Source organism: Shimia aestuarii, assembly GCF_900114635.1.
Lineage (GTDB): Bacteria > Pseudomonadota > Alphaproteobacteria > Rhodobacterales > Rhodobacteraceae > Shimia > Shimia aestuarii.
This window is the reverse complement of the sequence record NZ_FOTQ01000001.1, coordinates 166,507-278,823: the sequence shown is the minus strand read 5'-3', so window position 1 is coordinate 278,823 and position 112,317 is coordinate 166,507. Positions and strand designations below refer to the sequence as shown.

The window sequence follows — 112,317 nt, the reverse complement described above, 5'->3', positions numbered from 1 at the left end:
CTCGACATTGGCAAGTTCTCCGGGTTGGCAGAAACCATGGACGAGGCGATCCGTTACCAGTTTCTTACTGAGCGCGACCACGAGGACACTGGGCCTTGCGTGCTGGCCGGCCCGTCCTGTGACAGCGTCGATGTTCTGTACGAAAAACAACCCGTACAACTGCCGCTGGGGTTGAAATCCGGGGACCGGATCGTGATCCGCAACTGCGGTGCCTACACGTCGACCTATGCCACGATCGGATTCAACGGCTTCCCGCCGCTGGATGTGATCGTCATCTGAGGCTTGCCAATCCTGGGGAGGGAGGGTTCATTCGGGGGAGTTCGCAACAAGGGAGCCCCCCGAATGGCCCACATTCCCGAGGATGCCGCCGCGCGCCGCGCGATCAAGCCCGTCATCTGTTACCCGAACGAGACCCTGCCTGTGCCACCCATGGCACTTTACCAAACAGCGCGTGCAACGGCGCGAAAAGTGGGCGAGGTGCTTGTCCCTGCGAGGGAGGCGCGGTGCTTTACGGTCCCCGCAGGGCAGTTTTTTCGCATTTCCTCGGTCGATGGGCCGCAGGTGGGCGACCTGAACCTGTGGAACGCTCAGGATCTCAACGAAAGGTTCTATTCCGGCAAGACCCGCGCCTTGCATGGCACGCACCTGACAACAGGCATGCGGATGTGGTCCTCTTTCCCGGCGCTCAGGCCGATGGCGACAATCGTGGAGGATACACTGGAATGGTATGGAAAGGATGAATGGGGCGGATCGGTGCATGACGTGATCGGCACGCGCTGTGATCCTTATACCGGCAATCTCCTGTCCGGGAGCCAGTATCACCATTGCTGCCATTCCAACCTGACGCGGGCACTGGCCGATGAAACCGGGCTTGATCCGAAGGTGGCCGAGCGGCAGGTGCATGACGTGCTCAATGTCTTCATGTGCACCGGCTTTACTCGCGATACCGGGCAATATTTCATGAAGGCCAGTCCTGTGCGGCCCGGCGACTACCTTGAATTCTTTGCGGAAATCGACCTGCTGGGGGCGTTGAGTGCCTGTCCCGGAGGGGATTGCTCGACCGAGCACAGCTCAGACAGCGCGACCTGCCACCCATTGCTGGTCGAGGTGTTTGAACCGGCAATAAAAGCTCTGCAGGATTGGACCCCACCTCCGGTCAACGGGTATGACCGCAGCCATGGGCTTGGTTAACAAAGCCTTGCGCATCCGTTCCCGGCAGGGTGGCGCAAGCGGCGCGAATCCGGTGCGATTGCCCTGGTTAACAGGCGAAACCGCGATCGGTCATGCATCGGTTTCACGTCGGTATTGCGTCGGTATGAGGCGGCGTTTCCCCACAGGTTAAGCCACCGCGCCCTGTCTTCATTTTGCCAAAAATACTCAAACAAGGCGCGCACGCGCGCCGCCGCCCTGGGCCCGCTCTTGCGGGTCCAGGGCCCGGCCCAACCGATGCCGGGTCAGCTTGCTGGCCCGATCATCGGGCGGGAGCGTCCCCGCCGTGAATGAAATGCAGCTGATCGAACGTGGCGCGCCATGCAGCGGTTTCGGAGGCAAGGCTTTCGGGCGCGTTGGCGCGCAGGGCGGCGGCAATGCGTGCGGCCAACTCGGGGGCGTGTTCTGCGCCCATGCCCCAGCGCACGAGCTCGGGCGTGCCGATACGTAGGCCGTTCATGTCACCCGTGACCGCATCTACCGGCAGGCCGATCCCGCAGGCAAGGAAACCGGCCTTGCGCAGGGTTTTTGACGCGGTCTGCCCACCGCCAAAGGGGGCCGCCAGCACCGCGAATTGATGCGACCGGGTGGGGCCGTCATGGGTTTCAAAACACGCGATGCCTTCGGCCTGAAGCGCGGCGGCCAGCGCGGTGCTCATGTCGATCATTGCCTGTGCATAGGCGGGCCCGAAATCGCGCCAGTCAAGCATGGTCATGGCAAGGGCTGCGGATTTGGCCGCGTCGAAGTTGGCAGTCATGCCGGGAAAGGCAATGGCATCGAGCCGCCGGGCGACCTCGGGCTCGTTGGTGACGATCAGGCCCGAGGGTGGGCCGCCGAGCGACTTGTAGGTGCTCATCGTCATCATATGCGCGCCCTCGGCGAGCGGGTTTTTCCATGCCTTGCCCGCGATCATGCCGCATTGATGGGCCGCGTCGAACAGCACATGCGCACCAACCTCATCGGCAATGGCCCGGATCTCGGCGACGGGATGTTCCAGAAGGTTCAGAGAGCCGCCGATGGTGATGAGCGCAGGCTTGACCTTGCGGGCCAGCGCGGCCAGCCCGTCGAGATCGACAGTATAACCATCTGCATTTACCGGGGCGGCGTGGCTTTCCAGCCCGTAAAGGCCTGCGCAGCCGGCGGCATGGTGGGTGACGTGGCCGCCGACCTCGGCCGGCGGCGTGATGATGGCATCCCCCGGTTTGCAGAACGACATGAAGCCGTAGAGATTGGCAATCGCGCCCGAGGGGACGCGAATTTCGGCGTATTGCGCCTCGAAAACCTCGGCGCAGAGCTCGGCGGCGATGACTTCGATTTCCTCCATCGCCTCAAGCCCCATTTCGTACTTGTCGCCTGGATAGCCCAGCGACGGGCGCGAGCCGAGGCCGGAGGCGAGCAGGGCCTCGGCGGCCGGGTTCATGACATTGGTCGCCGGGTTGAGGTTGAAGCAGTCCTGTTCGTGGATCTGACGGTTCTGATCTGCCAGTGCTGTCAGACGATTGGCGATCTCCGTGCTGCTCGCCTGCGCGGTGTCTTGGGCAATGCGCTGTATCAGGGTTTCGCAGGTGGCAGGCACCCAGGGGCGGGGAGTAAGATGGGACATGATGGGCTCCGGTTTGACTTGTTTTGGATTGGACCGTGAAAGCGGGCTGGGCGCAAACCAGATTTCATGATAATTAGGCATAGTAAAACTATGGGTAATCAGATGGCGGTGCTGCCTCCCCGGCCCAAGGGGCCTCCGATGACGGCCTTGCGCGCCTTTGAGGCGGCGGCGCGGCTGGGCGGGTTTGCCCGCGCGGCGGATGAGTTGTGCGTGACGCCGGGCGCCGTGGCGCAGCAGATCAAGACGCTTGAGGATTGGTGTGGGGCGGCGTTGTTCGAGCGGCGCGCGCAGGGCGTCGTGCTGAGCCGGGTCGGGGCGCGGGTGTTGCCCGAGTTGAGTGCGGCCTTTGATGCCATGGGCGGGGCTGTGGGCGCCTTGCGGGAAGCGGCGGCACCGGGGCGGTTGCACGTGGCGGCCTTGCCCGCGATTGCCCAGCTCTGGCTGTCCCCGCGCCTGCCTGCTATCCGGGCGGCGTTGCCCGACGTGGAGATATCGGTCACGGCGATGGAGCAACCGCCGAACATGGCGCGCGAGCCGTTCGATTTGACGGTGTTTTACGGCGCCGGAGACGGCACGCGGATCGAAAAGGACGAGATCTTTCCGGTTTGCGCACCGCAGGTGGCCGCGCAGTTACGCGATGTGGGTGATCTGGCTGGCGTGGCGTGCCTGTCGGATGCGGTTTGGGACCGGGACTGGGAGACGTGGCTGGCTGCGGCGGGCACATGTGCTGGCGTGAAGGGGCCGGTCTATTCACTTTATGCGCTGGCCGTGGAAGAGGCGGTGCATGGCGCCGGGGTGCTGATGGGGCACGGCGCGTTGGTGGCGCGGCATCTCGAGAGCGGCGCCTTGGTGGCACCGTTCGAAACGCGGGCCGTATTGCCGCGATGGTTGGAATTGGGAAAGAAGGGCGGCAAAGCTTCGCCGCCCTTGCAGGCATTGTTGCGGTTACTGGCTGGCGAAAGCGGCCTCTAGCGCGATTTCGACCATATCTCCAAAGGTCTTTTCGCGGTCTTCGGAGGGAAGCGCCTCGTGTGTGATCAGGTGGTCTGAGACGGTGAGCACGGCCAAGGCACGCCGGCCATGGCGGGCGGCGAGGTTGTAAAGTTCGGCTGCTTCCATTTCGACTCCAAGGATGCCGTGGCGGATCATCTGTTCATTGAGGTCGGGGCGTTCGTCATAGAACACGTCCGAAGAATAGATGCCGCCCACATGGGTCGGTGTGCCGCGCGCCACGGCGGCGTCGGCGGCGGCGCGCAGGAGGCCGTAATCGGCGCATGGCGCAAAATTGATTTCCTTGAAGATGCCGCGCGAGGGGGTTGAAATCGACGTGGCGGTCATAGCGATGATCACGTCACGTACGTTCACCGATTTTTGCATGCCCCCACAGGATCCGATGCGGATCAGGGTCTGGGCATTGTAGGACGTGATCAGCTCATTGGCATAGATCGACAGCGACGGCATACCCATGCCCGACCCGTGAATGGTGACGCGATGGCCATTCCACGTTCCCGTAAAGCCGAGCATCCCGCGCACCTGGTTGACGCATTCCACGTCTTTTAAAAACGTTTCAGCCGCCCATTTCGCCCGGTATGGATCCCCCGGCAAAAGGACAGTTTCAGCAATCTGGCCCGGTTCGGCGCCGATATGGATGGTCATGGGGATGCCTCGCGCAAAAGTTTTCAGAGCCACAAGATGAAGGCAAGCCGGGCCTTTGCGCAAGGGGGAAGGGGCGTCAGCGCAGGATGGAGAACCCAGTCAGGCTGTCGTCGGGCGTGGCCTTGGAGGATTGCACATCGCGCACCGAGGCGGCGGCAGGTCCGGACCAGAGATCGTTGAGCAGGGTTTCGACGTTGGTCTTGGGGCCTTGCACGAAAGCGCTGACCGAGCCGGTCGGGTCATTCTGCACCCAGCCTGCCAAACCCAGCGACCGGGCGCGGGATTGGGTCCAGTTGCGAAATGCGACGCCCTGAACCCGTCCGGTTATCTTTACGGAAAACGCTATGAAGGACATGGGGCACCTCTTGGTCTGATTGTGCCCCATGCCCCGAGTCGGAGCAAGCTGGGGATCAGAGTTCCATCTGGTCCGGTGTGATCCCGGCAGCCAGCGCCTCGTCAAACCACTTTGGTTTGCGGCCCTTTCCGGTCCAGGTGGTCGTGGGGTCTTGGGGATGAACGTATTTCGGGACACCTTTGGCCAGTGCGCCCTTGCGCTTGCCTGCGATGGAGGCAATTTCATCAAGTGTGTAGCCGTGTTTTTCGGCAGCTTCCCTGATGGCCTTGAGCGCGTTTTCCTTGCGTTCAGCTTCGAGTTTGAGCAATTGCGCGTCAATCCGCTCTTTGAGCGCGATCAATTCGTCGGCGGACATTCCATCCAGTTTCATGGCTTCCCTCTCGCTTGTTCCTTTCATGCTTTTTTCCAATATCGCCGAGTCGATATACAGGGGCCAATTTGTGTCAGTCCGAAAAAAGGCCCTATTCGGTATCCGAATAGAGCCAATTAGAATTAGTTTGATGCGCTTTGGCGTCTTTATTCGGCGGCTACTGCCTTGGGATCTGCCAAAGTTACGATATCCATCATGATCGTATTCAATTCGAAATCTTTCGGCGTATAAACCCGTGCCACACCCATGGCGCGCAGACGGTCGGCGTCTTCGTCGGGAATAATGCCGCCGACGATGACCGGCGTATCGCCCAGCCCTTCGTCGCGCATACGTTGCATCAGGTCTTCAACCAGCGGGATATGGCTGCCGGACAGGATCGAAAGCCCGACGACATGTGCCTTGTCCTCGAGAGCCTTGGCGACGATTTCCTCGGGCGTGAGGCGGATGCCGTCATAGGTGATGTCCATGCCGCAATCGCGGGCCCGGAAGGCGATCTGTTCGGCGCCGTTGGAGTGACCGTCAAGACCGGGTTTGCCGATCACGAACTTGAGGCGGCGGCCCAGTTTGTCCGAGACCGCGTCGACGGCGGTGCGGATATCGTCCAGCCCTTCGGTCTTGTTCGAGGGCGATCCGGACACGCCGGTGGGGCCACGGTATTCGCCATGGATGACGCGCATCTGCGCGGCCCATTCCCCGGTGGTGACACCGGCCTTGGCGGCGGCGATCGACGCGGGCATAACGTTTTGCCCGGCTTGCGCGGCGGCGCGCAGGTCGGCCAACGCCTTTTCGACGGCGGTGCTGTCGCGCTCGGCGCGCCATGCGTTCAGGCGGTCGATCTGTTCCTGTTCCACGGCGGGGTCCACCACCATGATGCCGCCATCGCCGGTCATCAGCGGCGAAACTTCGCCCTTCTGAAACTTGTTCACGCCGACGACCACGGTTTCCCCGGCTTCGATCCGGTTCAGGCGGTCCGCGTTGGAATCGACAAGGCGGGACTTCATGTAGTCGATTGCGTCGATGGCGCCGCCCATGCTTTCGAGATTGGCGAGCTCGTGGCGGGCGCCTTCCTTCAATTCCTCGACCTTACGGTCAACGGCGGGATTGCCGTCGAACAGGTCGTCATATTCCAGAAGGTCGGTTTCAAAGGCCATGATCTGTTGCATGCGCATCGACCATTGCTGGTCCCAGGGGCGGGGCAGGCCAAGGGCCTCGTTCCATGCGGGAAGCTGAACCGCGCGGGCGCGGGCCTTTTTCGACAGGGTCACGGCCAGCATCTCGATCAGGATGCGGTAGACGTTGTTTTCGGGCTGCTGTTCGGTCAAGCCGAGCGAGTTGACCTGAACACCATAGCGGAAGCGGCGGAATTTCGGGTTGTCGACGCCATAGCGGGTTTCGAGGATCTCGTCCCAGAGATCGACGAAGGCGCGCATCTTGCACATTTCGGTGACGAAACGGATACCGGCGTTGACGAAGAACGAGATACGGCCCGCAAGCGCCGGGAAGTCTTCTGCGGGAACGCGCGGTTTCAGCGCATCCAGCACGGCGATGGCTGTGGCGAGGGCAAAGGCCAGTTCCTGTTCGGGCGTCGCGCCGGCCTCTTGCAGGTGATAGGAACACACGTTCATCGGGTTCCATTTCGGCACGTTGGTATAGCAATACTCGGCCACGTCCGCGATCATCTTGAGCGATGGGGCGGGCGGGCAGATATAAGTGCCGCGCGACAGGTATTCCTTGATCAGGTCGTTCTGGACGGTGCCCTGAAGCTTGGAAACGTCGGCGCCCTGCTCTTCGGCCACGGCGATGTAGAGCGCCAGAAGCCACGGGGCGGTGGCGTTGATCGTCATCGAAGTGTTCATCTGTTCGAGCGGAATCTCGTCAAACAGGGTGCGCATGTCGCCGAGGTGGCAGACGGGCACGCCCACCTTGCCCACTTCCCCGCGCGACAGGACGTGATCGCTGTCATAGCCGGTCTGGGTGGGCAGATCGAAAGCCACCGAAAGACCGGTCTGACCCTTTTCAAGGTTGGAGCGATAAAGCGCGTTGGACGCCTTGGCGGTGGAATGGCCGGCATAGGTTCGGATGAGCCAGGGGCGGTCTTTCTGCGTCTGCGACATGGAGCGTCCTCATGAATCGGTTGGGCAATATTGTTGCGTCAGAGCGTAGATATGCGAAATATCATGTGCAAGTCAATTCGCTGCATTGCGGCAATTATGCTGCGACCACACATACCATCTTCGTCGCGCTTCTGAAGCCAAAGATATGTCGCAAAGGGCCGATATGCTCGGTTTCGCCTGCGACAAAACCTTCGCGTTCGTAAAGGGCACGGGCGCGCGGGTTGGAATCGATGACGTCCAGCCGGACGAAGGAGAGACCTCGGTCGCGGGCTTCGGCCTTGATGGCGGTGAGCAGCGCGGTCCCCGCCCCGCGCCCGCGCGCCTCGGGGGCGACAAATATCCCGTCCAAAAGAAGGGTATCGGTAACGGTGTCGCGTTCCAGCAGGGAGAGCACGCTCGCGCGCCAAAGCGCACCGACCCAGCCATAGACCTGGGCCATGTCACGCAAGGACCCGCCGACCAGCGCGCCGGAGGCCGTCTTGAAACCGACAACCCCCAGCAGAGTGCCGGTGTCGTCGCGGGCGGTCAGGGCGAATTCCGGGTCGAGGACAGAAGTGAAGAACGCGAGCGCGCGCGCGCGCGGGCGCATCACGGGGCCAAGCTTGCCCGAAAAGGCATCCCAATAGAGACGGGCCACGGTGTCCCGTTCTGTTTCGCAAAAGCCACGGGTGATCGTTAGCGCGTGCATGGGGGCTGCCTGTTTTTCATGCGTTTTGATATTTACCTTGCCGCGTTGCATTGCAAGAGTTGCCCATGGGCTCGACCGTAGAACTTCCCCTTTGGCTTTTTGTCCTGATCCTGCTGTTTGCAGCGGTCACGGCGGCAAGTCACCTGCTTTTCCCCTCGGTGCGCTGGTTTTTCCGGCGCCGGATGGAGAAAGCCGTTGCGCAGCTTAATACGCGGCTTGAGCGTCCGATCGAGCCGTTCAAGCTGGCGCGGCGTTATGACATGATCCAGCGGCTGATCTATCAGCCCGACGTGGCACAGGCGGTGGCCGATCATGCCGCCGAGCAGGGCATTCCCGAAAACGTCGCCTTTGAAGAGGCCAAGCGCTATGCGCGGGAGATCGTACCGTCCTTTTCGGCCTCGGCCTATTTCGGGGTGGCGATCAGGCTTGCCAGGTTCCTGAGCACGGCGCTTTACCGGGTGCGGCTGGGACATTTTGATGAGTCGGGGCTTAAACATATCCCGACGGACGCGACGGTGGTTTTCGTGATGAACCATCGCAGCAACATGGATTATGTGCTCGTGACATATCTTGCTGCCGAACGCTCGGCGCTGGCCTATGCGGTGGGGGAATGGGCACGGGTCTGGCCGCTCAGCCGACTGATCAAGGCAATGGGCGCCTATTTCATCCGGCGCAAATCACGCAATACGCTCTATCGCAAGGTGCTGGCGGCCTATGTGCGGCTGGCCACGCAGGGCGGGGTGACGCAGGCGATGTTCCCCGAGGGGCGGCTGAGTCTGGACGGGGCGCCGCAAGAGCCAAAGATGGGATTGTTGAAATACATCACCGACGGGTTTGATCCGGAGGCGCGCGACGTGGTGTTCGTGCCGGTGGCACTGAACTATGATCGGGTACTGGAAGATCGCATCCTGCTTGAGGCGCTGGCGCGCAACGGGCGTGGGTTCCATGCGCGTATCAGCGTGATCTCGGGTTTCTTCCTCAAGCAGATCTGGTTGAGAATCCGGGGCAAGTATCACAAGTTCGGCTATGCGGCGGTGAGCTTTGGGCATCCCTTGTCGCTCAAAACCTTTGCCGCGCATCATGTCGGCGACATCGCCGAACCATTGGCCGAGGAACTGATGCACCGGATCAATTCGGTCGTGCCGGTGCTCCCGGTGCCATTGGTCGCGGCGATCATCGAGGATGGTGAGAACCCGCTGTCGCGCGCGGCGATCGAGGCCGCTTTCGCGACGTGGGTGATCAAGCTCAACAAGGCGCATGTGCACCTGCCGCGCGATGACATGAGCTATGCGGTCGAGGTCGGGCTGCGCACGCTTGAAGAACGTCGCATGATTCTCAGATGCGAAGGCTGTTACCGGGTGAACCCGGAGCAAACGCAGGCGTTGGCCTTTTATGCGAACTCGATCCGGCATCTTTTGATGTGATTTTGCAGGTGCAGCAGAATTTTCTGCAACCGCTGGGTCATAAAATTACAAAATCACCCCAAATGTGGTTGCAATATTACAAGGCCGTGGATATTCCATGTTTCAGACGCCGCGATTCTGCGTTGCGGCGAAACAGGACATTAACAGGAGGCAATCATGGCTCTGGATACCGATAGCGCCATTGCAGCGTACGACGCGCCGAAGAAAGATCTTTACGAAATCGGGGAAATGCCCCCGCTGGGTCATGTGCCGAAGCAGATGTACGCCTGGGCGATCCGCCGTGAGCGCCACGGCGAGCCGGAACAGTCGTTCCAGATGGAAGTTGTGGACACCTGGGAAGTGGACAGCCACGAGGTTCTGGTGCTCGTGATGGCCGCAGGCGTGAACTATAACGGTGTCTGGGCAGGTCTCGGCAAGCCGATCTCGCCGTTTGACGTGCATGGCCAAGATTACCACATCGCCGGTTCCGATGCCTCGGGCATCGTTTGGAAAGTTGGCGACAAGGTGAAGAACTGGAAAGTGGGCGACGAGGTTGTCATTCACTGTAACCAGGATGACGGTGACGACGAGGAATGCAACGGCGGCGACCCGATGTTCTCTCCGACGCAGCGGATCTGGGGCTATGAGACCGGCGACGGCTCGTTTGCCCAGTTCACCAAGGTGCAGGCCCAGCAGCTGATGCCGCGCCCCAAGCACCTGACCTGGGAAGAGAGCGCGTGCTACACGCTAACGCTGGCCACCGCCTACCGGATGCTGTTCGGCCACCACCCGCACGAATTGCGGCCCGGTCAGAACGTTCTGGTCTGGGGTGCTTCGGGCGGTCTGGGGTCTTATGCGATCCAGCTGGCCAACACGGCGGGCGCCAACGCGATTGGTGTGATCTCGGACGAGAGCAAGCGCCAGTTCGTGATGGATCAGGGCGCCAAGGGCGTGATCAACCGCAAGGACTTCAACTGCTGGGGCCAACTGCCCACGGTGAACAGCCCCGAGTATAACGAGTGGCTGAAAGAAGCCCGCAAGTTCGGCAAGGCGATCTGGGACATCACCGGCAAAGGCGTGAGCGTCGACATGGTATTCGAACATCCGGGCGAGGCGACCTTCCCGGTGTCGACCTTGGTGGTGAAAAAGGGCGGGATCGTCGTGATCTGTGCCGGTACCAGCGGCTTTAACACAACCTTTGACGTGCGTTACATGTGGATGCACCAGAAGCGCCTGCAGGGCTCGCACTTCGCGAACCTGAAACAGGCTGCTTCGGCCAACCGCCTGATGATCGAGCGCCGTCTTGATCCCTGCATGTCGGAAGTCTTTGCCTGGGACGAGATCCCGGCAGCCCACACCAAGATGCTCCGCAACGAGCACAAGCCGGGCAACATGGCTGTTCTGGTTCAGGCGCCGAAAACCGGCCTGCGCACTGTTGAGGACGTGCTGGAAGCCGGCAAGAAGTAACGAACGCCGAAAGGCGCGGGTTCACACCCTTTCGAATCACCCCCGAATCGCGTTGCGGTCCGGGGGTGTTTTTTGTTCTGAGACCGGCTGTGTTTGAGTTCAAAGCCTTGCCCATCCCATCCCTCACCATTTCGGGGGAGAGAAAATCAGTGAATATCTTAACGTGGGGCACTCGTGCTATGCTTGTATTAACCTTTCATTAACCACTGATAACGAGAGTCAAATATGAAATACGACTGGATACTCGACGTTCTCGCGGACTTACGGACCTTTGCTCAGGCGAACGGTTTGGACGGATTGGCAGACCAGCTGGATGATACAAGGCTGGTGGCCGCGACCGAGATCGTGTCGATGGCTGAAAGGGCAGGGACAGCGCGGCATGGGGATGATGCAACGACGGGAACACATACTGGAGGAGTTGGAACACGCGCAAGAGCTTGACGCGCTGCAAATCGCGATCGAGGAGCTGAGAGACCATTTCGGTGTCGACCACATGGTCTATCACTGGGTCAGCGCCAATGGGGATCAATACGGCTGCGGGACTTATTCCGACGCCTGGCGCGACCGCTATATCGAGCAGGATTACATCCGAACGGATCCAGTGATTGTTGGGTGTTTTCAACGATTTCATCCGGTCGACTGGAAGCGGTTGGACTGGTCTGGCAAGGCGGCGCGCGCGTTTCAGCGCGAAGCCATCACTCACGGGGTCGGCAATCAGGGGTTTTCAATTCCGATCCGCGGACCGAACGGTCAATTCGCCTTGTTCACGGTCAGCCACCATTGCGACGACGATACTTGGGCCACATTCACGGATGCCAACCGGCGCGATCTGATCCTGATCGCGCATGAGTTCAACCAGAAAGCTTTGGAATTCGAGCCGGGGCGCGCGCCGGAGCAGGCCCGCGCCCTGTCGCCGCGCGAAGTGGACGCGATGACGCTTATTGCGATTGGCTATTCCCGGGCACAGGTGGCTGAAACACTGTCGATCTCAGAGCATACGCTGCGGGTCTATATCGAAAGCGCGCGCTTCAAGCTGGGGGCGCTCAATACAACCCACGCGGTCGCCAAGGCGCTCAGTCGAGGCCTGATCGTCATATGAAAAGGTTAACGCACCGAGCCAAGCGTTAGGATGGCTTTAAGGGATGTTCTCTATTTGTTTCTCTGCTCGAAAGGGAAGGGATGCCAGAATGCTCCGTTATATCTATGCCAATGATCTTCATAAGTTTCCGAAGCTGAAACGGGACATGTTCCGTGACCGTGCGGATCAGTTCAAGACGCGTCTCGAATGGGACGTTCACGTCGATGACAAGGGGGAAGAGCGCGACGAATATGATGCGCTGAACCCGCTTTACGTGATCTGGGAAAAGGCCGATGGTGGCCATGGCGGGTCGATGCGGCTTTTGCCGACGACTGGGTCGTGCATGGTGAACGACCATTTCCTGCACCTAACCGATGGCGTGCGGATCGAAAGCCCGTTGATCTGGGAATGCACCCGGTTCTGCCTGGCTCGGGATGCGGAACCGCGCACCGCAGCGGCCTTGATGCTGGGCGGTGGCGAGGTGATGACCGGTTTTGGGGTCGAGCATTACGTGGGTGTGTTCGATGCGCGCATGGTGCGGATTTACCGGCTGATCGGCTCGTCGCCCGAGGTGCTTGGGTCCGAAGGGCAGGGGCGTGAACAAATCAGCGTTGGCCTCTGGAGCTTCACGGAAGAGGCGCGCGCCAAGGTGGCGCGGCGGGCAGGCATTGACCCGGCGCAATCGCGCGCTTGGTTCGAGGAAGCGTTCGGTAGCGATCAGGTTGAGCAATTCGCACAAAGCGCTTGATCTGCGCTGGCAGAGGGCGTGGCGCGGCTGTAGGGTCGCGCCATGACACCAAACGCGCTCACCCTCAGCCATGATCAGGCAGACGCCTATGACTCTATCTCCGAGATGCTGCGCAATGTTGGCGTGGACATCGAGGAGGGGATACTGACGCCACCGCAGGAAGGTCGGGAAGCGGTCGCGGCGGTGATGGGCAAGGCTGGATCTGGCAAAACGCTGTTACTTGCCGAGTTGGTCAAGGCACTGGACGAGGCCGGGGTCGACATCGTGTCGGGGGATTACGAGGGGCGCAGGCGCAAGGACCGGCGCACGCTGGCGATTCTGGCCCCCACCAACAAGGCGGCCAGCGTCTTGCGGATGCGGGGCGTGCCGGCGACGACGATTCACCGGATCATCTATACCCCCGTCTATGACCCGGAATACGAAAAGATCGCGGATTGGCTGGCCGGGAATGGCGAGCAGCCCGAGATCGAGGGGCTGACCGAAGAGGCGCTCGAGCGCGCGGCGGCGTTTTACAAACAGCATAAATCCATCCCCGGTGCTTTGGCGGCGGCGGGTTTGCGCGGGTCGGATTTCATCACTGGCTGGAAGCGGCGGGATGAGCCGCTCGATATCGGGTTTGTCGATGAAGGCTCGATGCTGGATGACAAGCAATTCGAGGATCTGAAAGAGATTTTCTCGACGCTGGTTCTGTTTGGCGACCCGGCGCAGCTTGCGCCGGTGAACCAGTCCGGTGCCATGGTGTTCGACAAGCTGCCCGAGAAATCCAAGCACATGCTGCACCGGATTCACAGGCAGGACGCGGATAACCCGATCCTTGATCTGGCCCATGCGCTGAGCGATCCGCAGCTTGAGTTCCACGATTTCGAGCGCATGGTGGAAGAAACAGCGCGCAAGGATGACCGGGTGGTTTGGGCACAGCGGGTCGAGGTGGACCTGATGGCGCGCTCGCCGGTTCTGGTTTGGCGAAACGCAACGCGGATTCGTCTGATCAATGCGTTTCGGCAGGTGCATGGCGCGCCGGAAGACGCGTTGCTCGAAGGAGAGCCGCTGATTTGCGACGGGATCGAGCTGCCGCTCAAGCATCGCAAGAAGCGGTTGGACCTTGAGGCGCGTGGGCTGATCAAGGGGGCACAGGTCATTTATTTGGGGCCGGGGCGCAAGCCGGGGTTTTCGCGTCTGCATGTGATGGGCGCCGAAGATCCGCGCGTATCCGCGGCGTCGATCGTCAAGATCGAACTTCCGGATGAGGAAGAGCCGTTCATCCCCTATGCCGCGCGCATGGGGGCGACGTTTTTGCATGGGGCGGCGGTGACGATCCACAAGGCGCAAGGGTCGCAATGGGACAACGTGCAGGTCTTTGCACCTGACCTGTTCGTGGCGGCGCGCATGGGGCGGGTGGAGGCGGGGCAACCCCTGTGGAAACGGCTGGCCTATGTAGCGATCACGCGGGCGTCCGAGCGGCTTTACTGGGTGGTGCGCAACCGGTTGGCCAAGCCGACCGGACCGCTCCGGGTGGATGATCTGACCGTGGCGCCTGTGCCCCTGGTTTTGCAGGAGGAAGAGCAATGAAATCCATTCTGATTACAGGTGCGAGCCAGGGGATTGGCCGGGCAACGGCCGAGGTGTTTCTCGACGCGGGATGGCGCGTGGGTCTGGTGGCGCGCAGTGTGGAGCCGCTGGAAGCGATGGCGGCGAAACATGCGGGCGCTGTGGCGCTGCCGGCAGATGTGACTGATCCGCAGGCGATGGAGGCGGCGTTTGAGGTCTTCGTGAAGGAGGCCGGGCGGCTGGACGTGTTGTTCAACAATGCCGGGATGTTTGGCAAGCCGGGGGCGATTGATGCGCTGGAGGTCGAGGATTTCGACGCGGTTGTGAACGTCAACCTGCGGGGCATGTTCATCGCGGCGCGGCTTGCGTTCAGACAGATGCGAACGCAGGACCCGGCGGGTGGGCGGATTATCAACAACGGGTCGATTTCCGCGCATGTTCCGCGCGAGGGGTCGGTCAGCTATACGACGACGAAACACGCGATTACCGGGCTGACCCGGAGTCTGTCGCTGGACGGACGCCCGCTTGGGATCGCTTGCGGGCAGATCGACATCGGCAATGCCGAAACGGACATGGTGGCGGAGCTGAACGCGCGCCTGAAGGCGGAAGGCAAGGACCCAAATCCCACCATGAATGTGGGGGACGCGGCGCGGTCGGTGCTGCACATGGCCGAGCTGCCGCTCAATGCGAATGTGCAGTTCATGACGGTGATGGCCACGCAGATGGCCTATATAGGGCGCGGCTAGGCCTGGCGAAAAAGGGCTTGTTACCCCTGACGGAGCAGGCGGAAGGCAGCCGAAGCGCCCCATCCCGCGGCGATGGCAATGGCAAGTGACATCAGCCCGTAGATCAGCGGTTTCTGGCGGGACAGGTCATAAAGCCAGCGCTCGAGCCCGACCTTGTCCACGTCGATCGTGGTTTCCAGCTGGGACACCACCTCGCCGCCACGGGTCAGGAAGATGCGAGTGGGATATTCGCCTTCGGTGAGGTTGGCGGGCATCTTGATCGAAGTTCGGAACAGGGTCTGTTCGTCGACCTGCACCGCTTGTTCCAGTCGCTGGTATAACCCCTGGTCCTTGCGAATACGGATCAGAGCCCGCGTAAAGTTCTGTGAATCTTCGATGGAAGACGGTGCTCCGACCGAGCGAATAGCGCGCTCGATCGAGACACTGTGGCGTTGGTCCTCGACATTGGAGAGGGTGTCATGGAAGGAGGCCGAGGTGGCCACGGCGTAGAAGGTTGGGGCTGCATCAACCTCGACCGTGTCCGTATTTACCCAGATGCCGAAGCGGCGTTCCTTGCGGCGCACGGTGATCGGTTCAGACGGGCCAGAGACCGTGATGACGACTTCTAGGGGGGGCGCGGGCTTGATCGGCTCTTCTCGTTTGACCGCGCCGAAGATCAGGATTTCCGAGCCGTCAAATGTGGCGGTGATGGCAACCTTGTCCTGGCTGAGTCCAAGCACCACCTCTTCCGCGGAAAGCGGCAGGGCGGTGAGCAGCAGAAGAACGAGGGCGCGCAGCATGGATCAGTGCCCCCCCGGCGCGCCGAGCGAGTAGAGCTCGGATGGTTGAAGGAGCAGATCGAGCGCAAGCTTGGCGCAGACCAGGATCACCATGAGGGCCAGCAGGATGCGCAGTTGTTCGGCCTTGAGGTAGGTGCCGATCCGGGTGCCGATCTGGGCACCAATCACGCCGCCGACCAGAAGGAGCACGGCCAGCGCGATATCCACGGTGAAGTTGGTGGTGGCGTGCAAAAGCGTGGTGAAGCCGGTCACGAAGATGATCTGGAAGAGCGAGGTGCCGACCACCACCTTGGTGGGCATGCCCAGAAGATAGATCATCGCAGGCACCATGATAAATCCACCGCCCACGCCCATGATCGCGGCAAGGATGCCCACGGCGACACCTACAAGGACTGGCGGGATCACGGAGATATAAAGGCCCGAAACGCGGAAGCGCATCTTGAAGGGCAGGCCGTGAATCCAATTGTGTTTCTTGCGTTTGACCGGGCCGGAATTCTTGCGCGACTTGCGGATCGCGTTGAGGCTTTCGACGAACATCAGGCTGCCGATCACGCCGAGGAAAACGACGTAGCAGAGCCGCACAAGGAGATCGACCTGTCCAAGGGATTTCAGGTAGTTGAAGACCACGACGCCAAGCGCGGCACCTATGAGGCCGCCGACAAGCAGCACGCAACCCATCTTGAGATCGACGGTTTTTCGTTTGAAATGGGCCAGGACGCCGGAAAAGGACGAAGCGACGATCTGGTTGGCTTCGGTGGCCACGGCGACCGCTGGGGGGATGCCAATAAAGAATAGAAGCGGCGTCATCAGGAAGCCGCCACCCACGCCGAACATGCCCGACAGGATCCCAACCATGCCCCCGAGCCCCAGCAAGAGGAAGGCGTTGACGGAGACTTCGGCAATCGGGAGGTATATCTGCATGTTTTTTGATACTGTTAGCACACGCAGAAAATCAACCTGCCAGCGCTCAAATTTGCTGGCAGGTCTGAAATCTTTTCGTGATCTGGACTTATCGGTCTAGCGTTCCTTGACATAAGGTTCGCCACCGGCGCGCGGCGGGATGGCACGTCCAACGAAACCGGCGAGAATCACCACGGTCAGAATATAGGGCAGGATGTCCATGAACTGGACCGGGATGACGAAGTTTCCAAGCTCGATATTCTGGTAGCGCAGGGCGATGGCCTGCAGGAAGCCAAAGAGCAGGGTGGCCGAGAGCGCATACCATGGGCGCCACTTGGCAAAGATCAGTGCGGCGAGCGCGATAAAACCGCGCCCTGCGGTCATGTCTTTGACGAAACCGGCCTGAAGCGCGGTGGCGAGATAGGCTCCGGCAATGCCGCAGAGTACGCCGCAGATCATTACGGCCGCATAGCGCAGGCCAACAACCGAGACACCGGCGGTGTCCACAGCGGCGGGGTTTTCCCCGACGGCGCGCAGACGCAGGCCAAAGCGGGTGCGGAACAGGACCCACCATGTCAGCGGAACGCAGGCAAAGGCGACGTAGACCAGAAGCGAATGTCCAGACAGCAGTTCCGAATAGATGGGACCGAGGATCGGAACATTTTCAAGAGCGTCCGCAAAGGGGAAGGTGATCGGGCCGAAACGTGCCTCGTCCGGGAGCGAGGGCGTGCGCCCGCCCTGTTTGAACCAATCCTGCGCAACAAGCACGGTCATGCCTGCAGCAAGGAAGTTGATCGCCACGCCGGAAATGAGCTGATTGCCCCGGAAGGTAATCGAAGCCAGCCCGTGCACCACTGAAAGCACCAGTGAACTGGCGATGCCCGCGAGCAGGCCAAGCCAGACGGAGCCCGTGGAATAGGCGATGGCCGCAGAGAAGAACGCGGCAAAGAGCATCTTGCCTTCAAGCCCGATGTCGAAGATGCCCGCGCGCTCGGAATAGAGTCCGGCAAGACAGGCCAGCAGGAGCGGGGTGGCAAGGCGAATGGTGCTGTCCAGAATCTGGATGATAGTCAGGAAATCCATCACGCGTCCCTCCGGCGCAGGGCAAGGAAGAGTTTTTCAAGCGGCATGCGCACCATGTTGTCGAGCGCTCCGGTAAAGAGGATCACCAGCGCCTGTATGACGACGATCAATTCGCGCGGGATATTGGTCCAGAGGGCAAGCTCGGCGCCGCCCTGATAGAGGAAACCAAAAAGGATGGCGGCGAGGAAGACGCCGAACGGGTGCGAGCGGCCCATGAGCGCCACGGCGATGCCGATAAAGCCCGCGCCTTCGGTCGAGTTCAGGATCAGGCGTTCGCTTTCGCCCATGGTGGTGTTGATCGACATGAGGCCCGCCAGCGCGCCCGAGATCAGCATGGCGATCACGGTGATGCGCACAGGGCTGATCCCGGCATATTTGGCGGCAGATTCCGAATGTCCGAAAGCACGGATTTCATAACCCAGCCTTGTGCGCCAGATCAGATACCAGACCAACACGCAGGCGGCGATGGCGATGAAGAAGGTCACATTGGCCGGGGCGCCGCGGAACATGATGTTGTCAGCGGTCGAGAACATGTCGCGGAACGTGGGCAGATGGGTGGCCTCGGGGAATTTGGCGGTGGCCGGGTCCATCGCGCCGACGGGACGGAGCATGTTGACCAGAAGATAGTTCAGCACCCCGGCGGCGATGAAGTTGAACATGATCGTGGTGATCACGATATGGCTGCCGCGCCTGGCTTGTAGGATGGCCGGGATATAGGCCCACGCCGCGCCGAAAAGAGCTGCGCCGACGGTTGCGCCAATGATGGCGAGCGACCAGTGCGGCCACGGGATGTAGAGGCAGGCAAGGGCCACGCCAAGCCCCCCCAGCATGGCTTGTCCTTCGCCGCCGATGTTGAACATGCGGGCGTGAAAGGCCACGGCCACGGCGAGGCCAGTGAACATGAAGTTTGTCGCGTAATAGAGCGTATAGCCCCAGCCGGCAGAGCGCATCAGCGCGCCCTGAACCATGAGGTTGAAAGCATCGATCGGGTTCTCGCCGATCGCAAGGATCACGAGGGCGGACAGGATCGCGGCAAGGATGAGGGAGATCAGCGGGATCAGGACCACGTCGGCCCATTGGGGCATCTTATCCATTGGCTTCGCCCTCCCGTTCCTGTTCTTGCAGCGCGAATTGCTGGTCCACCACCTTGGCGAGGTCGCCTTCGGGTTCCTGGGTAATCCCGGCCATCATCAGGCCAAGTTCTTTTTCGTCGGTCTGGTCCGGGCTGCGTTCACCCATGATATGCCCGTCAAACATCACTGCGATGCGGTCGGACAAGGACAGGATTTCATCAAGTTCCACCGAGACCAGAAGGATCGCCTTGCCCTGATCACGCAGGTTGACGATCTGTTGGTGAATGAACTCGATGGCGCCGATGTCCACGCCGCGTGTCGGTTGGCCGACAAGCAGGAGGTCGGGGTTGCGTTCGATTTCGCGGGCCAGAACGATCTTTTGCTGGTTGCCGCCGGAAAAGTTCTTGGCGGCCAGTTTGGGATCGGGGGGGCGGACGTCGAAACGCTCCATCTTGGCTTCGGCTTCGGTCTGAATAGCGGCGTTGTCCATCAGGATGCCGGATTGGTATTCAGGGTTGCGGTGATAGCCAAACACTGTGTTTTCCCAAGCGGTATAGTCCATGATCAGGCCTTCGCGCTGTCGGTCCTCGGGGACGTGGCAGATGCCCGCTTCGCGCCGGGCCTGCCCATCGGCCCCCAGCCCCGAAAGCGGGATCTCGGTGCCGTTCATGCGGATCGTGCCGGTGCCCTCGGCAAAGCCGCCAAGCACTTCGAGCAGTTCGGATTGGCCATTGCCCGCGACCCCGGCAATGCCGACGATTTCACCCGCACGCACGGTGAGGTCGATGCCCTTGACCCGTTCGACGCCCTTGTCGTCGATGACGCGCAGGTTTTCCACCTCAAGCACCACCTCGCCCGGCGTGGCCGGTTTCTTGTCGACGCGCAGCAGTACCTTGCGTCCCACCATGAGTTCGGCGAGTTCCTGCGGGCTTGTGTCGGAGGTTTTGACCGTGGCGGTCATCTGGCCACGCCGCATCACGGAAACGGTGTCGGTGATTTCCATGATCTCGCGCAGTTTATGCGTGATCAGGATGATGGTTTTGCCTTCTTCGCGCAGCCGGTCGAGGATGCGGAAGAGCTGATCCGCCTCGGCCGGGGTCAGCACGCCAGTCGGTTCGTCGAGAATGAGGATATCGGCCTGACGATACAGCGCCTTGAGAATCTCGACCCGCTGTTGGTGGCCCACGGAGAGGTTCTCGATCAGCGCGTCGGGATCGACGTTAAGCTCGTATTCTTCGGCGAGATGCTTGAGCTCCTTGCGGGCCTTGGCAAGCGAGGGGCGCAAAAGGCGGCCATCCTCGGCCCCGAGGATGATGTTTTCCAGAACGGTGAAGTTCTCGACCAGTTTGAAATGCTGAAATACCATGCCGATCCCGGCAGAGATCGCGGCCTGGCTGTCGGGGATCAGGGTCTTCTGACCCTTGATGAAAATCTCACCCGCATCGGCCTTGTAAAAGCCGTAGAGGATCGACATCAGCGTCGATTTACCGGCGCCGTTTTCGCCGATAATGCCGTGGATCGTGCCCGGCTGAACAGAGATCGAAATGTCCTTGTTAGCCTGGACGGGGCCAAAGGCCTTGGAGATGCCTTTGAGTTCGATGGCGGGGGCTGTCATTCCGGCTCTCCCAATCCGACAAAACCGATGAGGCGCTTGAGGCGCGACTGGTTGTCGAGGTCTATGAAATACTGGCCGTGCTGCGTCATGCCGTTGGGCATGGCGAATTCCACGGTGGCGCGGTGATGTGCGCCGGTTGTGCTGTGATGCGCGACGCGGGCGGTCGCGCCGGGGGCCTGCGCCGAATACATCGCGACATAGTCGATCAGCGCTGCAACCGAGGTCAGAGCTTCGGGCGTGCGCGGGTCCAGATAGGTGATGTCTTCGCAGAGGGTCTCGCGCAGGGTCGCGGCGCGGGTGTCCGGGTCGCTGTCGCCCCAGGCTTGAAAGAAGCGGTGGATTGCGTCTGACATCGCAATGTCCTTGCAAGAAGGGCCGCGCCGCCATGGCACGGCCCTGTTTTCAGGTGCTAAGGCTCTGATCGCCCGTGGATTATTCCACCGGGCAGGTGTTGTCCGACATGTAGTCATGCACGGACAGCGCGCCGCTGGAGATCGCTTCCTTGGCCTTGTCCACTTCACGCTTCATCGGGCCGGTCACGAGGGCTTCGTTGTGCTGGTCGAGCGCATAGTCGATGCCGCCATTGGCCACGCCCATCACATAGATGCCCATGTCGAGGTTGTCGCCCTCTTTCATGGCTTCGTAAACGGCGTTGTCCACGCGTTTCATCATCGAGGTCAGAACCTTGCCCGAGTGCAGGTAGTTCTGGTTGCTGTCCACGCCGATCGACAGGATGCCTTCGTCGGCTGCGGTCTGCAGAACGCCGACGCCGGTGCCGCCCGCCGCAGCATAAACCACGTCAGCCCCTTGGCTGATCTGGGCCTTGGTCAGTTCCGAGCCCTTCACCGGGTCGTTCCAGGCCGCCGGGGTGGTGCCGGTCATGTTCTGGATCACGGTGGCATCCGGGTTCACCGCCTTGACGCCCTGCACGTAGCCGCAGGCGAATTTGCGGATCAGCGGGATGTCCATGCCGCCGATAAAGCCGACCGTGCCGGTTTTCGAGGCCATCGCCGCCATCATGCCGACGAGATAGGAACCTTCATGTTCGTTGAAGACAACCGAGCGCACGTTGGGAGCATCCACCACCATGTCGATGATGGCAAACTTGGTATCCGGGTAATCGGGGGCAACTTCGGAAAGCACGTTGCCAAAGGCAAAGCCGGTCATCACGATCGGGTTGTTGCCCGCTTCGGCGAAGCGGCGCAGGGCCTGTTCACGCTGGGCTTCGGACTGAAGCTCGATTTCGCGGAAGCTGGTGCCGTGCTCGCCCGCCCAACGCGCCGCGCCGTTATAGGCGGCTTCGTTGAACGACTTGTCAAACTTGCCGCCGAGGTCGAAAATCAGGGCCGGTTCCGCAACAACAGCGCCCGCCGACAGGGCAACAGCAGCAGCGGCCCCCAGGAATTTTTTCATCAGGGTCATGGATATCTCCCATATGTTGAACGGCTGGTCGTTTGCAGGTGCCAGCCCTTTAATCGTGTTGATCCTGACAGATCACCCCGTAAGTAAGGCCGCAGTGCGGCGGGGGGGTCAACCTGTTTTTGACCATATGGCCGAGAATCTTGGCCCTGCGGGAGGGGTGACTTTAGGTCAGGTCCTTGTCCATGAGGCAGGCCGAAACACGGGTGCCGTCGGACTTGGCGTAATAGTATGGGCGGCGGCCCGATACGACGTAACCGGCCTTGGAATAAAGGCCCATTGCGGCGGTGTTGTCCTCGGCGACTTCGAGAAAGGCGCGGGTGGCGCCGCGCGTGCGTGCGCTGTCTTCAAAGGCGCTCAGCAGGCGGTGGCCGAGACCGTCGCGGCGCGCGTCTGGGTGCACGGCAATGGTCAGGAGTTCGGCCTCGTCCGCGACCACGCGGCCGATGGCGAATCCGTCTTGTTCCACGCAGGAAAAGACATGCGGTGAGTTGAGAAGGGTGGAAAACTCTTCGGCTGTCCACGCGCGGGTGTCGGCAAAGGCCGCTGCATACAGACGGGCCAGCGCTTGGGGTGTCATTCGAGGATCACCGGGGCCGGATCGCGTGGCGGGGCGGCATCGGCGGGCTTGATATAGAGCGGGGCCGGGCGTGGGATGTCAGAGCCATGGCGCGTGGCGGCGCAGCGGGCGATGTTTTCGACCAGCCGGTCGGCAGGCGGGGGCATGTGCACGGGCAGCTTTGTGTCGAGTGGCGCCTTGAGCAGCGCCGGAGCCTCCATGTCGGGGGACACGACATAGAATTGGTCGCGCGGGGCCGGGACGGCTGCGATATGCGGGCTGGGGTGGTCGCGCGAAAGTGCTTCGAAGGTTGATACACCCACGGCGGGGATGCCGAGGCCAAGGGCGAGGCCACGCGCGCAGGAGACGGAGATGCGGATGCCGGTGAAGTTGCCGGGGCCAATGCCGACGCCGATGGCGTCCAGCGCTTGCCATGTGACACCTGCCTCTGCCAGCAGCTCTTCGAGCAGGGGCATGAGCCGTTCCGCCTGACCGCGCTTCATGTCTTCGCACACTACGGCAAGAACGTCGGGGCCACGCAGCAGGGCGGCGGCAACGGCGGGGCCGGACGTGTCAAAGGCGAGGATCAGGGGTGTGTCGGTCATAGGGTGGGTCAAAATCAAAGGGACGGCGCCGGATGGGCGTCGTCCCGATTGTGTGGATCAGCGCATGGGTGGCCTCAGACGGCGACCGGGCGCACCTCGGTCACTTCGGGGATGTAGTGGCGCAGCAGGTTCTCGATGCCCATCTTGAGGGTCAGGGTCGAGGACGGGCAGCCCGCGCAGGCGCCCTGCATGTGCAGGTACACGACGCCGCGATCAAAGCCGTGGAAGGTGATGTCGCCACCGTCCTGCGCCACGGCTGGGCGGACGCGCGTATCCAGCAACTCTTTGATCTGGCCGACGATTTCACCGTCTTCACCGTGATGTTCGGCATGGCCCGAGGATTGGGCCGCGTCGCCTGCCATCACCGGTTGGCCGGATTGAAAATGCTCCATGATCGCGCCGAGAATGGCGGGTTTAATATGATCCCATTCCACCGCGTCTTCTTTGGTCACGGTGACAAAATCCGTACCGAAGAACACGCCCGCAACGCCCTTGACGTCAAAAATGCGCGTTGCCAGCGGCGAAGCCGAAGCGCCGTCTGCGGTGGGGAAATCGGCGGTGCCCATTTCCAGAACGGTCTGGCCGGGAAGGAATTTCAGGGTGGCCGGGTTCGGGGTGGACTCGGTTTGAATGAACATCTGGTATTCACCTTTTATCGCTTGACAAAAGATATGCGCCTCCGGCCCCGAAGTGTCAAGGTTTAGAATGGTTCTAAGGGTGCGCACGGGGAAATGGGTGGTTTGGGGCGAATCATGGTTAACGCCCTTGTTTTACGGGGAATGGCCTATCGGTGGCGCGTCGGTATCACGTCGGTATTGTGTCGGTGCGGGTTTGACGGATTGCGGAGATTAACGGGGCGTGCGGGAGGGCTTCTTTCAACCATGCAGGAAAGCGTGGCGTTTGGTTTCGTTGCCCGGATTGGCAGAACTGTACCCCCCTGTGACGGCGACCGGTCGTTGCGTATCCAATAAACGGGCTGACGCTGAAGCACGGCTAACCGATCAAAAAGTCGCCATGCAGTCGCGCGCCCGGTCGATGGCGTTCTTGGGAGTTTTGACTTTTACCGTCATGGAACGGGGGGAGCCCCGGAACGCAACGAATTCGCGGGCCTCTTCAAGGTCGTTCACAAAATTCGGATTGTCGAAGACGATGTATCCGCCCTTGAGCCCACCCGAAATGGCGCGGGATTCGGTGATCGCGTTTCCGACATAGAGCTTGTCGTTCAAAGCAATCGTGATTTCGTGCGCGCCTTCTGGGGGCTCGTAGCCCTTTACGAAGGCGCCGAGATAGCCGGAGTTCTGGTCGGGCGTCAAACCGGCTTGCACAACGCTGTTTTCGCTGCGCCATTCGATAAAGCAGGATTGCCGCGTATTATTTTTAAAGATCGTCCAGAACTTGGCGCTCCAATAGGTTTCAATGGCGTCGCCCTTGGTGGGCAGCACGGTTTCGTCCGCGGCGTAGGCCAGCGAGGCCGCCATCATCATGGAGGCTGCGGCAACTCCGGAAAAAAGTGTTTGAATCGGTTTAAGGTTTTTCAAAAGTGTTTCCTCCATTAGTGCGCAAATTGATGAATGGCGCCGGCCCTTATGACCAACCCCGACAGCGTGATATGAGTCGAGGCTAGGGGAAGACCTGCGTTCGGTCCATCACTTAAGACGCGCGCATTTTGTGGAGGTGCCTCGGGTATCAAGCACTTCAGGATTTGTTTCGAGCATTTCCCGAACAGTGACCATGGGTCGCGCAGCGTCACGTCACCGCTTCAAGCTGTTCCTTGGACAGATCGCCCGGCACGATGGTGATCGGGACAGGAAGGCTGCCGGAGTTGCGGGAGAGCTGGGAGACCAGCGGGCCGGGGCCCTTGCGGTCGGTGCCGGCGCCGAGCACCAGCACACCGATGTCGCGGTCTTCCTTGATCTCGGCCAGAATCTCGGACACGGCTTCGCCTTCGCGGATTTTCAGCTCGGGATCCACGCCCTGACGGTCGCGCATCCATTTGGCGAAGACTTCGAAATGCACCTCGATGCGCTCGCGGGCTTCTTCGCGCATGATGTCGCCGACGCCGATCCAGTGATTGAATTCCTCGGGCGGAATGATCGACAGGATCTTGACGCCGCCCCCGGTGTTGGAGGCACGCATGGCGGCGAACCGCATCGCGTTGAGGCATTCGCGGCTGTCATCCAGCACGACCAGAAACTTACGCATGATCCCCTCCGTTTGCAGCGGATCATGGCCGCTTCAGCGGTGTTCCGCAACAGGTGTTTGCCCGGTTCAGCCGTTCGAAACGGCCCAGTCCCAATACATGTCGCGCACGCGGCGGGTGATGGGGCCGATCTGGTACTGGCGATCCTCAAAGGCGGTGACGGGCGTGACCTTGTTCATGTTGCCGGACATGAAGACCTCGTCGGCTGCATCGAAATCGGCAAAGCCAAGGACCGTTTCATGCACAGTGACCCCGTCGGCGCGCAGGTTCTTGATGTGCCGGGCGCGGGTGATCCCGGCAAGGAAGGTGCCGTTGGGGATCGGGGTGAAGACCTCGCCGTCCTTGACCATGAAGATATTTGCGGTGGCGGTTTCGGCAACGTTGCCCATGGCATCGGCGACGAGCGCGTTGGCAAAACCCTTGGAGCGCGCTTCGGACAGCATGCGGGCGTTGTTGGGATAGAGGCAGCCTGCCTTGGCATTGACCACGGCGTCTTCGAGCACGGGGCGGCGGAAACGGGTGCGCGTGAGGGTGGCACTGGCTTCGGGCTGGGCCATTGGGATCTGTTCGAGACAGATGGCAAATCCGGTTTCTTCCTGATCCGGCACGATGGCGGTGACGTCGCCCCCGATGCCCCAGTACATCGGGCGGATGTAGACGGCGGCGTCCTTGTCATAGGCTTTGACGCCTTCGCGGACGATCTCGACCATCTCTTCGGTCGACACGGTCGGCTTGAGCATCAACGCCTCGGCAGAGCGGTTGGCGCGGGCGCAATGTTTGTCGAGATCGGGCATCAAACCGCCCACGAACCGCGCCCCGTCAAAGACGCCAGAGCCAAGCCATGCGCCGTGATCGGCGGCGCGCATGATCGGGACATCGCCGTCATGCCAAGCGCCGTCAAAATAGGTTCGGATATTGGTGCCAACTGCCATCTGGTATTCTCCCTCGCTCTCGGGTGGCGAGACTACGTCCGGTCGGGCAGGAGGTCCACAAGGAAAAGCCCCCTCGGGCTGGGGAGACCGAGGGGGCGAAAGATCAGGTGCTGAAAAAGAATGTACCAAAGTCGTTTTGTGGTTTCAGGTGAGTGCCGCAATAGACACCCGGTATGTAAGGAGAGGTTAACGGATGGATGCGACAGATTCGTGAAGATTTGTGCCGCGGTGCGGAAAGTTCGGTGCCTAGGCTGGATATGGGCGCGTCCAGCATGTGATTGCATTAAAAACAGGCAAAAAAGAAACGACTCAGAGGACCTTGAGCCTGTACCGATGAAGGAAGGTCGCCGTGAGAAACTGATGCGATCCAAGGGCGACAAGCTGCGCCTATTGGGTCAATGAATAATGGAAAGCCGTGCAAGGTTGATGCAGAACAACACGACCTTCGCGGGATTCCTTCACCCGGTTGAAAGTGTCCTCGATATCCGCAGAATTGGCTTCATATGCTTGTCTGCGCTCGGGGTCCGGAAGAATGATCTTCTCGACAAAAAACTCAAAAGTTGGGTATTCGCGGGTCAGGACATATTGCTTCATGTCGACCAGTTGAAACCCATGTCTTCCGTCAAGTCCGGTCAGCAGCGCGTGTGAGTTGGTGCGAACCTCGGTTTCATCCTCTACCAAACGCACAACATCGAACATCGTCCCATATGGATGCGGCTCCACAATGTGCAGGCGTCCAGTGGGTTTGAGGACCCGATGAAACTCTTCCAGGGCCTCGGATTGCACATTTGATGGGACGTGATGGAGCGAAAAAAACAGGCAAACAAGATCTTGGGACTTGTCACCGAGGGGAAGATCTTCGGCGGCTCCAAGTTTTACATCAATTGTCCTTGGCAAGCCTGTCAGAGCCTTGGCGACCTTGATGGGGTCGACCTCGATGGCCGTGACGGTTGCGCCAGCGGCATCCAACTCGCGAGAATATACGCCATCACCTGCACCCACGTCGGTGATTATGAGCCCTTGGAGCGGGCGGAGTGACTTTAAGTGGTCAATATGCATGCGCCATGTTCTGACTTCCGTTTCGGAACCAGAATTTTCTGACAGGATAGCATATTTCGTGTGCCCTGTCTTCTTGGGCGCCCGTTCTGAAACTCTGCAGGTCCCGGAAAAGTCAGCAGGCCGCGGAGTCGCGGCCTGCTCATGTTTACAAGTTAGTGTAGCTCCACAGCGGACCAAGTAGGCATCGCCCTCGATCAGCATCCAGCATTCTTTGGTCAGGTCGACGAGATCATGCCGACGATGTCGTAGGTCTTTTTCAGGATTGGCGCCGCGATTTCACGGGCCTGCTGAGCGCCGTGGCCAAGGATGCGGTCGATCTCGGCCGGGTCCTGCATCAGGCGGGCCATTTCGGTGCTGATCGGGGCCAGCTTTTCCACGGCGAGGTCCGAAAGGATTGGCTTGAACTCGGAGAATTGCTTGCCGCCCATCTCGCGCAGCACCGCATCGACCGATTGCTCGGCCAGTGCGGCGTAGATGTTGACGAGGTTGCGCGCTTCGGGGCGGTCCTCAAGACCCTTTTCCTCGGAGGGCAGCGCGTCGGGGTCGGTCTTGGCCTTGCGGATCTTCTTGGCGATGGTGTCGGCGTCATCCGTCATGTTGATGCGGCTGGCATCGGACGGATCGGATTTTGACATCTTCTTGGAGCCGTCACGCAAGCTCATTACGCGCGTCGCAGCACCCTCGATCACCGGTTCGGTGATGGGGAAGAAGTCGACGCCATAATCGTGGTTGAACTTGATCGCGACGTCGCGGGTCAGTTCGAGGTGCTGTTTCTGGTCATCGCCCACGGGCACGTGGGTGGCGTGGTAGACGAGGATGTCAGCGGCCATCAGCGCAGGATAGGCCAGCAGGCCCAGAGAGGCGTTTTGCTGGTTCTTGCCAGCCTTGTCTTTCCACTGGGTCATGCGTTGCATCCAGCCCATGCGGGCGACGCAGTTGAAGATCCATGCCAGTTGTGCGTGTTCGGCCACTTGCGACTGGTTGAACAAGATGGATTTGTTCGGGTCGATTCCGGCGGCGATGAACCCGGCGCAAAGCTCGCGCGTGGCGCGGCGCAGCTTGTCGGGGTCTTGCCAGACGGTGATCGCATGCATGTCGACCATACAATAGACGGTCTCGTGGGAGCCTTCGTTCTGCATGTCGACAAAGCGCTTCATCGCGCCAAGGTAATTGCCCAGCGTCAGGCCGCCCGAGGGTTGGATCCCGGAAAAGACGCGTGGGGTAAAGGTGGAGGACGTTTGGACCGCCTCGTTCATGGGGAATACTCCGTCTGGATTTATGGTCGGTGTTGCCTTACCCATGGGGCAAATCGCCGTCAAGGAGCGTGGACATGAGCAGCCCCCAAGAGCCCGGACCGATCAACCCGTTGCCGCCTGTCGTTGTGGCGCTTTTCCTTGTGATCGTGGGGATTGAGGCCGCTTTCTGGCTTGGGTCCAAGGGCATGGTGGGCGGGCCGGAAGCCGTAGGATGGCGGTTGGGTGCGATCCAGAAATATGCGTTTTCCACCGATATTTTCCAATGGATGCTGACCAACAACCGCTGGCCAACCGAGCACCTGTGGCGGTTCGTGACCTATCTTTTTATCCATGGCAATTTCACTCACACCCTGTTTGGCGCGGTGCTTTTGCTGGCGATGGGCAAGATGGTCGGTGAAGTGTTTTCGCAGGCCGCCACGCTGGTCGTGTTCATCCTCTCGGGGGGTGTCGGGGCGCTGGGCTATGCGCTGATCACCGGGGCGTCGATGCCGTTGATCGGGTCTTATCCCGGCGTCTACGGGTTGATCGGCGCGTTCACCTTTCTGATGTGGGTGCGTCTGGGGGTGATCGGTGCGCCGCAGGCGCGGGCGTTTACTCTGATCGGGATGCTGGTCGCGATCCAGCTGGTCTTTGGCCTGCTCTTTGGTGGAACGCCGAGCTGGGTTGCCGATGTCTGTGGCTTTATTGCCGGGTTCCTGTTGTCATTCCTGCTGGTTCCCGGCGGGTGGCGGCGGATCAGGGAACTGATCCGCCACGACTGAGGCTCAGGTTTCGATCTTCTTGCCGATCATGGCGAGCGCGATGGCGCTGATGCCGTTGGACAGAAGCTCAATGCCCAGCAATACGCCCAGCACGACTGCGGCCGATTGCGGGAAGTTCGACAGCACCATTACACCCAGCACAATCGACACCAGGCCCGAGATCATCATCGCACCGCGCAGGCTGCCTTCTGTATTGGCAAAGCCGAACCATGCCTTGAAGATGCCCGAGGCCAGAAACATGATCCCGGCAATCATCGTCAGGGTGATCATGCCGCGCAGCGGTTCGGCGACAAGGTTGATGCCGATAAACAATGCGATCAGGCCGAGCAAGGCGCCCAGCACCTTGTTGCCGGCCCCTTCGGCACGTAGCCCGGCAATAAGCTGCAGAAATCCGAGGATGAAAAAGCTCCATCCCGTGATCAGTGTGGCCACGACCGAGGCCCCAAAGGGGTTGAGCAGGGCGACGATCCCGGCCACGAGGGACAGGATGCCGACCAGCATCATGATAATCCAGTTAGACATACTCGCTCTCCAATTGTCCTGTCTGTGCCCCGAGTAACGACCGATCCGGGGAAGAGGGCAAGGAAAAATTGGATTTCGTCAGGCTGACCGGCGCGCGGCCCCGCGCAGTTCCGAGAAGCGGAACGCCCCGGTGATGTGCGCAGATAGGAAGTAGGTGACGCTTCCCGCCGCGATCAGGACCAGCAGCGCGCCATAGCGCCAGCCGGGCATGCCGAGCCATGGTGAGAGGATCAGCGTGGCCCCCCAGAGGGCGGCGGCCATGACCCCCGAACACAGGCAGATCCGCCAGAGGCGGCTGCGCAGGCGGTTGTCGAACCTGGCCACCGCGCCATAGCGGCGGGCACCCAGAGCCAACTGTGCGACCATGACCCAGGCCGAAACCGAGGCAGCAATGGCGGGGGCCATCCAACTCAGGAAAGGGGATAGGCCAAAGGCCAGAGCGGCGTTCACGATCATCGCCCAGACGGCGTAGTGGAACGGGCGGCGCGTGTCTTCGCGAGCGAAATAGAGCGGTTGCAGCAGTTTCTGCAGCACGAAGGCGGGCAGGCCGAGCCCGTAGATCGCCACGGCCACGGCGATGGCGGCGCTGTCATCCGCGCCGGTGGCGCCGCGTTCGAACAGGACCGAGACCAACGGCAGCGGGATCACGAGAAACGCAACGGCGCAGGGAATGGTGAGGAAGAGGGCGAACTCTCCGGCGCGGGAAAAGGCATATTGCGCCCCGTCATCATCGCCCGCGCGCAGGCGGCGCGAAAGGTCGGGCAAAAGCACGATACCGACGGCGATGCCGACCACGCCGAGGGGCAGTTGATAGAGTCGGTCGGCAGCAAAGAGCCAGCTCACCGCACCGGGAGTGGCCGAGGCGACGATCTGGCCGACGACAAGGTTGATCTGCATGACGCCCGAGGCCAGCGCGGCGGGAACGGCAATCGCCAGCATTCGCCGCATGTCGGGGGTGACGTGGGGCAGGCCGGGGCGAAAGGAAATGCCCGCGCGCAGGGTCGCGATCCAGACAAAGGCCAGTTGGGCGACACCGGCGATCGGGATGGTCCAGACCAGCCACATGACCACGTCGCCCCCCACTGCCGCCCCGATGATCAGGGCGGGCACCACCAACACATTGAGCAGAACCGGCGCCGCAGCAGCGGCGGCAAAGCGCCCGGTGGCATTCAGGATGCCCGAAAACAGCGCCGCGAGGGACATGAAGACGATATAGGGAAAGACGATGTGGCCAAAGCCGACCGTCATGTCGAAGCGTTCATCGCCATAAAAGCCCTCTGCCGTGAGCCAGACCAGCGCGGGCATGAAGATCATGGCCAGCGCGGCCAGCCCCAGAACGGAGATGGCCAGAAGGTTGAAGGCGTCGCGGGCAAACCCTGCCGCGTCCTCGTCCGCCTCGTATTTCTTGGAAAACATCGGCACGAAGGCCGCATTGAAGGCGCCTTCGGCAAAGAAGCGGCGGAACATGTTGGGCAGGCGGAAGGCGGCAACGAAGGCGTCAAGCGCGCTGCCCGGACCGATATAGGCGAGAATCAGGATTTCACGCGCAAAGCCGAGGACCCGGCTCATCAGGGTCCAGAAGCCGACGGTCAGAAAGCCGGATATCAGCCGGATCGGCTTCAAGAGGTCGCCCTTTCCACGCCTTTTTCGATCGCTTCACGCAGGCGCTTTTCTAGGGTGCGCTGCTTGGCTTCGGAGTGGAATTTGAGTCCGAACATGTCCTTGACATAGAAGCTGTCGACCACCTGCTCCCCGAAGGTCGCGATCACCGCCGAAGCGATGTAGACGTTGTTGTTGGCCAAAGTCCGGGTCAGGTCGAACAAGAGGCCCGGACGGTCGCGGGTGTCGACTTCGATGATGGTGTAGATATCGGAGCCGTCATTGTCGAAGGTGATGGTTGTCGGCACCCGGAAGGCACGTTCGCGTTTCTTGATCACGTCGCGCGACTTGATGGCCTCGGTGGTGAGTACCTCGCCGCGCAGGGTCTTTTCGATCATCTGGCGCAGGCGGGGCAGGCGCGAGGCCTCGAAAGGGTGTCCCTCGATGTCCTGTATCCAGAAGGCGGCCGTGGCATACCCGTCCTTGGAGGTGAAGGTGCGTGCATCCACGATATTGGCCCCGACCAGCGCCAGTGCCCCGCACATGCGGCTGAAGATGCCGGGATGATCGGCCATGGCAAAGCAGGCGCGGGTGGCGTCGCGATCTTCGTCCGGGTGAAGGTCGATGCGCACCTCGTCGTCCTGTATGTCGCGCAGCAGTTCGGCAAAAACCTTGTGCGCGGTGACATGCAGCCCCTGCCAGTAAGGATCGTAATGGCGCCCGGTTTCGCGTTTGAGCTCTTTGGCGGGCCAGTCGGCCAGCTCTTTGCGCAGGAGTTTCTTGGCCTCGGTGCCTCGGTTTTCGCGGGTGATCGCCTCCATTCCGTCTTCCAGCACCAGCTTGGTCTGGCGGTAGAGCGCGCGGATCAGGACTGCTTTCCAATTGTTCCACGTGTCCGGCCCGACGCCGCGAATGTCACAGACGGTCAGGACAGTCAGAAGGTTCAGCCGGTCGACTGTCTGCACCGCCTTGGCAAAGTCGCGCACGGTGCGCGGATCAGCGATGTCGCGTTTCTGGGCGGTGTCGGACATCAGGAGGTGATACCGCACCAGCCATTCGACCGTTTCGCATTCCGCCTTGGGCAGGCCAAGCGCCGGTGCAACACGGCGGGCGATCTGGGCGCCCAGCACAGAATGGTCGATGTCGCGACCCTTGCCGATGTCGTGCAACAGCAGTGCCACCATCAGCACCCGGCGGTTGATGCCGGACTTGATGATGTCCGAGCTGAGCGGCAGTTCCTCGCGCAGTTCGTCGCGTTCGATCCGGTCAAGGTTGGCGATGACCTGGATGGTGTGTTCGTCCACCGTGTAGGAGTGATACATATTGAACTGCATCATAGCCACGATGGGTTCGAACTCGGGGAGGAAGGCGGCCAGCACGCCCAGTTCGTTCATCCGCCGCAGGGCGCGTTCCGGGTTTCCGTGTTTCAGCAGAAGCCCGAGGAAGATCTTGCGCGCTTCCTTGTTGGCGCGCATGTCGTCGTCGATCAGGTCGAGATTGGCCGTGACAAGGCGCATGGCATCCGGGTGGATCAGCAGCCCCGTGCGCAACCCTTCGTCGAAGATACGCAGCAGGTTGAGCTTGTCGGAAAGAAACGCTTCGTCATCGACCACCGCGAGGCGATTGTTGATCACGACATATTCGGGTTTGACCTTGCGGCGACGGCGGAAAATGCGCTCCATCAGCGGTGCGGCCTTGGCGTGGTCCGCTTCCAGCTTGGTCAGAAGGATGCGGGTCAGGTCGCCCACCGAGGTCGCCTTGCGGAAATAATCCTGCATGAAATGTTCGACCGCGCGGCGCCCGCCCCTGTCGACATATCCCAGCCGGTCGGCCACTTCGACCTGCACGTCAAAGGTCAGCTGTTCGACCGGGCGCCCGGCGATCAGGTGCAGGTGTCCGCGCACTGCCCAAAGGAAGTTTTCGGCGTCGATGAAGCTTTCGAGTTCGTCTTTGGTCAGTACCTTGAGCGCGACCAATTCGGAAACGTCTGTGACCTGGTAGACGTATTTCGCGATCCAGAACAGCGATTGCAGATCGCGCAGACCTCCTTTGCCCTCTTTCACGTTGGGTTCGACGACATAGCGTTCGCCCTGCTTGAGGTGGCGTGCCTCGCGTTCGGAGAGCTTGGCCTCGATGAACTCCCGTTCCGTGCCGGTGAACAGTTCCGCCCGGAGACGTTTGTTCAACTCGGTGGCAAGACCCTCGTCCCCCCAGAGAAAGCGGTTTTCCAGCAGCGCGGTGCGGATGGTGTAATCTTCGCCCCCGAGGCGCAGGCAATCCTTGACGGTGCGGCTTGAGTGGCCAACCTTGAGGCGCAGATCCCACAGGATGTAGAGCATGGATTCAATCACGCTCTCGGCCCAGGCCGTGATCTTGTAGGGGGTCAGGAACAGCAGATCGACATCCGATTGCGGTGCCATTTCGCCCCGCCCGTACCCACCCACTGCCAAGAGCGCCAGGCGTTCGGATTCGGTCGGGTTCGGCAGCGGGTGCAATTGGGTCGTGGCCACGTGAAAGGCGCAGCCGACAAGGCAGTCGGTCAGCCACGTATAGGAGCGGGTCATTTCCCGCGCGGCGAATGGTTTTTCCCGAAACGAGTCCGCGATGCGGGCCATGCCTTCCTTGCGACGGGTCGACAGCAGCTTGACCACCGCCCCCCGAAAGGCGCGGTCATCGCTTTTTTCTTCAACCAGGGCGTCGAGATCCGCCCGGATGGATTTATGGTCGAAGATCTGTTCAGGATCGCAGATCAGCGTGTCCTTGGGCAGTGTGACGATATCCGTGCCGGGCTCAGAAGCCGGCACCGCCGAATCGGGTTGGGGCAGGGTCAATGATTACAACCTTCTTGTCACGGATCGTGGCCACCGCCAGTCCGCGTTCATTCGTACCGTCGGCGCGAAGGCGGAAAATGCCGTTCACACCCTGAAAACCTGCGCCTTGGGTGAGGGCGCCCGTCGTCAATGCATCGCTCTTGCCCGCCTTGACCAGTGCGCCGATCGCCGCAATCCCGTCATAGGCCAGACCACCGATCGGGTGCGGCAGGCCGCCATAGGCCTGTGCGTAGCGGGTCTGGAACTGTTGCGTCAGCTGAGGGTCTGGCATTGCAAACCAGCCGCCCTGAACCCCCGGCAGTTCGAGCGTCTGGGCCGGGATGTCCCAGCGGGTCAGGCCGATAAACTGGGTGGTGGCGGGGCTGAGACCGGCCTCGGGCAGAACCTGTGTCAGCAATGGCAGGGCGCCGGAGGTGTCCGAGGTCAGGAAGATCGCGTCGGCCTGGTTCTGATCGGCGTTGAGCTTGATCTGTGACGTGGCCGCGATGACGCCTTCCTGCGAGAACTGGTAGGACACGGTGCCCGCCTCGGTCGCGTTGTTGCGCGAAATCGCGGACAGGATGGCATTGCGTCCAATCTGACCCGAAACGTTTTCGGCGTGCACGACCATGATGCGTTCCCTACCGTTGCGCTTGGAGAAGCCAACGAGGCGGTCGGCGGTGTTTTCGAATGTCGGGCCCAGCACAAAGAGGTTGCCGCCGGCAATCGTGGTGTTGTTGGAGAAGGCCATGACGTTGATCTTGCGGTTGACCACGGCCTTGGCCGCTGCGTTCGCGGCCTCTGCAAAGACCGGACCAAGAATGATCTTGGCGCCTTCATTCACCGCCTGAATGGCGGCGGCCTGTGCGGTAGCTGCCTGTCCGGCCGTGGGATAGACCCGCAGGTCGATCTGCACGCCTTGAAGGTCAGCGATGGCCAAACGCGCCGCGTTTTCAAGGCTTTGCGCCAGAAGGGCATCGCCGGAATTGCCTGACCCCATGGGCACGAGAAGCGCCACAGGCACCGGAGCGTTGGTCGAGATGGTCGGTCCTGTGCTCAGCCCGGTGGGTTCACAGGCGAACAGCGCAAAACTCGCCAATCCAAGTGCGGCCCCTTTCAGAAGCTTGCGGGCGGGTTTAAGAAAAGCAAACATCACGAATATCTCCACTCCCATTGGGGTCGGGTCCGCAACTCTGATCCGGCCGCCCGATGGGGTGCAATCATAAACGTAGCGAAAGGCGGGTCCAGAGGTGAATTACAAGACCGAGAAATTGCGACCTGGTTTGTACTTTGTCGCCACACCGATCGGCACGGCGCGCGACATCACGCTCAGGGCGCTGGACGTTCTGGCCTCGACCGATGTAATTGCAGCCGAGGACACGCGGTCAATGCGGCGGTTGCTGGAGATTCATGGCGTGCCGCTCGGGGATCGCCCGCTGATATCCTATCACGATCACTCTGGCGCCGGGGCGCGGGAAAAGCTGCTGGGGTTTCTGGCCGATGGTCGGTCGGTGGCCTATGCCTCGGAGGCGGGGACGCCGCTGATCGCCGATCCGGGCTATCATTTGTCGCGCGCCGCGGCAGAGGCGGGGCATTTGGTGACGTCGGCGCCCGGACCGTCCGCCGTCGCCACGGCGCTGACGCTGGCGGGGTTGCCGACGGATGCGTTTTTCTTTGCCGGGTTCCTGCCCAATGCCAAATCAGCCCGGCGCAGCGCGCTTGAGGCGGTGCGGGACGTGCCGGGGACCTTGGTGTTTTACGAATCCCCCAAGCGGGTTGGCGCGATGTTGTCGGATGCCGCCGAAGTGCTTGGCGCGGGCCGCGAGGCGGCGCTTTGCCGGGAACTGACAAAGAAATTCGAAGAGGTACTGCGCGGGCCGCTGTCCGAGTTGAGCAGTGCGGCGCAAGAGCGAAGTTTCAAAGGGGAGATCGTCGTTTTGATTGACCGCGGGCGCGGCGAGGATTCCGGGGAGGACGATATCGAGGCGGCGCTGGTCACGGCGCTGGAAACGATGAGTGTGCGCGATGCCTCGGAAGCGGTGGCGCAGGCGTTTGGGGCGCATAAACGGAAAATTTATCAACTGGCCCTTAAGCTGAAGAAGGATTGAAGCAGCGGAGGGCGTGATGATGTCGGGGACAAATTATCATGCGGGGCAGGCGGCCGAGGCGAACGTGGCGCGGGAATACGAGCGACAGGGGATGCACGTGGTGCATCAGCGCTGGCGGGGGCGCGGGGGCGAGATTGACCTGATCCTGCGGCGCGATGACGAGGTGATCTTTGTCGAGGTCAAGAAAAGCCGCAGTTTTCACCGCGCGGCCCAGCGCCTGCAACCACGCCAGATGGCGCGCCTGTTGGCCGCCGGGGAGGAGTTTCTTGGTGGCGAGCCACGCGGGCTTTTGACCGAAGCGCGGTTTGACGTGGCGCTGGTGGATGTCACCGGCGCGGTGAAAATCATTGAAAACGCGTTGATGGTAGCCTGAGCAGCCATTGCAAGCGGGCGGGGCTTGGGCCATGTAGTGGGGATATCAACAGAGGTTGCCCCATATGAAGATCGCTTTTCAGATGGACCCGATCCAGTCGGTCGACATCAACGCTGACAGCTCGTTCCGCCTTGCCGAAGAGGCGCAGGCGCGTGGCCATGAGCTTTTTTATTATTCGCCGGACAAGCTGGCCTTTGAAGAAGGGCGTATTACCGCGCGGGGGCACGACATGCAGGTGCGCCGCGAGCAGGGCAACCATGTCGATCTTGGGCCGGAGGTTCATGTGGACCTTGCGGATTTTGACGTGGTTTGGCTGCGTCAGGACCCCCCGTTCGACATGCATTACATCACCTCGACGCATATCCTGGACCGGTTGATGCCCGAGACGCTGGTGGTGAATGACCCGTTCTGGGTACGCAACTACCCCGAGAAACTGTTGGTTCTGGACTTTCCGGATCTGACCCCGCCGACCACGATCGCGCGGGATCTGGCGACCATCAAGGCGTTCAAGGAAAAGCACGGTGACGTCATCCTGAAGCCGCTTTATGGCAATGGCGGCGCGGGGGTTTTCCGGCTCGATCACAACGATCGTAACCTGACCTCGCTGCACGAGCTGTTCACCGGGTTCAGCCGGGAGCCCCTGATCGTGCAGAAATTCCTGCCGGATGTCAGCAATGGCGACAAGCGCGTGATTCTGGTGGATGGCGAACCTGTGGGCGCGATCAACCGGGTGCCGGCTGCGGGTGAAACCCGCTCGAACATGCATGTGGGCGGTCGGCCTGAGAAGATCGCGCTGAGCGCGCGGGACCGTGAGATCTGTGATGCGATTGGTCCGCTTCTGCGCGAAAAGGGGCAGGTCTTTGTGGGGATCGACGTGATCGGCGATTACCTCACCGAGATCAACGTGACCTCGCCCACCGGCATTCAGGAACTGGAGCGGTTCGACGGGATCAACGTGGCCGAAAAAATCTGGCAGGCGATCGAGGCCAAGCGCGCCTGATCAGACCTCGCGCGGGGATGTGAGGCGAAAGCTGACCGCCTCGGCCACGTGGGGTTTGCGCACCGTGTCGCTGCCCGCAAGGTCGGCAATCGTGCGCGCCACCCGGAGCACGCGGTGATAACCGCGTGCGGACAGGCCAAAGCGTTCGGCCACTTTGCCCAGCAATTCCCGCCCTTCGGAGTCGGGCGTGCCGATTTCCTCGAGCAACGCGCCTTGGACGTCGGCGTTGCTGCGCAGGTCCGGGTGGTCGGCAAAGCGCGCGTCTTGTATTTCGCAGGCGGCCAGAACCCGCGCGCGCACGGTTTCCGACGTGTCCCCGTCGGCGGGCAGGTCAAGGTCGGTGTAGCGTACGGGCGGAACCTCGATGCGCAGGTCAAGCCGATCCAGCAAGGGGCCGGAAAGACGCCCGAGATAGTCTTCACCGCAGGTCGGTACGCGGGCGCAGGCGCGTTCGGGGTCGTACATATGCCCGCAGCGGCAGGGGTTGGCGGCGGCAATCAGCATGAACTTGCACGGGTAGGTCACGTGGGCATTCGCCCGCGCGATCATCACCTGTCCTGTCTCGATGGGCTGGCGCAGGGTTTCAAGCACCGGGCGGGCAAATTCGGGCAGTTCGTCCATGAACAGCACACCATTGTGGGCCAGTGAAATTTCGCCCGGAAGGGCGCGCCGCCCACCGCCGACAATCGCGGCCATGGAGGCCGTGTGGTGCGGTTCGCGAAACGGGCGGGTGCGGGAAATGCCGCCCTGGTCCAGCAATCCGGCCACGGAATGGATCATCGAGGTTTCCAGCGCCTCTGCCGGGCTGAGGGGGGGCAGGATCGAGGGCAGACGCGCCGCGAGCATGGATTTGCCGGACCCCGGCGCACCGACCATGAAGAGGTGGTGTCTTCCGGCGGCAGCAATTTCGAGGGCGCGCTTGGCCCGTTCCTGACCCTTGACCTCGCGAAGATCACGCAGATGGCCGGTTTCGGAAACCTCCCCTGGTTCCGAGGGGGGCAGGGGCGATTGGCCGGTATAGTGGCGCACCACGTCTGCGAGCGATGCAGCGCCAATCACCTGTGTTGCGGCAACCCAAGCCGCTTCGGGACCGCTGGCGCGCGGGCAGAGCAGGATGCGGTCCTCTTCGGCGGCGGACATGGCCGCTGGCAGCGCGCCGGTGACGGGCACAAGCGAGCCGTCCAGGGACAATTCTCCCAGCGATACTGTGCCTTCGGCGGCATCCTCTGGAACGATCCCAAGCGCGGCCAAAAGGGCCAGCGCGATGGGTAGGTCAAAGTGGCTGCCTTCCTTGGGCAAGTCGGCCGGGGAAAGGTTGATGGTGATGCGCTTTGAGGGCAAGGCGATGGCCATCGACGACAGTGCGGCGCGGACCCGGTCGCGCGCCTCGGACACGGCCTTGTCCGGCAGGCCGACGATGGAGAATGCGGGAAGACCTGCGGTCACGGCGCATTGCACCTCGACCTGATGGGCCGTCACCCCTTCAAACGCCACCGTGTATGCGCGGGCAACCATGGCCGCTCCTTCCACCACTCCTGTTAAGATTGGTAAACGCAGCGTGGTTAGCGAAAGGTTAAGGCTAACTACCTAATAAGGTTAACAAAATCTTAACGACGAGTAAAATATGAGTAATTTGTTTTTGCTAACTTGCAAAGCCAATGTTGCAAAGTTGCAAAGTCATTTCCGAAAATAGTGCTTGACATTATCGTAAATTACTGTTAGATTACAATAGCTTAGCAAGAATAGCCCCCCGCAGAACATTCGCCTCAGACTGCGTAACAAAACACGACGGCACCACTGGCAAACTCGGGCACTGCCGACAACCCCTAAGTAGGGGAATGGTGGCATTATGAAAGAGACTTTCCTCACCACTCAAGAGCTAGCCGACCGCTGGCATACGACTGTAGGTTCGCTTGCGGTAGTACGTTGCCGTGGCGCAGGTCCGAAGTTTATCAAACTCGGTCACAAGAAGGTGTTGTACCGACTGAGCGACATTCTCGAATATGAAGCAGAGCGCGAACGCACCAACAGTGCGGGGATCGCGGTATGAGTGACACCCAATTAGGTTACGACCCGAACGAACCCGCCACCAAAGGCGAAGTTATGCACTTTGTCGATCGAGTAGGCGGCGTGCTTTCAACTCAAGACGCTCAAATCAACGAGCTTTCGAAGGCGGCGACCACGCTCAACAACGGCGTCAACTCGCACAACACAATCATTGAGCAGCTTATGAACACGATCCGCGCTCAAGAGGACCGAATAGCGGCGCTGGAAGCGGCACTAGCTGCGCCGTACTACGACAAACACTAAGAAAGGCTAACCCAATGACTAAACAAGTCGGATTATACGACATGTTGTTCGCAACCTCTGAGGGCCAAGAACCTACTACGTTCCTCGCTCAGATGCAGGCGTACAACGAGCGCCTAGAGACAGTGGTAGCGTTCCTACGCGCCCTGCTCAGCGGCCAAGACGAACTACGCAAACAGTCGCTTGCTATCATCGACAAGCTGACCGCTATCGAAACGCGCCTCAACGAATGGGGCCACCAAGATTATGACGACATTCGTAAGCTGCAACGCCAGATCAACGCTTTGCAGCAACAACTTGAGAATGCGACGCAACTGCAATCCAAGCGCAAACTCAACTGATGGTCACTAATGCGCTCAAGAAAAGCCCTGACTACTTCAAGCGTATGCTTGAGCGGAGTGGCTGGCCCGCTCGTCTCTTGCTCTACGTAGAGCTTAAGCGCGGCGACCAAGGCCGTATGGAAGCGCATTACACCTGTGACGCCTGCAAAAAAGAATGCGTCACACAAATCGACAAGCTCAAGCGCCGCAAAAACAAAATGGAATTGAAATGCGGCGCTTGTCTAAAGAAACGCAAACCTAATTAGGGGAACTAAAAATGCCTAATCCACACACACCAGACGAGATAATCGCGAACGCCGCATGGTTTTTCGGAAGACCGAAATCGCCTATCAACATCGCGGATATACATATCCCAGACGATAAATCAGAGGCGGTGATCTATACCAAAAAGCCGCTGACGCAAGCGCAAGAATGCTGCGTGTGCGGCTACCTCAGTATGTATGCAATCTTCATCACGTCTTTCGAAGTTAAGGAGTAAAGGTGTGGACTTCGATACACGCTTGATAGGTTAAGTGAGAAAAAAGGCCCGCTACGCGAAAAGGCTAAAAACGCGCGGCGGGCCTAGTAACCTAACTAGGTGAGGTAATAGCCTAGTTATAGCGTATAACCCCTTGTTTGTCAAGGGAAATTTTCAGAAATACTGAGGTAAAACATGCCAGATAACGGATCAATTCCGCCGAGCACGAACGACACTCTAGAAGAAATGGAAAAAACTCTAGCTGCAATGGGCGTCTTTATGGCCGACGGCGACGAGTACACCGAAGAAGAGCTTGCGCCTTATATGGAGCAGGCAAACGAGATAATTAACCTACCGCCGCCAGCGCCGCACACAGAGCCAGAACCGACAGCGCCGCCGCCTGATAACTTAGTGAACTTTACCGACGATGCCGAGTTCACACGTTATCTGTTAGACATGGTTCCGCCAGATAAGATCAACGATCCACAATTTCAGCAGCAATGGGCCAGCCACATACAAGCGACACTCACTGGTCAACGTCAACGCAAGAAGGACGCCGAACGAGCAAAACCGGACCTACGGGCGCGGACGCTTGGAGAGGTGCTTGACGAGAAGATAACTACTGAGTTTGTCGTAGAGAACATCTACATCGCCGGATACGTCACCTGTTACACTGGCCCTAAAGGTTCGTTCAAAACTACAGTCGCCGCGTTTGAGCTATTGACGTTCGCTAGTAAGCGTCACCTTTCGCCTAAATACCCGACGCTCAATTTCAACGCTGGTTGCATATTCGCCGGTGAGAACTATTCGGACGTCAAGGCGTGCTTTTATGCCACAATACACTATCACAACTTCCCTAATGAGGTGAGAGACAAAATACACGTCCTTGACCGCTCGCTAATCCTAAATGCAGAAGCGGCTGAGGCGTTCGTAGCCGCTAACCCGTTTGCAAATTACGACCTAATCATCATCGACACGATGCAGGCATACAGTAGCTACGAGGATCGCAACCGCGACGATATTATGAAGCCGTTTGTAGACGCCGCATTCGTACTTGCCAGATACTACAAGGCGCACGTCAAAATTCTCTGCCACCCTACTAAAAGCAGCGAAGATCATAATGAAAAGTATATGGTCCCTAAAGGTGCTGGCGTTGTCGTAGATGCTACAGACGGACAGGCGACACAGAAGCGCTCTAGTAAAACGGCGCTACAGGTAGAGGCATACCCAAATCCCAAGTATCGCGGCGCTCGCTACGATCCGCTCGTGTACGATATGGTTATTGTAAACGACTGCCCTGAGCTTGCTTACCAGTCGATTGACGAAAATGGTAACGAGATAACCAAATACGCAGAAGCGCCAGTGGTAAATAGTGTGCGCCTCAAATCTGACGCTCCGAAAGACGCGCAGACACAGGAAGCGCCAGACTGGTACACGACGCTGGGTAAGAACCAAGCCAGAATTGTCGATGTGGTGTTTGGATACTTACACACACAAAAACGCGCGCCAGATTATGACGAGTTAGTTGACCATATGCTTGAAGATTGGCCCGGTAGATCAGAGGCCAAACACAAGAAGAGTGATATAAAGAAGACGCTCACAGGACTACAGAACAAAGGAATTTTGGAGCGCGACGGTAGTACGCTGACGCTTTCCTTTGAGCGGCGTAAAGAGGTGCATCATTACCTAACTAGGGTAACGGAAAGCGATGCTCTCCCTACCTCTGGCGCAGATGAATAAAAAATATCCTTTAAAAACAATGGGTTAGCAGGTAGGGAAGGCGGTCGGGATTCCCTACCTTACTTCCCTACCTGTCCCAACGTGCGGGTGGTAGGGAAGTAGGGTAGGGAGAGAGTTTCTTAGAAACTCCCCTACTTCCCGACCTCCCCCCGAGGACCGGCTTTCGTTTCCCTATAAGGCGTCAATGCTCGAAAGACCGCGCCGCGCCAGATCGAGCTTATAACGCGTTAGACAGATTACCTAACTAGGGTATCCATTCATCCCCCGGTTGATTTCCGCCTCGCCAATTAACAAATTAAGCACTTGACATTCAGTTGCATTTATGCAACAATAACAGAGCTTTATAGGATATTAAGTCATGGCAGGACGACCGCGTAGAGAGAGTGCAGCAAACGTGTTGCGGCGCATGGAGTGTGACCCGCTGCGTTACCTTGCCCGGCGTTTCAACAGTGCTTTAGACGGGGATAAGAAAGACCAGTTGGCGCTAAAGCTGATCGAATACACGCACCCGAAACTGAAAGCGGTTGAGCACCAAGCGGGCGAAGGCGCGACGATCACAGTCACAATCGGCGGCGATCCCCAATTAGGGAAGACCTCAGAACCGGAGCCGCCGCCCGATGAGTGACGTAAACGTACAGATCAACTTTAGACCTGAGCAGGCGCGGTTGTATTCGACAGCCGCGCGCTTCGCCGTGAGAGTTGTTCACCGTCGCTTTGGTAAGACCTTTCAAGCAATCGCAGAGTTAACCGCAGACGCGCTCACTACCCAATTAGGTGATTGGCGCGGCTTCTATATCGCGCCCACATTCAAGCAGGCGAAGCGCATTGCGTGGGACTACATCAAGCAATTCACACGCGACATTCCAGCCATCCAATTCAATGAGCAAGAATTACGCGTCGATTTCCCCAACGGCGCGCGCATCCAGCTTCTAGGAGCGGAAACATACGACAGCCTCAGAGGGCAGTATGCAGACCGCGTTGTACTGGACGAAGCGCAGTTGATCCCGTCTCCAGCTTGGAAGCTGGTCATTCGCCCGATGCTGGCAGACCGCAACGGACGCGCCGTTATCCAAGGCACACCAGCAGGACGCCACAACCTGCTCTTTGAACTATACGAGTACGCGCGCACACAAGACGATCCAGACTGGTCGCACCACATCTTAACCGTACATGATACTGACGTGCTCTCACCTAATGAGGTGAAAGCGATGCAGCGCGAAATGAGCGATGCAGAGTTTCAGCAAGAACTCTTGTGCAGCTTCAATGCAGCTATTCGCGGCGCGTATCTCGCCAAGGAAATGCAGCAGGCGCAAGAGCAGGGCCGCATCACGCAAGTCAAGTACGACAGCATCCTTGATACCGTTGTAAGCCTAGACCTTGGCTGGTCAGACCTCATGGTTGCTACATTCTGGCAGAACGCAGGCACCGAACACCGCGCCATTTATTGCCGCGCGTATCAGCACACGAAGCTATCCGACATGGTGCGGGATTGGGAAACACTGCCGTTCCCGGTTAATCACATCATTCTACCGCATGACGGTAACGTGACGGACCTGAGCACAGGCACCACGCGCAAAGAGATTGTAGAGCAAGCTAGCGGCGTTCCTGTGACGATTGCGCCAAGGTGCCGCCAAAAACACGAAGCGATTGAGCAGGTGCGGCACTTCTTGTCTCACGCTTGGTTCGATCAAGAGGACACAACCACGCTAGTCGAAGCCCTATTCGGTTATCGCAGCGACTACGACGAGTTGCGCCGCGTCCACAAAATGACGCCGCTGCATTCGTGGGAAAGTCACTACTTCGACAGCGTTCAAACTTACGTACTCGGAATGCATCAAGCCGTTTCCCCTAATTGGGGGAGACTGCCTAGCGCATTCCAGCCGCGCTCAGGAAGGCGTTTTGGATGATTAAGCAGACCAAAAAACAAGAAGACCTACGCGGCATCCTCCAGCAAGAGATTGCGAATGCTGAAAACGTCGATCAACAGGCGATGCAGCAACAGCACGAGGAAGCGCTGAATTACTACTTTGGCAATGCGCCGGGACGTACTCAGGACGCAGACCCGCGCGTACCAGAGGACCGCGCCGCTATCGTATCGACTGACGTAGGCGACATGGTAAACGCGGTATTGGCACAACTGACGCCGATGCTCAGCACAGACGCGCTGGTAGAGTTTGAAGCCAAAGGCAAGGAAGACGAAGAACACGCCAGAGCGGAAAGCAACGCGGTCAATCACGTAATCATCGAACAGAACGCCGGGTTCCTTGAACTGCAAGAGGCGATCAAAGACGCGCTGCTACTGCGCAACTGCGCCGCTAAAATCCGAGTGGAAGACGAGGTATCGACGCGTTCAATTCCACTCACTGACGACAACGGCGACCCATTCCCTAATGAGGTGATTGCGGCGCTCCTGATCCCACGCGCGCCTAACGAGCGACGGGAACTGAAAAAAGACAAGATCATTGTCACCACAACTGACCGCGCGTTCTTGTTTGACGCGGTGCCATTCGAAAACATCATCTACACCGCCAACGCGACAGACACCGAAATCCAAAACCTAAGCTTCTTCGCTGAGCGCCTGTATTACACGCGCTCAGAGCTTATCAAGATGGGCTACAAGCGCCAAATCGTAGACGAGTTGCAGCACGTCACAGGCGAACAGAACATCACGCCACGGGCGCGCGACAAGTCGCACCAGCAAACGCGCTACGCGTCGTCCACACCGCAGCAGTATATTGAGTGCTACGAGTGCTACGTTATGGCCGATCTGGACGATGATGGAATAGCAGAGCGCTACCGCGTCCTACTCGCCTCTAACTACGTGCTGGATTACGAACCCGCAGAAGTGATCCCCTACGCGGTTGGTACGGCGTTCCTATCAAGTCACCGTATCGCCGGGGAATCCCTGTTTGACCGACTGAAATCGGTGCAGGACTACAAGACAGAGTTTATGCGCAATTGGGTTGATAACCAGCAGCGTATGATCTTTGGGACGTGGATTGGCGACCCGCATATCCACAACTTTGACGACATGGCGCAAGGCTCTAACGCCGTGCGTACCAAGGATATGAACCGCATCCCTGTCAAAGTCGAACACCGCGACTTGGGTCCGTCTATTCTCGCCGCCCTAGAGTACCAAGACAAACGCCGCACAGAAAAGGGCGGCGCAGCCTTGGACATGATGAGCGCAGACGCGCAGCTAGTAGGCGAAACCGCTTACGGTATTGAGCGGCAATACGCACAGCGCGAACTCATGGTTACGTTCATGGGCAGGAACCTAGCGGAAACATTCATCCGCCCGATTTACCTGCTCATGCACTACTTTATGCGGACCTATTCCAACGCACCGCTAGAGCTAAAGATGGCTGGCGAGTGGACAAGCGTTGATCCTACGCAATGGCGCGCACGACAGCGATGCAGCGTGAAAGCTGGCCTATCCGCAGGGGAGCGCACACATATGCAGCGCACCTTGCAGCAGCTTCTCAGCTTCCAGCTACAAGCGATCCAAGCAGGGCAAAACGGCGTCCTTGCGGATATTTCCACCGTCTACAATACGGTCATGGATTGGTGCAATTTTGCTGGCCTAGACAATGGCGACAGCTACGTAATCAACCCGAAATCACAGGCGGCACAGCAGGCGGCGCAGCAGAACGTGCAAGCGCAGCAGCAGCAAGCACAGGCGCAGCAACAAGCGCAGCAGCAGCTTATTCAACTCCAGATGCAGCTTGAAATGGCGAAGCTCCAGCAGGCGGCGAAGGAAGCCGACGACGAGCTTTCCTACAAGTATTGGAGTGACCGCCTGCAATCCGAAACCAAAGAAGCGGAGATTGTCGCTAAGGGCATCACCGATCTGAACAAGGTGCAGCTAGAGGGGCAGCAACGTGAAGCTCAACAAGCAAGAACAAACGGCGCTGCAGAACGCGCTACCAACGCTGGAGAAAATACGTGATGACTACCGACGAAGGACTTTTGAAGAGTGGCTCAACTGCGCAGACCCCGCAGACGCAGAGCGCATCCGAGAACGAGCAAACGCAGTCGAAACCGCATTCCGAGAATGCTTCTTCGAAGCTGAGTAAGTCGGAAAAGCTTGAACAGATCAACAAGCTTCTCTCACCTAATGAGGGAACCGACGCCACTCAGAACACAGGGCAACACGCCGCTGATCCTGCATCTAGCGGCGATGGTGCCGCCGCATCCGGTGAAGCCAGCGCACCAGAAAGCGGCGGCACCATGTCTATCAAGGAGCTGGCTACCCAACTAGGGACCACTCCTAAGAAACTGTATGAGAGCCTAGAGATTGGCCTAGGCGACGGGGAGACCATCACGCTCTCCGAAATGAAAAGCCAATACAAAGGCCAGCACGAGGCCACGCGCGATATTGTAGAGCGCGAAAACCAGCTTTCGGCGCAACACGCGCAAACGCTGGAAAATCTACAGCTTCTCAACTCTGTCTATGACGACTTGAAAGGCAAACTATCCCCTGAAACGCTCCAGCAGCTACAAGAACGCACAAACACAGCAGAAGCGAAAGAGCGGGCGCTCATGGTACAAGCCATGCCCGAACTCACAGACCCCGCGAAGCTGGATACGTTCCGAAACGATGTAGCGGAAACAATGGCGCAATTCGGCTTCAAGCCACATGAACTCGTTATTCGTGACCACCGCATCGCCCTAGCGATCAAGGAGCTAATCAGCACCAAGAGGCAGCTAAAAGCCCTCATGGAGTTTGAACCTACCAAGACGCCGCCGCGCTCTCAGAAGCCGCAAGGCAAACGCGTCAAGCCAAGCCGTACAGCAGACCTGCTCAACAAAGCCCGCGCTGGCAGCAACAAAGACAAAGCCGCCGCCGTGGACGCAATCTTGAAAGGGCATTGATATGCCAAACCCGTCTACACATACGGACTTTAGCTCCGTCGATTTCAACGGCACGATCCACGAAGACGTGATGAATGCTATCTGGGACATCTCTGATTTCCCGCTCCCGCTCATGGATATGGTCGGCTCCGGCTCTGCGGATAACCACTACCACGAATGGGTTGAGGACGCCTTGGCCGATCCTTCTGTAGCGTGGGTTGCAGATGGCGCAGACAGCGATCAGGACAACACCTCTTTGGGTGTTCGTCTGGGCAATCACACTGGTATCCAGACCCGCGAAGTGAAGGTTTCGCAGGCCGCACAGGACGCCGACTCCATTGGTTCGATTGGCTCACTCGGTTATCAGGTGATGCAGCGTCAGAAAGAACTGCGCCGCAACTTCGAAGCCGCGTTTCTTGGTATCCAAGGCAACGTCGCAGATAGCGGCGATGGCGTCACTCCCGGCAATCCCGCTGGGCTTGCTGCACAGCTTACGCAGTACGATACAGGTTCCGGTGCGACTGGTGGCGGTTTCAGCGGCGGTACTTGGACTGCGATTACCCCCGGTTCCGGTGTAGCGCTGACGCTGACCATGATCCAAGACGCGCTTGAAGCCGCCTACAACGATGGGGCGCAGCCTTCTGCACTCATGTCGGTCCCGGCGATCATCAAGAACCTGTCTCAGTACATGTTCACCAGCGACAGCCGTATCGCAACGCTGACCCGCGAAACGCAGGGCGTCGGTAAAGGTGGCGCAGCCGCAGCAATGAGCAGCGTCAACGTGCTTATCTCGGATTTTGGCATGACGATTGATTTTGTGCCGAACCGCTTGCAGCAGACCTACACCGACACCGATGGCACACCAGCACCAGCCGCCGCCGTGTTCCTGTTGGACCCGTCCTACCTGAGCATTGATTGGCTTACGGGTTTTACCGTCGATCCGCTGGCGAAGACTGGTCTGGCCGATAAGCGCTTGATGCACGCAAATGGCACTATTTGCGCTCTCAACCGCGATGCTGGCCGCGTCCTTCTGGATATCGACCCTGCCCAAGCAGTGACTACCTAATTGGGGAACCAGTATGGCAAAGTTTCCATGCCCATACGTCGCAAAAGGAAGTCGTGCGCTAACGCGCACGGCTTTCAATGAAGGCGTTCAAGTACCTAACGCCGAGTTTGACAAGCTCGCCGCTAAAAACCCCGCTCTCAAATCCAAGAACCGTCAAGAGCGCTCAGAAGCGCTTAAGAAGGAAATTCTTACAGGCGAACTCCAAAAGTATCGGGTGCGGTGACATGACTTACGATGAATTTAAAACCTATCTCGCTACTTTCCTTTGGAAAGATAACGATCAAGTGTTGATTGATAATCTGGATAGCTTGATCCAGATGGCCGACGCGGAATTGAACCAGCTATTCAAGGTGCAGCAGCGCCTTAAGACCGCGACTATTTCAGTCGATAACCAAGACTTCGAATTGCCCTCAGATTACCGCAGTATCCGCGATCTGACCCGCCTCACCAATGTTGCCGAAACCTACGGTTATGTGCCGCCTACGGAACTCTACAAAAACCGCGTCAACGCTCCCCAATTAGGGAGCCGCCCGGTTTATTCGCTGGTGGGTTCTACGCTCCTTCTGAGCGGTGATTACACCACTCCGACAGCTTTCCAGATCGTCTACTATGACAAAATCCCTGACTACCAAGACACCGACGCCAGTTGGGTAGCTGACGATTTTCTGAACCTCTACGTCTACGCCGTATTGCGCCAAACGGTCATGTTCCTACGAGAAGACGAGCGCCTACCGCTTTGGAACAGCCTATTTACCGACGCTCTGAAAGTAGCGTTGCAAGAGGACGCGCACGAGCGCGCAAGGGGCGTCATCAACAACCCGCGTGGCCGCGTCTTAGCGAGTAGGAGATAACAATGGCACTTATCCGACATAAGCAGCGATCATTGACCGCGCTCACGCCGCATAATGCGAATGCTCAGTATTTGGTGCCGAACCGCCGCAAGATCACTGCAAACACAATCACAGCAGACGGGGCGGCGTTACCTGATCCTGTGCCAGATGGATACTCAATCCGACTGACGTACTACGCAAACAACGTAGAGATTGATCACGGCTTCTTATCCGTAGGTGAGACAGCTTTGGCGACAGCACTTGCGAACCTAGCAACAGCGGCGGAAACAGAAGCGGCTACTGAGACTGCTACCGTATCTGCGCCTGATATCGTGCTTACAGGCGCTATCGGATACTTCCTAGCTGACGCTACGCTTACAGAGATTTTGCCACTCGTTTACGGACCATTCTCTACAGTTACAGGCGTCACCTATTGGTTACGAGCTGGCGTCTGGACAATCGGGTTTGATATTGATGCTGACCCTGATCCTGACTTGTTTGTACCGCTGGCGACTTTCCTAGCCTCAGCTATCGGCCCGGTAACGCGCCAACAAGTCACAGAACAAGCCCAACAACTCGGATGGGAGGAATAACTATGTCTATTGGTGGTAGCGCTTCAAAAGGTAACTCCTACGGTTACAGCAACCGTGACGCCTTGAACTATAACCAGAGCACAGGCGGTTCCTATATCGACCCGAACCAGCAGCCGTTCTTGAACCAGCTACGCGAAATGTCGCTTGGACGGTATAGCTCAGCACAGCCTGTCATCGACGCTGCAGGCGGCGCTGCGCAAGATACCGCACAACAGGCGCTTACGAACCTACAGGGACTAGGGAACCCGAATGAGGTAGTAGGCGCTCAGTTGACGGGATTGCGTAGCGGTCTGGACGACATTTACGCGCAAGGGCGCGGTCAAATTGGCGACAATGCTATAAGCGCTGGTGCTTTCGGCGGTGCGCGTCACGGCCTGACAGAAGCCGCTTTGGGCGGCGAAATCGGCAAAGCGTACACACAAGGTTACGGCGATATCATGGCTAACGCTCAGCGTCAGTCGATCAACGCTAACACCGCTGCAATGGCAGGAGCGCCGCAACTACTCAACACCGCTATTCAGTCGCAATTCGCGCCGCTGCAAGCGCTGCAAGGGCTGTTGGGCGATCCTACGATCCTGCAATCACAGCAGTCAGAGGGTATCGGTATCGACACCGCGCGCGGCGAGAACTGGTCGAACGAAAAAAGCGCACGGTTCGGTTTCGGATACAAGTAATCCCTAATTGGGGAAGGAGCGAACATGGTACTCCCAATCTTAGCAGGTATCCTAGCCGCAGGCTTAGGCTCACAAGCCTTGGTTCACGGCTACGCGATCCCTGAATACCACCGCCGCCGTGGTAAGAAAGCAGGCGGTATTCTGGATGAGCTAGACCCCAACGCCAACATTGATCAGAAGCGCGAAGCGCTTATGCGCGGCGGTTTGCTGACCCCTGAGACATTCGCCAATATCGGTTTTGAGGACGCCGCCAGCAGCCGCGATTTCTTCGAAGAAATGCAGCGTATGAACCAGCAGTATGACCTTATGAACCGCAACGCAGAAGTAGACCGCGCGTGGCGTTCCGGTGAAGCAGAAGCGAACCGCCAACATCAATCTACCGAAAACATGCTAGATCGTGACGACAAGCGCGCTACCTACGACGCCGATCAATGGCGCAAGAACGACGAGACATTCTGGGCCACGCAGACCGCGCTAGAAGAAGCGGTAGCGCCGTTTAACAACAACATCGAAATGCGTAATCGCGCTCTCGAAATTGTAGACGTCTTGAACGAACAAGGTAAAGTTGGCGGCGTTCTCGCTCCAGAGCAGCGCAATGCGCTCTTGTTCGAACTGAGCGAAATCGACGACCAACTTTTCTACGAGTACAAGCGTCAAGTGTACGGCGAAGCTGAGCCGCCCCCGGCTGTTTTGCAGCAGTTGCGTGAAGCGTATCCGACTTTCACAGACCAACCGCGCCGCCGCTGGAATGAAACCGCCGAACAGTACCGCCGCCGCAGTCGAGACGACGCGCAGACAGTACAAGAGGAACTCGAAAAAGCGGGTTCCGTTGTTGAGCGGCTTAACCGTGGCTACGGCGAAACACAGTGGACTATCGACAATCCAGATAGGTTCGTTGTCGCGCCGTATGCAGGCGGCGTATCTGACGACGATGTAATTGAGGACTAAGCCATGAGAACAGGACGCACTAAAGACGGGCGCTACGTCATTCGACCTGTTGGCGCTCCCGGTTGGGTAGAAGTCTCGAAAGAGGAATACGAGGCCGCTAAAGCAGGGCCGATTGAGGCGCTAGGGCGTGGCGCTGTTGAAGGCGTCAAAGACCTTGTAGGCGGCGCTATGCGGCTTGCAGGCGGTATTGGCTCCACTGGCACAGCGGCAATCCCACGCGAAGGCGACATGAGCCTAGAAGACGCCGCGCGTATCGCCGCAACTGCGCCGGATCAAGGGAACATCACTCAGGCGGGTGAGCGTCTACGTACCAACAATGACCCTACGCAGCGCGGCCTACGCGAAGCGCAGCCTGTCACGAGTGCGGTAGGGGAGTTACTTCCTGAACTTGCCGCAGGTGGTTTTGGCAGGGGGATCAAGACCGCAGTTGGTATCGACGCGGCGCTTGGAGCTATGCGCGATCCCGATAACCCAATTAGGGGAGCGGCGATTGGTGGCACTATCGGCGGTGCCGCCAACTTGGGCGTTTCTGCTGCTGCTAAAGCTGCAAGAGCGACATCACCGGGAGTACGTAAGGGCGTAGAAATGGCGCGCGCTATCACGACAAGAAGCCGCCGTACTGATAGCGTCAACGCTCAGCGCGTAGCAGACCCCACGTTTGAGCGCACCGCGCGGGAACTGGAAGGGTTTATCACGCCAGAGCGCGCCAAAGAGCTAGGGTTCCGACTGACACCGGGAGAAACCCGCGCTCTAAACGCCACCAGCGCAGACGAACTCGCCGCAGCAAACCGCGCGCGTGACCGCGAAGACCTTATCTCCAGCACTCAGATCACAGGGACGCCATTTCAAGGGAGCGATCTTGTCAGCAGGTGGTCACGCGACGATCACCGCCAAGCGTTCACCAGCTACATCGGTGATATTCTGGATGAACCTAACGTAGATACGCTCACAAACCGCCGCCTTGGGCAGTTGCTCGAAGAAACGCAACAAGTCTTCAAAGAGAACATTGACGAGCTAGACGCGCCTATTCCAGCAGGTACGCTTATTGACGATGTAGCGGACATGGCAGAGCAAATCGGCCCTACTGGTGAGGCGCAGCTAGCCAAGCTCGCCAAAGACGTTGAGAGCCTTACTAAAAACGGCGAACTGGATAAGCAAGCTACTACGTCGCTTATGAACTTGCTGGAGAAGCGCACTAAGACCGCCTTTGACGCTGGCAACTACGAACTTGGCAGCGCCTACAGCGCCGTGCGAACCACGCTCAATGACGCTATCGTAGCGGTAGCAGAGAAGGTGCGACCGGGCGCGGCGGTAGAGCTTAAGCAGGCGCGCAAAAAGTACGGGATCATCAAGTCGCTACAGCGTGGCCGCGCGGTTGATCCCGGCGGCATTATCAACCCGTCTACGTTCCGCAACAACTACGCCAAGACACATAGGCGCTACGCAAGCGGCAAGGATACGAGCGAGTTTGCACAAGTGCTGGACACGGTAACGTATTTGAATAGCCGCCGCACTGGTGACAGCGGCACAGCGGCGCGGTTGGCGGCTAAAGCGGTAGGTAGCGCTCCTGCACTTGCAGCAGGTGGTGGAGCCGCCGCAGCAGGCTACGACGCGATCTTTGGTAGATGAGTATCACCGCTTCCCTAATTGGGTATAAGGACGCGATTGAAGCGGCGCTGTCCCATGCGGACTACTCGCATAGCTTCGATGACATTGTGCGCGGCGTTCTTACTGGACAGCTGCATTTTTATCCTAGCGGAAACGATTTCGCCATAATGGAAATCCAGCAGTACCCGCGCTTCAATGCCTATCATTGCTTTCTAGCAGGCGGCACTACTGACGCCCTGCTAGAGTTGCAGGAGATTATCACACAGAACGCAAAAGCATTGAATTGTGATCGTCTCACCTTCACCGGGCGCAGAGGGTTTCTACGACGCTTGAAGGACAGCGGTTGGGAAGAGCAGGCGGTGCATATGACTTACCCAATTGGGTGATTGAGATAGCATGCGGGCGCTGGGGGGCGTCGCGCAGGTGTGAGGGGTACGGTAGGCTTTTCCTAATTGGGCCGTTGACCGTACCCCCCTTCAATTCTGCTACTGCTCTAACACAGTAGTGAGCATTATTAGCAGCATCATTACCGTAGCAATTGCGCTGATTACGTTACTCACTTCTGCGAGTGTGTTTAAGTCCATAGTGACTCCTTTTGTCGCATTGACTTGCGTATGGCCCTCCCATTGGCGTACCACTATATATTGATTCGTTCATACGTCTAGACGTTCGGCGCAAATTGCCGAGCCTACACCATAAGGCGAGTGAGGTGAGCGATGTTCTACCCTAATTAGGGAACGTCTATAACGCGTTATAAGATTGCCCTCGCACGGCCTTGCGAGTTTTCTAGAAGGGGTCAGATCATCAGGTGAGCCGGACCCCCCTGAAATCGCCGGAGATCGAGCGGTTGCCCCCTTTCCGACCCGGTTGCTCGGTCGGTTTTTCGGTCCCGGCCACCTATCCTCTTATAACGCGTTAGAACTATTCCCTAACTTGGGGAACGGACCTTAGCCAACACTTCTTCGGCGGTGACGTGCGTGTATCGCTTCAAGGTTTCCCACCGCTTGTGGCCTGTAATCAGCGCCACATGTGGAACCTGCCACCCCGCCGCGAACAATCTAGAGATACCTTCATGCCGCAAGTCGTGCACATGTAGATCGTCTAACCCCGCCGCCGCCGCCGCAGATTGGATAGCGTCATACACCCGTGCTTGTGAGAACGGGAACGGTCGCAGCGTATCGCCGCGCAAGCGGCGTTCCATGATTTCAGCAGAGCGCCCTACGAGCGGAACGCGATCTATGCGGTGCCGCTTAGTTGGGTCTTTCCTATCGCGGATTGTGATAATACCGCCTTCGATATCATCCCTAGTTAGGGCGCACATTTCACCGGAGCGGATAGGCGTATCTATCAAGAACGCCACCACGTCAGACGGAACAAGATTGCTGACCCAATGCTCCACAAGCGCCGCTTCCTCTTCTGGCGTTATCCTACGGTCGCGCTCTTCTGGTTTCGATAAATGCCCTGTTTTCTCCAATGCCTTCTGCGCATCTTTGACAGCCTCAGAAGGTACTATCATACCCCACCCTATACGAGCGTGGCGCAACGCTCCTGCAAGGGTTTGCAGCACAACCCGACAGGTACTTGCGCTATAAAGCTCAGTTGTCGTCACCACCTTCTTGATACTCGCAAGCGTCAATTCGTCTACGCGCATGTCGCCAAATAGCTCAGCCGTTCGGCGTACCATATTGCTCTTGGTTTCAGACCAGTTGCCGCTATCCTCTTGGCGATACTTCTCTAGCAACTCCGCTACCGACATGCGGCTAGCGTCGTCTTGTGTGGCTTCACCTTCGAAGATTTTACGCTCTTCCTCAGCCGCCCAACGCTGCGCCAAAGTCTTGTTAGGGAACGTCCTAGAGCGGCGTACACCTTGCCGCGCTACTAGTGCTCTCCAACCGCTCTTAACCTTGAGGTATGACGCCATGTGAGTAAATCCTGAGTAAATTTAGAGTAATTCACGCTATATCAATGTAATCCATGTAATGCAAATAGTCAGTAAAATAAGGACTTTCAGCACTTTTACTCAGGTGGCGAAGTTAGCGAAAGGTAAACGCGACTCTACAAAAGTGCCATGAAGGCGGGCCATGCGGCGGGATCGGCGGCGGTCTTGTCCCGGCAGAACGCATTGCAAAAACCAAAGCGTCGACCTTGCAATTCCATAACATGCGTCACCGGGCGCCCGGAATAGGGGCAGGTGGCGTTTTCAGCGCCAAGGCCTTCTACCACTGTCGCCGTGAGGGGGGCTGGACCGGGCCAGGGGCGTGTTTCAAACGGTTTCGCATACCGGGTCAGGGTTGCGCCATGCACAAGGCCCATGGCCCGCCAACGCCGGAATGCGTCGTCGTTCAGGTGGGCGTCGACATAGGCTTGGGCCGGGGCGCCCACGGGCAGGCTGTAACCGGCAATCCGGGCCGCGACGGGAGCAAAGAACGCATCCGCCGCCGTGTAGGCGCCAAAAAGCCACGGGCCATCACTTTCGCAGGAGGCACGTGCGTGGTCCCAGATGGTTTCCAGCCGGTCGAGATCGGCGAGAACCGCGTCGGAGGGCTGTGTGTCGACAAAGCTCTGGCGCAGGTTCATCGGGCAGTCATTGCGCAGGGCTCCGAAACCGGCATGCATCTCGGCGGCAAGCGTGCGCGCGGTGGCGCGCGCACGGGGATCGGCGGGCCAGATCCCGGCTTCGGGATGGCGGCTGGCGAGTTCCTCGGCGATAGCGAGGCTTTCGGAGACGATCGCGCCTTCGGGGGTGATCATCGTGGGAACCGTGCGCGCCGGGGCATGTCGGGCCAGTTGCTCGGCCACGGATTGTTGCGAGAAATCAAGCATCTGCGACGTGCGCGCAATGCCAAATTTTTCAAAAAGGAGCCAGCCACGCAAGCTCCACGAGGAATAGGCGTAATCGCCGAGAAGAAGCTGATATGTCATGCAGCGAGGCTAGCAAGACATGGTTAATCGCCAAAGACAAAGGTTTTGACGATGATCATCACGGAATGTGATTGATATGCCCCAGCGTCCAGCCGTCCGGGCGGATGGAGATCGACGTGACCGACAGATTGTCGATTCTGTGAGAGAAGGCTTCCGATGCGGTCAATTGTTCGGCGCGCTGGATCTGGGTCAGGATCGCGCCGAAATGGGCCACGGCAATGAGGTTGCGCCCCTGATGTGCGGCGATCAGGCGGTCGATCGCGGCGTCGACGCGCGCGCTGGTCTCGTTCCAGCTTTCTCCACCTGGCGGGCGCACGTCGCCGGGGTTTTCCCAGTAGGCGCGGATGCGATGGGGATCTGCGGCTTCAATTTCTTGGAATGTTTTCAGCTCCCAGTCGCCAAAGTGGATTTCGCGCAAATCCGGGTCATGGGGCAGGCGCGGGCGGTCCTGCTGGATGGCGTCTGCGGTGGCGCTGGCGCGGCTGAGGTCGGAGCTGATCACCGTGCCGTCGCGGGGCAGAAATTCGCAGAGCCGCGCGATGGCCGCAGTGTCTGACAGGTCGGCCGGCAGATCGGACCAGCCGACCATGGACTTGGCGTGGGTGGGGCCGTGGCGGACAAGGTAAAGCGTGGTCATGAAAAGGCGCCTTTGAGGGTTATCGGAAGGCCCGCGACGACCAGAGCAACAAGATCGGCACGGGCGGCGATCTGTTGGTTGAGCTTGCCTTGTGCGTCTCGAAACCGCCGCGCCAGCGCGTTGTCGGGCACGACATCAAGGCCGACTTCGTTGGACACGACAACGACCCGCCCAAGGCAGTTTTCAAGTGCCAACAAAAGCGATTGGGTTTCCAGTTCCAGATCGGAGTCGGCCAGCAAGTGATTGGAGAGCCACATAGTTGCGCAATCCAGCAAGACCACTTCGTCCTGCGCGACCTCGGCCAAGGCGTCCGCTGCTCCAAGGGCGGTTTCAACCGTGCGCCACTGATCGCCGCGCATGGCGAGATGGGCGGCGATCTTGTTGCGCATCTCGTCGTCAAACGCCTGTGCCGTGGCGACATAGACTCGCGGTGCGCCCGAGTTGACCACGAGGGTTTCCGCGAAGGCGGATTTGCCCGAGGACGCCCCGCCAAGGATCAGTGAGAGTTTTGCAAGCATCGGCTTCCTGTTGCCTGTTTCCTAAGGGAGACTGCGCAAATTCGTGAAGGAGCGCAAGCGGTGGCGCGGGTTGAAACGGGCCTACCGGGATGGCATTTGTGAGACCATGAGAACTGTTCTGGCCCTGACCCTGATTGCCGCGCCGCTATATGCGGAAGAGATTACCCCGGATCGTCTGGCAAGTTTTGCCGACCGGGATGTGATTTTCCTTGGCGAGTTGCACGACAACCCGCATCACCATGCCAATCAGGCAGAGGGTGTGAAAGCCTTGCACCCTGCGGCGGTGGTTTATGAGATGCTGACGTCCCAGAAGGCGGCGCTTGTTACTTCGGATTTGCTTCAAGATGCTGAAAAGATGGTAGAAACTCTTGAATGGGCGACAAGCGGTTGGCCGGATTTCGCGATGTATTATCCGGTGTTTCAAGCCGGGGGCAGGGCGGCTGTCTACGGCGCACAGGTGCCACGTGACGTGGCGCGGGCTGCGGTTATGGGCGATGGCGTAGCCGCACGGTTCGGCGATGACGCCGCCCTGTTCGGCCTGACCGCCCCCTTGCCCGAGGCGCAGCAAGCGGCGCGCGAGGCATTGCAGAAGGCCGCGCATTGCGATGCTTTACCCGAGACGATGTTGCCGGGCATGGTCATGGTTCAGCGGCTGCGCGATGCGACGCTGGCCCGTGCAGTGACGCAGGCGCTGGAAGAAACGGGTGGGCCGGTTGTGGTGATCACCGGAAATGGTCATGCGCGGACCGATTGGGGGGCGCCAGCCCTGTTGCCTGACACGCTGGATGTGGTGTCTGTGGCCCAATTGGAAATCGCGCCCGATCCCGGACAGCCCCATGATTTCTGGATCATTACGGACCCCGCCGAGCGTGAAGACCCCTGCAAGGCGTTTCAGTAGCGCAAGCTTGCTTGTGTCGGGGCGCGCCGCAGCCTAAGTTTGGGGCGGTTTGGCTTTGGAGGGCCGCAAATTGCTGACAGACAAGCGGATTTTGCTGATCATTGGCGGGGGGATCGCCGCCTTCAAATCGCTGGACCTGATCCGGCGGCTGCGGGAACGCGGCGCGTGGGTAACACCGGTTCTGACCCGCGCAGGTGAGGAATTTGTCACGCCCCTGTCGGTGTCGTCTCTCGCGGGTGAAAAGGTTTATCGTGACTTGTTCGACCTGACGGACGAGGCCGAAATGGGCCATATCCAGCTGTCGCGTTCGGCGGATTTGATTGTCGTTGCGCCAGCCACGGCGGACCTGATGGCGAAAATGGCAAACGGCATGGCGAACGACCTTGCCTCCACGTTGTTGCTGGCCACGGATACGCCGGTTCTGATCGCGCCGGCGATGAATGTGCGGATGTGGGAACACCCGGCAACGCGGCGCAACGTGTCGCGCCTTCGCGGTGACGGGATTTCTGTTGTGGGTCCGAATGAAGGGGACATGGCCTGTGGTGAGTTTGGACCGGGGCGCATGTCTGAACCGCTGGAGATCGTGGCAGCGATTGAAACAGCGCTGGCGGAAGGGCCGCTGACCGGGCGGCGGGTGTTGGTGACATCCGGGCCGACCCACGAGCCGATTGACCCGGTGCGCTATATCGCGAACCGGTCATCCGGGGCGCAGGGCACGGCGATTGCGCGCGCGCTGGCCGTGATGGGGGCCGATGTTGTCTTTGTCACGGGACCGGCAGATGCAGAGCGCCCGGAAGGGGTGCATGTTGTCGAGGTGCAGACCGCTGCAGAGATGCTCCAAGCGGTGCAGGCGGTATTGCCGGTTGATGCGGCAGTGTTCGCGGCCGCTGTTGCGGATTGGCGGGTGGCCAGCGCGTCGGACAGCAAGATCAAGAAGGACAAGGGCCAGATTCCGAGCATGGAATTTGCCGAGAACCCTGACATCCTTGCCACCGTGAGTCAGATGACGGAGGGACGGCCCCGCCTTGTGGTCGGGTTCGCGGCCGAGACGGATGATGTGATTGCCAATGCCACGGCCAAACGGTTGCGCAAGGGGTGCGACTGGATCGTGGCCAATGACGTGAGCCCGGAGACGGGGATCATGGGCGGGTCCGAAAACGCGGTGACGCTGATCACCGAGGACGGCGCCGAGAGCTGGCCGCGCATGGGTAAGGACGAGGTGGCGCATCAACTGGCGGTCCGGATCGCGGCCGCGCTGGGGTAAGTCTTTGAAAGACATGGGAGACGTGACATGAGCGCTGTGCCGATCAAGCTGGCCTGGCTGGAGGGGGCGGATCGTGACGTGCCGCTGCCCGGCTACGAGACCAAGGGCGCGGCGGGGGCGGATGTGCGCGCGAATTTCCCGCCAGATCAGCGCTCTGGCGTTATTCTGGAGCCGGGCGGGCGCGCGTTGATCCCGACTGGGCTTCGCATGGAGATTCCCGAAGGTTACGAAGTGCAGGTGCGGCCGCGGTCCGGGCTGGCGCTCAAGTACGGGGTCACCCTGCTCAACACGCCCGGCACGATCGACAGCGACTATCGCGGACCGCTTGGCTTGATCGTGCTCAATGCGGGGGACGCGCCGTTTCATGTCGAACACGGTATGCGCATGGCGCAACTGGTGGTGGCACCGGTGGTGCGGGGAGATTTCACCATGGCAGAAGCGCTTGGCGAGACCGCGCGTGGTACGGGCGGATTTGGCTCGACCGGGGTGAGCTGATGCTTCTGGTTCTTGGATTGGCCGCATTCCTTTGGGGGATTGGCGCGTTGATGGGCGCGCCCAAACACGCGCGCTGGATGATGATCGGTGTGCTTTATGTCGCCGTATTGGGCGTGCAGGCCGCGATGCCGCAAGCCAGTTCGCTGCGCAGTGCCACTGGGGGCAGTCTTGCATTATGGTTGATGATCGGCGGGGCCGTGGCGGCGATCCTGATCTATCGGCAGGGATTGCGGGCCTTGCGTCGTCGCGCGCAGCCTGACGCTGCGGAAACGCCGGCTGGCCCCTTTTCCGACACGGAGCTCAATCGCTATGCGCGCCATATCGTGCTGCGGGAAATGGGCGGGCTTGGTCAGAAAAAACTGAAGGATGCCAAGGTTTTGGTGATTGGCGCAGGGGGGCTCGGTTCACCTGCTCTGCTTTATCTCGCGGCCGCAGGTGTCGGCACGATCGGCATCGTGGATGACGACGAGGTCGACAATTCGAACCTGCAGCGGCAGGTCATTCATTGCGACGATGCGATTGGCACGCCCAAGGTGTTTTCGGCCCGCGAGGCAATGATTGCGCAGAACCCCTTTGTCGAGGTCCGGCCCTATCATCGCCGATTGGCCGAGGATGAGGCCGGGGCGTTGATCGCGGAATACGATCTGGTGCTGGACGGAACCGACAATTTCGACACGCGTTATCTGGTGAACCGCGTGTGCGTGGAGCAGGGCGTGCCCTTGATTTCCGGGGCTTTGTCGCAATGGGAAGGGCAATTGAGCGTTTTTGATCCGGCTTCGGGAGCCCCTTGTTATCAGTGCATTTTCCCGGAAGCCCCGGCCGCGGGGCTGGCGCCGAGCTGTGCCGAGGCGGGGGTGATCGGGCCGTTGCCGGGCGTGGTGGGCACGATGATGGCGGTTGAGGCAATCAAGGTAATCACCGGGGCCGGGGCGGCGCTCAGGGGCGAGATGATGATCTATGACGCGCTTTGGGGCGAAACCCGCAAGATCGGGCTGAGGCGGCGCGAGGATTGCCCGGTCTGTGGCGCGGAAAAAGGCCGTTTGGCGGCGTCGGTATAACGTCGGTATCCTGTCGGTATTGCATCGGTGATCAAATTCGCAGACGGACGATTGCGGCTCGTGCGGGTCGTGCTTAGGTTGGCGTCAAAGGAGTTTGATGCATGACCAACCCGCTTTTGTCCGACTGGACGACCCCGTTTCAACTGGCACCATTTTCAGCGATTTCGGACGAGGATTTTGCGCCTGCCTTTGAAGAGGCGCTGAGCGCGCACAAGGCCGAGATTGCGGCGATTTCCGACAATCCCGAACCACCGACATTCGCCAACACGGTAGAGGCGCTGGAGGCAGCGGGCGTGGCGTTGGACAAGGTATTGTCGGTGTTCTTCACCGTGGCGGGTGCAGACAGCAATCCGGCACGGCAGGCATTGCAGCGGGAATTTTCGCCGAAACTGGCGCAGCATTCGGCGGAAATCGCCTCCAACAAGGCTTTGTTCGCGCGAATTGCCGAGGTCTGGGAGGCGCGTGATGGGCTGGATCTGACCGACGAGCAGGCGCGGGTGCTGATGCTGACCCATCGCGGCTTCGTGCGCGGGGGCGCGGCGCTGACCGGGGATCAGGACGCGCGGATGCAGGAAATCAAGGGGCGGCTGGCGGTGTTGGGCACCGAGTTCACCCAGAACCTGTTGGCGGATGAGCGCGAGTGGTTCATGGAACTGACGGAGGCCGATCTTGAGGGGCTGCCTGGCTTCGTGGTGGATTCGGCGCGTTCAGCCGGAGAGGAAAAGGGCGCGGGCGGTCCTGTGGTGACACTGTCACGGTCGCTGATCGTGCCGTTCCTGCAGTTCTCGCCGCGCCGTGATTTGCGGGAAAAGGCGTTTCAGGCTTGGGGGGCTCGGGGCGCCAATGGGGGCGAGACCGACAACCGGGCGATTGCGGCGGAGATTCTGGCGCTGCGCGAGGAGCGGGCCAAGCTTTTGGGCTATGACACGTTTGCCGACTACAAGCTGGAAACCGAGATGGCCAAGACGCCCGGCGCGGTGCGGGACCTGTTGATGGCGGTCTGGGAACCTGCCAAGGCGCGGGCCGAGGCGGATGCGGCCGTGTTGACCGAGATGATGCAGGCGGACGGAGTGAACGGGCCGCTGGAGCCGTGGGACTGGCGTTACTATGCGGAGAAGCGGCGCAAGGCGGAGCATGATCTGGATGAGGCGACGCTGAAGCCGTATCTGCAACTCGACCGGATGATCGAGGCGGCGTTTGCCTGTGCAAACCGGCTGTTTGGTCTGGAGTTCACACCGCTGGATGTGCCGCTGTATCACCCCGATTGCCGGGCGTGGGAGGTGACGCGGGAGGGCGCCCATGTGGCGGTATTCATTGGGGATTACTTTGCGCGCGGGTCGAAGCGGTCGGGCGCGTGGTGTTCGGCTATGCGGGGGCAGGCGAAATTTCCCGAAACACAAGCGCCGGTGGTGATCAATGTCTGCAATTTTGCAAAGGGCGAACCGGCGCTCTTGAGCTATGACGATGCGCGCACGCTGTTTCATGAGTTCGGTCATGCGCTGCACCAGATGCTGAGCGATGTGACCTATGAAAGCGTTTCGGGCACGTCGGTGGCGCGCGATTTCGTGGAGCTGCCCAGCCAACTTTATGAGCATTGGCTGGAGGTGCCGGAGGTGCTGGCCGAGTTCGCGACCCATGCGGAAACCGGCGAAACGATGCCGCAGGAGATGCTGGAAAAGGTGTTGGGGGCGGCGAATTTCGACATGGGGTTCCAGACGGTCGAATACGTGGCTTCGGCGCTGGTGGACCTTGCGTTTCATGAGGGTGCAGCGCCTGCCGATCCGATGGCGAAACAGGCAGAGGTGCTGGAAGCGTTGGGGATGCCGCGTGCGATCACCATGCGCCACGCCACGCCGCATTTCGCGCATGTTTTTGCCGGGGACGGGTATTCGAGCGGGTATTACAGCTACATGTGGTCCGAGGTGATGGATGCGGATGCGTTCGAGGCCTTTACCGAGGCCGGGGATGCCTTTGATGCGGAAACGGCGCAGGCGTTGGAGGCGCATATCCTGTCGAACGGTGGGTCTGTCGAGGCGGATGATTTGTACGTGCGGTTCCGGGGACGGCTGCCGGGTGTGGAGGCCTTGCTGAAGGGGCGGGGCCTGGCGGCCTGAGGGGCTCTCCCGCCCGGTCTGGATTGCATCGAAGATGCAAGCGGCCCGGTTGGGCGTGGCTCAGCAAAGCTGAGCCTGGGAGGGGGCGCTGCCCCCATCGCGGCAAGCCGCGATTCCCCCGGGATATTTGAGGCAAAAGGAAGACAGGGAGGGCGGGCGTGATCGGCGATCAGGTTTGCGGTTTGCCTTTCGACATCCGCAGCTGAGGGGCACCGTCGTGCCATGTGCCGTGGATCAGGCGGCCCGGGGCGGCGCATTCGGGGAAATCGTCCTGCCAGTCGCGGAAGCGGTCGTTGGTGACGACGGGGGCGTCCATGTCGCGGGCGGCCTGCAGGAGGAAGCCATCGGCGGGCTGGCCCTTGGGCGAGACCATGATTTGTTCGTCCTTCAGACCAAGGACCCCGGCGAGGGTGGCTTCGTTCATGTAGCGGTCGGTGATCTTGTAGCCGACATTGGCGTCGAAGATCACGCCGACCTCATAGCCGTGATCGGTGAGCGCCCAGGCCACGCTGCGCACCACGGCCAGATCGGCGCCGTCGCCCGCCCAGTGCATGACGTTCGAGCCGTCAATCAGGATGCGCGGGGCGGGGGTGCTGCGGCGGGTGGGTTTGCGGCGAAACGCGGCCCTGGCGAGAAGCAGGACCGCGAGAAGCACCACAGGGGCGAGGAGCAACCACGAGCTGTCCAAGGGGATCAGATCGTCTGGTCATATTCGCCGACGCCGGGTTCGGTGCGGATCACCTCGTTCAGCGCGTCGAAGATGGCGCGCATTTCGGCTTCGCTTTCGGCGCTTTCGCAGACCACGACCAGGTTCGGGGTGTTCGACGAGGCGCGCACCAGGCCCCATGAGCCATTGTCGAGGATGACGCGGGCGCCGTTGACGGTGACGACCTCTTTGATGGCGCGACCGGCGAAGGTTTCGCCCGCTTCGTGTTTCGCCACCAGTTTCGCGACCAGCCGTTCGAGGATGTCGTATTTCTCGGTATCGGCGGCATAGGGGGACATGGTGGGTGTGGACCACGTCTTGGGCAGGGCCTTGCGCAGGTCGGACATGGATTTGTCCGGATTGCGGTCGAGCATTTTGCAGACCTCGACGGCGACGCGCATGCCGCAGTCATAGCCGCGCCCGATGGGTTCGGCGAGGAAGTAGTGGCCGGATTTCTCGAATCCTGCCAGGGCGCCGATTTCCTTGACCCGGCGCTTCATGTGGCTGTGGCCGGTTTTCCAGTAATCGGCGGTGACGCCGTTGGCCTGAAGCTCGGGGTCGGCGGCGAAAAGACCGGTGGATTTCACGTCGGCGACGAAAGTGGCGTTGGGGTAGATCTTGGAGAGATCGCGGGCCATGATCACGCCGACCTTGTCGGCAAAGATCTCTTCACCCTCGTCATCGACCACGCCGCAGCGGTCGCCATCCCCGTCAAAACCGAGTGCCAGGTCGGCGCCTGTGGCCTTGAGTGTGTCGGCCATGTCATGCAGCATGTGCATGTCTTCAGGGTTGGGGTTGTAGTTGGGGAAGGTGTAGTCAAGCTCGGTATGGGAATGCACGACTTCGACGCCGATGCGTTCGAAAATCTCGGGCGCGAAAGCGGCCGCCGTGCCATTGCCGGTGGCGCAAACCACTTTGAGCGGGCGGGACATTTTGAAGTCGCCCACCAGATCGTCGATATAGGCGTCTTTCACGCCTTCGGCGAATTCATAGGCGCCACCGGGTGCTTCTTCAAAATCGCCGTTCAGGACGATGTCGCGCAGTTCGGCCATCTCGTCCGGTCCGTGGGTCAGCGGGCGGTCAAATCCCATTTTGACCCCAGTCCAGCCATTGGGATTGTGCGACGCGGTGACCATGGCCACGGCGGGCACATCGAGGTGGAATTGCGAGAAGTAAGCCATGGGCGAGACTGCCGGGCCGATATCCTTGACCGTGATCCCGGCGCGCATCAGGCCAAGGATCAGCGCATGTTTTATCGACAGAGAATAGTCGCGATAGTCGTTGCCCACGGCGATGACCGGGTCGATGCCGCGCCGACGCATCTGCGTGCCCAGACCCAGGCCCAGTGCGGTCATGCCGGGCAGGTTGATTTCGTCCGGGAACTTCCACCGCGCATCATATTCGCGAAAGCCGGTCGGCTTGATCATCGGATCGCGCAGGAATTCCCAGGTGTTCGGAGCGACGTCGTAAATTGGACGGGTCATTGCAAATAATCTCTTTTATTTGGGGGTCGTTCAAAGGTTGATCGGGTTTGCCTTGGCAAGGCGGTCAAAGGCCATCAGGGTTTCAATCAAAGCAGACATCTGGTCAAGCTGTATCATATTTGGACCGTCTGAGGGCGCGTTATCGGGATCTTCGTGCGTTTCGATGAAAACGGCGGCGATTCCGAGTGAAACGGCAGCACGGGCCATGACAGGCGCAAATTCACGTTGGCCGCCAGAACTGCCGCCCTGGCCGCCGGGCTGTTGCACGGAATGGGTCGCGTCCATCACGACCGGGTAGCCAGTTTGGGCCATGCGGGGCAAAGCCCGCATGTCGGCCACAAGGGTGTTGTAACCAAAAGACGTACCGCGTTCGGTCAGCAGAATGCGGGAGTTGCCGGTGCTTTCGACCTTGGCGACGACATTGTCCATGTCCCAAGGCGCAAGGAACTGCCCCTTTTTCACATTGATCGCGGCCCCGGTTTCGCCGGCTGCCAGAAGAAGATCGGTCTGGCGGCACAGGAATGCTGGGATCTGAAGGATGTCGACGGCTTCAGCCGCGGGGGCGCACTGGGCCTCTGTGTGAACGTCGGTGAGGACAGGCACCCCAATCTCCTTGCGCACGCCTGCAAGAACGGACAGTCCCTCTTCGATGCCAAGGCCGCGTTTGCCCGAAACGGAGGTGCGGTTGGCCTTGTCATAGCTGGCCTTGAAGACGTATTGCGCGCCTGCGGCATCGCACACCTCTTTCATGCGCCCGGCGATCATCTGAGCGTGGTCTGCGCTTTCGAGTTGGCAGGGGCCGGCGATGACCGTGAGCGGGCAGTCATTGCCAACGGTCAGTCCGGCGATATCAACATGTTTCATCTACGAGGACACCTGTTCTCTGAGGATGGACGCGGTCAGCGAAATCATCAGATAGATGCCCGAAAAGATGAGAAAGGCCAAGACGGTGTTTTCGAAGCTGCGCGGATAGGAGGGATCCTGCGAGGCCACCGGTTCCACCGAGGTGGTCAGGTAACGCACCTGACGATTGGCTTCGAGTTCGGTCTGTTTCAAGGTCTGAAGCGCCGATTGCATCAACAGGTCAGCCGTTGCCAGATCAGCCTGGGCCATCTGGATCTGGGCGGTTTGCTGGGCCAGCGAGCTTTCGCCGGCCGTCGCCTCGGTCATCTTGTCGCGCAGCCGTTCAAGCAGGTCCTTGAGGCGGCGCACGTCGCCTTCAACCCCGGCCATGCGGGCGCGGTTGGGGCGGGGGTTGTCCTTGAGCGCGGCCAGTTGCAGTTCTTTTTCCTGGAGCTGGATCTCGACATTGGAAATCTGGTTGCGCAGCGACACGATGAGTCCTTCGGGGTCGAGCACCGAGTTTTCCTGAAGTGCCACAAGGGCGGCCTGAGCAGCGCGGCGGTCATCCTTGGCTTTTTCGAGGCTGAGCCGGGCATCGCGCATCTGGTCTTCGCGTTTGCGTTGCGAGAGGTCGTCGACACGGGTTTCGGCATAGCCGATCAGCGCGCGCGAGAACCCGGCGGAGACAGCCGGGTCGGGGGCCGAAACCTCCATCCGGATCACGCCTTCGGTCGGGTCATAGCCGATCTTCACGTATTTCTTGTAAAGCTTGTACGCCTGTTCATGGCTGGCATTCTGCGGCAGGCGTTGGATCGGGTCGATGGTCGGGTCGGCAAAGACATTCTTGAACCCCTCATCGGCATCCAGACGCACCATCGCATCCTTGGAGGCAAGATAGCTCTGGGTTGCGATACTGTCCTGGTTGGTGGCGAACTGTGTGCCCGACAGCAAGGAACCAAGCCCGGTGCCGCCGGTATTGTCCGCCTGCAGGATGAGGAATTCGGACTTTGTCGAATACATCGGCGTGGCCACCGAGTAGAAATACCAGGCGGCGAACATGGTGGGCAGGAAGACAAAGACCGACAGGCGCGCCAGCATGAGCATGAGACGACGGCGGCGGCGGCGGGCGATATCTTTCTGGATTTCCCCAATCTCGATCGCGCGCATCTCGGCCGGAGAGCGGGTTTCAGTCGAGGGCAGGGTGTTCTTGTCCACCGGCATGGTCTGGGGCAGCTGCACCCGGTTTTCCGAAACCTTGGCGGGGGTCGCGGCCTGTTCCTGCTGACCGACAAGTTCGAGCATGTTGGCACGCTCGAACGGGTCGATCCCTGCGGAGCGCAAAAGGCGCACGGCGTCATAGTCGGATGTGGCGGCAAGTCCGTTTTTCTGCGCCATTCGGCGCGCCATGCGCAATTGGCGCCCGGTCAGGCCTTCGCGCTTGATATCGTCGATTTCCTGCTCGGCTGATTTTGCCTGGCCGGGGGCAGGCGGTTTGCCGGTGGCGGCATCACGCGGCGGCAGGTTCGGCACGGCGCGGGGGCGTGCCTGGGGTGTGGTGGGGGTTTGAGGCGTGGTGGGCGGCTGTGGATCACCGGTGCGCGCAACGGCCGTAGCGCCCTCTGTCCCCGTTGCGGGCAGGGAGCGGCGGATTCGAAACTTCTTAGCCTTGGGTTTGGTAGTCATAGAGCTGCTTTGCCTCTTCCAAGGTGTCGAACATGTACAATTTCCCGTTCAGCAGCACGGCGGCCGAGCGGGCAAATTTTTCCAGCACCTGCGGCTGGTGCGACACGATCACGATGGTCGTTGTGCGCAGGCGTTCGCGAAGCACTTCGCCGGCGCGTTTGTTGAAGTCCACGTCTGTCGACGAGGGCATGCCTTCGTCAATCAGATACATGTCGAAATCCAGTGCCAGCAAGAGCGCGAAGGTGAAACGCGCGCGCATGCCCGACGAATAGGTCCCAAGCGGCTGGTCGAAATACTCCCCGAGGCCACAGAGCCAGCGGCAGAACGCCTCGACATAATCCGGGTCAAGCCCGTAGAGCCGGGCAATGTAGCGGCTGTTTTCAACAGCTGTGTGTTTGCTCACGACGCCGCCCATGAAGCCGAGCGGGAAGGAAATCCGGCATTCGCGGCGGATTGCGCCTTCGTCGGGTTTTTCAAGTCCGGCCATCATGTTGATCAGCGTGGTCTTGCCCGTGCCGTTCGGCGCAAGAATGCCCAGCGAGTTGCCCAGTTCCACACGGAAAGACACGCGGTCAAGGATCACCTTGCGCTGCGTGCCGGTCCAGAAGGACTTGCTGACATTTTCAAACTCGAGCATTGACTGCTCCTGGGGCTGCTCTGCCGTTACCTTACACCGAAACCCTTAACGCTCTGTCGGCGCTTTTGGGCCAATATGTCGGATTGCAGGTCGGTTTAGCAACTCTCTGGGGCAAGAATAGGGCGAGAAACAAGAAAAACCGGAGCAGGAGCATCGGTTTTCTCCTGTTTCGGGGGGTGAATTCGCCTTTAGAGCGTTTGTTTCTGCACCCTGAACAGCTTGCCCGCGATCAGCGAGATTGCGGCGGCGGCAAAGCTGAAGAGGGCGCCCATCTTGGCAGCATCCTGAACCGGGCCGGTTTCAAAGGCGACCGACGCCACGAAGAGCGACACGGTAAAGCCGATGGCAGCGACACAGCCGATGACCACAAGATCGATGATCCGCATGCCGGCGGGAATGCCCAGTTTCAACGGTACGGCTGCGATCCACCCCATCAAGAGAATGCCGATCGGTTTGCCGATCAGGAGACCCGCGAGGACAAGCCAGGTCGCGTTGCCCATGGAGGAGAACTGTACCCCGGCGTTACACAGGCCGAAGAAAAACAGAATGATCTCGACCGGATGCTTGAGCGCGTGTTCAATCACGTTCAGGAGGTCATGCAGATAGGTTTCGGCCTCGGCAAAGATGCCAAAGGCGCGGTCGGCATGCGGTATGGTGGGTACGATCGGCAGAAGACCCAGCGCCGGGTGCAGGCCCGAGCGCATGAAGCCGTACCAACTGATGCAGGCCGCGATGAAGTAGGGGAGAAAATGCAGTTTGCGGCGCACCCAGGTGGAGTTCGGGCGCAGCTGGTTGCCCCTGTCCAGCCGTCGCGGCAACCAGTTCGCGAGAATGAACACGGCGAGCGCGGCGCAGAGCGACAGCAGCAGCCATTGGGGGGCGAGATCACCGGAGGGGTAGAAAATCGCGAGAATGATCAGACCGGCGGCGTCGTCGGCAATGGCAAGAAGCAGCAGGAAACGCACCGCCGGGTGCCCCGCCCCAAACACAAGCCGCCCCACGAGGTAGGAAAAGGCAATGTCCGTCGCTGTCGGAATCGCCCAGCCATTGGAGACGGCGTTGTAGGTGTCGGATCCGAGGATCATGGCAAGACCGAGATACACCGCGATCGGCCCGAACATGCCGCCCGCAGTAGCAAAGAGCGGTGTGGCAGCCTTTTTGCCACGCAGGCTTCCGTTCTTGAGGATCACGGCTTCCCAGACTTCCTTGGCCGCGATGGCAAAGAACAGGGCCATGAGCAGATCATTGACGAGATAATGCAACGTCAGGGTGCGATGCCCGTCGTGCAGATGCCCGATGGGGGCGTGATCCCAAAGCGTGAACTCGACGAAATGGTGATAACTGGCATAGTCGAGATTTGCCCAGATCAGGGCAATTGCTGCGCCGATGATCAGCAGGAGCGAATACTCGGTGAGAAACCCCCAGACACGATACATGAATTCTCCTCCCTGAATTCAAGTCTGCATGTCGACTTAGCGGAGAGATGCACAATGGGCAACGGTCGCCCATGCCGCAGGTGTTTCAGGCAAAGGCGACAATTCCGCCTTTGCCCGTGGTGTGATGTTCAGGCGACAGCCTGCCATGCTACCCCGGCAATCAACGCGCCGAGCATGGCATAGCCGAGATAGGCATAGAATACCCGAGGTTTCACTAGTGCCCAAACCGCGATGGCGGCGGGGATGCAGCTCACGCCGCCAGCGAGGACAAAGCTCATTGCCGCACCGTTAGACATGCCTTGTTCCAGAAGCGCATCCACCATCGGCACAGCGGCGTAGCCATTGAGATAGGCTGGAGCGCCGACCAGTGCGCCAAGAAGGATCGGCATGAGCCCGGTGCCGCCCAGCACGCCTGCAATCAAGTCTGCCGGGACATAGTGGATCATGAGCGCCTCGATCACATAGGCCAGCGCCAGCCATTTGAGCAGGAACAGAAAGTTCTCCGTGGTCGCGTCGCGGAAGGTGTCGCGGCGATCAGTCTCGGTCCAGAATTTCCACACTGGTTTGCCTGAGAAGGGTTTTTTCACACCGCAACAGCCGCCGACCTGGGGTTTTTCGCGCAGAGGATCGGTGAAGACGGGCGTGTTCTTGAGCAGCATCGTGCCAAAGCCCCCCATCAGACCAAGGCCGACCGCGGCAATCAGCTTGGCCAGTGCGAAGTCGAAGCCCAGCGTGCCGGATGTGATCGCGAACATGGCCGGATCCATCAAGGGCGAGGCCAGCCAGAAGGCCATGACCGCGGACAGGGGTGCACCCACCGCCAGAAGCGCCGCGATAAAGGGGATGACCTCGCAGGAGCAGAAGGGCGCCAGCCCGCCCAGCAGGGCCGCGAACAGGATCATGCGGGTCTCGCGCCCTTCAAAGGCCTTGGCCAGCAGGTTTTCCGCGCCCGTCGCCTTGAGATAGCCAATGGCAAAGACCGCGAACAGGATGAAGGGGGCCGTATTCAGAAGCGCCCGGGTGGCGAATTGTACCGTGGGGAAGAGTTGGCCGCGATCCAGCATGGCGAGGGCAACGAGGATGAGGATCAGTGCCCCCCACGCCTTGTCGATGCGTCCCCACCGGCTGCCCGGTGATGTGTGGGTATGGGTTGTTTCAGCCATGATCGTGGTCCTTGTCGGGCTGGGAGGAGTCGGCGCAACATTCCCTGAGCAGGAAGTGCGATAGCTGGTGAACCGCGTCATAAGCGACGGCGGCACAGATGATAGAGCGGCCTTGTTTTTCCTGCCGCACAAGCCCCGCTTGCGCGAGAATCTTCATGTGGTGGGTCAGGGTAGAACCGGTCACGCCAGTACGCTGACCAAGCTCTCCGATCGACAGGCCGTCATTGCCCGCGCGCACAAGGCACCGCAGGACCGAAAGCCGTTGTTCAGAACCGAGCGCGGCAAAGGTTGAGGCGGCGACTTCAAGGGAGATATCGGTTAGATCATCATGTTTCATATTTCTAGAAATATCGAAATATCAGGTTTGCGCAAGTATTATTTCGAAAATTGTCGAAATAATTGGCGCAAGCTATAGGAAGGCGCATGGGAGTGATCGAAGACATCCGGGCCTGTCGGCTATGCGAGGCGCGTTTTGCGGCCACGGCCACCGCGCATGCACCGCGCCCGGTAGTCTGGTTCCGCGCCAGCGCACGTGTCCTGATCGTCGGGCAGGCCCCCGGTGCGCGGGTGCATGAGAGCGGGCGGCCCTTTACGGACCCTTCCGGCGACAGGTTACGGGACTGGTTGGGCGTGGACGGGGACACCTTCTATGACCGGGAGCGGTTTGCCATTCTGCCAATGGCCTTCTGTTTTCCGGGCTATGACTCCAAGGGCAGCGACCTGCCGCCACCGCCCATCTGCGCACGTACATGGCGCGATCAGGCAATGGCGGCGCTCGGGAATGTGCGCCTGAAGTTGCTGGTGGGCGGTTATGCTCAGAAGTGGCACCTGGGGGGCAAGGCGGGTGTGACGGCAACTGTCGCGGCATGGCGCGACCATGCGCCCGACGTCTTTCCCTTGCCTCATCCGTCCTGGCGCAATACGGCATGGCTGAAGAAACACCCATGGTTCGAAGACGAACTCTTGCCCGCGCTGCGTGGGCGCCTGAAGGAGGTGCTGGAATGAGTGAAGCAACCCCACTGGACCGCGCATTCGCGGCGATGGAGGCCTCGCCGGAAGATGACGGCGCGCGGCTGCGGTTCTATGAACGACTGGCGGATGCCGAACTGTTCCTGCTTCTGGAAAAGGATATCGAGGACGACAATATCTCACCCGAGGTCTTCGAAACCTCGGATGCGTCTTTCGTGCTGGTCTTCGATACGGAGGAACGCCTGTCGACCTTCGTCGGTCGCGTCGCGGCCTATGCGGCCATGTCCGGGCGGATCATCGCCGGTATGCTGGCTGGCCAGGGGATCGGCCTCGCGGTCAATCCGGAAGTGGCCCCAAGTGCGATCCTGATCCCGCCCGAGGCGGTGGGGTGGTTGCGCGAAACCCTGACCCATACTCCCGATGAGGTCGAAGCGCGCCCGGAGAGTTTTTCGGCGCCTGCCGGATTGCCGGATATTCTTTTGACGGCGCTGGATGCCAAGTTGAGCACGGCCGCCGGGCTTGCCCGCATGGCCTATCTGGTAGGGATCACCTATGACAGCGGCGCGAAATCACACCTGCTGGGCTTCGTCGACGCGCTTCCCGAGGCGCAGTCGGCACTTGCCAAGGCGGTCAACGAAGCGCTGACCTTTTCCGGGATCGAAGCCGGGGCGCTGGATGTGGGGTTCTTCGCGGCCTCTGATCCGGTTGCCGGGCACCTCGCCCGATCGGGGCTGCGCTTTGACCTGCCCGAACCGGAGTTGCCGCAGGACTACGCCCCCGCGCCGCCGGGAAGCGATCCCGACAATCCGCCAAAACTGCGCTAGCTCAGTACCCGGCGCTGCGATCGACGAGATAAAGGAACGGCTCGCCTGCTTCGCCGCGCCGAATGTTTTCGGCAATCACCTGACTGGCAGTGCGGGCGCGGGTTTCCGAGGCGATATGCGGCGTGACCGTGACGCGGGGATGCGCCCAGAACGGGTGATCCTTGGGAAGGGGTTCAACGCGGAAGACATCAAGCGTGGCATGGGCGATCTGGCCCGCATCAAGCGCGGCAAGAAGTGCGTCGTCGTCGATCAGCGGTCCACGCCCCGGATTGATGATGAAGGAGCCCGTTGGAAGGAGGGCGAGTGACTGTGCGTTCAGAATGTTTTCGGTCGCCGGGGTTTTGGGCAGCAAGAGCACAAGGATGTCGGCCTTGCCGAGTGCCACGTTCAAACCTTCTTCACCATGCAGGCAGGTGATTCCATCGGTCTGTTTCTGGGTGCGGCTCCAGCCTGTGACCGGAAAGCCAAGCCCCGAGATGGCGCGGGCGCAGGCCATGCCCAGCTGTCCAAGGCCGAGAATGGTGACGCGGCGTTCGCTGGCCAGGGGTGGGACATAGCTGCGCCATTCGCCGTCCTGGCCCTTGATATGAAGATCAATGCCAAGGTGATGGCGCATCACGTGACCGGTGACCCATTCGACCATGCCCTGGGTCATGCCAGGATCGACCATGCGCGCCAGCGGCTGCGTCAGGGTCGTGTTGCCGACGACGTTTTCCACCCCGGCCCAGAGGTTCAGAACGGCCTTGCAGCGGGTGTAGGGGGTGAAGTCCTGCACGTCGCTATTGGGCGCATAGACGATATAGTCGACCTCTTCCGGGGCGAAGCTGGTGCGTAGGTCGACCGTGAGGCCCATTTCGGCAAAAGCCTCGTTGAGCGTTGCTTCGTAGGTCTCCCAACGTTCCGCCTTGGCTGCGAATAACACGTTGATCATGGCGCGCCTTTCCGTTTCATTCCCTGTCCCCCGTTGCTGGCATTCTACGTATGGATTTGCAAGACGTGGCCCCACCGGGCCAGCGCCCGCTCGGGCGCGCCGTCCGGCCACGCCCAACCGGAACAGCAGCCGCGCAAGCGGCGGCTGGAATGGGCGGGAGTACCCCGTGTCAGCGCGGGCGGTGAACGTGCGCGCTTTGCACAAGGCCGAAGGCGATCATCAGGACCAGCATGGCCGAACCGCCATAGCTGACCAGCGGCAGCGGCACGCCAACAACCGGGGCCAGCCCCATGACCATGGACATGTTCACCGCAAAGAACAGGAAGAAGGCCCCGGCGATGCCGAGTGTCAGCAGCGCGGAATAGCGGTCGCGGTTGGCCAGCGCCGACGCGATGCAGAACAGGATGATCAGCACGTAGAGCGACAGAAGGGAGGCCGCGCCGACAAAGCCGAACTCTTCAGCCAGCGTGGTGAAGATGAAGTCGGTGTGTTTTTCAGGCAGAAAGTTCAGACGGCTTTGGGTGCCCTGCATGAAGCCGCGTCCGGTCCAGCCGCCCGAGCCTAGCGCGATCTTGGACTGGGTGATGTGATATCCCGCGCCCAGCGGGTCCGAAGACGGGTCCAGAAACGTGTCGATCCTCCGGTACTGATAGTCCTTGAGCAGCTGCCAGTCCGTGCCGCGCGACTGGAACACCGCGACGACCGTGCCGGTGGCCAGACCGATCACGGCGGCGAAATAGGCCCAATGGACCCCCGCCATGAACATCACGATCGCCCCGCCCGTGATCAGCAGGATCGAGGTGCCAAGATCGGGTTGCCGCAGGACGAGCGCCGTTGGGATCAGGATCATCAGCACCGGGAGCAGCACCCAGAGCGGCTTGGATGTCTTGCGTGCGGGAAGCCAGTCGTAATAGGCGGCAAGGCTCATCACCAGTGTGATTTTCATCAACTCGGAGGGTTGCAGGCGCATGAAACCAAGATCGATCCAGCGCTGCGCCCCCATGCCGACCGAGCCCATGACCTCGACCAGTACCAGCAAGAGAAGCGTTGCTAGATAGGCCGCACCCGAGACCGAGCGCCAGAACCAGATCGGCACCATTGCCACGATCAGCATGAGTACCAAACCCAGCGCATAGCGTTTCATCTGGGGTTCGGCCCATGGTGTGAACGATCCGCCCGCAACCGAATAGAGCATCAGAAAGCCAACCCCGGTGACGGCGGTCAGCAAAAGCACCAGCGGCCAGTTCAGGTGAAGCACCTTGCGCAGGCCGGTGGGCACGTGTTTGACGGTGTATTCGAGATAGCTCATGCCCGGTCCCTCCGGGTGATCTCGCGTCCTGGAACAAGTTTTTCGAGCGCTTCCTGCTGGGTGCGGATGCGGCCCCGGTCCTTGGACGGGTAAGCGGCCAGAGGCGGCGTTCCGCCGTAGAGCGCCTGAAGCGTGACGTCGCGGGCGATGGGGGCGGCTGCCTTGGAGCCACCGCCGCCATGTTCGACCACCACGGCAACGGCGACCTCGGGGTTTTCGTAAGGTGCGAAATTGACAAACAGCGCATGGTCACGGCGTTCCCAGGGCAGGTCTTCGTTGCGGGTGACGCCCCGGGCGCGTTCGGCGGCGGTGATGTTGCGTACCTGGCTGGTGCCGGTCTTGCCGGCAAGGCGGTAATTGTCCTCGATGATGCGGCTGCCATAGGCGGTGCCGCGCCGGTGGTTGGAAACCGCGTACATGCCCCGCCGGATCTGGCGCAGGTGGTTCTCGTTGATGTCGAGCTTGTCGGGTGTGACGCCCGGTTGCTCGATCCCGTTCAGCGATTTGACGAGGCGCGGGGAGATGTTCATTCCGGTGGCCAGCCGTGCCGTCATCACCGCAAGCTGAAGCGGTGAGGCCAGAACAAATCCCTGTCCGATCGAGGCGTTCACCGTGTCGCCGATGACCCAGCTTTCGCCGCGCACGGTTTCCTTCCAGCCGCGAGTCGGATTGAGCCCGCGCGCCACGCCCGACATGGGCAGGTCATACCGCACGCCAAGGCCAAGCTGTTCCGCTATGGCTGCGATCTTGTCGATTCCCACTTCCAGCGCCAGCTCATAAAAATAGACGTCGCAGCTTTCCCGCAGGGCCTGGCCAAGGTCGACATGTCCATGCCCGGCGCGTTTCCAGCAGTGGAACCGGCGGTTGGAGACTTCGAGATGACCGGGACACCAGACCGTGTCCTCGGTATTGACGATGCCTTCCTGTAGCGCCGCAAGCGCGGTGATCATCTTGAAGGTCGATCCGGGCGGATAGGTTCCCTGTACCGACTTGGCGGCGAGCGGGCGGTGGTCGTTTTCGGTCAGGGCGCGGTAGTCGGCAACCGAAATGCCCTCGACAAAGAGGTTTGGGTCGAATGTGGGAGAGGAGGCCACGGTCAGGAGATCGCCGGAGCGGCAATCCACCACCACGACTGAGGCGCTTTCTTCGCCCAGCCGGGCTTGGGTGTAGGATTGCAGTTGCTGGTCGATGGTCAATTGCACATCGTCGCCTGGCTGGCCCTCGCGCCGGTCCAGTTCGCGCATGACGCGGCCCACGGCATTGACTTCGACCCGTTTTGATCCGGCCTTGCCGCGCAGGTTGTCTTCGAGCTTGGCCTCGAGTCCGACCTTGCCGATCTGGAAGCGGGGGATGCGCAAAAGAGGGTCGGGGTCCTCGATCTTGGAGAGATCGTAGTCGGAGACCGGGCCGACATAACCGACCACGTGTGCAAGGTCGCCCCTCAGGGGATAATAGCGTGACAGGCCCACTTCGGGGGTGATGCCCGGCAGGGCCGGAGCATTGACGGCGACCCGGCTCATCTCTTCCCAGCTGATCCGGTCGGCCAGTGTCACCGGCAGGAAGGGGGGCGAGCGGCGCATCTCGGTCATGGCGCGGTCAAGGTCATCCGGATCAAGTTCGACCAGCGTCGCCAGCCGCCCGATCACCGCGTCCACATCACCCGCATCCTCGCGCACGATGGTGATGCGATAAGAGGGCTCGTTGCGGGCCAGCACGATTCCGTTCCGGTCGAACAATTCGCCACGAGCCGGGGGAATCAGCCGGATATTGATACGGTTTTCTTCGGCCAGTAGGCGGAACTGATCGGCCTGTTCCACTTGTAGATAGCGCATGCGCAAGCCGAGACCGCCGACAAAGGCCAGTTGGGCGCCGCCAAGCAGCAGGGCGCGGCGGGACAGGCGCACATGGCTTTCGCCGATTTCCGCAGGCGATTTCCTCATGTTGCTGCCCCCATGCCGGTTTCGCGCACCGGCGCGCGGCGCACGCCGAACAGTCCCGAGGACAGCATGACGATCAACGGATAGAGCGAGATATTCATGATGGTCTGCATCAGGGTCAGGCCGAGCGAGGCGCGTTCGACGAAAAACACCATGAGACCAAGGCGATAGACCAGCATGATCGTTAGCATTGCCGCCGCCGCCGTGGCCCATTCGATGGCAAAGGTCGAGGCTCTGAGGGAAGGCGCGCGACGTTGCAGGACCTCGACCGCAAGCACCATGACGGCTGCCATCAAGCCCGGTGGGCGCATGAGCAGAAGATCGGCAAGAAGGAAAACCAGTGCCACCAGAAGGGGCGGGGTAAATTTCGGCTGGCGAGCCGCCCAAACCACCGTCACAACCACCAGCAGATCCGGCCCGGCCCAACGGCGGGGCGTGGTTTCCAGCGGCAGGAGCTGCAGGAACAGGATGGCAAGGCAGACCGCAGCATATCCTAGCCGCATCAACCACTTGCGGGGGATCAGACCGCTAGCCATCGCTGGCTTCTCCGGGATTAGGAGCGGCGTCGGGAAGAACGATCTGACCCGGTGTCGAGACCTGTTCCTGACCGTGATGGCGCAGCACCCGCAGGAATTCAAGCCGCTCGTAATCCGCCGCAAGCCGCACGCGCAGGCGACCGCCGGGGTCGGTGGCGACTTGCCCAATCAGAAGACCACCGGGAAAGACGCCGCCGTCTCCTGAGGTCACAACCCGGTCGCCCGGACGCACGAGATCAGGGGTTTCGAGAAAATCGACATGGGGCGCAACCGAGTTGTCCCCGACAATCAGCGCGGTCTGGCCGGAGGGCTGGATCAGGGCAGGGATGCGGCTGGAGCTGTCGGTCAGCAGGATCACGCGGGCGGTTGTCTTGCCCACGCCCGAGATGCGCCCGACAAGACCGATCCCGTCCATCGTGGCCCAGCCATCAACGACGCCATCGCGGGCACCGATATTCAGTAGCACGGATTGGCGGAAGGGCGAGCCGCTGTCGGCCAGCACGACGCCGGTGATGTAGGTCAGGCGTGGATCAAGGCGCACGTTGTTGAGATCAAGCAGTCGCGCGTTTTCCTGTTCAAGTTGAAGCGCGGCTTCCTTCCATGCTTTCATTTGCTGAAGCTCTCGGCGAAGCTCTTGGTTTTGCTCGACAATCCGTTGGTAGCTTTGAAAGTCGCGGATCAGGTTCACGGCCCCTGTCACCGGGGCCATGGCCCAATCGAAGCTGGGGACGATGCGGTCGGTAACTTGCGCCCGGAAGCGTTCCACGCGCGGGCTGTCGATGCGCCAGAGCAGAAAGATTCCCAGCAGGCACAGCAGGATCACGCCCAGAAACAAGCGTTTGAGCGGGCCTGTGTAGTCTTCGCCTTGGTTGCGGTCTCTGGCCACCTTGCCCCCGGGAGTGGTTCAGGTTCAACGGGTTAGATGTAGCACGCCACCGCGCGCGGTCCAAACCGCGCGTCAGCTGTCATAGTCGATGGCGTGGCGCAGCTGTTTCTCATACTCAAGTGCCTTGCCGGTGCCCATGGCCACGCAGTTGAGGCTTTCGTCGGCGATCGATACGGCGAGGCCGGTCTGTTCGCGCAGTGCGAGATCAAGATCGCCCAGAAGCGCGCCGCCACCGGTCAGCATCACGCCTCGGTCGACGATGTCGGCGGCCAGATCGGGCGGGGTCGCTTCGAGGGCGGTCATCACGGCTTCGCAGATTTGCTGGACCGGTTCGGCCAGCGCCTCGGCAACCTGGGCCTGACTGATCTCGGTTTCCTTCGGGACACCGTTCAGAAGGTCGCGACCGCGGATCTGCATCGACTGGCCGCGGCCATCGTCGGGCATGCGGGCGGTGCCGATGGACGTTTTGATACGTTCAGCGGTCGATTCACCCACCAGCAGGTTCTGCTGGCGGCGCAGGTAGTTGATGATGGCTTCGTCCATGCGGTCGCCACCGACGCGCACCGAGCGCGCATAAACAATGTCACCTAGAGACAGGACGGCCACCTCGGTGGTGCCGCCGCCGATGTCGACAACCATGTTGCCGGTCGGGTCGGTGATCGGCATGCCAGCGCCGATTGCGGCAGCAATGGGTTCCGCGATCAGGCCGGCGCGACGGGCGCCAGCGGACAGAACCGATTGACGAATAGCCCTTTTTTCCACCGGCGTCGCTCCATGGGGGACGCAGACGATGATCTTGGGCTTGGAGAAGGTCGAGCGTTTGTGGACCTTGCGGATGAAGTGCTTGATCATCTCTTCGGCGGTGTCGAAGTCGGCGATCACGCCGTCGCGCATGGGACGGATGGCTTCGATCGAACCGGGCGTGCGGCCCAGCATCAGCTTGGCATCCTCGCCCACGGCAAGCACCTTTTTCACGCCATCCTTGACGTGGTAGGCGACCACCGAGGGTTCGCTGAGAATGACGCCCTTGCCCTTGACGTAGACAAGCGTGTTGGCCGTTCCAAGGTCGATGGCCATGTCAGACGTGAACAGGCCGCCCAGATTTCCCAGCATAGTTTTCCGTTCCCCAGAAATTCAGAAAGGGCCCGCGACTCTGATGCCAGCGGGCCGACCTTCTTATATGGAGTGCGGACGCTTTGTGAAAGGGCCATCACGGGGCAAATGCGCGTGAATCCGCCGCGCCATGGATGGATGCCCGAAAGCCTTGCAAACAAGGTCAAAAGATGAGCATCTCTTGGAGAGGACAAGGGGACGCAAGATGTTGAGCTATCAGCATATTTATCACGCGGGCAATCTGGCGGACGTGCACAAGCATGCGCTTTTGGCGGTGATGCTGGATTACATGGGGCAAAAGCCCAAGCCGATGAGTTATCTGGAGACTCATGCTGGGCGGGGGCTTTATCAACTTGATGATGACGCGGCGCTCAAGACCGGGGAAGCCGCGGCGGGAATTGGCGTGGCCGAAGGATGGTTTGACGAAAAACATCCTTATTCCCAAGCACTTGCCACTGTGCGCGCAAAGCATGGGGCGGTGTCCTATCCGGGCTCACCAGTGCTGACGCGGGCGCTTTTGCGGGACGATGACAGGATGAAGCTGGCCGAGCTGCACCCGCAGGAATGCGAAGCTTTGCGGGTGGCGATGCGCGGGTCCGGGGCAAAAATCCATCAGCAGGACGGGTTCGAAATGGTGATGGGCGTCTGTCCGCCCGAGCCGCGGCGGGGGCTGTGCCTGATTGATCCGAGTTATGAAATAAAGAGCGATTACAAGGCGATACCGGAGTTTATCGGGAAGCTGCATCGCAAGTGGAATGTGGGTGTCATCGCGCTTTGGTATCCCATCCTGAGCGACGGGAGCCACAAGGGCATGACCGGCGCTCTCAAGGACAAGGGGCTTGCCAAGGTGCTGCATCACGAGGTGCGCTTTCCCCCAGCAAAAGAAGGGCATCGCATGGTCGGGTCTGGCATGTTCATCGTGAACGCGCCTTTCGGGCTTGAGGACGAGGCCAAGTGGCTGAGCCGGAAATTCGCGGCGTTGAAAAGTTAACGATCGCGCGGGCCTGCGCGCGGTCGGGTGCTCTATTCGGGGCGCGAATCGGTCCCAAACCCCTTGGTTAACAGGGAAAAGTGCTTGCGGTTTTGCGTCGGTATCACGTCGGTATTGCGTCGGTATGGACGCGCGAAATGACCCGATGAAGCCAACGCGCGCCGGGTTTGCGGGGTGGTCAGGACTTTGGGGCAGGGGGCAGAGTCGCGGCCTGATCGCGGAACCAGCCGAGCACCGACTCGCGCAGGTCGGGGGGGCCGACATCCGGGCGGTATTCCAGCGAGTAGGCACCCGAGCGGGCGTGGAGCGGAGCACCGATCCGCACGAGGCGACCCGAGGCGATCTGATCACAGACAAGGTGGTGCCAGCCAAGGGCCACGCCTTCGCCATCCATCGCGGCCTGAATCATGAAATGGTAGTTGGAATGGCGGTAGCTGTCGGGGGCCTGTGGCGTGGGGCGTCCGGATTGGGCGAACCACTCATCCCAGCTGACAAACTCATGGTCGCGTTCCTCGAAATGCAGGAGGTCTTCTGCGCTGAGGGCATCGGGGCCTTGGGTGAGATGAGGGTGGTGATCGAGATAGGCCGGGGCGCAGACCGGATAGACCACCTCGTCAAAGAGAGCGAGGCGGGGCCAATCGGTCCAGCCGCCGCCGCGCCAGTTCACGATCAGGTCGACATCGTCAAGCTTCACGTCTTCGAGCCAGTAGGAGACGACCAAGTGGATCGGTGTGTCCCCGGCGGCGCGGCGCAGGTCGGAAAAGCGCGGCAGGAGCCAACCATGGGCAAAGCTGAAGGAACAGGCCAGCGTCAGCCCGCCGCGCGGGGCGCGGGCCGACGCACTGTGCACGGCGGTCTGGATGTGCGAGAGGCCGAGATCGACCGCGTGGGCAAGGTCGCGCCCGGCCTCGGTCAGGGTGAGCTTGTTGTGATCCCGCCGGAACAGGGCGACGCCGAGGTCCGCTTCGAGATTGGCGATATGGCGCGAGACCGTGGGCTGGCGCATACCGAGTTCCTGCGCGGCGCGGGTAAAGCCGCCAAGGCGGGCAGCGGCTTCGAATACACGGAGCGGGGTGAGCAGGGTCTGGATGCGACGAAAGCGGCTTGGCATAGTCTCAAGCTATGCAATGGATAGAAAGACCGCAAGTTTCCCGCGAATATCGGGGTGGTATGGTTCTCGAAAGCTATTGAGTGAGGGAGAGGCGCGATGACAGGTGACATGGATGCCCTGAAAACCACCCCGTTGACAGAGACATTTGGTGTGATCGTCGAAGGGGTTGATCTGTCGGATGTGAGCGCGGCGACATTTGGAGCGCTGCGGATGTTGTTCGAGGAACATTCGGCGTTGCTGTTCAAGGGGCAGGACCTGAGCCCGGAGGCGCATTTGCGGCTTGGCGAGATGTTCGGACCGATCGAGGACCGGGAAGCGGACAAGCGCAAGCCAGGCGAAAAGGCGCCGGTGCGCCCGGTGAGCAATGAGACCGAGGAGGGCGGCGTGACCGGCGAGATGGATTTGCACACGCTGAACCTCAAGGCGAACCAGTTGTGGCATATCGACAGCACGTTCCTGCCGGTGCCGGCGCTGTGCAATATCCTGATGGGCAAGGTCGTCACCAAGACCGGCGGCGAGACCGAGCTTGCCTCGACCCGCGCGGCTTGGGCCGAGATGCCGGAGGCACTGAAGGATCGGATCAGGGGCCGCGTACTGGGGCATAATTTCATCCGCTCGCGCGAGATGATTTCGCCGGAACTGGCGCAACAGGCGCAGTTTACCAAGTGGGGAGCGCAGCGCTGGCCCGCCGTGTGGCCGAACCCGGTGAACGGGCGTGAGGGGCTGTTCATTGCCAGCCATGTCTACGAGGTCGAAGGCATGGGGCGCGAAGAGGGCGCGGCATTGATCGCTGAGTTGATGGCGTTCTGCACGCTGCCGAAATTTACCTACTCCCACAAATGGGAGGTGGGCGACGTGCTGATCTGGGATCAACGCGCCGTGCTGCATCGCGGGCGGGCGTGGGATTATTCCGAGCCGCGCACGCTGGTGAGCGTGTGTTGTTCGATGACGGACGCGGACGGGCTGGCGGCGGCGCGGGAGGTGGTTGCGGCGGCGGGGTGAGGCGGGGCCTTTTGGCTTCAACGGAGCTTGTGGTCGCAAGGGTACTTTCATGACGGTAGTGGCGATCAGCGTGTTCGAGCCCAAGGTGGTCGCAAAATCGGGCCGAAAATGGTACGCTTCCAAGTGTAAGGGAGGGGGCGAAAGGCGGCATCATGAGCGACTTCTACAATGAAGAGATGGCGGCCCAGCAAGAGCGCATGGCACGTACCAAGGACATGGTGCACCAACGCTCGGAGTTGATGCGCGTGCTGTCGCCGAGGACCGGCGAACATATTTTGGAACTTGGCTCGGGCAATGGGATATTCGCGCGTGAGTTGGTCGATTGCGTGGGGGCGAGCGGTCGTGTGGTTGGATTGGATTCCTCGGAAGCGATCAACGCGATGGCACAGCATCTTTGCCCGCAGGGTGAATTTCTTCTGGGTGATGCCCAGTCCTTGCCCTTTGAAGATGCGACTTTTGATGCTGTGGTTGCGGCGCAATTGTTCTGTTTCTTGGGGGATGTAGATCAGGCTTTGAGAGAAGCTTTTCGTGTGCTTAGACCCGGAGGGCGCATTGTCATTCTCGACACTGACTGGGATACCCTTGTTTGGCGGAACAACAAGCCTGACCTGATGTCCCGGATGTTGGTTGCCTACAGGACGGTTTATGCTGACGCCCACTTGCCAAAATCGCTTGGGCAAAGGCTTATTTCGTCGGGTTTCTCGAATGTTACCACGGAAAGCTTTGTCGTCCTGAACACTGACTTTGGAGACGACACATATGCGAAACAAACCGCGGGGTTTGCGACGGCAATCATGGAGGGGTCGCCAGACTTCAGTGCTGAAGAGCAAATGAGTTGGCTGGAGGATCAACAGCTACTGGACCAAAGCCAAGGGTTTTTCTTTTCGCTCAACCGTTACGTTTTCAGCGGAAGAAAATGAACACGGGCAAAAGGCGGATTTGACCGAACTGCAATCTTTGCAGCGATTTGCCATGGTCGTTCGCCACCAGCGTTTTGAGCCGTGGGAGGTCGTCGTTGCTGTGCTGAGCGTGTCAAACAAAAAGGCCACCCCTGAGGGCGGCCCTTTGATTTGATTGACCACGTGGGATCAGGTCAGATCCTTGTAGGAGATCTCGCGCGAGTCGGCGCCTTCGCCCATTTTGCCACGGCGCACGAGAAGGCGGTTGAGGGCGTGGATATAGGCCTTGGCCGAAGCGACCACGGTGTCGGTGTTGGCCGACTGGCCGGTGGCGATGATGCCATCTTCCTCAAGGCGCACGGACACGGTGGCCTGTGCATCGGTGCCCTCGGTCACGGCGTGCACCTGGTAAAGCTGCAGATGCGCGGCGTTGGGGTGCAGGGCGCGGATGGCCTTGAAGGTGGCATCGACGGGGCCGTCACCGGTTTCGGTGGCCGAGACATCCTTGCCGTTGATCTCCATTTCGACGGTCGACTCGGCGGGGCCGCCGGTGCCGCAGATGACCTTCATCGAGACCAGCTTGAGCGCGTCGTTCTCGGCATCTTCACCCACGCGCACAAGCGCGATGATGTCATCGTCGAACACCTCTTTCTTGCGGTCAGCCAGTTCCTTGAATCGGACGAAGATGTCCTTGAGCTGGTTGTCGCCGACCTCGAAGCCGAGGGTTTCGAGCTTGTCCCGCAGCGCGGCGCGGCCCGAGTGTTTGCCCAAGGGGAGCGAGGTGCCCGAGAGGCCGATATCCTCGGGGCGCATGATCTCGAAATTCTCGCGGTTCTTGAGCATGCCGTCCTGGTGGATGCCGCTTTCATGGGCAAAGGCGTTCTTGCCGACGATGGCCTTGTTGAACTGCACCGGAAAGCCCGACACGGTGGCGACACGGCGCGAGATGGCCATGATCTTGGTGGTGTCGATGCCGGTGGTCCAGGGCATGATGTCGTTGCGGGTCTTGAGCGCCATGACGACTTCTTCCAGCGCGGTGTTGCCCGCGCGTTCGCCCAGACCGTTGATGGTGCACTCGATCTGGCGTGCGCCGCCCGCGACGGCGGCCAGCGCGTTGGCCGTGGCCATGCCCAGATCGTTGTGGCAATGGGTGGCAAAGATCACGTCATCCGCGCCCGGCACGGTTTCGATCAGGCGTTTGATCAGGTCCGCGCTTTCGGCCGGGGCGGTATAGCCCACCGTGTCGGGGATGTTGATCGTGGTGGCGCCCGCCTTGATCGCGATTTCGATCACGCGGCAGAGATAATCCCATTCGGTGCGGGTGGCATCCATGGGCGACCATTGCACGTTTTCGCAGAGGTTGCGGGCGTGGCTGACGGTTTCGTGGATCTTGTCGGCCATCTCGTCCATGGTGAGGTTCGGGATGGCGCGGTGCAGCGGCGAGGTGCCGATAAAGGTGTGAATCCGATTCTTCTCGGCGTGTTTCACGGCCTCCCAGCAGCGGTCGATATCGGCAAAGTTGGCGCGGGCCAGACCGCAGATGCGGCTGTTCACGGCGTTCCTGGCAATCTCGGACACGGCCGCGAAATCGCCCTCGGAGGCGATCGGGAAACCGGCCTCGATGATGTCCACACCCATCTCGTCCAGCATGGAGGCAATTTCCAGCTTCTCGTCATGGGTCATGGTTGCGCCGGGGCTTTGTTCGCCGTCGCGCAGGGTCGTGTCGAAAATGACAACGCGGTCTTGTGCAGTCTCAGTCATGTCGGGTCTCTTTTCTTGTTCTCCAAAAGCCTAGGCGCGAAGCGGCATCCTCTGAGCGGTCGCGCCAGACATCGGCACGCTCAGAGGCGGGCTAGGAGAAGCAGGAGGCCAGCCGGAATCGCCGCGCGGATGCACGAAGTCATGGGGGCGATATGTGGCCGAATGGTCATGAGAGCATGTTATAGGCGCTGGGTCGCGAAGTTAAAGACAAAAAACGTTGGGTGGGAGAATTGACTCTTTAGTAAGTGAGTAATAACTAATTATTAGCGTCATTTGAGAAGAGGGTGTTCGCGATGAGTTTGGCATGTAAGGCAGGGTGGGGCGTTTCGGCGGTTCTGGCCGGGGTGATTGTGATCGGGGGATATAAGCTGATCGTTCAGGGGCATACGGTGCCTTCCGAGGATGGGCGCACGGTGGTTTTGTTGAGCGAAGATGAGCGCAACCGGGTGCTGGCCGAGATGCGGGGGCTGCTGGAAGCGGCCAAGGGCATCACGCAGGCCGCCGTGGTTGGGGATATGGAAACCGTGGCCGCCGAGGCGCGCGCCGTGGGGATGGCAGCGGCGGACGGGGAAAGCCCGGCCTTGATGGCGAAGCTGCCGCTGGATTTCCTGCAACTGGGCATGAGCGCCCACAAGGCGATGGATGATCTCGCGGATCTGGCGCTGACGACGGATGATCCGCTGGTGGTGCTGGGGGCGATGGGCGAGGCGATGGAGGCGTGCACCGGGTGTCATGCGGGGTATCGTCTGGGTGTGGAAGGCATCGACGGGGACCTCTGAGGCGTGGCGCGACAGAGAAAATCGGCAGAGGACCGCAAGGCCGAGATCGTTCAGGTGGCGATCCGGCTGGCGGGCGAGTTGGGCCCGGACCGGGTGACAACTCAGGCGCTGGCCGATGCGGTCGGGGTCAGCCAGCCCGCGATCTTTCGCCATTTTCCGACCAAGCCGGATATCTGGCAGGCGGTGGGGTCGGCGATCACCTCGGGCATGGAGATGGGCGCTTTGCCTGATCCCGGTGATGATCCGCTTGGGCTGCTGGAGTCACTGGTGGCGCGCTATCTCGGGCAGATCATGGCAAATCCGGCGATCCCGGCGATCCTGTTTTCTCGGGAACTGCATGCCGAAAACGAGGCGTTGCGGGCGCATTTCGAGCGTGTGATGACCGCGCGCCGGGGCATGTTTGCGCGCCTGATCGGGGCGGCGCAGAACAAGGGGCAAGTGTCGGAGACCGTTGCGGCCGACGATCTGGCGGCGCTGGTGCTGGCGACGATCCAGGGGCTGGCGATGCGCTGGTCGCTTGAGGCGCGGGGGTTTGATTTGCAGACCGAGGGCGTTCGTCTGATCGGGTTGTTGCTCGGGCGCGGCTGATCCGGGGACGGATTTCAGGCGTAGTCCCTACATGAAAAATGCATTGATCATTGGCGCGTCCGGCGGCATCGGGTCGGCGCTGGCGGAAAACCTTGCTGCGCGGGGCGTCGCGGTGACGGGGCTGTCGCGTCGGGGCGACGAGTTTGACATCACCGACCCCGAGAGCGTGGCGCGGCATCTGACGGCGCTGACAGGTCCGTTTGATTTGGTGTTCGTGGCCTCGGGGCAATTGGTGTCGACGAGGGAGAGGCCGGAGAAATCGTTGCGAGAGGTGAGCGCCGAGGAGTTGGCGGCGCAATTTGCGGTGAACGCGATTGGCCCGGCTCTGGTGTTGCGTCATGCGCCCCGGTTGTTGCCACGCAAGGGGCGATCGGTGTTTGCGGTGTTGTCGGCGCGGGTCGGCTCGATTGGCGACAACCGGGCGGGGGGGTGGTATTCCTACCGGGCGTCCAAGGCGGCGGTGAACCAGATCGTGCATAGCAGCGCAATCGAGTTGGGGCGCACACATCGCGAGGCGATCTGTGTGGCGTTGCATCCGGGTACGGTGGCGACGGCCTTCACGGCAGAGTATCCGGGGCATGACAAGGTGGCCGCGCCGCAGGCGGCGGCCAACCTTGTGCGGGTGATGGACGGGTTGGATCCGCGCGATACCGGGCAATTCTTTGACTGGGCCGGGAAGGCGGTACCGTGGTGAGACGCAAAAGGTGCCGCACCACCCCAAGAAGATCGCGCCGCTACTAGCGGCAATGCGCGCATGGGCAACATGTACCGGACGTGGGACCGGATAGCGCGGATCGGCGCTTGGCCGTTCTGTTGGGCGCCGACACGTTTCTGCAGCGCCTTGAGAGCGGCGCGGGTGTGATGCGGGGGCAAGGCGGGTTTCAGCGCATGAGGCCAAATGGGCCGTGCATTGATTTCATTTTCTGATCATACTGCTGCAAAAATTGAAACCGAGGCAAAAATGATCTCTGAAAAAGCCCTCAAGGCCGTGATGAGCCTTGCGAAGACGGGAAGTTTCCAGGAATCGGCGCGGGATTTGGGCGTGTCGAACGCGTCGCTGTCACGCCACGTGCAACAGGCCGAATCCGAGGTTGGCTTTGTGCTGTTCCGGCGGGGGAACACGGGATGTGATCTGACGCCCGAGGGGCGGGCGTTCTTGCCGCTGGCCAAGCGGTTGGATGATGACATGGCCCGGTTTGCCACGCGGGTCAGCGAATTGCGCAGCAGTGAGCAGGAACACCTGCGGATTGGCTGTGGCCCGCTGGCGACACGGTCTTTGCTGACGCCCGTGATCCGCGCGTTCCGCGAACAGATGCCGGGTACGCGGTTGTCTGTACAGGTGCAGGCGCTGGCGGAACCGATCCGCCTGCTGGACCGGGGCGAGGTCGATATCTTTGTGGGCGATCTCAGCCATACGAGCGGGGTCGAGGGGCTGGATATCCATGTGGTGCGCCGCCGCGAAGTGCGTTTTGTGACACGCCCGGGGCATCCGCTTCAGACTGGCCGGCCGAACCGGTTGAAAGACCTGTTTCGGTATCCTTTCCTATCGCCATACATGCCCCGGTTCTGGCGTGCCCGCCTTACGGCGGCGATGGGGGGAGGAGAGGAGGCGGAATGGGCCGTCGAACGCCTGCCAAACGTTGAATGCGACGACTACGCGTTGCTATGTGATCTGATCGACGGAAGCGACGCGGTTCTTGCCGGAATGCCGGAGCATTTCCGAGACCTTGAGGCTGCGGGACTCGCCCAGCCAGTGCCGATTGACACGCCGCTGTTCTGGAACATCTGCCTGTCGCGCCGACAGGAGACGCAAAACGCCGCTGCGCAGCTTTTCTGGGAGTTGTTGCAAGCGCAGGGAAAGTTGCGGCAGGCACCGGCGGTGGTGGACGAGGCCTGAGGGAAAGGGCCTCGGGGAGAGGGTGATTGCGGCTCGGCCCTAGTTCTGGAGCGTGCCGTTGTCCCAGTTGCCGCTGGCCTCTTCGCCGCTGGCATAGCGCATGGTGCCTTCGCCCTGACGTTTGCCCGCCTTGAACGTGCCTTCGTAGACATCGCCATTGGCATAGGTGGCCACGCCGACGCCGTCGATTTCACCCGCGCGCCATTCGCCGGAATATTTGAACCCGTCGGGCATGACGATCTCGCCAATGCCTTCGCGCTGTCCCTTGACGAACTGGCCGGTATAGATGGTGCCGTCTGCATAGGTCGCCTTGCCCATGCCGTGACGATGGCCATCCATCCATTCACCTTCGTAGCGGTAGCCGTCCGAATAGGTCATCACACCATGGCCGTGGTTGCGGGCATTGGCGAACTCACCTTCATAGACCAGACCGTTGGCATAGACCGCCTTGCCCGTGCCATCGATCACGCCGTTCTTCCAGTCGCCTTCATAGGTGGAGCCATCGGTATAGGTGATCAGGCCCTGACCGTCGGCGAGGTCGTCCTTGAACTGGCCCGCATAGACAGAGCCATCCGGGTAGGTGACGGTGCCGTTGCCCTCGATATGGCCGTTGACCCAACTTCCTACGTAGACATAGCCATCCGCTCCGGTAAACGTGCCCTGTCCGTGGCGATGGTCGGCCTCGAACTGGCCTTCGTAGATGTCGCCGTTGGAATAGGTTACGCGGCCCATGCCTTGGCGTTGGCCGCCGACGAGATCGCCGACATAAACGTCGCCATTGGGTTGGGTCAGAGTGCCCTGGCCCTCGATCTGGCCATTGGCCCAAGTGCCCGAGTAGACCAGCCCGTCCGGCATGGTCAGCGTACCTTCGCCCGCGCGCTCTCCGGCAACGATCTCGCCGTCATAGACGGTGCCGTCACCATAGGTGATCTTTCCCAGACCTTCCTTGACCCCGTTGAGCCAGTCGCCTTCGTAGCGGTAGCCGCCGGGCGAGAGCATCACGCCCTTGCCATGGTGCATGGCGTTCAGGAAGCCGCCTTCATAGCGCACCCCGTTGGCATAGATCGCTACGCCCTGTCCGGAGATCTTGCCCTCGGCCCATTCGCCTTCATAGGTGCCGCCATCGGTAAAGGTGATCTTGCCAAACCCGTGCGGTTTGCCCTTGGCGAATTCGCCCTCATAGACAGACCCGTTGGGAAAGCGCGCCATGCCCTTGCCCTTGATTTCGCCTTCGGCCCATTCGCCGGAATACTCATACCCGTTGGGCAGGCGATAGGTACCTTGCCCGTGTTGCAGGCCGCCCTTGAAGGTGCCTTCGTAAACACCGCCATCGTCATATTGCTTGGTGAGGACCTGTCCGTCCTGTGCCAGCGCCGCGGTGGCGGCCATCAGGACAGCAAAGGTAAGTGCCTGAGTTCTGCTCATGTTTTCGGTCCCCATGGGTTCGCGTCCGACCGCGTCTGTTCGCCCCGCCGCCTGTTGCGGCTTTTGTGCAAATTCTAGGGCATGGGGCAGGCATGGGCAACGGGTTTTGCTGCTTTACGCTTTTCCCCGGCGCGGGTTCTGCTAAATCTGCGCACATGCGATGCGACAGGAGGCTATTATGGCTGACACTTTCCGCCTGACGATGGCACAGGCCAACCCCACGATGGGGGACCTCGAGGGCAATGCCGCCAAGGTGCGCGCCGTCTGGGAAGAGGCCAAGGCCGCCGGGTCGGACATGGTGGCGTTCCCGGAAATGTTCATCGTGGGCTATAATGCGCAGGACCTGATCCTGAAGCCTGCCTTGCAGGCCGCCGCGATGGACGTGATCGAGCGGCTGGCGGTGGAGTGTGCGGATGGGCCGGTTGTGGCCGTGGGCGGGCCCTATGTGCACGACGACAAGCTGTATAACGCCTATTTCATCCTCAAGGCGGGCAAGGTGGTGCATCGCCAGTTGAAGCACCATTTGCCCAATTACACCGTGTTCGACGAGGTGCGCCTGTTTGATCAAGGGCCGCTGGGTGGCCCTTATGACGTCAACGGCGTGCGCATCGGATCGCCGATTTGCGAGGATGCGTGGTTCGAGGATGTGCCCGAGACCATGGAAGAGACCGGGGCGGAGATTCTCGTGGTACCCAACGGGTCGCCCTATTACCGGGACAAGTTCGACCGCCGCATGAACCACATGGTCGCGCGGGTGGTCGAGACCGGGTTGCCGTTGGTTTATCTCAACATGGTGGGCGGGCAGGATGACCAGGTGTTTGACGGTGGGTCGTTCGTGCTGAACCCCGGCGGGGAGTTGGCGATGCAGCTTCCGGTGTTTGACGAGGCGGTGGCGCATGTGGAGTTCACCCGCACCGACCGGGGCTGGCGCTGTGGCGAGGGCGAAAAGGCCGTTCTGCCGGCTGGCGAGGAGCAGGACTACCGGGTCTGTGTCGAGGCCCTGCGCGATTACATGGGCAAGACCGGGTTCAGGAAGGTGCTTCTGGGCCTGTCCGGCGGGATTGATTCCGCGCTGGTGGCGACGATCGCGGTGGATGCGCTGGGCGCGGAGAATGTGCGCTGTGTGATGTTGCCCTCGGAATATACCTCGCAAGGGTCGCTGGACGATGCCGAGGATATCGCGAACCGGTTGGGCGTGCGCTATGACTATGTACCGATCAAGGAAGGGCGGCAGGCGATCACCAACACGCTGGCGCCGCTGTTTGAAGGCACCGAACCGGGGCTGACCGAGGAGAATATCCAGTCGCGCCTGCGGGGGCTGCTCTTGATGGCGCTGTCGAACAAGTTTGGCGAGATGCTTTTGACCACCGGCAACAAGTCCGAAGTGGCGGTGGGTTATGCCACGATCTATGGCGACATGGCGGGGGGCTATAACCCGATCAAGGATATGTACAAGACGCGGGTGTTCGAGACCTCGCGCTGGCGCAATCAGGTGCATCGCGACTGGATGTATGGGCCGGGCGGCGAGGTGATCCCGCCTGCGATCATCGACAAACCGCCAAGCGCCGAGCTGCGCCCGGATCAGAAGGACGAGGACAGCCTGCCGCCTTATGAGGTGCTGGACGCGATCCTGCTGATGCTCGTGGATCAGGAGAAGTCGGTGGCCGATTGCGTAGCAGCGGGGTTTGACCGGGAGACCGTCAAACGGGTGGAGCATCTGGTTTATATCAGTGAATACAAACGCTTCCAGAGCGCGCCGGGGGCACGTCTGTCGAAAAAGGCGTTCTGGCTGGACCGGCGTTATCCGATCGTGAACCGGTTCCGCGATCCGAGCTGAGGCTTATGGGGGCGCTGCCCCCGCCGCCGCACGCGGCGACTCCCCCGGGGTATTTCCGGAAAAAGAAAGAGGCGGGTCGAACGCTGGGGGCACGCCCCGCCTGCAAGCCCTTTTCGGGGTGTCAGAGCATCAGCTGGTAGCTGGCCGGGACATAATGGAAGGCCGAGTCGCGGGTTTCGACATAGCCGACGGCGGGCCACGGCATGTGGTAGCCGATGAAGGGCAGGCGTTCGGTGGCCATCATGTCCAGCATCTTCTTGCGGGTGGCGGCGGCGGCGGTCTTGTCCATGTCGAACTTCACCTCCCAGTCCGGATAGGACAGGGACCAGACGTAATGGTTGGCGAAATCGGCGGCGATGACCAGCTGCTTGCCCTCGCTTTCGATCATGTAGGCCATGTGGCCCGGCGTGTGGCCAAAGGCGTTCATCGCCGTGACGCCTGAAACCACCGCATCACCCGGTGCGATCATGTCGAACCGGTCGGCGTTGGGGCGGATCTTGGCCTCGAAGGCCTTGTTCTTGTCGGTGGCGGCCCATGCGTCGAATTCGGTCGACCCGGTGACGTGACGCGCATTGGGGAAGGTCATGCCCGCGTCTCCGGCGACGCCGCCGACATGGTCGCCATGCATATGGGTGATGACCACGACATCGATCTGCTCGGGGCTGTAGCCGGCAGCGGCCAGCGCGGCAGTCATGGCGTCGGGCGCGAGGCCGGTATCGAACAGCACCAGTTCGGCGCCGGTGTTAACCACCGTCGGAGTAAAGAAAAACTGGGCAGCGTCGGTCGGAATATTGGCCGCGTTCGAGGCGGCGGCGAATTCTGCCGGGGTGGCGTTCATGCCGAAAATGGCTTGCGGGCTTTCCACCGTACGGGTGCCTGCGAGGAGAGTGGTGACTTCGAAATTCCCTAGTTTCATGCGGTTGAACCGGGTCGCGCCGATGCCCATCATCTCGGCCCCGGCAAGCGCAGGGCGGGTGGCAGCGGCGGCCAGTGGAAGGGCTGCCGCGCCCAGCAGGACGTGACGGCGTGAAAGGGCGGGTGTTTTCAGCATGATGAATCTCCTGTTGGCGTTGGTATCTTCAAGTTACGTGAGAATCTGACATTTGGATGACCGGTCACGCGGATTTGATGGGGCGTCGAGCGTCGGGGGCAAATGGCGAAAAAGGGGCATTTGTGCTATGCTGCGCCCTTGTTGGAAAGGGGGACATCATGACCAACGCTTTTTCTTATGCCTGCCGGGACTGCGAAGGAATGGAGGCTTGTCCCGCGAGTGTCGTGGCCGAGACACGGGACGAGGTCTGGAAGTTGATGGAGCTGCATGCACGGGTGGCCCATGACGAGGAGCCAGCAGATTGGGACCAGGAGACACGCGATTACCTGGGTACCCTGATCAAGCCGGTGAGCGTCTAGGCAGCCGGATCGGGGGCAGGTGATGCCCTGGGCGCTGCGGACAAGGGACCCGGGATCGCGTGACATTGAGGAGGTGTCTTCATGAGCGGGAACAGCACCGGTCCGACTGGCGCCGACCCAAGGGTGTTCCTCGATGGTGTCCTGCCAGAGCGGCGGCGCGAAGAAGGGCGGGTTCTGCTCGACCTGTTCACCCGGACAACCGGGTTTCCTGCGGTGATGTGGGGACCTTCGATCATTGGGTTCGGACGGTACCACTATACCTATGCCTCGGGACGCAAGGGCGATTTCCTTGCCACCGGCTTTAGTCCGCGCAAGGCGCGTCTTTCGATCTATATCCTGCCCGGTTACCAGGATTACGGCGACATCCTTGCACGGCTGGGCAAGCACAAGCTGGGCAAGAGTTGCCTTTACGTGAACAAACTGACCGATATCGACCTGGCGGTGCTGGAAGAGCTGATCCGGGCGGGGCTGCGGGATCTGGATGCCATCTGGCCGGTGTCGCCGCGCTAACGTCAGTTCAGAATGGCGATCGACAGGTTGAGGGCGCTCGCGAAGGCGACCCATGCGAGGTAGGGTACGAAAGCCCATGCCGATACCCTGTCGCGGCCCCATGCGCGGCGCAGGAAAGACAAGATCGCCAGCAACAGCGCGATGATGATCACGAAGGCCAGCCACGGCAGTTGCAACACGAAAAATGCAGGCGACCACAGGAAGTTGAGACCCAACTGCGCCCACCAGAGCTTCATCAAAGTCCCACCTCTGTCCGCCTCGAACTGGCGCCAACCCACCATGGCGATCAACACGTAGAGCGCTGTCCAGACCGGGCCAAAGATCCAGTTGGGCGGGTTGAAGGGGGGCTTGTCGAGCGCGGCGTACCACGCGCCCGGCGCGGTGAGCGTTCCGATCAGGATGCCGCCGCCCATGACGAGCAGCAGAAAAGCGATACGTGTGGGCCAGTGTGTCATGTGGCTCCTCAAGATTGGTCAGTTGCGGTTGTTGAACCGTGTGTCATCACGCCTCAGCGGCTCTTGCGGTTGCAATGGGCGCCAAGCGTGCTGCGCTCTGCCCCTTTTCCAGAATGTTCAGCACCTGTGCGCCTTTGATCTCGGATCCAGTGCCCGTGCTCTCACGCTGGCCAACTTCGTCGCCTGCGTCAACCGTGGCGGCGATGACCTGTCCCGGCGTCGGGCGCGTTGCCCGGGGCAATGGCGGTCTCGTCCTAGGTCATGGCGGGCAGAGGGCGCTGTGGTGCGACCCCCGGCCAATTCGAAGGACTGGAAGGTTTCGACGCCTTGTCCCGGATCGGTCGCAGGCCGGAGCGGCGCGCCAACAGATGCGAACAGGTCTGGGCGCGCCTGGAGCGCGTGATCGTGTGGCTTCTTGTGTTTTGACAGGATTGCGGCCCTATGGCGCAGGATCGGTTTTCACGCGGGATGGCTGTGGTCTGGTGATGGTTTGGCCGGTGCACCCGCCGCGCAGCAAAGGGCAGCAAAAGGAATGCCGGGTATCCAGCTCTGCACGGGGCGGTAGCGGACGGCCAGGAGATCGCAATGGGGAGAGATTGAAAAAACCCTGGCGGTGCCTCGAAACCGCTGGCCGCCTACTGGCGTCGATGCAAGAATAGCCAAAAGCAGGAAGGATCCAGATGGTAGTAAACCCCAGCAAACCGGAGGGGAACAGGCCTGTTGTCGGACTGGCTGGGTTCTTTGGCCACGGCAACTATGGCGACGAGTTGTTTGTCAGCGTTTTCAAGGAGTACCTTGGCGATCGGTTCGATCTGGTGGTCATGGCGGACTTGTTGACCAAACCCCATTTCAGCCGCCCGATAACCGAGGTGGTCGCAGAAGTCGATGCCATCGTTGTGGGGGGCGGAGATATTCTGCAACCCTGGAACCTTGATCCGCGATACTTCAGCAAGCATTTCCTTGAGAAGCCGGTCTTTGTCGTTGGTATCGGCGTCCCGATACGTCCGAGCGCGCGTTTTCAGGAAAAGGAGTGGCTGACAAAAAAGTACAGGGCGTTCCTGAACCATCCCAACGTGCGCATGGTGAATGCGAGAGATCAGCAGTCAGCGCAGTGGATTTCCGACAGGCTTGCTCCCGCAGTTGGCGTGACCGAAACACCTGATATCGTATGTGCGCTGACGTTGCCGCCTGCACACCCCCCGACGAATGAGCCAGTTCTTGGTGTCGTGACACGGCAAAGACCGGGAATGGAGGACGATTACTCGATGATCAATGCTCTGGCGGAGCAGCAGAGGTCGCGGGGCTGGCGGATTCGGCACATCATCCTGGGGACGGGTATCGTCGGGGAAAGAGACGCTGCCGATGCTGTCGGCGTGGTGGGCGAGAAGGAGATTGTCCGATCCGAGTGCGAAGACGACTTGAGCCGGGCGATCGGTGGGTGCACCGCGCTTGTCAGCATGAAGTTTCACGGCACAGTCGTCGCAACGATGTATGGTGTGCGATCGACGGTGCTGATCAATACCAACAAGAACAAGAACTTCATGAAAAGAATTGACCGAAGTGATCTTGTTGCACGTTTCGACGATCCCAGTCTTTGCGCACGTTTTGACCCGGCGCCCGACCCGATTGACGAAAAGGCGGTCGCCATGTTGCGGCGCAGATCTGTTCCGACACTGCAAGCTCTGAGAGATGGGTTGAGTGACGCCCTGCTCTGACTTCGAACTTCAGAAGTGACGGTTCGGGTGCCCTTGCAAGCTGTGTAATCCGGCGGGCAGGCGGGGATCATTGCGTGCTCTGACGATACGGGGCCAGGCGTGCCTGCGATATCACATCAGATCGCTTACCGGTTGCGGCGAATCGGGTAAGGCCGCGTTCGCCGGAGTGGACAAAGCGCGCCAGTTGTGGAATGGGGAGCCGCAACAGGAGTATGAGATGACCACCACCCGTTTTGCCCCGTCGCCCACCGGTTATATCCACGTTGGCAACCTGCGTACCGCGCTGATGAACCACCTGATCGCCCGCAGGGCAGGTGGGACGTTCATCCTGCGGATCGACGACACCGATCCCGAGCGGTCCAAGCAGGAATACGTGGACGCGATCCAGCAGGACCTGGAATGGCTTGGCCTGACCTGGGACCGGATCGAGAAACAGTCGGACCGGCTTGAGCGCTACGAAGAAGCTGCCCAGCAGCTGCGCGACATGGGGCGGTTCTACGAGTGTTTCGAAACCCCGACCGAGCTGGACCTCAAGCGCAAGAAGCAGCTCAACATGGGCAAGCCGCCGGTTTATGACCGCTCGGCGCTCGCGCTGTCCGAGGCCGAAAAGGACAAGCTGCGCGCAGAGCGGGGCAGTGGCCATTGGCGCTTCAAGCTGGATCATGAGCGGATCGAGTGGGAGGACGGCATTCTCGGACATCGCTCGATCGACGCGGCCAGCGTCAGCGATCCGGTGCTGATCAAGGGCGACGGACAGTTCCTTTACACGCTGGCGTCGGTCTGTGACGACATTGATTTCGGGATTACCGACGTGGTGCGCGGATCGGACCATGTGACCAATACCGCCACGCAGATCCAGATCATCGAGGCGCTGGGCGGCGGTGTGCCGAATTTCGCGCACCACTCGCTGTTGACGGGCCCGCAGGGCGAGGCGCTATCCAAGCGCCTTGGCACGCTGGCCCTGCGCGACCTGCGCGAGGCCGGGGTGGAGCCGATGGCGCTCTTGTCGCTGATGGCGCGGCTGGGGTCGAGCGACCCGGTCGAGATCCGAAATGACCTTGCCGAGATCGCGGACGGGTTCGAGCTGTCGCATTTCGGGGCGGCTCCGACCAAGTTCGACGTGCAGGACCTCTATCCGCTGACCGCGAAGTACCTGCATGAACAGCCCCTGTCGGCGGTGGCCGATGATGTGGCGGCGGCGGGCGTGCCGGAGAATCTGGCCGAACGATTCTGGCAGGTGACGCGCGAGAACATCACCACGCGCAAGGATCTCAAGGGGTGGTGGGATCTGTTTGCCAATGGCGCAGAGCCGGAGATCGCCGATGAGGACGCGGAATTCATTGCAGAAGCGATGACCCTGTTGCCCGAGGGGCCGTTTGATGACGAGACTTGGGGCAAGTGGACGTCCGAGGTCAAGGCGGCCACCGGGCGCAAGGGCAAGGGGCTGTTCATGCCGCTCCGCAAGGCGCTTACCGGGCAGAGTTCGGGGCCGGACATGTCGGCGCTGATGCCGCTCTTGCAGGTGGTCAAGGCCCGCGGCTGAGGCGGGTTTTATTGTTCGGATTGGATCTGGAAACGCTAGCGCGCCAAAGGCGCGCCACGCCCAACGCTTTGAGGCGCGGCAACGCCGCGGTGCAAAGGGGCGGGAGCGCTATGCCTTGTCGATCAGCGTAACATTCAGGGTCTTGAGGTGATCATCCACCAGGTCGCGCTCCACGCCCGACAGGGTTTGGTGGCGGGGATAGATCGGCGCGGCGCGGTCATCAAGGATCGGCGCGGTCCACCCGGCGGTGGTGTTGAAGAACCGCGCGACCCCTGCCTCTCCGAACTCGCGCAGATAGCCCTGAACCACCACGTCGATATAGCTCAGCAGCACCGGATGCTCGACCGTGGGCTGCCCATGTTTGCCATGCGGCACGGTATAGACCGCCACGTCGATCGGGTCGGGCTTGGGGTGGGTAATCGCGGCATTGGCGTCGACCCGGTCATAGGCATGTTCGCGTTGATCCAGCGCGGCCCAATCACCGCCGGGGACATGCGCGATCAGTCCATCGATTTCGCAATCCGGGTCCGGCACCACGGTCAGGTAGGCCACGGGACGCAGGTCGGTATGGCGCCATATCCGCCGCCAACCGCCGAGTCGGGCCGGGTGGGTATCGCCATACTGGTGCGTATCCCGGTTCACGAGGCTGCCATAGCCAAAGAAATAGGGGTCTTTCTTGCGCATTCGCCCTTGGTGCTCTTGATCCATGTCAATTGCTTGACCCTTGCCATGCTGCATAAAGAGCGGAACTTCAAGCCATGGCGAGGACCGTCCGTGCGTATCACCAAAAGAACCAACATCGCGATTCGGGTGCTGATGTTTTGTACGGCACATGCGGATCGGTTGGTCACGAAACACGAGATCGCAGAGCGCTGCAACGCCTCGGAAAACCACCTTGCCCAGGTTATCAACCAGTTGGCCCAGATGGGGGTCATCAAGACCCAGCGCGGGCGCAATGGCGGTCTGGAGCTGGCCCGCCCGGCGACAGATATCAGCATTGGCGAGATTTTCCGGATCATGGAAGCGCCGGTGCCGCTGACCGAGTGTTTCGCCGATGTGGACAATTCCTGCCCGCTGACGGCGGCCTGTCGGCTGCGCTATGCACTGCAGGATGCGGCCGAGGCATTCTACCTGCGGCTCGATGACGTGACACTGGATGCGCTGGTCTGCAACAACAGCGCTTTGCTCAGTATTCTCGCGCCTGAACCCTGTGCGACATAAATCGCGCCAAAAGCGACCTTTTTGCGGCTTGCCAGCGCGTTTTCTGCACACTACGGTATGCGACAACAGATGACTCGGGAGAACCGGATGTTTCCGGTGCCGAAGGAGCAACCGCCCCGGAAACTCTCAGGCCGCAGGGACCGCGCCATCTGAAAAAACTCTGGAGAGAGGCGCCGAAACATGCGTCCGCCGAAGGGATAACGATCTCAGGCCAAAGGACAGAGGGGGCATCGCACGCGCAGGGCAATTGCGCGAAATTGGGATGCCGGATGTGACCAGAGCCATGGACGCGCCGGAAGTGACGGGAGCGAGAGCCATGGGCGAATTGAAGCGCACACCGCTTTACGATCTGCATGTCGAGCTGGGCGCCAAGATGGTGCCGTTTGCCGGGTACGAGATGCCCGTGCAATACGGGCTGGGCGTGATGAAGGAACATCTGCACACCCGCGCCGCCGCAGGGCTGTTCGACGTGAGCCACATGGGGCAGGTGATCCTGGGGGGAGCGTCCTATGAGGCGATTGCCGGGGCGTTCGAGAGAATGGTGCCGATGGATGTTCTGGGGCTTGGCGAAGGGCGCCAGCGCTATGGGCTGTTCACCAACGGCGCCGGGGGCATCGAGGATGACCTGATGTTCGCCAACCGGGGCGATCATCTTTTTGTCGTGGTCAACGCCGCCTGCAAGGAAGGCGACATTGCGCGGATGCGCAGCGTTCTGGAGCCCGGTGTCACCGTGACCGAGATCACCGACCGCGCGCTGATCGCGTTGCAGGGGCCGGCGGCGGAAACCGCGCTGGCGCGGCTGAACGCGGACGTGGCAGGCATGTCTTTCATGGATGTGGCCACGGTTGCGCTGAATGGCGCGGAATGCTGGGTTTCGCGCTCGGGCTATACAGGGGAAGACGGCTACGAGATTTCGGTGCCCGCCGCCGAGGCCGAGGCGCTGAGCCGCGCGCTTTTGGCGATGGACGAGGTTGAGGCGATTGGCCTTGGGGCGCGGGACAGTCTGCGGCTTGAGGCGGGTCTGTGCCTTTATGGGAATGATATTGACGCGGGCACCTCGCCGATCGAAGCCGGGCTCACCTGGGCGATCCAGAAGGTGCGCCGTGCCGGAGGCGACCGAGCGGGAGGATTTCCGGGGGCCTCGCGCCTTTTTGGGGATCTGGCCGAAGGCGTGGCCCGCAAGCGTGTTGGCCTCGCACCGCAGGGCCGTGCGCCGATGCGTGCCGGGACGCAATTGTTTGCCGAAGCCGAAGGGGGCGACGCGATTGGCGAAGTCACCTCGGGCGGGTTTGGCCCGACGCTCAATGGGCCCGTGGCCATGGGATATGTCGGCAGCGCGCAAGCTGCTGCCGGAACCGAGATTTTTGGCGAGGTACGGGGCAAGCGGATGCCCGTCACGGTGGCGAAGATGCCGCTTGTGCCTGCCAATTTCAAACGCTGACCAACAGGAGAGACAGCATGAAATTCACCGAAGAACATGAATGGCTGCGCGAAGAAGACGGGCTGATCGTGGTGGGGATCACGGATCACGCTAGCGAGCAGCTGGGCGACGTGGTGTTCGTGGAGCTGCCCGAGACAGGCACCGAAGTGACCAAGGACGAAGAAGTCTGTGTGATTGAGTCGGTCAAGGCCGCCTCGGACATCCTCGCGCCGATTGACGGCGAGATCGTCGAAGTGAACGACGCGATCGTCGAAGACCCCGGCAAGGTCAACGAAGACCCGATGGGGGATGCGTGGTTCTTCAAGATCAAGGCCGCCGATCCCAGCCAGATGGACGATTACATGGATGAAGCCGCCTACAAGGACTTCATCGGGTAAGAGCTGATGCGCCCCGGCCAGATGAACCGGACCGGGGCATAGCGGGCGGTCCTGCCGCCTGCACCTGACGGGTGGCCCCTGTTTTGCGGGCACGCCAAGACCTTTTTGTTTCCGGGAGGATGCCATGCCCTTCGAACCGACAGACTATCTGCCTTATGATTTTGCCAATCGCCGTCATATCGGCCCGTCTCCGGAAGAGATGGCTGAAATGCTTGACGTGGTTGGGGCGTCCGATCTGGATGCTTTGATTGATGACACGGTGCCCAAGAGCATTCGCCAGAAAGAGCCGCTGGACTTTGGCCGCCCGATGTCGGAGCGCGAGCTGCTGCATCACATGCGAGAGAACGCCGCCAAGAACAAGGTGTTCACCTCGTTGATCGGGCAGGGCTATCACGGCACGGTCACGCCGCCCGCGATCCAGCGCAATATCCTTGAGAACCCGGCATGGTATACGGCCTATACGCCCTATCAGCCCGAGATTTCGCAAGGTCGCCTTGAGGCGCTGCTGAACTTTCAGACGATGATTTCCGACCTGACGGGGATGGAGATTGCCAATGCGTCGCTATTGGATGAATCGACGGCCTGTGCCGAGGCGATGACCATGGCGCAGCGGGTTTCGAAATCGAAGGCGAAGGCGTTTTTTGTCGACCGCGATTGCCACCCGCAGAACATCGAAGTGGTGAAAACCCGCGCCGAGCCTCTGGGGATCGAAGTGATCGTGGGCAACCCTGACAAGATGGACCCCGAGCAGGTGTTTGGGGCGCTGTTCCAGTATCCGGGCACCTATGGTCATGTGCGCGATTTCACCGACCAGATCGCGGCGCTGCATGAGCACAAGGGGATCGGCGTTGTCTGTGCCGATCCGATGTCGCTGACCCTGTTGAAAGAGCCGGGCGCGATGGGGGCGGATATCGCGATTGGGTCAACCCAGCGCTTTGGTGTGCCGGTGGGCTATGGCGGGCCGCACGCGGCCTATATGGCCTGTCGCGATGCCTATAAGCGCGCGATGCCCGGGCGCATCATCGGCGTGTCGATCGACAGCCATGGCAACCGCGCCTATCGCCTGTCTCTGCAGACCCGCGAGCAGCATATCCGCCGCGAGAAAGCTAATTCGAATGTCTGCACGGCGCAGGCGCTGTTGGCGGTTATGGCGTCGATGTACGCGGTTTTCCACGGGCCGAAGGGTCTGAAGGCAATTGCCCAGCGTATCCACCGCAAGACCGTGCGCCTTGCGCGCGGGCTGGAAGAGGCTGGCTTCAAGGTCGATCCGCAGGCGTTTTTCGACACGATCACCGTGGATGTGGGGCCGTTGCAGGCCGCCGTTCTGAAATCGGCGCGGGACGAGGGCATCAACCTGCGCCCCGTGGGCGAGAAACGGGTTGGGATTTCTCTGGATGAAACCACCCGCCCCGCCACCATCGAGGGGGTCTGGCGGGCTTTTGGCATCGTGCGCAAGGATGATGATTTCGCGCCGGAATACCGCGTGCCCAAAAAGATGCACCGCACCAGTGAGTTCCTCACCCACCCGATTTTCCACATGAACCGGGCGGAAACCGAGATGATGCGCTATATGCGGCGCCTTGCGGACCGTGACCTTGCCCTGGACCGGGCGATGATCCCGTTGGGGTCGTGCACGATGAAGCTCAATTCGGCGGCGGAAATGATGCCGCTGACCTGGCCGGAATACGCCTTCGTGCATCCGTTCGTGCCGGTCGAGCAGGCGCAAGGCTATGCCGCGATGATCGAGGACCTGAGTGACAAGCTGTGCCAGATCACAGGATATGACGCGATCTCGATGCAGCCCAACTCGGGCGCACAGGGGGAATATGCGGGCCTTCTGACCATCGCCGCCTATCACAAGGCGCGCGGTGAGGCGCATCGCAATATCTGCCTCATTCCGATGAGCGCGCATGGCACCAATCCCGCGTCGGCGATGATGGTGGGCTGGAAGGTTGTGCCGGTGAAATCGGCGGCGAATGGCGATATCGACCTCGACGATTTCCGCGAGAAGGCGGAGAAGCATTCGGAAAACCTTGCCGGGTGCATGATTACCTATCCGTCCACCCATGGTGTGTTCGAGGAAACCGTGATGGATGTCTGTGCGATCACGCATGAACATGGCGGGCAGGTCTATATCGACGGGGCCAACATGAACGCCATGGTGGGGCTGTCGCGCCCCGGTGATCTGGGCGGGGATGTAAGCCACCTCAACCTGCACAAGACCTTTGCCATTCCCCATGGCGGGGGTGGTCCCGGCATGGGGCCGATTGGTGTGAAGGCACATCTGAAGCCGCATCTTCCCGGACATCCGGAAACCGGTGGGTCCGAGGGGCCGGTCTCGGCCGCGCCTTACGGGTCGGCGTCAATCCTGACGATCAGCTGGGCCTATTGCCTGATGATGGGGGGCGCGGGTCTGACGCAGGCGACGCGGGTGGCGATCCTCAATGCCAACTACATCGCCAAGCGTCTGGAAGGGGCGTTTGACGTTCTGTACCGGGGGCCGACGGGCCGCGTGGCGCATGAGTGCATCATCGACACGCGCCCCTTTGCCGAGAGTGCCGGGGTGACGGTGGATGACATCGCCAAGCGCCTGATGGACGCGGGCTTCCATGCGCCGACCATGAGCTGGCCTGTGGCCGGGACGCTGATGATCGAGCCGACGGAAAGCGAGACCAAGGCCGAGCTGGACCGGTTCTGTGAGGCGATGCTGGCGATCCGCGAAGAGATCCGTGATATCGAGGAGGGCCGGATTGATGCGGAGAACAACCCGCTCAAGATGGCGCCGCATACGATGGAAGACCTCGTGCGCGAGTGGGACCGGCCCTATAGCCGCGAACAGGGCTGTTTCCCGCCGGGGGCCTTCCGGGTGGACAAGTATTGGCCGCCGGTGAACAGGGTCGACAATGCCTGGGGCGATCGCAACCTTGTCTGTATCTGTCCGCCGATGGAGGATTACGCGGACGCGGCGGAGTAAGGGGGCGCTGCCCCCGTCGTTGAAAATCCATGATTTTCAACGACTCCCCCGGGGTATTTTTGGAAAAAGAAAGAGGCGGGTCCGGGGGCGGAGCCGCCTTTTTTGTCAGTCGCGGGCGCGCAGGATGCGGGCGGGGCGGATGCCGAGCGAGGGCAGGGCAAAGAGCATGCCCGCAAGGAGGTTGGCGAGCAGTCCGGCCAGCACAACGGTGATGGCGTTGGACCAGATCACCTCGAAATCGCTTTCCATCACGAATGTCATGACTGCCCATGCGCCGGTCAGGCCGACAGCCAGCGCAACCAGCCCGGCGGAGGTTCCCAGAAGGGCGGCGCGCAGGGCGAAGCTTGTCAGGATCTGGCGGCGCAGGGCGCCGATGGTTTTCAGGATCGCCGCCTCATAAAGCCGCCCCTGTTGTCCGGCGGCGGCAGCGCCGATGATCACGAGGAGGCCGGTGAGCAGGATGGCGGCGGCGCCGTAGGTGGTGGCGTTGGCAAGCTGGGCGACGAGGTCGGAGACCCGGCCCACTGCTTCGCGCACATGAATGGCGGTGATATTGGGGAAGGCGTTGGCCAGTTCGCGCAGGAGCGGGGCTTCGGCGGCTTCTTCGGCGTAGACGGTGGCGATAAAGCTGTGCGGCGCGCCCGCCAGCGCGGTGGGGTTCATCGCAATGACAAAGCCCATGCCGGCGGTGGAGAAATCGACCTCGCGAAAGCTGGTGACGGTGGCGGTGATGTCGCGCCCCAAGATATTGACAGTCATCGTGTCGCCAAGCTGTACGCCCATTTCGAAGGCTTCTTCGGCGGCAAAGCTGATCTGGGGATTGCCGGTATAATCGGCGGGCCACCATGTGCCGGCGGTGAGCTTGGTGTTTTGTGGCAGGGCGGCGGAATAGGTCACGCCGCGGTCGCCCCGGATGACCCAGTGATCGCCCGCAACCTCGCGCGCCGGTTTGCCGTTGATGCGGGTGATGATGCCGCGCAGCATCGGGGCGCTTTCGACCTTGGAGACGCTTGCGTTGGCATCGAGCCGCGCGGAGAAGTCGGGCATCTGGTCTTTCTGGATGTCGACGAAGAAGAAGCTGGGCGCGACATCGGGCAGATCGCGGGCGATGGCGTTGCGCAGGTTGCCGTCGACCTGTCCCACGGTGGCCAGCACCGAAAGTCCAAGGCCGAGGGAGAGCACCACGGGGGTGGTGGCTTCGCGTGAGCGGGCGATGGCGTTGAGCGCCCATGAGAGCGCCGGGGTGGGGCGGGTGCGTTTGGAAAGCACACGGACCAGCGCGCGCAGGGCGAGCGCGGCGAGGGAGAGAAAGCCCATGGCGGCCACGACCCCGGCAGCGAACCAGAGGGTGAGCGTGGTCGAGCCGGAAAGCCATGCGGCCAGCGCGACGAGCAGGACCAGAAGCAGGGCCACGGCAAGGAGATAGCGCGGGGCGGGCAGGTTGGCGCGTGCATCGAGCGCATCGCGGAAGAGGGCGGTGGGGCGCACGTCTTCGATGCGCGCGAGTGGCCAGAGGGTGAAGATTGCGGCAGTGAGCGCGCCATAGAGAGCGGCTTCGATCAGCGGCAGCGGGTAGAGGGTGAAGACTGCCGGGAAGGGCAATACGGCAAGGATCAGCGGGGCCAGCAGGATCGGGGTCAGCGCGCCGATCAGCAGGCCAAGGGCGATGCCAACCGTGGCGACCATGCCGATTTGCAGGAAATAGGTGAGAAAGATGGTCTGACGGGTGGCACCGAGGCTGCGCAGGATGGCGATGATCTCGGTCTTGCGGGCGAGCCATGCGCGGATGGCGGTGGAGACGCCGACGCCACCCACGGCCAGCCCTGCAAGGCCGACGAGGATCAGGAAGGCGCCGAAACGGTCGACGAACCGGGCGAGGCCGGGCGCGCCATTGCGGCTGTCGCGCCAGCGCAGGCCGGTGGTTTCAAAGCGGGCGCGGGCGTCTTCTTCCAGAGTGGCGAGGTCGGGGTTTTCCGGCAAGGACAGGCGGTAATGCGAGGTGAAGAGCGTCCCCGGTGCAAGCAGGCCGGAGGTTTCCAACGCCTTGGTGGTGACGATGGTGCGCGGTGCGAGGCCAAAGCCGCCGGAGCTGTCCGGTTCGCGCATCAGGCGGGCCATGAGGACAAACTCCTGTTGGCCAAGTTTGAACGTGTCACCGATCTCTAGCCCGACTCGGTCGACGAGCAGCCCCTGCATGACGGCGCCGGGCAGGGTGTCTTGTCCGGCCATGGCCTCGGGCAGCGGGATGGGCGGGTCGAGTTGGACCGTGCCGACAAGGGGGTAGGCGCTGTCGATGGCCTTGACTTGCGTGAGGGCGCGCTCGGCGTCGTCGCCGCGCGGGACCACGGCCATGGAGCGGAAATCGACGATTTCGGACGCGGTCAGGGCATTTTCCTGCATCCAGGCGCGTTCGTCGTCATTGGCCATGCGGTAGGTAAAGCTCATCTCCGCATCGCCCCCCAGAAGGGCTGCGCCTTCGGAGGCCAGTCCGGCTTCGATCGCGGCGCGCACCGAGCCGATGGCGGCGATGGTGGCGACGCCAAGGGCGAGGCAGGCGAGAAAGACGGTGAAACCGCGCAGGCCGCCGCGGATTTCGCGGCGGGCGAGGCGGGCAGCGTGGGCAAGGCTCATGCGGCGGCGTCCGTCTGCGTTTCGATCCGGCCATCGCGCAGGCGGATGACGCGGGAACAGCGGCTGGCAAGGCGATTGGAATGGGTCACGAGAACCAGTGTCGTGCCTTGTCGGGCGTGCTTGTCAAAGAGCAGGTCCATGATGACCTCGCCCGTGGACTGGTCGAGATTACCGGTAGGTTCGTCGGCCAGAAGGATTTCCGGGGCGGGGGCCGAGGCGCGGGCCAGCGCGACGCGCTGTTGTTCGCCACCCGAAAGCTGGCTGGGGTAATGGTCGGCGCGATGGTCGAGCCCGACCGAGGCGAGCGCTTCCTGCGCCTTTTTCAGCGCGTCTCGGTGCCCGGCCAGTTCCAGAGGTGTTGCGACATTTTCCAGCGCGGTCATGGTCGGGATCAGGTGGAAGTTCTGGAACACCACCCCCATGTGATCGCGGCGGAACCGGGCCAGCGCGTCTTCGGACATGGCCGAGAGATCCTGTCCCAGCGCGATAATGCTGCCCCCGGTGGCGCGTTCCAGACCGCCCATCAGCATCAGGAGCGAGGATTTGCCCGAACCGGAGGGGCCGACAAGCGCAAGTGTCTCGCCTTTGTGAACGTCAAGCGACAGCCCATGTAGGATTTCGATACGTCCGGCATTGCTATCGAGCGCCAAAGTCGCATCTTTGAGGGTAAGAACGGGATTCATGCGGGGGACTGCCTGTTGTCAAAGGTTTCAGAACTATATGGGCACGTGAATTTGATGGGCAAGGCGTTGGCCGTTGGTCTTTTCATGGGCGGGCCGGTCTGGGCGGAGGAAGTGGTGGTGGCCGCGCTGGGCGATAGTCTGACCCACGGGTATGGTTTGGCACCGGAGAAGGGGTTTGTGCCGGCGTTGGAGCGCTGGTTAACGGCACAGGGCGCTGACGTGCGGTTGATCAATGCGGGCGTGTCAGGGGACACGACGCAAGGCGGGTTGGCGCGGGTGGGCTGGACGCTGACGCCGGAGGTCGACGCGATGATCGTGGCGCTTGGGGGCAATGACGTGTTGCGCGCGATTGATCCGGCGGTGAGTCGGGGCAATCTTGCCGGGATCATTGAGGCGGCGCGGGCGCAGGGCGTCGAGATTTTGTTGGTCGGCATGCGCGCGCCTTTAAACTACGGGGCCGCGTACAAGGAGGCGTTTGACGGCATGTACGGGGCTTTGTCCGAGGAATACGGCGTGGCGTTGGCACCGGACTTCTTTGAAGGGCTGCGGGACGTGCCGACCGAGGAAATGGGCAGCGTGATGCAGGGCGATGGGCTGCATCCGAATGCGGCTGGGGTGGAACGGATTGTAGAGGCACTGGGACCGTATGTCCTGCAATTTGTTGAAGGCGTGGACTAGGCGATGCCGGGGCGGTTTTTCCTGACCACGCCAATGGCGGAGATCGCCGCATGGATGGAGGTGGATGCGCCTGCGGAGGAACCGCCCCGTCAAAATATTCAGCCGGGTCAGGAGATCGTCTGTTTCACGGATAACGGATTTCAGCGGATGCGCTGGGGGATTATCCCGGTGGGGCGGGTGAATGCGCGGGGGCGGCCCGTGATGGAGACCATCATCAATGCGCGCAGCGAAACGGTGTTTGACAAGAGCGCCTTTGATGGTGTGGGGCGGGCGGTTGTCATCTTGGATGGCTGGTATGAATGGACCGGGGAAAAGCGCCGCAAGACCGCGTGGCGCCTCTTTGGCCCGGAGCCTTTGATCTTTGCCGCGATCACGGATGAATGGACCGCGCCCGGCGGGCTGAAAGTGCCGCAGGTCGCCATGGTGACCTGTGAGCCGAATGCAGATGTCGCGCCGATCCATCACCGGATGGGCGTGTTGCTTCGCCGCGAGGACGTGGCGCTTTGGATATTGGGAAACAAAGAGGACGTCGCGCCGCTCATGGTGCCCTGGCCCAACGGGCTGTTGCGGATCGAAGAGGCGGGGGACGTTGATTGGTCGGGGCCATAGGCGGCCCCTGACCGTATTCGAAAGGGCGTGGTCAAAGGACCAGCGCCCGAAACGCGATTACATCGCGGCCAGATCCACGGCGCTCTCGCGACCGTCACGGCCCGACTGCAGCTCGTAGCTGACTTTCTGGTTGTCGGCGAGGCCGGTCAGACCCGAACGCTCGACTGCAGAAATGTGAACAAAGATGTCCTTGCCGCCGTCATCGGGGGCAATGAAGCCATAACCTTTGGTGGTGTTGAACCATTTTACGGTGCCAGTGGCCATATCCGTATCTCCTGTTTTGTACTGCCCGCAGCATGCGGCAGCTCGGCTTTGTCACGCATCGAATGACTGAGCCGGAAAAGGAGCAGGTGGTCGAATGTAGTAACTTGCACCCCCCATCTGATACCGATGGCGCCCATTTACAAGCAAAACTTCTGTGAAACTGTCACTTTCGGCGGGGAATTTCCGATGAAATTGTGGGCGGTTCGGGGTTTGAGGCACATTTTTATTTTTTTACCAGTTGATAAAAAAATGAACCTGTGAGAGCGTGAGGGTATAGCCAAACAAGGTGTATGGGGAGGTCTTATGTCCAAAACACCGTTCAGCGAAGGGATCACGGCGGGGCGTCTGAGCGCCGCGGAGCTTTCCGAGAACTTCGGGGATTTGCATCCCCGCTTTGACGATCACGAGGCGCTTGTTGCGGCGGATCGTTGTTATTTCTGCCACGATGCACCCTGCATGACGGCCTGTCCGACGGATATCGATATTCCGTTGTTCATTCGCCAAATTGCCACGGGAACGCCGGAAGCGGCGGCCAGGACGATCTTTGATCAGAACATTCTTGGCGGCATGTGCGCGCGGGTGTGTCCGACGGAGACACTGTGTGAAGAGGTTTGCGTACGAGAGACAGCGGAAGGCAAACCGGTCGAGATCGGGCGGTTGCAGCGCTATGCCACCGACACGCTGGTGGATGCAGGTGTGCATCCGTTCAAGCGTGCGGCGGCCACGGGCAAGAAGGTGGCCGTGGTTGGTGCGGGGCCTGCGGGTCTCGCGGCGGCGCATCGGCTGGCGATGCATGGCCATGACGTGACCGTTTATGATGCACGCCCCAAGGCGGGCGGGCTCAACGAGTTCGGCATCGCGGCCTACAAGTCGGTTGACGGTTTTGCCGCGCGCGAGGTCGACTGGCTGCTCAAGATCGGTGGCATCACCATCGAGACCGGCAGGGCGCTGGGCGCGGGGCTGTCGCTTGATGGGTTGAAGGCCACGCACGACGCGGTGTTCCTTGGCATTGGTCTGGGCGGCGTGAATGCGCTGGGCGTGGATGGCGAGGACAAGGACGGCGTTGAAGCCGCCGTTGATTTCATCGCCGAATTGCGTCAGGCCAGCGATCTGGCAAGTCTGCCGATTGGCCGCGACGTTGTCGTGATCGGCGGCGGCATGACGGCGGTGGATGCCGCGGTGCAGGCCAAACTGCTGGGCGCGCTCAACGTGTCGCTGGTGTATCGCCGGGGCCGGGATCGGATGAATGCGTCCGAGTTTGAACAGGATCTGGCCGCGAGCAAGGGCGTGCGCATCATCACCAATGCCTCGCCCAAGGCGGTGATCGGCAATGGCGCGGTGCGCGAGATCGAATTTGCCTATACCGATGACGATCTGAACCCGACCGGAGACACGATCCGGTTGGCGGCGGATCAGGTTTTCAAGGCGATCGGCCAGACGCTGGAAGGCGAAGGCCTGCCCGCGTTGGAGCGAGGCAAGATCAAGGTCGATGATGCGGGGCGCAGCAGCGTGGCAGGCATCTGGGCCGGGGGCGATTGCGCGACCGGGGGCGATGACCTGACCGTGACGGCCGTGGCCGAGGGCCGTGATGCGGCGGAAGACATTCACGCCACGTTGATGGCGTAAGGAGGACAGTGACAATGGCTGATCTGACAAGCGAATTCATCGGGATCAAATCCCCCAACCCGTTCTGGCTGGCCTCGGCGCCGCCGACGGACAAGGAATACAACGTGCGCCGCGCCTTCGAAGCGGGCTGGGGCGGGGTTGTGTGGAAAACCCTTGGAGAGGCGGGCCCGCCCGTCGTCAACGTGAACGGGCCGCGCTATGGCGCCATTCACGGCGCGGACCGGCGTTTGCTGGGCCTTAACAATATCGAGCTGATCACCGACCGTCCGCTTGAGGTTAATCTCGAAGAGATGACCCGCGTGAAGCGCGACTATCCGGACCATGCTCTGATCGCGTCTGTCATGGTGCCCTGCGAGGAGAAGGCGTGGAAAGACATCCTGCCGATGATCGCGGAAACCGGCTGTGACGGATTCGAGCTCAACTTTGGCTGTCCGCATGGCATGGCCGAGCGCGGCATGGGTTCTGCCGTGGGGCAGGTGCCGGAATATATCGAGATGGTGACGCGCTGGGCCAAGGAGGCGACCGGGTTGCCGGTGATCGTCAAGCTGACGCCGAACATCACCAATATTCTCTACCCGGCGACCGCAGCGCTCAATGGTGGCGCGGATGCGGTGAGCCTGATCAACACGATCAACTCGATTACGAGTGTGAACTTGGACGTGATGAGCCCGGAGCCGATGATCGACGGCAAGGGCACCCATGGCGGCTATTGCGGCCCGGCAGTCAAACCGATCGCGATGAACATGGTGGCCGAGATCGCGCGCAACCCGGAAACCGCGAAGCTGCCGATCAGCGGCATTGGCGGCGTGACGACGTGGCGTGATGCGGCCGAGTTCATGGCGCTGGGGGCGGGCAACGTGCAGGTTTGCACGGCGGCGATGACCTATGGGTTCAAGATCGTGCAGGAGATGATTTCGGGTCTCAGCCAGTGGATGGACGAGAAGGGCTATGAAAGCACGGCGGATTTTGTCGGCATGGCGACGCCGAACGTGACCGACTGGCAGTATCTCAACCTCAATCACGTCACCAAGGCAGTGATCAACGAGGAAGATTGCATCAAGTGCGGTCGGTGCTACGCGGCTTGCGAAGATACCAGCCACCAGGCGATCGAGATGTCGGAAGACCGCGTGTTCACGGTCAAGGATGACGAATGCGTGGCCTGCAACCTGTGTGTGAATGTCTGCCCTGTCGAAGGCTGTATCACCATGAAAACGCTGGAACCCGGCGACATGGATGAGCGCACCGGCCAGCCGGTTTCACCCGACTATGGGAACTGGACCACGCATCCGAACAACCCGTCGGTGCAGGCGGCCGAATAAGCCAAGCATTGCCGACAACAAGACGCCCGCCGCGGTCCTCCCTGCGGCGGGCGTTTTCTTGTTTGGGGCGCTGCCCCGTCCCGGCAAGCCGGGACTCCCCGGGGTATTTGGGGAAAAAGAAAGATCAGGGGGTGAGAAGTTTTCGGAAAAGCGTGTCGAGGTAGCTGTCGGCGCTGTCGGGGATGGATTTTTCTCCGTTCAGCAAGACCCGGACCTGTGCGTCGAAATCGGCATAGTGCTGGGTGGTGGCCCAGATGGAGAAAACAAGGTGGCGGGGATCGACCGGGGCGAGTTTCCCGGCATCAATCCAGCGCTGGATCAGCGCGGTTTTCTTGTCGAAAAGCGGTTTCAGGCCGGATTTCAGATGCGGCCCCATGCGCGGCGCGCCTTGCAGGATTTCATTGGCAAACAGGCGGCTTTCGCGGGGGAAATCGCGACTCATTTCCAATTTGCGGTGAACATAGGCCAAGAGTTCGCTGAGCGGTTCTCCGTCCGGGTCCATGGCGTCCAGCGGATCGAGCCAAGTTTGCATTAACTGGTTGAGCAGGGAGACATGGATGTCCTCTTTGCCATCGAAATAGTAGAGGATATTGGGTTTGGAGAGCCCGGCCTCGTCGGCGATCTGGTCCAGCGTGGCCCCGCGATAGCCGTGGCGCGAAAACACCTCGAGCGCAGCGTCGAGGATGCGCTTGCGGTTGCGTTGCTGGATGCGGCTGGGTTTCTTGGCGGGCGTGTTGGCCATGTCGGTCCTTTCGGGGTCAGTCCAGCGCGCCGATGCCGCGCAGGATGATCTGTTTCACGCTGGCCTTTGCGGCCTCCCACTGGTCATCCGACAGCGGCGCGCCGCCGTTGAGCGTTTCAATCTGGTGGCCGAAATCGGCGTAATGCTGGGTCGTGGCCCAGAGCATGTAAAGCAGGTGATCGGGGTCGACCGGGTCCATGCGGCCTTCGTCGATCCAGCGCCGGATGACATCGGCGCGGCCTGCCGTCCATTCCATGAGCGTGGTTTCGAGATAATCCTGAATGACGGGCGCGCCGTGCATCACCTCGGAGGCCCAGACCTTGGAGCCTTCGGGGTGGCGGCGGGAGATCTCCATCTTGGCGTCAATATAGGCACCGATTCCCTCGGCGGGGCCATCGGCGGCGTCAAAG

At 60.8% G+C, this 112,317-nt stretch carries 112 protein-coding genes and 1 riboswitch (2 of these 113 cut by a window edge); of the genes, 56 read left to right on the top strand and 56 right to left on the bottom strand.

Annotated features, from left to right (window positions below; all coding sequences use genetic code 11):
- Positions 1–279 carry the 3' portion of a type III PLP-dependent enzyme gene (locus tag BMZ35_RS01395; protein WP_093090179.1) on the top strand. Its footprint begins 897 nt before the window's first position, so 279 of the gene's 1,176 nt are visible here — the last part of the coding sequence; its start codon lies off the left edge, out of view; the stop codon is at positions 277–279.
- A gap of 63 nt (positions 280–342) precedes the next feature.
- Complete coding sequence (locus BMZ35_RS01390) at positions 343–1,191, top strand: urea carboxylase-associated family protein (RefSeq protein WP_093090177.1); 849 nt, start codon at positions 343–345, stop codon at positions 1,189–1,191.
- A gap of 280 nt (positions 1,192–1,471) precedes the next feature.
- Here the strand turns inward: BMZ35_RS01390 and BMZ35_RS01385 are convergent, their stop codons facing one another.
- Complete coding sequence (locus BMZ35_RS01385; protein WP_093090175.1) at positions 1,472–2,812, bottom strand: serine hydroxymethyltransferase; 1,341 nt, start codon at positions 2,810–2,812, stop codon at positions 1,472–1,474.
- 138 nt (positions 2,813–2,950) lie between these two features.
- Between BMZ35_RS01385 and BMZ35_RS01380 the strand changes: the two genes are divergently transcribed.
- Complete coding sequence (locus BMZ35_RS01380; protein WP_242654668.1) at positions 2,951–3,784, top strand: LysR family transcriptional regulator; 834 nt, start codon at positions 2,951–2,953, stop codon at positions 3,782–3,784.
- Here the strand turns inward: BMZ35_RS01380 and deoD are convergent.
- The 5 genes from deoD to BMZ35_RS01355 all read right to left on the bottom strand — a co-directional run bounded on the left by deoD (position 3,758) and on the right by BMZ35_RS01355 (position 7,995).
- Complete coding sequence (gene deoD / locus BMZ35_RS01375) at positions 3,758–4,468, bottom strand: purine-nucleoside phosphorylase (RefSeq protein ID WP_093090174.1); 711 nt, start codon at positions 4,466–4,468, stop codon at positions 3,758–3,760. The two genes, BMZ35_RS01380 and deoD, sit on opposite strands and share 27 nt — an antisense overlap.
- Positions 4,469–4,544: 76 nt before the next feature.
- Positions 4,545–4,823 (bottom strand): acylphosphatase, encoded by a 279-nt coding sequence (locus BMZ35_RS01370; protein WP_093090172.1) that lies wholly within the window; start codon positions 4,821–4,823, stop codon positions 4,545–4,547.
- A 55-nt stretch (positions 4,824–4,878) separates the two neighbouring features.
- Positions 4,879–5,220, bottom strand: a complete 342-nt coding sequence (locus BMZ35_RS01365; RefSeq protein WP_093090170.1) for an H-NS histone family protein — start codon at positions 5,218–5,220, stop codon at positions 4,879–4,881.
- 119 nt (positions 5,221–5,339) lie between these two features.
- Positions 5,340–7,307: a protein meaA gene (locus BMZ35_RS01360; RefSeq protein WP_093090168.1), complete on the bottom strand. Its 1,968-nt coding sequence runs from the start codon at positions 7,305–7,307 to the stop codon at positions 5,340–5,342.
- Between the two features lie 94 nt (positions 7,308–7,401).
- A complete protein-coding gene (locus BMZ35_RS01355; protein WP_093092456.1) occupies positions 7,402–7,995 on the bottom strand; it encodes a GNAT family N-acetyltransferase in 594 nt (197 codons plus the stop codon).
- Positions 7,996–8,060: 65 nt separating this feature from the next.
- On the opposite strand from BMZ35_RS01355, the gene BMZ35_RS01350 reads away from it, so the two are divergent.
- The 6 genes from BMZ35_RS01350 to BMZ35_RS01325 all read left to right on the top strand — a co-directional run bounded on the left by BMZ35_RS01350 (position 8,061) and on the right by BMZ35_RS01325 (position 14,985).
- On the top strand, positions 8,061–9,419 hold the full coding sequence (locus BMZ35_RS01350) for a 1-acyl-sn-glycerol-3-phosphate acyltransferase (RefSeq protein ID WP_093090165.1): 1,359 nt from the start codon (positions 8,061–8,063) through the stop codon (positions 9,417–9,419).
- A gap of 156 nt (positions 9,420–9,575) precedes the next feature.
- On the top strand, positions 9,576–10,865 hold the full coding sequence (ccrA, locus tag BMZ35_RS01345; RefSeq protein ID WP_093090163.1) for a crotonyl-CoA carboxylase/reductase: 1,290 nt from the start codon (positions 9,576–9,578) through the stop codon (positions 10,863–10,865).
- A gap of 379 nt (positions 10,866–11,244) precedes the next feature.
- The gene (locus tag BMZ35_RS01340; protein WP_423227738.1) at positions 11,245–11,964 is read left to right on the top strand and encodes a helix-turn-helix transcriptional regulator; all 720 of its coding nucleotides are present in this window, start codon (positions 11,245–11,247) and stop codon (positions 11,962–11,964) included.
- A gap of 88 nt (positions 11,965–12,052) precedes the next feature.
- Entirely contained in the window at positions 12,053–12,691 is a 639-nt protein-coding gene (locus BMZ35_RS01335) for an acyl-homoserine-lactone synthase (RefSeq protein WP_093090161.1), read from the top strand.
- 42 nt (positions 12,692–12,733) lie between these two features.
- A complete protein-coding gene (locus tag BMZ35_RS01330; RefSeq protein WP_093090159.1) occupies positions 12,734–14,260 on the top strand; it encodes an ATP-dependent DNA helicase in 1,527 nt (508 codons plus the stop codon).
- Positions 14,257–14,985, top strand: coding sequence for an SDR family oxidoreductase (locus BMZ35_RS01325; protein ID WP_093090157.1), 729 nt, complete (start codon positions 14,257–14,259; stop codon positions 14,983–14,985). The genes BMZ35_RS01330 and BMZ35_RS01325 overlap by 4 nt, the downstream gene beginning before the upstream one ends.
- A 20-nt stretch (positions 14,986–15,005) precedes the next feature.
- Here BMZ35_RS01325 and BMZ35_RS01320 read toward each other — a convergent pair whose 3' ends face one another.
- The 15 genes from BMZ35_RS01320 to trpS form a co-directional block, all read right to left on the bottom strand.
- Positions 15,006–15,764, bottom strand: coding sequence for a TIGR02186 family protein (locus BMZ35_RS01320; protein WP_093090155.1), 759 nt, complete (start codon positions 15,762–15,764; stop codon positions 15,006–15,008).
- A 3-nt stretch (positions 15,765–15,767) separates the two neighbouring features.
- On the bottom strand, positions 15,768–16,685 hold the full coding sequence (locus tag BMZ35_RS01315; protein WP_093090153.1) for a sulfite exporter TauE/SafE family protein: 918 nt from the start codon (positions 16,683–16,685) through the stop codon (positions 15,768–15,770).
- A 96-nt stretch (positions 16,686–16,781) separates the two neighbouring features.
- The gene (locus tag BMZ35_RS01310; protein WP_093090151.1) at positions 16,782–17,747 is read right to left on the bottom strand and encodes an ABC transporter permease; all 966 of its coding nucleotides are present in this window, start codon (positions 17,745–17,747) and stop codon (positions 16,782–16,784) included.
- Positions 17,747–18,841 carry an ABC transporter permease gene (locus tag BMZ35_RS01305; RefSeq protein ID WP_093090149.1) on the bottom strand — a complete coding sequence of 365 codons (1,095 nt, stop codon included), beginning with the start codon at positions 18,839–18,841 and terminating at the stop codon, positions 17,747–17,749. The genes BMZ35_RS01310 and BMZ35_RS01305 overlap by 1 nt, the downstream gene beginning before the upstream one ends.
- On the bottom strand, positions 18,834–20,435 hold the full coding sequence (locus tag BMZ35_RS01300) for an ABC transporter ATP-binding protein (protein WP_093090147.1): 1,602 nt from the start codon (positions 20,433–20,435) through the stop codon (positions 18,834–18,836). Before BMZ35_RS01300 ends, BMZ35_RS01305 begins: the two co-directional genes overlap by 8 nt.
- Positions 20,432–20,788: a nuclear transport factor 2-like protein gene (locus BMZ35_RS01295; protein ID WP_093090145.1), complete on the bottom strand. Its 357-nt coding sequence runs from the start codon at positions 20,786–20,788 to the stop codon at positions 20,432–20,434. The genes BMZ35_RS01300 and BMZ35_RS01295 overlap by 4 nt, the downstream gene beginning before the upstream one ends.
- A gap of 79 nt (positions 20,789–20,867) precedes the next feature.
- Positions 20,868–21,857, bottom strand: a complete 990-nt coding sequence (locus BMZ35_RS01290) for a BMP family lipoprotein (RefSeq protein WP_093090143.1) — start codon at positions 21,855–21,857, stop codon at positions 20,868–20,870.
- 163 nt (positions 21,858–22,020) lie between these two features.
- Positions 22,021–22,434 (bottom strand): GNAT family N-acetyltransferase, encoded by a 414-nt coding sequence (locus BMZ35_RS01285; RefSeq protein WP_093090141.1) that lies wholly within the window; start codon positions 22,432–22,434, stop codon positions 22,021–22,023.
- A complete protein-coding gene (gene tsaB / locus BMZ35_RS01280) occupies positions 22,431–23,018 on the bottom strand; it encodes a tRNA (adenosine(37)-N6)-threonylcarbamoyltransferase complex dimerization subunit type 1 TsaB (protein ID WP_093090139.1) in 588 nt (195 codons plus the stop codon). The genes BMZ35_RS01285 and tsaB overlap by 4 nt, the downstream gene beginning before the upstream one ends.
- 74 nt (positions 23,019–23,092) lie before the next feature.
- The gene (locus BMZ35_RS01275; RefSeq protein WP_093090137.1) at positions 23,093–23,656 is read right to left on the bottom strand and encodes a NifU family protein; all 564 of its coding nucleotides are present in this window, start codon (positions 23,654–23,656) and stop codon (positions 23,093–23,095) included.
- Positions 23,657–24,019: 363 nt separating this feature from the next.
- Entirely contained in the window at positions 24,020–24,571 is a 552-nt protein-coding gene (locus BMZ35_RS01270) for a hypothetical protein (RefSeq protein WP_093090136.1), read from the bottom strand.
- A gap of 193 nt (positions 24,572–24,764) precedes the next feature.
- Positions 24,765–25,220 (bottom strand): universal stress protein, encoded by a 456-nt coding sequence (locus tag BMZ35_RS01265; RefSeq protein WP_093090135.1) that lies wholly within the window; start codon positions 25,218–25,220, stop codon positions 24,765–24,767.
- 66 nt (positions 25,221–25,286) lie between these two features.
- The gene (locus tag BMZ35_RS01260) at positions 25,287–26,150 is read right to left on the bottom strand and encodes a branched-chain amino acid aminotransferase (RefSeq protein WP_093090134.1); all 864 of its coding nucleotides are present in this window, start codon (positions 26,148–26,150) and stop codon (positions 25,287–25,289) included.
- Positions 26,151–26,537: 387 nt separating this feature from the next.
- On the bottom strand, positions 26,538–27,209 hold the full coding sequence (locus BMZ35_RS01255; RefSeq protein WP_165609979.1) for a class I SAM-dependent methyltransferase: 672 nt from the start codon (positions 27,207–27,209) through the stop codon (positions 26,538–26,540).
- 215 nt (positions 27,210–27,424) lie between these two features.
- Positions 27,425–28,465 (bottom strand): tryptophan--tRNA ligase, encoded by a 1,041-nt coding sequence (gene trpS / locus BMZ35_RS01250; RefSeq protein ID WP_093090132.1) that lies wholly within the window; start codon positions 28,463–28,465, stop codon positions 27,425–27,427.
- Between the two features lie 74 nt (positions 28,466–28,539).
- Here trpS and BMZ35_RS01245 point away from each other — a divergent pair, with 74 nt between their 5' ends.
- Complete coding sequence (locus BMZ35_RS01245) at positions 28,540–29,226, top strand: rhomboid family intramembrane serine protease (RefSeq protein WP_093090131.1); 687 nt, start codon at positions 28,540–28,542, stop codon at positions 29,224–29,226.
- A gap of 3 nt (positions 29,227–29,229) precedes the next feature.
- On the opposite strand, the gene BMZ35_RS01240 is transcribed toward BMZ35_RS01245, so the two are convergent.
- The 4 genes from BMZ35_RS01240 to BMZ35_RS01225 form a co-directional block, all read right to left on the bottom strand.
- Positions 29,230–29,748 (bottom strand): HdeD family acid-resistance protein, encoded by a 519-nt coding sequence (locus tag BMZ35_RS01240; protein ID WP_093090130.1) that lies wholly within the window; start codon positions 29,746–29,748, stop codon positions 29,230–29,232.
- A 78-nt stretch (positions 29,749–29,826) separates the two neighbouring features.
- Positions 29,827–31,371 carry a murein biosynthesis integral membrane protein MurJ gene (gene murJ / locus BMZ35_RS01235; RefSeq protein WP_093090129.1) on the bottom strand — a complete coding sequence of 515 codons (1,545 nt, stop codon included), beginning with the start codon at positions 31,369–31,371 and terminating at the stop codon, positions 29,827–29,829.
- On the bottom strand, positions 31,368–34,151 hold the full coding sequence (locus BMZ35_RS01230) for a [protein-PII] uridylyltransferase (RefSeq protein ID WP_242654667.1): 2,784 nt from the start codon (positions 34,149–34,151) through the stop codon (positions 31,368–31,370). The genes murJ and BMZ35_RS01230 overlap by 4 nt, the downstream gene beginning before the upstream one ends.
- The gene (locus tag BMZ35_RS01225; protein ID WP_093092453.1) at positions 34,138–35,310 is read right to left on the bottom strand and encodes a penicillin-binding protein activator; all 1,173 of its coding nucleotides are present in this window, start codon (positions 35,308–35,310) and stop codon (positions 34,138–34,140) included. The genes BMZ35_RS01230 and BMZ35_RS01225 overlap by 14 nt, the downstream gene beginning before the upstream one ends.
- A gap of 97 nt (positions 35,311–35,407) precedes the next feature.
- Here BMZ35_RS01225 and rsmI point away from each other — a divergent pair, with 97 nt between their 5' ends.
- The 3 genes from rsmI to gshB all read left to right on the top strand — a co-directional run bounded on the left by rsmI (position 35,408) and on the right by gshB (position 37,638).
- A complete protein-coding gene (gene rsmI / locus BMZ35_RS01220) occupies positions 35,408–36,265 on the top strand; it encodes a 16S rRNA (cytidine(1402)-2'-O)-methyltransferase (RefSeq protein ID WP_093090127.1) in 858 nt (285 codons plus the stop codon).
- 16 nt (positions 36,266–36,281) lie between these two features.
- Positions 36,282–36,638, top strand: a complete 357-nt coding sequence (locus tag BMZ35_RS01215; protein WP_423227737.1) for a YraN family protein — start codon at positions 36,282–36,284, stop codon at positions 36,636–36,638.
- Positions 36,639–36,702: 64 nt separating this feature from the next.
- Positions 36,703–37,638, top strand: coding sequence for a glutathione synthase (gene gshB / locus BMZ35_RS01210; RefSeq protein ID WP_093090126.1), 936 nt, complete (start codon positions 36,703–36,705; stop codon positions 37,636–37,638).
- Here the strand turns inward: gshB and BMZ35_RS01205 are convergent, their stop codons facing one another.
- Positions 37,639–39,153: a YifB family Mg chelatase-like AAA ATPase gene (locus BMZ35_RS01205; RefSeq protein WP_093090125.1), complete on the bottom strand. Its 1,515-nt coding sequence runs from the start codon at positions 39,151–39,153 to the stop codon at positions 37,639–37,641. It lies immediately after the preceding gene.
- Positions 39,154–39,487: 334 nt separating this feature from the next.
- Between BMZ35_RS01205 and BMZ35_RS01200 the strand changes: the two genes are divergently transcribed.
- The 16 genes from BMZ35_RS01200 to BMZ35_RS01120 all read left to right on the top strand — a co-directional run bounded on the left by BMZ35_RS01200 (position 39,488) and on the right by BMZ35_RS01120 (position 53,442).
- Positions 39,488–39,688, top strand: coding sequence for a helix-turn-helix transcriptional regulator (locus tag BMZ35_RS01200; protein ID WP_093090124.1), 201 nt, complete (start codon positions 39,488–39,490; stop codon positions 39,686–39,688).
- On the top strand, positions 39,685–39,948 hold the full coding sequence (locus tag BMZ35_RS01195; protein ID WP_093090123.1) for a hypothetical protein: 264 nt from the start codon (positions 39,685–39,687) through the stop codon (positions 39,946–39,948). Before BMZ35_RS01200 ends, BMZ35_RS01195 begins: the two co-directional genes overlap by 4 nt.
- A 14-nt stretch (positions 39,949–39,962) precedes the next feature.
- Positions 39,963–40,286, top strand: coding sequence for a hypothetical protein (locus BMZ35_RS01190; RefSeq protein ID WP_093090122.1), 324 nt, complete (start codon positions 39,963–39,965; stop codon positions 40,284–40,286).
- A 652-nt stretch (positions 40,287–40,938) separates the two neighbouring features.
- Positions 40,939–42,483, top strand: a complete 1,545-nt coding sequence (locus BMZ35_RS01175; RefSeq protein ID WP_093090119.1) for an AAA family ATPase — start codon at positions 40,939–40,941, stop codon at positions 42,481–42,483.
- A gap of 358 nt (positions 42,484–42,841) precedes the next feature.
- On the top strand, positions 42,842–43,108 hold the full coding sequence (locus tag BMZ35_RS01170) for a hypothetical protein (protein ID WP_131814307.1): 267 nt from the start codon (positions 42,842–42,844) through the stop codon (positions 43,106–43,108).
- A complete protein-coding gene (locus BMZ35_RS01165; protein WP_093090117.1) occupies positions 43,101–44,390 on the top strand; it encodes a terminase large subunit domain-containing protein in 1,290 nt (429 codons plus the stop codon). The genes BMZ35_RS01170 and BMZ35_RS01165 overlap by 8 nt, the downstream gene beginning before the upstream one ends.
- Positions 44,387–46,432 carry a portal protein gene (locus tag BMZ35_RS01160; protein WP_093090116.1) on the top strand — a complete coding sequence of 682 codons (2,046 nt, stop codon included), beginning with the start codon at positions 44,387–44,389 and terminating at the stop codon, positions 46,430–46,432. Before BMZ35_RS01165 ends, BMZ35_RS01160 begins: the two co-directional genes overlap by 4 nt.
- Entirely contained in the window at positions 46,432–47,358 is a 927-nt protein-coding gene (locus tag BMZ35_RS01155) for a hypothetical protein (protein ID WP_093090115.1), read from the top strand. Before BMZ35_RS01160 ends, BMZ35_RS01155 begins: the two co-directional genes overlap by 1 nt.
- 1 nt (position 47,359) lies before the next feature.
- A complete protein-coding gene (locus tag BMZ35_RS01150; protein ID WP_093090114.1) occupies positions 47,360–48,403 on the top strand; it encodes an SU10 major capsid protein in 1,044 nt (347 codons plus the stop codon).
- A 13-nt stretch (positions 48,404–48,416) separates the two neighbouring features.
- On the top strand, positions 48,417–48,626 hold the full coding sequence (locus BMZ35_RS20720) for a hypothetical protein (protein WP_131814306.1): 210 nt from the start codon (positions 48,417–48,419) through the stop codon (positions 48,624–48,626).
- Position 48,627: 1 nt separating this feature from the next.
- On the top strand, positions 48,628–49,254 hold the full coding sequence (locus BMZ35_RS01145; RefSeq protein WP_131814305.1) for a phage adaptor protein: 627 nt from the start codon (positions 48,628–48,630) through the stop codon (positions 49,252–49,254).
- A gap of 2 nt (positions 49,255–49,256) precedes the next feature.
- Entirely contained in the window at positions 49,257–49,826 is a 570-nt protein-coding gene (locus BMZ35_RS01140; protein WP_093090112.1) for a hypothetical protein, read from the top strand.
- A 2-nt stretch (positions 49,827–49,828) separates the two neighbouring features.
- On the top strand, positions 49,829–50,500 hold the full coding sequence (locus BMZ35_RS01135; RefSeq protein WP_093090111.1) for a hypothetical protein: 672 nt from the start codon (positions 49,829–49,831) through the stop codon (positions 50,498–50,500).
- 24 nt (positions 50,501–50,524) lie between these two features.
- On the top strand, positions 50,525–51,448 hold the full coding sequence (locus BMZ35_RS01130) for a hypothetical protein (RefSeq protein ID WP_093090110.1): 924 nt from the start codon (positions 50,525–50,527) through the stop codon (positions 51,446–51,448).
- A 3-nt stretch (positions 51,449–51,451) separates the two neighbouring features.
- On the top strand, positions 51,452–53,077 hold the full coding sequence (locus BMZ35_RS01125) for a hypothetical protein (protein WP_093090109.1): 1,626 nt from the start codon (positions 51,452–51,454) through the stop codon (positions 53,075–53,077).
- Positions 53,074–53,442 carry a hypothetical protein gene (locus BMZ35_RS01120; protein ID WP_093090108.1) on the top strand — a complete coding sequence of 123 codons (369 nt, stop codon included), beginning with the start codon at positions 53,074–53,076 and terminating at the stop codon, positions 53,440–53,442. The genes BMZ35_RS01125 and BMZ35_RS01120 overlap by 4 nt, the downstream gene beginning before the upstream one ends.
- Before the next feature lie 542 nt (positions 53,443–53,984).
- Here the strand turns inward: BMZ35_RS01120 and BMZ35_RS01115 are convergent.
- The 4 genes from BMZ35_RS01115 to cobU all read right to left on the bottom strand — a co-directional run bounded on the left by BMZ35_RS01115 (position 53,985) and on the right by cobU (position 57,133).
- Complete coding sequence (locus BMZ35_RS01115) at positions 53,985–54,977, bottom strand: site-specific integrase (protein ID WP_093090107.1); 993 nt, start codon at positions 54,975–54,977, stop codon at positions 53,985–53,987.
- A gap of 134 nt (positions 54,978–55,111) precedes the next feature.
- Entirely contained in the window at positions 55,112–55,978 is an 867-nt protein-coding gene (locus BMZ35_RS01110; protein ID WP_093090106.1) for a glutathione S-transferase, read from the bottom strand.
- Between the two features lie 58 nt (positions 55,979–56,036).
- Positions 56,037–56,615, bottom strand: a complete 579-nt coding sequence (locus tag BMZ35_RS01105) for a histidine phosphatase family protein (RefSeq protein ID WP_093090105.1) — start codon at positions 56,613–56,615, stop codon at positions 56,037–56,039.
- Entirely contained in the window at positions 56,612–57,133 is a 522-nt protein-coding gene (gene cobU / locus BMZ35_RS01100; RefSeq protein ID WP_093090104.1) for a bifunctional adenosylcobinamide kinase/adenosylcobinamide-phosphate guanylyltransferase, read from the bottom strand. Before cobU ends, BMZ35_RS01105 begins: the two co-directional genes overlap by 4 nt.
- Positions 57,134–57,239: 106 nt before the next feature.
- Between cobU and BMZ35_RS01095 the strand changes: the two genes are divergently transcribed.
- The 5 genes from BMZ35_RS01095 (at position 57,240) to BMZ35_RS01075 (ending at position 62,962) form a co-directional block, all read left to right on the top strand.
- Entirely contained in the window at positions 57,240–58,031 is a 792-nt protein-coding gene (locus BMZ35_RS01095) for a ChaN family lipoprotein (RefSeq protein WP_093092449.1), read from the top strand.
- Between the two features lie 70 nt (positions 58,032–58,101).
- Complete coding sequence (gene coaBC / locus BMZ35_RS01090) at positions 58,102–59,295, top strand: bifunctional phosphopantothenoylcysteine decarboxylase/phosphopantothenate--cysteine ligase CoaBC (RefSeq protein WP_093092447.1); 1,194 nt, start codon at positions 58,102–58,104, stop codon at positions 59,293–59,295.
- A 27-nt stretch (positions 59,296–59,322) separates the two neighbouring features.
- Positions 59,323–59,790 (top strand): dUTP diphosphatase, encoded by a 468-nt coding sequence (gene dut, locus BMZ35_RS01085; protein WP_093090103.1) that lies wholly within the window; start codon positions 59,323–59,325, stop codon positions 59,788–59,790.
- A complete protein-coding gene (locus tag BMZ35_RS01080; RefSeq protein ID WP_093090102.1) occupies positions 59,790–60,848 on the top strand; it encodes a HesA/MoeB/ThiF family protein in 1,059 nt (352 codons plus the stop codon). Before dut ends, BMZ35_RS01080 begins: the two co-directional genes overlap by 1 nt.
- 101 nt (positions 60,849–60,949) lie before the next feature.
- A complete protein-coding gene (locus BMZ35_RS01075; RefSeq protein ID WP_093090101.1) occupies positions 60,950–62,962 on the top strand; it encodes a M3 family metallopeptidase in 2,013 nt (670 codons plus the stop codon).
- 169 nt (positions 62,963–63,131) lie between these two features.
- Here the strand turns inward: BMZ35_RS01075 and BMZ35_RS01070 are convergent, their stop codons facing one another.
- From BMZ35_RS01070 to BMZ35_RS01035, 8 genes are all read right to left on the bottom strand, one after another.
- Positions 63,132–63,650 carry an NYN domain-containing protein gene (locus BMZ35_RS01070; protein WP_093090100.1) on the bottom strand — a complete coding sequence of 173 codons (519 nt, stop codon included), beginning with the start codon at positions 63,648–63,650 and terminating at the stop codon, positions 63,132–63,134.
- Between the two features lie 5 nt (positions 63,651–63,655).
- Positions 63,656–65,152 carry a phosphomannomutase/phosphoglucomutase gene (locus BMZ35_RS01065; protein WP_093090099.1) on the bottom strand — a complete coding sequence of 499 codons (1,497 nt, stop codon included), beginning with the start codon at positions 65,150–65,152 and terminating at the stop codon, positions 63,656–63,658.
- 30 nt (positions 65,153–65,182) lie between these two features.
- Entirely contained in the window at positions 65,183–66,016 is an 834-nt protein-coding gene (gene kdsA / locus BMZ35_RS01060) for a 3-deoxy-8-phosphooctulonate synthase (RefSeq protein WP_093090098.1), read from the bottom strand.
- Positions 66,017–67,678: a KpsE/RkpR family capsule polysaccharide export protein gene (locus BMZ35_RS01055; protein WP_093090097.1), complete on the bottom strand. Its 1,662-nt coding sequence runs from the start codon at positions 67,676–67,678 to the stop codon at positions 66,017–66,019.
- Entirely contained in the window at positions 67,656–68,315 is a 660-nt protein-coding gene (locus BMZ35_RS01050; RefSeq protein WP_093090096.1) for an ABC transporter ATP-binding protein, read from the bottom strand. The genes BMZ35_RS01055 and BMZ35_RS01050 overlap by 23 nt, the downstream gene beginning before the upstream one ends.
- A gap of 188 nt (positions 68,316–68,503) precedes the next feature.
- Positions 68,504–69,751, bottom strand: a complete 1,248-nt coding sequence (locus BMZ35_RS01045; protein ID WP_093090095.1) for a Na+/H+ antiporter NhaA — start codon at positions 69,749–69,751, stop codon at positions 68,504–68,506.
- A gap of 128 nt (positions 69,752–69,879) precedes the next feature.
- On the bottom strand, positions 69,880–70,914 hold the full coding sequence (locus BMZ35_RS01040) for a permease (RefSeq protein WP_093090094.1): 1,035 nt from the start codon (positions 70,912–70,914) through the stop codon (positions 69,880–69,882).
- A complete protein-coding gene (locus tag BMZ35_RS01035) occupies positions 70,907–71,251 on the bottom strand; it encodes an ArsR/SmtB family transcription factor (protein ID WP_093090093.1) in 345 nt (114 codons plus the stop codon). The genes BMZ35_RS01040 and BMZ35_RS01035 overlap by 8 nt, the downstream gene beginning before the upstream one ends.
- 86 nt (positions 71,252–71,337) lie before the next feature.
- Between BMZ35_RS01035 and BMZ35_RS01030 the strand changes: the two genes are divergently transcribed.
- Both BMZ35_RS01030 and BMZ35_RS01025 read left to right on the top strand, forming a co-directional pair.
- Entirely contained in the window at positions 71,338–71,919 is a 582-nt protein-coding gene (locus BMZ35_RS01030) for a uracil-DNA glycosylase family protein (protein ID WP_093090092.1), read from the top strand.
- Positions 71,916–72,707, top strand: coding sequence for an SseB family protein (locus BMZ35_RS01025; RefSeq protein WP_093090091.1), 792 nt, complete (start codon positions 71,916–71,918; stop codon positions 72,705–72,707). The genes BMZ35_RS01030 and BMZ35_RS01025 overlap by 4 nt, the downstream gene beginning before the upstream one ends.
- A gap of 1 nt (position 72,708) precedes the next feature.
- Here the strand turns inward: BMZ35_RS01025 and BMZ35_RS01020 are convergent, their stop codons facing one another.
- The 6 genes from BMZ35_RS01020 to BMZ35_RS00995 form a co-directional block, all read right to left on the bottom strand.
- On the bottom strand, positions 72,709–73,638 hold the full coding sequence (locus BMZ35_RS01020; protein WP_093090090.1) for a 2-hydroxyacid dehydrogenase: 930 nt from the start codon (positions 73,636–73,638) through the stop codon (positions 72,709–72,711).
- A 169-nt stretch (positions 73,639–73,807) separates the two neighbouring features.
- Positions 73,808–74,947, bottom strand: a complete 1,140-nt coding sequence (gene rodA / locus BMZ35_RS01015) for a rod shape-determining protein RodA (RefSeq protein WP_093090089.1) — start codon at positions 74,945–74,947, stop codon at positions 73,808–73,810.
- The gene (mrdA, locus tag BMZ35_RS01010) at positions 74,944–76,887 is read right to left on the bottom strand and encodes a penicillin-binding protein 2 (RefSeq protein WP_093090088.1); all 1,944 of its coding nucleotides are present in this window, start codon (positions 76,885–76,887) and stop codon (positions 74,944–74,946) included. The genes rodA and mrdA overlap by 4 nt, the downstream gene beginning before the upstream one ends.
- Complete coding sequence (locus BMZ35_RS01005) at positions 76,884–77,420, bottom strand: hypothetical protein (protein WP_093090087.1); 537 nt, start codon at positions 77,418–77,420, stop codon at positions 76,884–76,886. Before BMZ35_RS01005 ends, mrdA begins: the two co-directional genes overlap by 4 nt.
- A complete protein-coding gene (gene mreC, locus BMZ35_RS01000; RefSeq protein ID WP_093090086.1) occupies positions 77,413–78,306 on the bottom strand; it encodes a rod shape-determining protein MreC in 894 nt (297 codons plus the stop codon). The genes BMZ35_RS01005 and mreC overlap by 8 nt, the downstream gene beginning before the upstream one ends.
- 72 nt (positions 78,307–78,378) lie before the next feature.
- A complete protein-coding gene (locus BMZ35_RS00995) occupies positions 78,379–79,419 on the bottom strand; it encodes a rod shape-determining protein (protein WP_093090085.1) in 1,041 nt (346 codons plus the stop codon).
- Positions 79,420–79,624: 205 nt separating this feature from the next.
- Between BMZ35_RS00995 and BMZ35_RS00990 the strand changes: the two genes are divergently transcribed.
- Positions 79,625–80,410, top strand: coding sequence for a 23S rRNA (adenine(2030)-N(6))-methyltransferase RlmJ (locus BMZ35_RS00990; protein ID WP_093090084.1), 786 nt, complete (start codon positions 79,625–79,627; stop codon positions 80,408–80,410).
- Positions 80,411–80,588: 178 nt separating this feature from the next.
- On the opposite strand, the gene BMZ35_RS00985 is transcribed toward BMZ35_RS00990, so the two are convergent.
- Complete coding sequence (locus BMZ35_RS00985; protein WP_093090083.1) at positions 80,589–81,521, bottom strand: LysR family transcriptional regulator; 933 nt, start codon at positions 81,519–81,521, stop codon at positions 80,589–80,591.
- 96 nt (positions 81,522–81,617) lie between these two features.
- On the opposite strand from BMZ35_RS00985, the gene BMZ35_RS00980 reads away from it, so the two are divergent.
- Positions 81,618–82,523: a TauD/TfdA dioxygenase family protein gene (locus tag BMZ35_RS00980; RefSeq protein ID WP_242654666.1), complete on the top strand. Its 906-nt coding sequence runs from the start codon at positions 81,618–81,620 to the stop codon at positions 82,521–82,523.
- Positions 82,524–82,675: 152 nt separating this feature from the next.
- A complete protein-coding gene (locus BMZ35_RS00975) occupies positions 82,676–83,443 on the top strand; it encodes a methyltransferase domain-containing protein (protein WP_093090082.1) in 768 nt (255 codons plus the stop codon).
- A gap of 168 nt (positions 83,444–83,611) precedes the next feature.
- Here the strand turns inward: BMZ35_RS00975 and BMZ35_RS00970 are convergent, their stop codons facing one another.
- Positions 83,612–85,183 carry a 2-isopropylmalate synthase gene (locus BMZ35_RS00970; RefSeq protein ID WP_093090081.1) on the bottom strand — a complete coding sequence of 524 codons (1,572 nt, stop codon included), beginning with the start codon at positions 85,181–85,183 and terminating at the stop codon, positions 83,612–83,614.
- Between the two features lie 293 nt (positions 85,184–85,476).
- Between BMZ35_RS00970 and BMZ35_RS00965 the strand changes: the two genes are divergently transcribed.
- The 4 genes from BMZ35_RS00965 (at position 85,477) to BMZ35_RS00950 (ending at position 88,447) form a co-directional block, all read left to right on the top strand.
- A complete protein-coding gene (locus BMZ35_RS00965; RefSeq protein WP_093090080.1) occupies positions 85,477–85,962 on the top strand; it encodes a hypothetical protein in 486 nt (161 codons plus the stop codon).
- Between the two features lie 3 nt (positions 85,963–85,965).
- A complete protein-coding gene (locus BMZ35_RS00960) occupies positions 85,966–86,550 on the top strand; it encodes a TetR/AcrR family transcriptional regulator (protein ID WP_093090079.1) in 585 nt (194 codons plus the stop codon).
- A gap of 31 nt (positions 86,551–86,581) precedes the next feature.
- Positions 86,582–87,244: an SDR family NAD(P)-dependent oxidoreductase gene (locus BMZ35_RS00955; RefSeq protein ID WP_093090078.1), complete on the top strand. Its 663-nt coding sequence runs from the start codon at positions 86,582–86,584 to the stop codon at positions 87,242–87,244.
- 267 nt (positions 87,245–87,511) lie between these two features.
- Positions 87,512–88,447, top strand: a complete 936-nt coding sequence (locus tag BMZ35_RS00950; RefSeq protein ID WP_165609978.1) for a LysR family transcriptional regulator — start codon at positions 87,512–87,514, stop codon at positions 88,445–88,447.
- 39 nt (positions 88,448–88,486) lie between these two features.
- Here the strand turns inward: BMZ35_RS00950 and BMZ35_RS00945 are convergent, their stop codons facing one another.
- Positions 88,487–89,872, bottom strand: coding sequence for an MORN repeat-containing protein (locus tag BMZ35_RS00945; protein ID WP_093092443.1), 1,386 nt, complete (start codon positions 89,870–89,872; stop codon positions 88,487–88,489).
- Between the two features lie 178 nt (positions 89,873–90,050).
- On the opposite strand from BMZ35_RS00945, the gene BMZ35_RS00940 reads away from it, so the two are divergent.
- Positions 90,051–91,709 carry an NAD+ synthase gene (locus tag BMZ35_RS00940; protein WP_093090076.1) on the top strand — a complete coding sequence of 553 codons (1,659 nt, stop codon included), beginning with the start codon at positions 90,051–90,053 and terminating at the stop codon, positions 91,707–91,709.
- Positions 91,710–91,830: 121 nt separating this feature from the next.
- Here BMZ35_RS00940 and BMZ35_RS00935 read toward each other — a convergent pair whose 3' ends face one another.
- A complete protein-coding gene (locus BMZ35_RS00935; protein ID WP_093090075.1) occupies positions 91,831–92,760 on the bottom strand; it encodes an MBL fold metallo-hydrolase in 930 nt (309 codons plus the stop codon).
- Between the two features lie 158 nt (positions 92,761–92,918).
- Between BMZ35_RS00935 and BMZ35_RS00930 the strand changes: the two genes are divergently transcribed.
- On the top strand, positions 92,919–93,119 hold the full coding sequence (locus tag BMZ35_RS00930; RefSeq protein ID WP_093092441.1) for a DUF1059 domain-containing protein: 201 nt from the start codon (positions 92,919–92,921) through the stop codon (positions 93,117–93,119).
- Positions 93,120–93,200: 81 nt separating this feature from the next.
- Positions 93,201–93,629: a DUF1801 domain-containing protein gene (locus BMZ35_RS00925; protein WP_093090074.1), complete on the top strand. Its 429-nt coding sequence runs from the start codon at positions 93,201–93,203 to the stop codon at positions 93,627–93,629.
- A gap of 2 nt (positions 93,630–93,631) precedes the next feature.
- Here BMZ35_RS00925 and BMZ35_RS00920 read toward each other — a convergent pair whose 3' ends face one another.
- Positions 93,632–94,084, bottom strand: coding sequence for a TspO/MBR family protein (locus tag BMZ35_RS00920; RefSeq protein WP_093090073.1), 453 nt, complete (start codon positions 94,082–94,084; stop codon positions 93,632–93,634).
- A 46-nt stretch (positions 94,085–94,130) separates the two neighbouring features.
- Positions 94,131–94,325: a hypothetical protein gene (locus BMZ35_RS00915; protein ID WP_093090072.1), complete on the bottom strand. Its 195-nt coding sequence runs from the start codon at positions 94,323–94,325 to the stop codon at positions 94,131–94,133.
- A 439-nt stretch (positions 94,326–94,764) separates the two neighbouring features.
- Here BMZ35_RS00915 and BMZ35_RS00910 point away from each other — a divergent pair, with 439 nt between their 5' ends.
- Both BMZ35_RS00910 and gltX read left to right on the top strand, forming a co-directional pair.
- Positions 94,765–95,799, top strand: a complete 1,035-nt coding sequence (locus tag BMZ35_RS00910; protein ID WP_093090071.1) for a polysaccharide pyruvyl transferase family protein — start codon at positions 94,765–94,767, stop codon at positions 95,797–95,799.
- Between the two features lie 217 nt (positions 95,800–96,016).
- Positions 96,017–97,342, top strand: coding sequence for a glutamate--tRNA ligase (gene gltX / locus BMZ35_RS00905; RefSeq protein ID WP_093090070.1), 1,326 nt, complete (start codon positions 96,017–96,019; stop codon positions 97,340–97,342).
- Between the two features lie 108 nt (positions 97,343–97,450).
- Here gltX and BMZ35_RS00900 read toward each other — a convergent pair whose 3' ends face one another.
- Positions 97,451–98,026: a gamma-glutamylcyclotransferase family protein gene (locus tag BMZ35_RS00900; RefSeq protein ID WP_093090069.1), complete on the bottom strand. Its 576-nt coding sequence runs from the start codon at positions 98,024–98,026 to the stop codon at positions 97,451–97,453.
- A gap of 90 nt (positions 98,027–98,116) precedes the next feature.
- On the opposite strand from BMZ35_RS00900, the gene BMZ35_RS00895 reads away from it, so the two are divergent.
- The 4 genes from BMZ35_RS00895 to gcvP all read left to right on the top strand — a co-directional run bounded on the left by BMZ35_RS00895 (position 98,117) and on the right by gcvP (position 103,355).
- Positions 98,117–98,563, top strand: a complete 447-nt coding sequence (locus BMZ35_RS00895; RefSeq protein WP_093092439.1) for an RrF2 family transcriptional regulator — start codon at positions 98,117–98,119, stop codon at positions 98,561–98,563.
- 65 nt (positions 98,564–98,628) lie between these two features.
- A riboswitch (glycine riboswitch) is annotated at positions 98,629–98,716 on the top strand.
- A gap of 163 nt (positions 98,717–98,879) precedes the next feature.
- Positions 98,880–100,004 (top strand): glycine cleavage system aminomethyltransferase GcvT, encoded by a 1,125-nt coding sequence (gene gcvT, locus BMZ35_RS00890; protein WP_093092437.1) that lies wholly within the window; start codon positions 98,880–98,882, stop codon positions 100,002–100,004.
- Positions 100,005–100,021: 17 nt separating this feature from the next.
- Positions 100,022–100,381, top strand: a complete 360-nt coding sequence (gcvH, locus tag BMZ35_RS00885) for a glycine cleavage system protein GcvH (protein WP_093090068.1) — start codon at positions 100,022–100,024, stop codon at positions 100,379–100,381.
- A gap of 124 nt (positions 100,382–100,505) precedes the next feature.
- Positions 100,506–103,355: an aminomethyl-transferring glycine dehydrogenase gene (gcvP, locus tag BMZ35_RS00880; RefSeq protein WP_093090067.1), complete on the top strand. Its 2,850-nt coding sequence runs from the start codon at positions 100,506–100,508 to the stop codon at positions 103,353–103,355.
- 105 nt (positions 103,356–103,460) lie between these two features.
- Here the strand turns inward: gcvP and BMZ35_RS00875 are convergent, their stop codons facing one another.
- Together BMZ35_RS00875 and BMZ35_RS00870 are read right to left on the bottom strand one after the other, a co-directional pair.
- A complete protein-coding gene (locus tag BMZ35_RS00875; protein ID WP_093090066.1) occupies positions 103,461–105,986 on the bottom strand; it encodes an ABC transporter permease in 2,526 nt (841 codons plus the stop codon).
- Entirely contained in the window at positions 105,983–106,669 is a 687-nt protein-coding gene (locus BMZ35_RS00870; RefSeq protein ID WP_093090065.1) for an ABC transporter ATP-binding protein, read from the bottom strand. The genes BMZ35_RS00875 and BMZ35_RS00870 overlap by 4 nt, the downstream gene beginning before the upstream one ends.
- A 54-nt stretch (positions 106,670–106,723) precedes the next feature.
- Between BMZ35_RS00870 and BMZ35_RS00865 the strand changes: the two genes are divergently transcribed.
- Together BMZ35_RS00865 and BMZ35_RS00860 are read left to right on the top strand one after the other, a co-directional pair.
- Positions 106,724–107,347: an arylesterase gene (locus BMZ35_RS00865; protein ID WP_093090064.1), complete on the top strand. Its 624-nt coding sequence runs from the start codon at positions 106,724–106,726 to the stop codon at positions 107,345–107,347.
- A 3-nt stretch (positions 107,348–107,350) separates the two neighbouring features.
- Entirely contained in the window at positions 107,351–107,956 is a 606-nt protein-coding gene (locus tag BMZ35_RS00860) for an SOS response-associated peptidase (protein WP_093090063.1), read from the top strand.
- Between the two features lie 57 nt (positions 107,957–108,013).
- On the opposite strand, the gene BMZ35_RS00855 is transcribed toward BMZ35_RS00860, so the two are convergent.
- Entirely contained in the window at positions 108,014–108,220 is a 207-nt protein-coding gene (locus tag BMZ35_RS00855) for a cold-shock protein (protein WP_093090062.1), read from the bottom strand.
- A 303-nt stretch (positions 108,221–108,523) separates the two neighbouring features.
- Between BMZ35_RS00855 and BMZ35_RS00850 the strand changes: the two genes are divergently transcribed.
- Together BMZ35_RS00850 and preA are read left to right on the top strand one after the other, a co-directional pair.
- Positions 108,524–109,846 (top strand): NAD(P)-dependent oxidoreductase, encoded by a 1,323-nt coding sequence (locus tag BMZ35_RS00850; protein ID WP_093090061.1) that lies wholly within the window; start codon positions 108,524–108,526, stop codon positions 109,844–109,846.
- A gap of 14 nt (positions 109,847–109,860) precedes the next feature.
- Complete coding sequence (gene preA, locus BMZ35_RS00845) at positions 109,861–111,165, top strand: NAD-dependent dihydropyrimidine dehydrogenase subunit PreA (protein WP_093090060.1); 1,305 nt, start codon at positions 109,861–109,863, stop codon at positions 111,163–111,165.
- A gap of 124 nt (positions 111,166–111,289) precedes the next feature.
- Here preA and BMZ35_RS00840 read toward each other — a convergent pair whose 3' ends face one another.
- A complete protein-coding gene (locus BMZ35_RS00840) occupies positions 111,290–111,907 on the bottom strand; it encodes a TetR family transcriptional regulator C-terminal domain-containing protein (RefSeq protein WP_093090059.1) in 618 nt (205 codons plus the stop codon).
- Positions 111,908–111,923: 16 nt separating this feature from the next.
- Positions 111,924–112,317, bottom strand: partial view of a TetR/AcrR family transcriptional regulator gene (locus tag BMZ35_RS00835; RefSeq protein ID WP_093090058.1) — the 3' portion only. It continues 242 nt past the right edge of the window; the window shows 394 of its 636 coding nt (coding positions 243–636); the start codon falls outside the window, past its right edge — the gene reads right to left on this strand; it ends in the stop codon at positions 111,924–111,926.

Bases quoted from the DNA above. Each gene is read 5' to 3' on its own strand.
- BMZ35_RS01390 (WP_093090177.1), top strand. From the start codon at position 343: ATGGCCCACATTCCCGAGGATGCCGCCGCGCGCCGCGCGATCAAGCCC.
- BMZ35_RS01385 (WP_093090175.1), bottom strand. From the start codon at position 2,812: ATGTCCCATCTTACTCCCCGCCCCTGGGTGCCTGCCACCTGCGAAACC.
- BMZ35_RS01380 (WP_242654668.1), top strand. From the start codon at position 2,951: ATGACGGCCTTGCGCGCCTTTGAGGCGGCGGCGCGGCTGGGCGGGTTT.
- deoD (WP_093090174.1), bottom strand. From the start codon at position 4,468: ATGACCATCCATATCGGCGCCGAACCGGGCCAGATTGCTGAAACTGTC.
- BMZ35_RS01370 (WP_093090172.1), bottom strand. From the start codon at position 4,823: ATGTCCTTCATAGCGTTTTCCGTAAAGATAACCGGACGGGTTCAGGGC.
- BMZ35_RS01365 (WP_093090170.1), bottom strand. From the start codon at position 5,220: ATGAAAGGAACAAGCGAGAGGGAAGCCATGAAACTGGATGGAATGTCC.
- BMZ35_RS01360 (WP_093090168.1), bottom strand. From the start codon at position 7,307: ATGTCGCAGACGCAGAAAGACCGCCCCTGGCTCATCCGAACCTATGCC.
- BMZ35_RS01355 (WP_093092456.1), bottom strand. From the start codon at position 7,995: ATGCACGCGCTAACGATCACCCGTGGCTTTTGCGAAACAGAACGGGAC.
- BMZ35_RS01350 (WP_093090165.1), top strand. From the start codon at position 8,061: ATGGGCTCGACCGTAGAACTTCCCCTTTGGCTTTTTGTCCTGATCCTG.
- ccrA (WP_093090163.1), top strand. From the start codon at position 9,576: ATGGCTCTGGATACCGATAGCGCCATTGCAGCGTACGACGCGCCGAAG.
- BMZ35_RS01340 (WP_423227738.1), top strand. From the start codon at position 11,245: ATGGGGATGATGCAACGACGGGAACACATACTGGAGGAGTTGGAACAC.
- BMZ35_RS01335 (WP_093090161.1), top strand. From the start codon at position 12,053: ATGCTCCGTTATATCTATGCCAATGATCTTCATAAGTTTCCGAAGCTG.
- BMZ35_RS01330 (WP_093090159.1), top strand. From the start codon at position 12,734: ATGACACCAAACGCGCTCACCCTCAGCCATGATCAGGCAGACGCCTAT.
- BMZ35_RS01325 (WP_093090157.1), top strand. From the start codon at position 14,257: ATGAAATCCATTCTGATTACAGGTGCGAGCCAGGGGATTGGCCGGGCA.
- BMZ35_RS01320 (WP_093090155.1), bottom strand. From the start codon at position 15,764: ATGCTGCGCGCCCTCGTTCTTCTGCTGCTCACCGCCCTGCCGCTTTCC.
- BMZ35_RS01315 (WP_093090153.1), bottom strand. From the start codon at position 16,685: ATGCAGATATACCTCCCGATTGCCGAAGTCTCCGTCAACGCCTTCCTC.
- BMZ35_RS01310 (WP_093090151.1), bottom strand. From the start codon at position 17,747: ATGGATTTCCTGACTATCATCCAGATTCTGGACAGCACCATTCGCCTT.
- BMZ35_RS01305 (WP_093090149.1), bottom strand. From the start codon at position 18,841: ATGGATAAGATGCCCCAATGGGCCGACGTGGTCCTGATCCCGCTGATC.
- BMZ35_RS01300 (WP_093090147.1), bottom strand. From the start codon at position 20,435: ATGACAGCCCCCGCCATCGAACTCAAAGGCATCTCCAAGGCCTTTGGC.
- BMZ35_RS01295 (WP_093090145.1), bottom strand. From the start codon at position 20,788: ATGTCAGACGCAATCCACCGCTTCTTTCAAGCCTGGGGCGACAGCGAC.
- BMZ35_RS01290 (WP_093090143.1), bottom strand. From the start codon at position 21,857: ATGACCCTGATGAAAAAATTCCTGGGGGCCGCTGCTGCTGTTGCCCTG.
- BMZ35_RS01285 (WP_093090141.1), bottom strand. From the start codon at position 22,434: ATGACACCCCAAGCGCTGGCCCGTCTGTATGCAGCGGCCTTTGCCGAC.
- tsaB (WP_093090139.1), bottom strand. From the start codon at position 23,018: ATGACCGACACACCCCTGATCCTCGCCTTTGACACGTCCGGCCCCGCC.
- BMZ35_RS01275 (WP_093090137.1), bottom strand. From the start codon at position 23,656: ATGTTCATTCAAACCGAGTCCACCCCGAACCCGGCCACCCTGAAATTC.
- BMZ35_RS01270 (WP_093090136.1), bottom strand. From the start codon at position 24,571: ATGGAGGAAACACTTTTGAAAAACCTTAAACCGATTCAAACACTTTTT.
- BMZ35_RS01265 (WP_093090135.1), bottom strand. From the start codon at position 25,220: ATGCGTAAGTTTCTGGTCGTGCTGGATGACAGCCGCGAATGCCTCAAC.
- BMZ35_RS01260 (WP_093090134.1), bottom strand. From the start codon at position 26,150: ATGGCAGTTGGCACCAATATCCGAACCTATTTTGACGGCGCTTGGCAT.
- BMZ35_RS01255 (WP_165609979.1), bottom strand. From the start codon at position 27,209: ATGCATATTGACCACTTAAAGTCACTCCGCCCGCTCCAAGGGCTCATA.
- trpS (WP_093090132.1), bottom strand. From the start codon at position 28,465: ATGAACGAGGCGGTCCAAACGTCCTCCACCTTTACCCCACGCGTCTTT.
- BMZ35_RS01245 (WP_093090131.1), top strand. From the start codon at position 28,540: ATGAGCAGCCCCCAAGAGCCCGGACCGATCAACCCGTTGCCGCCTGTC.
- BMZ35_RS01240 (WP_093090130.1), bottom strand. From the start codon at position 29,748: ATGTCTAACTGGATTATCATGATGCTGGTCGGCATCCTGTCCCTCGTG.
- BMZ35_RS01225 (WP_093092453.1), bottom strand. From the start codon at position 35,310: ATGTTTGCTTTTCTTAAACCCGCCCGCAAGCTTCTGAAAGGGGCCGCA.
- BMZ35_RS01215 (WP_423227737.1), top strand. From the start codon at position 36,282: ATGATGTCGGGGACAAATTATCATGCGGGGCAGGCGGCCGAGGCGAAC.
- gshB (WP_093090126.1), top strand. From the start codon at position 36,703: ATGAAGATCGCTTTTCAGATGGACCCGATCCAGTCGGTCGACATCAAC.
- BMZ35_RS01205 (WP_093090125.1), bottom strand. From the start codon at position 39,153: ATGGTTGCCCGCGCATACACGGTGGCGTTTGAAGGGGTGACGGCCCAT.
- BMZ35_RS01200 (WP_093090124.1), top strand. From the start codon at position 39,488: ATGAAAGAGACTTTCCTCACCACTCAAGAGCTAGCCGACCGCTGGCAT.
- BMZ35_RS01195 (WP_093090123.1), top strand. From the start codon at position 39,685: ATGAGTGACACCCAATTAGGTTACGACCCGAACGAACCCGCCACCAAA.
- BMZ35_RS01190 (WP_093090122.1), top strand. From the start codon at position 39,963: ATGACTAAACAAGTCGGATTATACGACATGTTGTTCGCAACCTCTGAG.
- BMZ35_RS01175 (WP_093090119.1), top strand. From the start codon at position 40,939: ATGCCAGATAACGGATCAATTCCGCCGAGCACGAACGACACTCTAGAA.
- BMZ35_RS01170 (WP_131814307.1), top strand. From the start codon at position 42,842: ATGGCAGGACGACCGCGTAGAGAGAGTGCAGCAAACGTGTTGCGGCGC.
- BMZ35_RS01165 (WP_093090117.1), top strand. From the start codon at position 43,101: ATGAGTGACGTAAACGTACAGATCAACTTTAGACCTGAGCAGGCGCGG.
- BMZ35_RS01160 (WP_093090116.1), top strand. From the start codon at position 44,387: ATGATTAAGCAGACCAAAAAACAAGAAGACCTACGCGGCATCCTCCAG.
- BMZ35_RS01155 (WP_093090115.1), top strand. From the start codon at position 46,432: ATGACTACCGACGAAGGACTTTTGAAGAGTGGCTCAACTGCGCAGACC.
- BMZ35_RS01150 (WP_093090114.1), top strand. From the start codon at position 47,360: ATGCCAAACCCGTCTACACATACGGACTTTAGCTCCGTCGATTTCAAC.
- BMZ35_RS20720 (WP_131814306.1), top strand. From the start codon at position 48,417: ATGGCAAAGTTTCCATGCCCATACGTCGCAAAAGGAAGTCGTGCGCTA.
- BMZ35_RS01145 (WP_131814305.1), top strand. From the start codon at position 48,628: ATGACTTACGATGAATTTAAAACCTATCTCGCTACTTTCCTTTGGAAA.
- BMZ35_RS01140 (WP_093090112.1), top strand. From the start codon at position 49,257: ATGGCACTTATCCGACATAAGCAGCGATCATTGACCGCGCTCACGCCG.
- BMZ35_RS01135 (WP_093090111.1), top strand. From the start codon at position 49,829: ATGTCTATTGGTGGTAGCGCTTCAAAAGGTAACTCCTACGGTTACAGC.
- BMZ35_RS01130 (WP_093090110.1), top strand. From the start codon at position 50,525: ATGGTACTCCCAATCTTAGCAGGTATCCTAGCCGCAGGCTTAGGCTCA.
- BMZ35_RS01125 (WP_093090109.1), top strand. From the start codon at position 51,452: ATGAGAACAGGACGCACTAAAGACGGGCGCTACGTCATTCGACCTGTT.
- BMZ35_RS01120 (WP_093090108.1), top strand. From the start codon at position 53,074: ATGAGTATCACCGCTTCCCTAATTGGGTATAAGGACGCGATTGAAGCG.
- BMZ35_RS01115 (WP_093090107.1), bottom strand. From the start codon at position 54,977: ATGGCGTCATACCTCAAGGTTAAGAGCGGTTGGAGAGCACTAGTAGCG.
- BMZ35_RS01110 (WP_093090106.1), bottom strand. From the start codon at position 55,978: ATGACATATCAGCTTCTTCTCGGCGATTACGCCTATTCCTCGTGGAGC.
- BMZ35_RS01105 (WP_093090105.1), bottom strand. From the start codon at position 56,615: ATGACCACGCTTTACCTTGTCCGCCACGGCCCCACCCACGCCAAGTCC.
- cobU (WP_093090104.1), bottom strand. From the start codon at position 57,133: ATGCTTGCAAAACTCTCACTGATCCTTGGCGGGGCGTCCTCGGGCAAA.
- BMZ35_RS01095 (WP_093092449.1), top strand. From the start codon at position 57,240: ATGAGAACTGTTCTGGCCCTGACCCTGATTGCCGCGCCGCTATATGCG.
- dut (WP_093090103.1), top strand. From the start codon at position 59,323: ATGAGCGCTGTGCCGATCAAGCTGGCCTGGCTGGAGGGGGCGGATCGT.
- BMZ35_RS01080 (WP_093090102.1), top strand. From the start codon at position 59,790: ATGCTTCTGGTTCTTGGATTGGCCGCATTCCTTTGGGGGATTGGCGCG.
- BMZ35_RS01075 (WP_093090101.1), top strand. From the start codon at position 60,950: ATGACCAACCCGCTTTTGTCCGACTGGACGACCCCGTTTCAACTGGCA.
- BMZ35_RS01065 (WP_093090099.1), bottom strand. From the start codon at position 65,152: ATGACCCGTCCAATTTACGACGTCGCTCCGAACACCTGGGAATTCCTG.
- kdsA (WP_093090098.1), bottom strand. From the start codon at position 66,016: ATGAAACATGTTGATATCGCCGGACTGACCGTTGGCAATGACTGCCCG.
- BMZ35_RS01055 (WP_093090097.1), bottom strand. From the start codon at position 67,678: ATGACTACCAAACCCAAGGCTAAGAAGTTTCGAATCCGCCGCTCCCTG.
- BMZ35_RS01050 (WP_093090096.1), bottom strand. From the start codon at position 68,315: ATGCTCGAGTTTGAAAATGTCAGCAAGTCCTTCTGGACCGGCACGCAG.
- BMZ35_RS01045 (WP_093090095.1), bottom strand. From the start codon at position 69,751: ATGTATCGTGTCTGGGGGTTTCTCACCGAGTATTCGCTCCTGCTGATC.
- BMZ35_RS01040 (WP_093090094.1), bottom strand. From the start codon at position 70,914: ATGGCTGAAACAACCCATACCCACACATCACCGGGCAGCCGGTGGGGA.
- BMZ35_RS01035 (WP_093090093.1), bottom strand. From the start codon at position 71,251: ATGAAACATGATGATCTAACCGATATCTCCCTTGAAGTCGCCGCCTCA.
- BMZ35_RS01030 (WP_093090092.1), top strand. From the start codon at position 71,338: ATGGGAGTGATCGAAGACATCCGGGCCTGTCGGCTATGCGAGGCGCGT.
- BMZ35_RS01025 (WP_093090091.1), top strand. From the start codon at position 71,916: ATGAGTGAAGCAACCCCACTGGACCGCGCATTCGCGGCGATGGAGGCC.
- BMZ35_RS01020 (WP_093090090.1), bottom strand. From the start codon at position 73,638: ATGATCAACGTGTTATTCGCAGCCAAGGCGGAACGTTGGGAGACCTAC.
- rodA (WP_093090089.1), bottom strand. From the start codon at position 74,947: ATGAGCTATCTCGAATACACCGTCAAACACGTGCCCACCGGCCTGCGC.
- mrdA (WP_093090088.1), bottom strand. From the start codon at position 76,887: ATGAGGAAATCGCCTGCGGAAATCGGCGAAAGCCATGTGCGCCTGTCC.
- BMZ35_RS01005 (WP_093090087.1), bottom strand. From the start codon at position 77,420: ATGGCTAGCGGTCTGATCCCCCGCAAGTGGTTGATGCGGCTAGGATAT.
- BMZ35_RS00995 (WP_093090085.1), bottom strand. From the start codon at position 79,419: ATGCTGGGAAATCTGGGCGGCCTGTTCACGTCTGACATGGCCATCGAC.
- BMZ35_RS00990 (WP_093090084.1), top strand. From the start codon at position 79,625: ATGTTGAGCTATCAGCATATTTATCACGCGGGCAATCTGGCGGACGTG.
- BMZ35_RS00985 (WP_093090083.1), bottom strand. From the start codon at position 81,521: ATGCCAAGCCGCTTTCGTCGCATCCAGACCCTGCTCACCCCGCTCCGT.
- BMZ35_RS00980 (WP_242654666.1), top strand. From the start codon at position 81,618: ATGACAGGTGACATGGATGCCCTGAAAACCACCCCGTTGACAGAGACA.
- BMZ35_RS00975 (WP_093090082.1), top strand. From the start codon at position 82,676: ATGAGCGACTTCTACAATGAAGAGATGGCGGCCCAGCAAGAGCGCATG.
- BMZ35_RS00970 (WP_093090081.1), bottom strand. From the start codon at position 85,183: ATGACTGAGACTGCACAAGACCGCGTTGTCATTTTCGACACGACCCTG.
- BMZ35_RS00965 (WP_093090080.1), top strand. From the start codon at position 85,477: ATGAGTTTGGCATGTAAGGCAGGGTGGGGCGTTTCGGCGGTTCTGGCC.
- BMZ35_RS00955 (WP_093090078.1), top strand. From the start codon at position 86,582: ATGAAAAATGCATTGATCATTGGCGCGTCCGGCGGCATCGGGTCGGCG.
- BMZ35_RS00950 (WP_165609978.1), top strand. From the start codon at position 87,512: ATGATCTCTGAAAAAGCCCTCAAGGCCGTGATGAGCCTTGCGAAGACG.
- BMZ35_RS00945 (WP_093092443.1), bottom strand. From the start codon at position 89,872: ATGAGCAGAACTCAGGCACTTACCTTTGCTGTCCTGATGGCCGCCACC.
- BMZ35_RS00940 (WP_093090076.1), top strand. From the start codon at position 90,051: ATGGCTGACACTTTCCGCCTGACGATGGCACAGGCCAACCCCACGATG.
- BMZ35_RS00935 (WP_093090075.1), bottom strand. From the start codon at position 92,760: ATGCTGAAAACACCCGCCCTTTCACGCCGTCACGTCCTGCTGGGCGCG.
- BMZ35_RS00930 (WP_093092441.1), top strand. From the start codon at position 92,919: ATGACCAACGCTTTTTCTTATGCCTGCCGGGACTGCGAAGGAATGGAG.
- BMZ35_RS00925 (WP_093090074.1), top strand. From the start codon at position 93,201: ATGAGCGGGAACAGCACCGGTCCGACTGGCGCCGACCCAAGGGTGTTC.
- BMZ35_RS00920 (WP_093090073.1), bottom strand. From the start codon at position 94,084: ATGACACACTGGCCCACACGTATCGCTTTTCTGCTGCTCGTCATGGGC.
- BMZ35_RS00910 (WP_093090071.1), top strand. From the start codon at position 94,765: ATGGTAGTAAACCCCAGCAAACCGGAGGGGAACAGGCCTGTTGTCGGA.
- gltX (WP_093090070.1), top strand. From the start codon at position 96,017: ATGACCACCACCCGTTTTGCCCCGTCGCCCACCGGTTATATCCACGTT.
- BMZ35_RS00900 (WP_093090069.1), bottom strand. From the start codon at position 98,026: ATGCGCAAGAAAGACCCCTATTTCTTTGGCTATGGCAGCCTCGTGAAC.
- gcvT (WP_093092437.1), top strand. From the start codon at position 98,880: ATGGGCGAATTGAAGCGCACACCGCTTTACGATCTGCATGTCGAGCTG.
- gcvH (WP_093090068.1), top strand. From the start codon at position 100,022: ATGAAATTCACCGAAGAACATGAATGGCTGCGCGAAGAAGACGGGCTG.
- gcvP (WP_093090067.1), top strand. From the start codon at position 100,506: ATGCCCTTCGAACCGACAGACTATCTGCCTTATGATTTTGCCAATCGC.
- BMZ35_RS00875 (WP_093090066.1), bottom strand. From the start codon at position 105,986: ATGAGCCTTGCCCACGCTGCCCGCCTCGCCCGCCGCGAAATCCGCGGC.
- BMZ35_RS00870 (WP_093090065.1), bottom strand. From the start codon at position 106,669: ATGAATCCCGTTCTTACCCTCAAAGATGCGACTTTGGCGCTCGATAGC.
- BMZ35_RS00865 (WP_093090064.1), top strand. From the start codon at position 106,724: ATGGGCAAGGCGTTGGCCGTTGGTCTTTTCATGGGCGGGCCGGTCTGG.
- BMZ35_RS00860 (WP_093090063.1), top strand. From the start codon at position 107,351: ATGCCGGGGCGGTTTTTCCTGACCACGCCAATGGCGGAGATCGCCGCA.
- BMZ35_RS00855 (WP_093090062.1), bottom strand. From the start codon at position 108,220: ATGGCCACTGGCACCGTAAAATGGTTCAACACCACCAAAGGTTATGGC.
- BMZ35_RS00850 (WP_093090061.1), top strand. From the start codon at position 108,524: ATGTCCAAAACACCGTTCAGCGAAGGGATCACGGCGGGGCGTCTGAGC.
- preA (WP_093090060.1), top strand. From the start codon at position 109,861: ATGGCTGATCTGACAAGCGAATTCATCGGGATCAAATCCCCCAACCCG.
- BMZ35_RS00840 (WP_093090059.1), bottom strand. From the start codon at position 111,907: ATGGCCAACACGCCCGCCAAGAAACCCAGCCGCATCCAGCAACGCAAC.